This window comes from Caulobacter sp. GW821-FHT10E02, assembly GCF_059415225.1.
In genome coordinates, this window is record NZ_JBWKMV010000003.1 from 395,665 (window position 1) to 504,572 (window position 108,908).

Genomic DNA, 108,908 nt, shown 5'->3' on the forward strand with positions numbered 1-108,908 from the left:
CTGGACGCCATCACCGGCATCCCGGCCAAGGACATCGACTTCGGCGGGGCCCTGGGCGGTTGGCGCAAGGACTGGTTGGCCTATGCCAACAGCCACTTCGTGCTGAGTGACGCGATCAGCCTCGACGTCAATCCGTACTACCAGAACCTCAAGGGCGAATCCTTCCGTTACCAAGACCGCCAGCGCGTCCTGACCGGCGGCGATCCGCGCGCGGTGACCGGCTACAACGCCAGCGGCGGGGCGGTCCGTCCGACGCTCACGACCATCCGCAACAGCAACGTTGTCGGCGGTCCGGCCGACATGCGGGTGACGCCGCGCGACCGCGATCGCTATGGCGTCACCGGCGAGCTGAAGGCCAAGTTCGGCGCCCACAACCTGCGCTTCGGCGGCTGGTGGGAAGGCGGCGACTCCACGGAGAAGCGCAACTTCTTCCCGATCATCAACTCGGCCCAGAACACGGCCTATGACCGCTCCAAGCTGAACTATGTCGAATACGAGCGCACCGCCTCGGTCGAGACGACCATGCTCTATGCTCAGGATGAGCTGCGGGCCTTCGACGACAAGCTGAAGGTCGACCTCGGCGTCACCTGGTACAATGTCAAATACGACGCCAAGTCGCCGCTGGAATACAAGGCCAACGTCAAGTTCTCGCAGCTCTCGGACCTCAATCCCAAGTTCGGCGCGACCTATCAGCTGGCGCCCGCGTGGGAGCTGTTCGGCGGCTACGCCAAGAACTTCGCCGGCATCCCGGAAGACGCCTTCCTGGGCTCGACGGCGGTGATCAACCCGAAGGACCTGACCCCCGTCTCAACCGAGAACGTGGACCTCGGCCTGCGCTACGTGAAGCCGAACCTGGCCTTCTCGATCCAGGCCTATGACGTCGACCTGAAGAACAATGTCGGCATCGTGCCACGCGACCCGACCGCCACCCTGGACCCCGACGAGGTCGTGCGCGGCAACGTCGCCACCAAGGCGGTCAACATCGCCGGGATCAAGACCAAGGGCGTCGAGCTGACCGGCTATTACGACTTCGGGGTCGTCGACCTCTACGGCTCGTACTCGCACCAGGACGCCAAGCACGACAACCCGGCCGTCGGCAGCGACGCCCGTAAGGCCCTGGCCGCCGTCGCCATCATCGGCGGGGCCGGCGTGCGCGACATCCCCAAGGACAGCTTCTATGGCCAGGTTGGCTGGAAGCCGCTGGCGGGCCTGAAGATCGACGCCAACGCCCGCTATGTCGGCAAGCGCGTCGGCGGCCACATCGTCGCCCCGACCACCTTCCAGGAACTGGGCGTCGAGATGCTGGACGCCTACACCCTGGTCGGGTTGACGGCGACCTATGACCTCAAGCGCGCCGGCGTCCCGGACCTGCGCTTCCAATTCAACGTCGATAACCTGTTCGACAAGGAATACATCGGCGCGGTCAGCGGCTCGACGGCCACCCAGCCGGAGTTCGGCTACACCGCCGCGACCCCGAACGCCAAGACCCTCGACCGCTACTTCGTCGGCGCGCCGCGCACCTACACCTTCTCGGTGAAGGCGCGGTTCTAGGGACAGGTTCGGGGGCGTCTTCTCCCCTTGTTAGGCGCTTCCGGAAGGGGCGGGTCCTTGGGATCCGCCCCGATCCTTGACGACACCCATGAAAGGTTTCACGTCCTGGCTATCTCCCGACGGAATCCCCGCATGGCCAAGAGCGAAGACCCACCCCGGCGCGCTACTCTCAAGGAAGTGGCAAAGGCCGCCGGCGTGTCGCTGGCCAGCGCCTCCTACGCGATCAATGGCGCGGGCTCGGTGGGCGAGGCGACGCGCGAGCACATCCTGAAGGTCGCCGCCGAACTGGGCTACCGGCCCAACCAGAGCGCCAAGGCGATGAAGACCGGCAAGACCGGGGCGATCGGCCTGATCCTGCCCGACCTGACCAACCCGTTCTTCCCCAGCCTGGCCCAGGTGGTGATCCAGGCGGCGCGGGCCCACGGCTACAGCGTCTTCCTGACCGATACCGAAGGCTCGGCCGAGGCCGAGGAGCGGGCGGTGAACCTGCTGGTCGACCACGGGGTCGACGGGGTGATCTGGTTCCCGATCGCCGACGACGGCCCGGTCGGCAAGCTGATCGAGGGCGTGCCGACCGTGGTGCTGGACCGCAACCTGCCGGGCTACGACGTCATCCAGGCCGACTATGCCGACGGCGGGCGCCTGGCGGCCGAGCACCTGTTGGCGGCGGGCCATGTGGACATCGGGGTGATCTCCGGCCCCCACGCGGCCTCCAGCGCCCGCCAGCGAGCCGAGGCGGCGATCAGCACGGTGCGCGAGCGGGGCAATCTCGTCTGGCACGTCCACAACGCCTATTCGCTGGACCTGGAGCCCGAGGTCGCCAAGGCGCTGGAGAGCCGCACGGCCACGGCGGTGATCACCGGCGCCGACCTGATCGCCATCGGGGCCATGCGACACATCCGGGGCATGGGACTGGTGGTGCCCGACGACGTCTCGGTGGTCGGCTTCGACGACATCCCCTGGGCTCAGTTGCATACGCCGGCCCTGACCACGATCGACATGCCGGTCGAGGACATGGCCGCCGCGGCCGTCGAAGCCCTGATCCGCCGGATGAGCGCCCGGGGCGAGCCGCGCCGGCGGGTGGTGTTCAATGTCGAACTGATCTCGCGCGACAGCGTCCGCGTCCTGAAGTGAGCCTGCTCGGCCTCGCCCTGGCGCTGAAGCTGCTGGCGAGCTTCGAGGTCCCCGCGGGGACGGCCGTCGACGGCGCGCCGTTCGGCGGGATCTCCGGGATCGACTACGACCGGCGCACCGGCGAGTGGCTGATGATCTCCGACGATCGCTCGGACAAGGCGCGGTTCTTCGTCGGGCGGTTGGATGCGAAGGGCCTGCGCCTGACGCGCCAGGTTCGGCTGAGGCCCGAAGAGGGCGAGCGTCCGGACGCCGAGGCGCTGCGGATCGACCCGCTGACCGGCGACCTCGTCTGGAGCACAGAGGGCGACGCCCCGCGCGGTTTCGATCCGGCCGTGCGTCGGATGGACCGCGACGGCAAGGCGAAGGGGGCGGTCCCGACGCCGTTCAGCTTCAAGGATGGCGCACGGCCGAACCTGACCCTGGAGGGCTTAAGCTTCTCGCCCGACGGCCGCTGGCTGTGGGTCTCGATGGAGGCTCCGCGAGTCCAGGACGGGCCAGTCAGCACCGTCGCGGCTGGCGGCGTCACGCGGATCGCCAAGCTGGATCGCCAGGGCAAGGTCGTCGCGCAATACGCCTACCGCCTCGACCCGATCCAGGCCGCCCCGGCCAGGCGCGGCGACAACGGGATCAGCGAGATCCTGGCGCTGGACGATCACCGCCTGCTGGTGCTGGAGCGCTCCGGCGTCGAGGACGCCCAGGGGCGCTTCGCCTACCACTGCCGGCTCTATGTCGTGGACACCCGCGAAGCCGTGCTGAGCAAGCGGCTGGTGGTGAACTTCGATCGCCTGGGAATCCCGACCGCCAACCTGGAAGCCATGGCCTGGGGACCGGGTCGCCGCACCTTGGTGCTGATGTCCGACGACAATTTCGACCCGGCCGCCCCGACCCGGGTGGTGGTGCTCTCGCTCACCAGTCGCCGTTGACGGCTTCCCAGACCGCCAGGGCGGCGGGGTCGCAGAAGGCCTCGTCGGCGCCGGCCAGGACGTGGCGCAGGCCGATTTCCAGGTTGTCGAGGTCCAGCGGCGCGCTGCGATCGGCGCGGTTGGTGACGATGTCCAGCTTGTCGACGAACAGCTGGGCGACCCGCACGCCCAGCGGTGCGTACCAGGCCCGGTTCAGCTGCGCCGCCGCCAGGGCCGCGCGGTGGGCGTAGTCGGCCTCGTCGCCGAACGGGGGCAGGGCGCTCAGCGACAGCGGATGGATGATCAGGTCGCAGCCGGGGACATGCGCCGAGGCGGCGGCCAGGACCTCTTCGACATAGGCGCGGCTATCCGCCAGGCCATCGCCGTCGTAGGGCGGCAGAACGAGTAGCGATGGTGCACCGAGCAGGGTGAGGACCTCGCTGGCCGCGCGGCCGAAGGCGGTGTCGGGCGACAGGACGAGGGCGGAGGCGGTCATGGACCGGTTTATCGGACCCCACCGCGCCGCCCGCCATTCCACAGGGGTTTGGCCGGCCCGACCGGATCGGCGAGGGGACTAATCCCTCGGTATCGGTCGCGAGGCCGTCCGGGCGCGGCTCATACTTTGATGTGAATAGCGGCGTTCGCCCAATGATCACATCTGTCCGCCAGGATCGCGCCGTCCGTGGTCCGACGGATCCTCATGATGATCAACCGGATCGAGCTGAAGACTCCTTGGCCTGGACATGCGCCAGCCCGCTGGCTGTCGGGCGCCGCCTCGGCCGCGCTGATGGCGTGGATCTTCATCCAGAACGGCGCGCCTGACGCGCCGCTGACTCCGCTCTACGCCCTGGGCCCAATCGTCGCCTCGGTCGGCCTGCCGGTGGTCGCCCTCGCGGCCGTGGCGCTGCTGTGCGCGGTCCTGGCCGCCAGCCAGGCGCCGGACATCTCGGTGCTGGCCTGGACCCTGACCGGCATTGGCGTCTCCACCGCCGTGGCCCTGCGCCAGGCCTGGGTGGCCCGGGTCGTGTGTGAAGGCGGCCGTCGCTGGCGGGCGCTGTTCAACAATGCCGGCGTGCTGCTGTGGGTGAAGGACTATTCGGCGGTGAAGATCGCGCTGGATGAGCTGCGGGCCCAGGGCGTCACGGATCTGGCGCGCTACATCGCCGAGCATCCCGACTTCCCGGCCCGGATCGCCGAGCGCATCACGATCATCGACGTCAATCCTGCGACCCTGGCGCTGTTCGGCGCGTCGTCGAAGGCCGCGTTCCTGACGCATCACCAGAACGTCCTGACCTGCGACGCCGGCCCGTTCCAGCGGGTGCTGGAGACGATCTGGACCGGCGGGACCCACTGGAGCGCCGAGGCCAATCTGCAGCGCCTGGACGGCACGCTGATCCCGGTCTCGTACTCGATCACCTTCTCGCCGGAGCGGCCGCTGCTGGACCGGGTGGTGATCGGCATCACCGATCTGACCGCCCTGCATCAGGCCCAAGAGGAGCTGTCGGAATCCCGCCGGGCCCTGGCCCACGCCACGCGGCTGACGACCATGGGCGAGCTGACCGCCTCGATCGGCCACGAACTGAACCAGCCGCTGGGCGCGGTCGTCGTCCAGGGCCAGGCGGCTCTGCGCTTCCTGACGCGTCCTGAGCCGGACCTGGCCGAGGCGCGGGCCGGCGTCGAGCAGATGGTCGAGGACGCCCTGCGCGCCAGCGAGGTGCTGAAGCGCCTGCGCGACTTCGCCCGCCGCGCGCCGCGCAGGGTCGAGGCCGTCGACCTCAACGCTCTAATCCAGAACACCAGTCGGATCATCGGACATGACCTGAGCCAGTGCGGCGCCGTTGTTAGCCTCGACCTGGATCCGACCCTGCCGCCGGTGAGCGCCGACCGGATCGAACTGCAGCAGGTGGTGATCAACCTGATGGTCAACGCCGCCCAGGCCATGGCCAAGAGCGCCCTCAACCATCGGACGCTCACCGTCTCCACAGCCCGCGATGGTGACGCGATCGTGCTGACGGTCGCCGACCAAGGCGTGGGCCTCGGCGGCGACATCGAGACCCTGTTCCACCCCTTCGTCACCAGCAAGGCCGACGGCCTGGGCATGGGGCTGGCGATCGTCCGCTCCATCGTCGAGACGCACGGCGGCTCCATCCGCGCTTCCAACAATCCCGAAGGCGGGGCGAGTTTCGTCGTCCGCCTGCCGATCGAAGACTGATCCCATGAGCTATCCGCAGAACACCCCCAGCGACCTCGTCATCGTCATCGAGGACGACGCCTCCATCCGCGACGGCCTGGCGCGGCTGTTCCGGTCGGTGAACCTGGAGAGCCGCCAGTACGGCTCGATCGCCGAGTTCCGGGCAGCTCCGGCCCCGTCGGGCGCGGCCTGCTGCTTCGTGCTGGACGTCCGCCTGCCGGGCCTCAGCGGCCTGGAGTTCCAGGACCAGCTGGACCGCCATGGCGACCACGCGCCGATCGTGTTCATGACCGGCTATGGCGACATCCCGATGAGCGTGCGGGCCATGAAGGGCGGGGCGGTCGACTTTCTGGCCAAGCCCTTCCGCGACCAGGACATGCTGGACGCCGTCACCGCCGCCCTGGAGAAGGATCGCCTGCGCGGCCGCGAGGCCCTGGCCACCGCCGAGATCCTGGCCCGCCGCGAGCGCCTGACGGCCCGTGAGCTGCAGGTGCTGGACGGCGTGGTGAAGGGCCAGCTGAACAAGCAGATCGCCGCCGACCTCGACCTCTCCGAAGTGACCGTGAAGATCCATCGCGGCCACATGATGCGGAAGATGGGCGCGCGCTCGGTGGTCGAGCTTGTGCGGATGATCGACCAGCTGAAGGGCCGCACGGCGTCGTGGCCGATGGCGTCTTGAGGGCGCCAACCGATACCAAGGTATCGGCGCGTCTACCTTAAATTCGGTTGGCCATACCGCCGCACGATCGCGGTTCGGGCCGAGGTCGGACAATCCTGGCGTCATCCGAACGTGGTGATGCGAAATGTTCCAGCAGTTGCAGCATGTCCTGAACAACGAACCGCCGCCCACGGTGGTGGTCGGCGAGGTCCCGTCACGGCTGACGGCCGGTCGGACCCGGCGGGTGCTGGTGGTCGACGATCACCTGGTCTTCCGCCTGGCGGCCGGCGTGCTGCTGGAGCCCCTGGCCGCCGTCGAGATGGCCGAGAACGGCCGGATCGCCATCGACCTGGCCCTGGCCGCGCGCTTCGACGCGGTGCTGATGGATATCCAGATGCCGGTGCTGGACGGGCTGTCGGCCGTGCGCGAGATCCGCCGGCAGGAGGCGCTGCTGGGCCTGCCCGCCACGCCGATCATCATGTTCACCTCGCACGCCGGGCGCGACGCCGAATATGCCAGCTTCGCGGCGGGCGCCGACTTTCACCTGGCCAAGCCGTCGCCCGAGGGGACACTGATCGCCGCGGTGGTCGAGGCCTTCCGGCTGAAGGACGCGCGCCAGGGCGACTAGGCGGCCAGGGCCAGCGTCCGGCGCCAGCGGTGCGGCGGCATGCCGACCGTGGCGGAGAACACCCGCGAGAAGTGGGCCTGGTCGGAGAAGCCGCATTGCAGGGCGATCTCGGCCAGGCCCAGGCGGCCCTCCAGCATCAGGCGCTGGGCGCGCTCGACGCGGCGGGCGCGCAGGTAGTCGCCGGCGCATTCGCCGAAGGTGATCTTGAAGGCGCGCGAGAAATGGCTGGCGCTGAGGTTCAGGCTGGCGGCCAGTTCGGAGACCCGCAGGGACTCGCCGCAGCGCGCCTCGATCTCCGCCTTGATCCGCCGCGCCTGCCAGGGAGCCAAGCCGCCGACGTGGGTGGCAACGCGGGCCGGCTGGGCCTGCTCCAGCACCCGGCGGGCGCGCGCGGACAGCTCGTCGCGCAGGCGGGCCTCAAGGCGGTCGGAGATCTCCGGCGTCAGGATGAAGTTCGCCAGGACGGCGGCGTCGGTCAGTGGGGTCGTGGAAACGTGCATGGCCGTCGGACCTTCTAGACTATGTGGCGTGTCCGGAAACCTTGTGTCCCCGACCGCTTCAGCAGTCTGGCGCCGGTCGTCGGCGAAGGAACTCACCCGTAGGTATGGGGTGGCCGAGTCCTTAGGCCGCGGCGGCCGCGCTGCGGGGCAGGGTGAAGGCGATGGTGGCGCCGGACCCGGCGTTGTTGCTCGCCGAAATCCGCCCGCCCAGTCCCTCGATGATCGAGCGTGAGATCGACAGGCCCAGGCCCACGCCGTCGGGCTTGGTGGTGAAGAACGGCTCGAAGATCCGGCCAGGCTCGCCGCTGATGCCGGGGCCGCTGTCGGTCACCGCCACGCGCAGGAAGTCGCCGTCGGCCGAGAGGGTGACCTCCAGCTCGCGCCGGCGCGAGGCCTGCATGGCCTGCAGGCCGTTGATCAGCAGGTTGACGACCACCTGCTGGATCTGGACGCGGTCGCCGATCACCGGCGGCAGGTCGTCGGCGACGACGGAGCGGATCGTCGCCCGCGCCGCCTTGGCCTCGCGCTGCACCAGCGACAGCGACTCCCGCAGCAACTGGGCCAGGTCGACGGGCTCCACCTGGCCCGAGGCCTTCCGGGAGAGGTTGCGCACCCCCGCGATGATGTCGGCCGCCCGGCCGCTGTTGGACAGGATGTGGTCGAGGCAGGTCTGGGCCTCGGCGACCTCGGGCTCCTCGCGGTTCAGCCAGCGCTTGGCCGACTTGCCGTAGTTGATGATCGCCGCCAGGGGCTGGTTGACCTCGTGGGCGATCGAGGCGGCCAGCTGGCCCAGGATCGACACGCGGCCGGCGTGGGCCAGCTCGGCCGAGGCATGTTCCAGCCTAGCCCGGGCGGCGTTGCGCTCGGTGACGTCGAAGGCCATGACCAGGGCCCGCGACCAGGGCTCGCCGCCCGCCACCAGGGTGATCCGCAACACCACGTCGATCGGCCGGCCGGAGCGGGTGGTCAGGCGGGTCTCGCTCTCGGCCATGATCGCGCCCTCGGCGATGGCGCAGAAGATATCGTGCAGGGCGTGCTCGGCCTCGTCCGCATAGCCGCTGATCAGGCTGCCGCCGATCACGTCCTCGGCGCGGGCGGCTTCGAACAGGTCCAAAGCCGCCTGGTTGAGATCGCGGATATTGGCCAGGCTGGCGGCTTCCCGCACCGCCTTGGGATCGTCGGGCAGGCGCTGGCGCAGCTCCGTCAGGTCGGGCGCGGTCTGCAGCAGGCGGCGGCGAACGGCCGACCAGTCGGACTCCCAGGCCGCGAAGCCGGCGGCGTTGAACATGGCGCGGTAGCGCTGCTCGGAGACCTCGCGCTCGGCCTCGACGCGGCGCTGTTCGGTCAGGTCGGCGCTGGTCTCGATGATGCCGACCGGGCGGCCGTCGGGATCGCGGCGCAGCAGCCAGCGGCTGGCCAGGACCAGGGGCGCGCCGTCGCGGCGGGTGCGCGTGACCAGGCCCGACCAATGGCCGTCGCGTTCCAGCGCCTCCGACACCGTCGAGGCCGGAAACTGGCAGCGCAGGAGGTCCTTGCAGATGGCCCCGACGGCCTCCTTGCGGGCGAAGCCGTACAGCGCCTCGGCGCCGTCGTTCCAGTAGACGATGCGGTCCTGGCCATCGCGGATGATGACCGTGTCGTGGGTCAGCTCCAGCATCCGGGCCTGCTCGGCCAGGGTCAGTCGCACCGACCAGTCGCGCAGGGACAGGATCGTCGTGGCGATGATCGCCACAAGGCTCACCCCGAACCGCACCGCCGCCCCGTCCAGCGGGCCCGAGCGATGGTTGGCCACGAAGGCGCCGACGGTGATGACCGCGGCGATGACGCCCGAGCCGACCACCAGCCGGCGGCCGCCAGTCTGGGCGACCAGGAGCACCACGGCGATATAGAGCACCGCCACCGCGCCTTGCAGGGCGGTCAGCAGGTCGGCCGCGAAGATGCCGGCGGCGAGCACGGCCGCCACGGCGATCAGCCAGCGATTGAGGATCCGATGAGGCTCCGAGCCGGCCATGCCGCTGTCCTATGTCGTGCTAAGCGTGACCATACCGTGCGGCGCCGCTGTCGCGCACGCCCAGAGTCTCGGCCATGCGGACCAGGTCAGCCAAGGACGGCGCCTGCATCTTCCGCATCAGGTTGCCGCGATGGATCTTCACGGTCACCTCGCTGAGCGCCAGCTTGGCGGCGATCTGCTTGTTCATCAGCCCGGCGGTGACCAGGCCCATGACGTCGCGTTCGCGCGGGGTCAGGCTGGCATAGAGGGTCTTCAGGCTATCGTCGGCGCCTTCCTTGGCGCGGCGGTCCTGATCGCGCCGGACGGCCTCGCTGACGGCGGTCAGCAGGGCGTCGTCGACGAAGGGCTTGGCCAGGAAGTCCACCGCCCCGGCCTTCATGCCGCGCACGGTCATCGGGATGTCGCCGTGGCCGGTGATCAGGATGACCGGCACGCGGGCGTCGGCCTCCAGCAGGGTCTGCTGGAACTCCAGGCCGTCGGCGTCCTTCAGGCGTACGTCCAGGATCAGGCAGGCGGCGGCGTCGGCCTCGTCGCTGGCCATGAAGCCGTCGGGGCTGGCGAAGGTGGCCACCCGGAAATCGGCCGAGCGTAGCAGGGCGTCCAGCGAGCCGCGCACCTCGGCGTCGTCGTCGATGACGCAGACCAGCGGCTTGTTCGTGTCGGTGCTCTTCATGCTCGCCTCCTCCCCAAGGCGCACAGGCGATCTCAGATCTTGCGCAGCGCCGCCTCGATGGCTTCGAACAGGACGTCCGGATCGACGGGTTTGGTCAAGAACTCGACCACGCCGAACGCCTCGCTACGCGCCCGCGCCGCTTCGGTCGGGAAGGCGGTCATGACGATCACCGGGGTGGTCGCGCCGCGCGCTGACAGGGCGTCCAGCAGGGCCAGGCCATCCATGTCGGGCATGTGCAGGTCGGTGATCACGCAGTCGCTGGGACCATCGTCATCGAGGAACTCGCGCGCGCCCGGGAAACTCCGCACCGCCATGCCGGCCGCCCGGAGGAAGTTCTGCAAGCTGGCGCGCACCTCGCCGTCGTCGTCGATCACTGAAACGGTCGGACCGTGACCCACGGCGTATCCTCTTCACTGTCGGCCCGCCCGTCGACGCGCCGTTACTACACTGACTTTCAGGCTGCTCGTCCGGGGCCCCGCGCGCCATGATACTAAGGTATGGGATCGGGGCCAGACGGCCCGATCGGACCCCATGCCTAGGTATGATAGGCGAGGGCGGTCCGTCCGGTCAGTATGTCTCTCGAAGCCGCCACCGTCCCCCCGCCGGCGGCTTTCGAGGCAAGACCTCGCGCGCCGCGTCCGACCCCCAGCCCCCCCAATCGGACGCGGCGCCCCCACTTCCATCTTAGCGATATTGCAAGTCACTCGCATTTAGGCCATAGCCGCGTCACTTCGACGGGGATGACCATGCGACTTCACTTCTCGCGCGCCGGTTTGCGTGGCGCGCTGCTTTCCACGCTCAGCCTGCTGGCCCTGTCCGCGGCCCACGCCCAGGACAAGACCCCCGACACCGACGTGGACCAGGTGGTCATCACCGCCGCCCGCACCATCCTGCCCGCCAGCGCCCTGCCGCTGACCGTCGACGTGATCGACCAGGAGATGCTGAGCCAGCAGGTCGCCGTCAGCGGCTCGATCGTCGACGCCGTCTCGACCCTGTCGCCGTCGTTCTCGCCCACGCGCCAGAAGCTGTCGGGCGCGGGCGAGAGCCTGCGCGGCCGCTCACCGCTTTACGCCATCAACGGCATCCCGCAGTCGACGCCGATCCGCGACGGCTCGCGCGACGGCTACACGATCGACCCGTTCTTCATCGACCGCGTCGAGCTGATCTACGGCTCCAACGCCCTGCAAGGTATCGGCGCCACCGGCGGCGTGGTCAACCAGGTCACCGTCGGCCCGCCGAAGACGGACGGCGTCTCGGGCCGGGCCCTGGTCCAGGCCACGGCCGGCCATGACCTGGGCGACGCGCTGGGGGCCAAGGTCGCCGGCCTGGTCGGCTGGCGCGAAGGGGCGTTCGACGCCACCGCTGGCGTCGCCTACGAGACGCGCGGCGCCTTCTATGACGCCAACGGCCGCCGCATCGGCATGGACAACACGCAAGGCGACGTCCAGGATTCCAAGACCCTGTCGCTGTTCGGTCGCCTGGGCTGGCAGATCTCGCCCAACACGCGCCTGGACATCGTCGGCAATCGCTTCGAGCTGAAGGGCGACGGCGACTTCGTGACCGTCACCGGCACGGCCGTAGCGCCGACCGACGGCAATCGCCTGACCCGCCTGCCGACCACGGCCTATCGCGGCGTCCAGCCCGGCGAACCGGCCGCCAACCGCGTCGAGACCCTGTCGGCGGCCCTGGTCAATGACGACCTCTATGGCGGCGTGCTGAACGCCCAGGTGTTCTTCAACCGCTCGCGCGACACCTTCGGCGGCGACAAGAGCGCGACCTTCCAGGACGTGGCCATCGCCCCGTCGGGCACGCTGTTCGAACAGTCCTCGAACCGCTCGCGCAAGCTGGGCGCGCGGATCAGCTACGAGCGCGCCGTGCCGGGAATCGAAGGCCTGACCGCCACCGCCGGCCTCGACGCCCTGACCGACACCACCGCGCAACTGCTGATCGTCACCGGCCGCGCCTGGGTGCCGCCGACCAAGTTCCAGAGCCTGGCCCCGTTCATCCAGGGCAACTACGCCCTGTTCGACGGCAAGCTGCGCCTGGCCGGCGGCGCGCGCTTCGAGAACGTCGAGCTGAAGGTCGACGACTTCACCACCCTGGCCTTCTACGGCTCGCGCAAGGTGGGCGGCGGCCATCCGGAGTTCAGCGCCACCCTGCTGAACGGCGGCGTGGTGTTCGAGCCGGCCAAGGGCGTGCGCCTCTATGGCAGCTATGCCGAGGGCTACACCGTGCCGGACGTCGGTCGCATCCTGCGCGCCATCAATGTCGCCAATGTCGATGTCGACACCTATCTGGCCGTCGAGCCGATCGTGTCGAACAACCGCGAACTGGGCGCGGAACTGAAGCGCGGACCGTTCGACGCCAGCGTCGCCTACTTCTGGTCCAAGTCGAAACTGGGCCAGCTGCTGGTCAAGAACGCCGGCGGCATCTTCGACGTCCAGCGCCAGGGCGTGGCGATCGAGGGCCTCGAGGTCAATGTGAAGGCCCGCACCCCGGTCGATGGTCTGTCGGTCTCGACCGGCTATGCCCGCCTGCGCGGCAAGACCGACACCAATGCCGACGGCAAGGTCGACACCGACCTGGACGGCGCCAACATCTCGCCCGACCGCCTGAACCTCGCCGCTGACTATCAGACGGGCAAGTGGGCGATGCGCGTGCAGGTCCAGAAGTACATCAAGCGCGACATGCAGACCGCCCTGGTGAAGGACGACTTCAACGGCTACACGGTCGCCGACGCCTTCGTGCGCTACCGGCTGCCCGTCGGGGCCGTGTCGCTGGGCGTCCAGAACATCCTGAACAAGCAGTACATCTCGTACAATTCGGACACGACCTTGCCCGCCAAAGACAAGTTCTATGCCGGCCGCGGCCGTGTCGCGACGCTGGGCTGGGAAACGCGCTTCTGATGAAGACCCTGCGCCTGCTGCACCGCTGGACGGGCGGCCTGATCGGTCTCCTGCTGGCGCTCCTGGGCTTCACCGGCGCGCTGCTGGTGCACGAGGACGCCTTCCTGCGCGCCACCGTGCCCCACGCCGCCGACGCCCAGCGGCAGGACGCCGCGACGCTCGGCGCCATGGCGACCAAGGTCTTCGCCGCCGAGGACCGCCCGCGCTCGATCGTGCTGGCGACGCCCCGGATGGGCCTGCACAAGCTGGCCTACAAGACCGAGGAGAAGTCCGCCTACACCGACCAGGACGGCAATATCGTCCAGGCCTGGACCTCCAACTGGGCCCGGCCGGAGGTGTGGATCTTCGACTTCCACCATCACCTGTTCAACGGCGACACCGGCGAGATCGTCGGCGGGATCGCCGGCCTGGCGGGCCTCTGCTTCGTGGTCACCGGCCTGATCCTGTGGTGGCCGACGCGGCGGATGTTCCATGTCCGCCTGTGGCCACGGATGATGAAGCGGGCGGCGATCGTCCATCATCACCGCGACCTGGGCGTGCTGATCGCGCCGCTGCTGATCCTGTCGCTGACGACTGGCGCGGCGATGAACTTGAAGTGGTTCTCCAACGCCCTGCGCGCGCCGTTAACGCCGCCGGCGGTGATGGAGAAGGCCTCGGCCGCGCCCAAGACCAAGGGCGGCAAGCTGGCCAAGGACCTCGACTGGACCAAGGTCATCGCTACGGCCCAGGCCCGCTTCCCGGGCGCGGAGGTGCGGACCATCGGCCTGCCGCAGAAGAAGGGCGGGCTGATCTCGATCCGCCTGCGCCAGCAGGTCGAGTGGCTGCCCAACGGCCGCTCGATGGCCTGGTTCGATCCGGCCACCGGCGCGATGGTCGGCAGCCGCGACGCCCAGGCCCTGCCGCTGGGCTCGCGGATCGCCAACGCCGACTTCCCGCTGCACGCGGCCAAGGTCGGCGGGCTGACCTATCGACTGGTGATGACGGTCTCGGGCCTGACCCTGGCGCTGCTGGGGTCGCTGGCTGTGGTGACCTTCTGGGGCAATCCGGCGGGTACGCCCAAGCGCCGGCGTCCGGCGAAGAAGCCTGTTCCACAAGTGGCATGACCAAAGTTCATATTGGCCTGGCCAAAATGATTTCCCTGACGCAAGACTAGCCCAACCGCCGGCGATGACCGGCGCGGGGAGGGTGCGTCATGGAGCTGCCGAGACGGCATGTACTGGGACTGTCGGCGGCCGCGATGCTGGCGCCGGCGGTAGCGAAGGGCTCCCCTGTTGCGGCGGGACTCGAGCCCTATGGCGCGCTGCTGAAGACCTGGTGCGACGGCCTGCTGGAACGGCAGGTGCGCGGCGCGAAGGAAGGCGACGGCGCCTTCCTGTGTCCCGGCTGCGGCATGGTCCACGGCCGGATCGGCGACGCGGTCTATCCGCTGCTGCGCATGGCGCGGACCAGCGGCGACGATCGCTATGTCCGCGCGGCGATCGCGGCCCACGGCTGGAGCGAGCGCAACGTCACGCGGCCGGACGGGAGCTGGGTCAACGACGTCTTCCTCAACGACTGGAAGGGCATCACGGTCTTCCGCGCCATCGCGCTGTCCGAGACCCTGCTGCACCACGGCGACCTGCTGGACCGCGCCACCCGCGAGGCCTGGCGCGCGCGGCTGGAGAAGGCCTTCGTCTTCCTCGACGGGTTCATGACCCTGGACACCGGCAACATCAACTATCCGGTCACCACGGCCTACGCGATGTCGCTGGGGGCGGAGGTGTTCGGTCGTGAGGCCTATGCCGCCAAGGCGCGGACCTTCGCCCTCGCGGCGCTGGATTACTTCACCCCGGACGGCCTGCTGTTCGGCGAGGGCCACCCGCAGCGCGGCCGCACCGCCAAGGGCCGGCCGCCGGTCGACCTCGGCTACAATGTCGAGGAGTCCCTGCCGGCCCTGGCCATGTACGCCCTGCGCACCGGCGACCAGGCGGTGATGGACCAGGTGGTCACGAGCCTGCGCGCCCACATGGAGTTCATGCTGCCCGACGGAGCCTGGGACAACAGCTGGGGCACCCGGAACGTCAAGTGGACCTGGTGGGGCAGCCGCACCAGCGACGGCTGCCATACGGCCTATCGCGTGCTGGCCGATAAGGACCCGCGCTTCGCCGAGGTCTCGGCCCGCAACCTGGCCCTGATGGCCGCCTGCACCCACGATGGCCTGCTGTACGGCGGGCCGGACTATCGCGCCGCCGGCTATCGGCCGTGCATCCACCATACCTTCAGCCACGCGGCCTCGCTGGCGGCGGTGATCGACCTGGCCAAGCCGGCGGCGGTCGCCCGCACCGAGCTGCCGCGCGACAAGCCCTATGGGCTGAAGAGCTTCCCGGAGATCGGCACGCACCTGGCCTCGGTGGGGCCGTGGCGGGCCAGCTTCACCGACTATGACTTCGACTACCTGGCGCCGGCCGGTGGCGGCCATGCCTCGGGCGGGGCGGTCTCGCTGCTGTATCACCAGGCCCTGGGACCGGTGCTGGCGTCCAGCATGACCCGCTACAAGGCCGTCGAGATCAGCAATCAGCAGGCGCCGATCGACGCCAACCACCAAGTCCTGACCCCGCGCATTGAGCTGGTGGACGGCAAGGACGTCTTCACGAACATCGCCGACCTGACCGCGAAGTTCGAGGTGACTGGCGGTGGGGACGCGGTGCGCACTACGGCGAGTGGCAAGCTGGTGACACCGGAAGGGAAGGGGACGATCGCCTACGCCCTGACCCACGCTCTGACGCCAGCAGGCCTGACCTTGACGGCTCAGGTCACCGGGCTCGCGGCCGGCAAGACCGCGCGGTTGGTGCTGCCGATGATCGCCCGCGCTGACCAGGCGGTGGAGCGCAAGGACGCGCGGGTTGTGACGGTGGCCAAGGGGAGTGGCCGGATCACGGTCGTCGCCGACGCCGACTTCGCCCCGGTGTCGGTCCAGAGGGTCTTCAACCTCGTGCCCGGCCTGCAGGCCGCGCCGTTGTCGATCGACCTGACCGAAGGCCAGACCGTCAGCGTGACGATCACCGCCTAGGCGCGCGCCTCGGCGTCGAGGATCGCCCGGACCTTGGCGGCCAGGGACGGGGCGTCATAGGGCTTGTCGAGCATCGGATACTCGTCGGCCCAGTCGATCGCTTCCTCGCCGATGAAGCCGGAGGTCAGCAGCACCTTCAGCTTCGGGTTCTTGCCGCGCGCTTGGCGAGCCAGGTCCAGACCGCTGACGCCGCCGGGCATGATGACGTCCGAGAACAGCATCTCGAACGCCTTCGATCCGCCCAGTCGGCGCAGGGCGCTGGCGGCGTTGCGGGCGGTGGTCACGTGGTAGCCGAGGCCCTCCAGCGTATCGACCGCCAGGGCCAGCACCGCCGGATCGTCCTCGACCACCAGGATGCGTTCCGAGCCGGTGGCGTCCTCCGACGGCACGGTCGGGGCCGGCGCGCGCACGGGACCGGCGGCGATGGCGGGCAGGGTGATCTCGAACGCCGCGCCTTCGCCCAGGGTGGTCGACAGCGTGACCTGACCGCCGGACTGGCTGACGAAGCCATAGACCTGGGCCAGGCCCAGGCCCGAGCCCTTGCCGACGTCCTTGGTGGTGAAGAACGGCTCGAAGACGCGCGAGGCGACGTCCGGGGCCATGCCCGGCCCGGTGTCGCGCACGACGAGGCGGTGGCCGGCGTCGGGATCGATCTGGATGCTGATCGTCAGGCCGCCGGACCCGCCCATGGCGTCGCGGGCGTTGACGGCCAGGTTCAGCAGGGCGCTTTCCAGTTGCGCCGGGTCGACATTGACGAAGGCCGGGGCCTGGGCCGGATCGAAGCGCAAGGAAACGCCGTCGCCGATCGCCTGCCGCAGCAGCGGCGAGAAGTCCCGCACCAGGTCGTTGAGATCGACGGCGGCGGGGTCCAGGCGTTGGCGGCGCGAGAAGGCCAGCAGCTGACGGGTCAGGGCCGCGCCGCGCTCGGTGGCCTGGCGGATGGCCGTGACCTGGCGGACATAGGCGAAGTCCGCGCCGCAGCGCCGCTGGATCAGGTCGACATTGCCCAGCACCACGGTCAGCAGGTTGTTGAAGTCGTGGGCGACGCCGCCGGTCAGCTGGCCGACGACCTCCATCTTGCGGGCGTGGCCCAGGGCCTCTTCCAGGGCGCGGCGCTCGGTGTTGTCCAGCAGGGTGCCGAACACCACGGGACGGCCGGTCTCGTGGTCCTCGGCCGGGACGCCCTGGTCGATCAGCGACTTGTAGGTCCCGTCGGCGCACAGCCAGCGATACTCGCAGGTATAGGCATTGCCGCGACGGGCGTCCTCCTGGGCCTGGGCGACGATGGCGCGGTCGTCGGGATGGACGTGCGCGTAGCCGAAGTCTGGATCGTCGGTGAAGCAGTGGGCGTCGTAGCCGGTCAGCCCCAGCACCGCCTCGCTGACCGACAGGGCGGCGTAGGGCGGGTCGGCTTGGCGGGAATAGAACACGATCGGCAGGGCCAGCTGGATCGCCTGCTGACGGCGCAGGCTGATCTGCAGCGAGCGCTCGGCCTCCAGCTTCTCGGCCTGGACGCGGGCGTTCTCTTCCAGGAGGCGCTGGCGGTTCTCCAGCTCCTGGGCCAGCTCCATGCGCTTGATGTGCAGGTCGACCAGCACCTGCACCTTGGAGCGCAGGATGAACGGGTCGACCGGCTTGAACACCACGTCGACGGCGCCGGCCGAGTAGGCCTTGAAGATGTGGCCCTCGTCGCGGAACACGGCGGTCAGGAAGACGATCGGTACGTCACGGGTGCGGCGCCGCTCGCGGATCAGGGCGGCGGTCTCGTAGCCGTCCATGCCGGGCATGTGCAGGTCCAGCAGGATGACCGCGAAGTCGTCGGTCAGCAGCTTGCGCAGCGCCTCGGGGCCCGAGCGGGCGACGACCAGCTCCTGGTCCAGCGCCTCCAGGGCCTGGCACGCGGCGAAGGCGTTCCGTTCGTCGTCATCGACGATCAGGATCTTGGCCTTCGGTCGATCGACCGGAAGGGGCTCGGGAGGGAACTGGACCGCCTGGATCGACATGCTTAGTGGGCCACGCTGGACAGGCTTACGATGTTGTCGCCGGCCAGCTTGCGGGCGTCGGCGCGCTGCACCGCCACGCGCAGGACCGAGATCAACTGGTCAAGGTCGACGGGCTTGGACACATAGTCAGAGGCGCCGGCCTGGATGCATTTCTGCCGGTCGCCCTTCATCGCCTTGGCGGTCACGGCGACGACGGGCAGGTTGGCGAACCGCGAGCGGGCGCGAATCTCGCGCATGGTCTCGTAGCCGTCCATGTCGGGCATCATGATGTCGACCAGGACCATGTCGACCTCGGGCAGGCTGTCCAGCAGCTCCAGACCCGCGCGGCCGCTCTCGGCGTAGCGCAGGGCGATGCCGTACTCCTCCAGGGCGCTGGCCAGGGAGAAGATGTTGCGGATGTCGTCGTCGATGACCACGGCGGTGCGGCCGGTCAGCACCGCGTCGGCGTGACGAGTGCGCGTCAGCATGGCGCGGGCGCTGTCGGGCAGGCGCTCGACCCGGTCGTGCTGGATCAGGGCGACGTGGTCGATCAGCTGCTCGCCGGTGCGGGCCAGGCGCGCCGCGCCGGTGAACACGGCCAGCCGCAGGCGGCGCTCCTCCTCGGCGTCGAGCTCGCCGGCGGCGTAGAGCACGGTCGAGCCGGACACCGCCCCGCGCTGGCGCAGCAGGTCCAGGGTCGGGCCGACCCGGCCGCTGGCGATCGCCACCACCAGGCAACCCTGTTCGCCGTCGAAGGCCGCGGGCGGCAGGGCTTCGAGCTTGGCTTCCGTCCGCGCGCCGCCGAAGGCCGAGGCCAGCAGGTCGGCCGTCTCGCGATCGCCGCCGACCAGGACCGGCGAGCGGTCCTCGTGGCTGGCCAGGCGGCGTACGCGGTCGAGAGTGGAGACCACCGCCTCCTGCTCGACCGGCTTGCTGGTGAAGCCCAGGGCGCCCATCGACAGGGAGAGGCCGCCCCGGTCATCGGCCGAGATCACCTGCACCGGGATGTGCCGCGTCTCGGGCGTGCGCTTGAGAAGGTCCAGCAAGGCCAGGCCGTCCATGTCGGGCAGGCCGACGTCCAGCAGGATGGCTTCGGGCGCGAAGCGGCGGGCCAGGGACGGGACCGAGGCGCCTTCGCTGGTCACCACGCCCTTGAAGCCGGCGTCGCGGGCCAGGGCCAGCAGGATCGAGGCGAAGCGCGGGTCGTCCTCGACGATCAGCACCGTCGAGTCGGCGGGGGTGATGGTGTCGCGGTCGTCGATCACGCTCTCGACCGGCTCGTAGGTCGCCGCGTCGGCGGTCGAGAAGGTGAAGGTCGAGGATTGCGAGGTCGGCATGCGCGGCGCGGGCATCGGCGCCGGCTGGGCCGTAGGGCTGAAGTTCAGCGGCAGATAGAGGGTGAAGGTCGAGCCCTCACCGGGGGTCGAGACGACCTTAAGTTCGCCGCCCAACAGGCGGGTGATCTCGCGGCTGATGGAGAGGCCCAGGCCCGTGCCGCCGTACTTGCGGCTGGTGGTGCCGTCGGCCTGCTGGAAGGCCTCGAAGATGATCCGCTGCTTGTCCTCGGGGATGCCGATGCCGGTGTCGGCCACCGCGAAGGCCAGCACCTGGCCGGCCTTGTTCAGGTGGTCGTTGCCCAGCGCCCAGCCGGACTCGGCACGGCTGACGCTGAGCTTCACCGAACCGGCCTGGGTGAACTTGAAAGCGTTGCTGAGCAGGTTCTTGATCACCTGCTGCAGGCGCTTGTCGTCGGTGTACATGGCCGGTGGCAGGGCCGGGTCGAGGTCGATCGCGAAGTCCAGCTTCTTGTCCTGCGCCAGCTGGGCGAAGGTGCGGCGGGTCTGGTCGCTGAGCGAGGCGAACGGCATCTGTCCGATGTCCAGAGTGACCGTGCCGCTCTCGATCTTCGACAGGTCGAGGATGTCGTTGATCAGGCCCAGCAGGTCGGCGCCGGCCGAATGGATGTTCTTGGAGAACTCCACCTGCTTGTCGCTCAGGTTCCCTTGCGCGTTCTCGCTGAGCATCTTCGAGAGGATCAGCAGCGAGTTCAGCGGCGTACGCAGCTCGTGGCTCATATTGGCCAGGAACTCGGACTTGTATTTGGAGGTCAGGGCCAGCTGTTCGGCCTTCTCCTCCAGCGCCGCCTTGGCCTGCTCGACCTCGGCGTTCTTGGCCTCCACCTGCTTGTTCTGGGCGGACAGGAGGACGGCCTTGTCCTCCAGCTCGGCGTTGGTGGTCTGCAGCTCGTCCTGCTTGGAGCGCAGCAGCTCTTCCGACTGACGGAGGGACGCGGCCTGCAGTTCCAGGCGGTCGTTGGTCTTCTTCAGCTCTTCCTGCTGGGCCTGCAGTTCCGAGGTCAGCAACTGCGATTGCTCCAGCAGGCCCTCGGTCCGCATGTTGGCGGCGATGGTCGACAGCACGATGCCGATCGACTCCATCAACTGGTCCAGGAACGCCTGCTGGGTCTCGTTGAACTCGCCGAAGCTGGCCAGTTCGATCACCGCCTTCAGCTCGCCCTCGAACAGGGCCGGCAGGACGATGATGCTGCGCGGGGCGCTTTCGCCGAGCCCGGAGCTGACCTTGACGTAGTCCTTGGGGACGTTGGTCAGCAGGATGCGCTCCTTCTCGGCCGCGCACTGGCCGATCAGGCCCTCGCGCAGGTAGAGCTGACCCGACGGCGGCTTGCGGCGATTGCCGGCGTAGCTGGCGGCCAGGTTCAGGACCGCTTCACCGGCCTCGTTGGTGTCGGAGACGTAGAACACCCCGTGCTGGGCGTTGATCAGCGGGGCCAGTTCCGACAGCACCAGGTTCGACACGGTCGACAGGTCGCGCTCGCCCTGCAGCATGCGGCTGAACCGGGCCAGGTTGGTCTTCAGCCAGTCCTGCTCGGTGTTCTTCAGAGTCTGATCCTTCAGGTTACGGATCATCTCGTTGATGTTGTCCTTGAGCGCGGCCACTTCGCCCGAGGCCTCGACGGTGATCGAGCGCGTCAGGTCGCCCTTGGTCACGGCCGTCGACACCTCGGCGATGGCGCGGACCTGGGTGGTCAGGTTGGCGGCCAGCTCGTTGACGTTGTCGGTCAGGTCGCGCCACAGGCCGGCGGCCCCGGGCACCCGGGCCTGGCCGCCCAGCTTGCCTTCCGAACCCACTTCGCGGGCCACGTTGGTCACCTGGTCGGCGAAGGTGGCCAGGGTCTCGATCATGCCGTTGATGGTGTCGGCCAGCGAGGCGATCTCGCCCTTGGCGTCCAAGGTCAGCTTGCGCTTGAGGTTGCCTTGCGCGACCGCGGTGACGACGTCGGCGATGTTGCGGACCTGGCCGGTCAGGTTGGCGGCCATCATGTTGACGTTGTCGGTCAGGTCCTTCCAGGTACCCGCGACACCCGGCACGGCGGCCTGGCCCCCGAGCTTGCCCTCGGTGCCGACTTCGCGGGCCACGCGGGTCACTTCCGAGGCGAAGCCGTTCAGCTGGTCCACCATGACGTTGATGGTGTTCTTCAGCTCCAGGATCTCGCCCTTCACGTCGACGGTAATCTTCTTGGAAAGGTCGCCGTTGGCCACGGCGGTCGTCACGTCGGCGATGTTGCGGACCTGGCCGGTCAGGTTGGCGGCCATGAAGTTGACGTTGTCGGTGAGATCCTTCCAGGTGCCGGCGACGCCCTTCACCTGGGCCTGACCGCCGAGCTTGCCTTCGGTGCCGACTTCGCGGGCCACGCGGGTCACTTCCGAGCTGAACGAGTTCAGCTGATCGACCATGGTGTTGATGGTGTTCTTCAGTTCGAGGATTTCGCCGCGCACGTCGACGGTGATCTTCTTCGACAAGTCGCCCATGGCGACGGCGGTCGTCACCTCGGCGATGTTCCGTACCTGGCCGGTCAGGTTGCCGGCCATCAGGTTGACGTTGTCGGTCAGTTCCTTCCACGTCCCGGCCACGCCCTTCACCTGGGCCTGACCGCCGAGCTTGCCTTCCGTGCCCACTTCCCGCGCCACGCGGGTGACTTCCGAGGCGAAGGCGTTCAGCTGGTCCACCATGGTGTTGATGGTGTTCTTCAGCTCCAGGATCTCGCCCTTCACGTCGACGGTGATCTTCTTGGACAAGTCGCCATTGGCCACGGCGGTGGTGACGTCGGCGATGTTCCGCACCTGACCGGTCAGGTTTGCGGCCATGAAGTTGACGTTGTCGGTGAGGTCCTTCCAGGCCCCGGTGACACCCTTGACCTGGGCCTGACCACCCAGCTTGCCCTCGGTGCCGACTTCGCGGGCCACGCGGGTCACTTCCGAAGAGAACGAGTTCAGCTGGTCCACCATGACGTTGATGGTGTTCTTCAGCTCCAGGATCTCGCCCTTCACGTCGACGGTGATCTTCTTCGACAAGTCGCCCATGGCGACGGCGGTGGTGACCTCGGCGATGTTGCGGACCTGACCCGTCAGGTTTGCGGCCATGAAGTTGACGTTGTCGGTGAGGTCCTTCCAGGTGCCGCCGACCCCGGTGACGTTGGCCTGGCCGCCCAGCTTGCCTTCGGTGCCGACTTCCCGCGCCACGCGGGTGACTTCCGAGGCGAAGGCGTTCAGCTGGTCCACCATGATGTTGATGGTCGACTTCAGCTCCAGGATCTCGCCCTTCACGTCGACGGTGATCTTCTTGGAGAGATCGCCCATGGCCACGGCCGTGGTCACCTCGGCGATGTTGCGGACCTGGCCCGTAAGATTGCCGGCCATCAGGTTGACGTTGTCGGTCAGCTCCTTCCAAGTGCCGCCGACGCCTTCCACGCGGGCCTGACCGCCGAGCTTGCCTTCGGTGCCGACTTCGCGGGCCACGCGGGTGACTTCGCTGGCGAAGGCGTTGAGCTGGTCCACCATGACGTTGATGGTGTCCTTCAGCTCCAGGATCTCGCCGCGCACGTCGACGGTGATTTTCTTGGAGAGGTCGCCGCGGGCCACGGCGGTGGTCACCTCGGCGATGTTGCGGACCTGGCCGGTCAGGTTGCCGGCCATCAGGTTGACGTTGTCGGTCAGTTCCTTCCAGGTCCCCGCCACGCCCTTGACGTTGGCCTGGCCGCCCAGCTTGCCTTCCGTACCGACTTCGCGGGCCACGCGGGTCACTTCCGAAGCGAAGCTGTTGAGTTGGTCCACCATGGTGTTGATGGTGTTCTTCAGCTCCAGCACCTCGCCCTTCACGTCGACGGTGATCTTGCGGGAAAGGTCGCCATTGGCGACGGCGGTGGTGACCTCGGCGATGTTGCGGACCTGGCCGGTCAGGTTGCCGGCCATCAGGTTGACGTTGTCGGTGAGGTCCTTCCAGGCGCCGGTGACGCCCTTGACCTGGGCCTGGCCGCCCAGCTTGCCCTCGGTGCCGACTTCACGCGCCACCCGGGTGACTTCCGAGGCGAACGAGCCCAGCTGCCCGACCATGGTGTTGACGACCTTGCCGGTGCGCAGGAACTCGCCGCGCAGGGGGCGGTCCTCGTTCTCCAGGTCCATGGTCTGTGAGAGGTCGCCATTGGCCACGGCGCCGATCACGCGGGCCATTTCGGCGGTGGGGTGGACCATGTCGGTGATCAGGCTGTTGACGGCCTCGACGCTGTCGGCCCAGGCCCCGACCGCGCCCGGCAGCTGAGCGCGCTGGTTGATCTTGCCCTGGCGGCCGACCACATCGCGCAGCCTTTCGAACTCTTTCGAGAGCCGGTCGTTCATCTCGACGGCGTCGTTGAAGGCCTCGGCCAGCTCGCCGTCCAGGCCGCTGAGGTCGCCGGGCAGGCGGACCGAGAAGTCGCCTCGCCGGAAGGCGCGGAACGCCGCCAACAGCTGATGCCCGTCGAGCTCGGGCTTATCCGTGGCCCGTTCCAGAACGCCTTGCATGCTCGTCACCCCAATCAGAGCCACTCAATGTGGATCGAGGGTGACTGGAACCGGACGCGGCTGGAGCATGGGCGCTCGACAGCCGTCGTCCGGGACGCACCCATCCCCGAACTCCTCTTGGAACGCTGCTGTTTGTTACCGGTTCCCCGGAACCGGTAGGGCGCGAAATTTGGCCAGAAGTTCGGTCAGCCATTGGCGTTCGCCATAGGCCTGGCGCGGCGGGATGGTCAGTTCGATCCGGGTGCCGCCGTCGCTTTCGACCCGCAGGTCGCCGTTCAGACGCTGGGTGCGCTCGCGCATGCCGACGACGCCGTAGTGGCCGGCCTGTTCGGCGCTGGCCAGGCGGCCGTCCGGGATGCCGACGCCGTCGTCGCGCACCACCAGCCGGAAGGCGGACGGTTCGAAGGCGATCTCGACCTTCACCAGGCTGCCGCCGGAGTGGCGCACGGCGTTGCGGATGGCTTCCGAGCCGATCTGGGTGACCTCGTCCAGGACCGACGGCGTCAGCTGGCGGGTCTCGCCCAGGGTGGTCAACTGCAGCTCCGGCTTGGCGGTCGCGCCGGTGAAGTCGGCGGCGACGCTCAGGCGTTGGGCCAGGTCCTCGCTGGAGCGGGCGGTGCGAAGGTCCATGATCCGCTCGCGGCTCTCGATCACCACCTGCTCGGCGCGGTCGATGGCCTCGCCGACCTGACCCCGGGCGGGACCCTCGGGCAGGGTGTTGGTCAGGTTATGGAACTTCAGCACCAGGGCCTGGACGTTCTGCAGCAGGGTGTCGTGCAGCTCGCGGGCGATGCGCTCGCGCTCGGCCATTCGGTCCTCGTACTGCTGGGTGATGCGGCGGGCGGTGAGGCGGTGGCGCAGGTAGAAGGCCCCGCCGCCCAGCAGCAGGACGCCCAGGCCGAGCAGCACCAGGAAAATCCGTGACTGGAAGAAGGTCGGCGGGATCACGAAGTCCAAGGTCGCGCCGGCCCGGTTCCAGACCCCGTCGTTGTTGGCGGCGATGACCGAGAACCGGTACTGGCCCGGTGGCAGGCGCGTGTAGAAGGCCTGGTGGCGCGCGCCCGGATCGACCCAGTCGCCATCGACGCCCCACAGGCGATAGCGCACGCGGACGCGGTCGGGCACCACCAGGCTGGGGGCGGCGAAGTCGATCCGCAGGTCGCGGACCCCGCTCATCAGCCGCATGTCCTGCCGGGCCGGCAGAGCGACGTTGTTGGCCGTGACGCTGGTGATGCTGACCGTCGGCGGCACGGGGTTGTGCGACAGGTCGGCGGGCTCGATCCAGGCGACGGCGCGGTTGGTCAACAGCCAGACGCGGTGGTCGCCGTCCGCCACGACCGTGCGATGGCAGCAGTGCTGCTGCGGCGCGCCCGGCAGGCCGTCGCGATAGTCGAACCGCTTCAGCTCGACCGGCATGGCGGGGTCGGCGAAGGCCTTGTCCAGCGCCTGGGCCGTGATCCGCGAGACGCCGCGGATCGTGCCCAGCCAGACGCCGCCCAGGCCGTCGGGCGTCAGACCCGAGACCAGGCTCAGCGCGGGATGGCGGTCGACGGTCAGGGACTGGAAGCGGTTGCCCGCCAGCCGGGCCACGCCACGCTCGCCGCCGGCCAGGACCAGGCCCCGGCGGTCGGTGACGATGGTCTTCAGCTCGCCGATCGCCAGGCCGTCGGCCTCCGTGAACCGCCGAACGCCGCCGCCGCCGATCGCATAGAGGTCGAAGCCAGGATCGGCCGCCCAGATCGTCCCATCGGCGCTGGCCACCAGGATGCGCGGATAGAAGCTCTTGGGTAGCTGGGCGGTGACCGGCCGCCAGCCCTGACCGTCGTGGCGGAACAGGCCCGCGCCGCTGATCGACGCCCACAGGCCGCCCAGGCTGTCCTGGGCGCAGGCCAGGACGATGCGGCCCTCGGCGCCAGCGGGCAGGGGGATGGAGGCCAGGCTCGGTCCGTCGACCCGCCACAGGCCCTTGTCGGCGGCCATCCAGACCTTGCCGTCTTTGCCGGCGCACAGCTCGTTGGGATGGCCCAGGCCCCGGTGCAGCACGCGCGGGCGGTCTGCGTCGTCGAAGCGATAGAGCGTATCGGCGTCGGTCAGGTAGAGCCGTCCGCGCGGCGTCACCACGGCGCGATAGCCCTCGCGCGTGCTGGAGGGGATCGAGCGTTCGGTGACGATGTCGGCGGCGCTGAAGCGGTCCAGGCCCAGCAGGCTGCCGACCCAGACATTGCGCTCGCGATCCAGGAACAGGGCGGCGGCCAGGTCGGCGGTCAGGCCCTGGGCCGCGCCGTAGGTCTGGTCGACATCGGCCTTCGACAGGATGCGTCCGGTCGGGACCCGATCGGGGCGCAGGAGGCGATAGACGCCCTGGCCGTCCTCATAGGCGCCCCACAGCACGCCGGCGCTGTCGAACATCACTCGCCGCGAGACCAGCAGGTTCGACTTGGCTGGCGGGGTGCGGGTCGGCGCGACGGGATCGAACAGATGCGCGGGATCCAGCGCCCGCAGGCCGAAAGCCTGGTCCGCGAACCACAGGCGGCCGTCCGGGGCTTCGGCCAGGGCCCAGGAGCCTTCGACGGGCTCGTTGGTCCTTCGGACCTGCAGCGAGACGGGATCGACGCGGACCAGGGCGTGCTGGGCCGCGACCCAGACGCCGCCGTCGCGGGCGACCACCATGTTGAAGGCGCGCCCATAGGCCGGGTCCCAGGCGATGGGCATCCAGCGGCCATGGCGATAGACGGTCACCCCGCCGAAGGCGGCGATCCAGACCGCGCCGTCGCGGGTCTCGACGAACTGCTTGAGCGTGCCGCTGGGCGGTCCGTCGACATAGTTGGTGATCTTGCCGTTGCGGATCACCGAGACGCCGCCCGAGTGGTAGCCGACCCAGACCTCGCCCGACCGGGTGACCATCATGGCCATGATGATCTCGCTGGGCAGGGTGGTCGTCCCGTCCGAGCGGAACTGGCTGAAGCGCACGCCGTCGAAGCGATACAGACCCGCGCCGGTGCCCAACCAAAGCTCGCCCTGCGGCGCCTGGCCGATCGCCCAGATGTTCGGCGGCGCGCCGGTGTCCTGTCGCCAGGCCGTGTGCAGGAGGCGGGGGATCTGCTGCTGCGGCTCCTCCGCCCGAGCCAGGTTACCGCAGATCAGCGCCAGGACCAGAGGCAGAGCACGCAGGAGGACCCGTCCCCAGGGCATTGTCGGCAGCTCTCAGTCCTGGAGGTGTAGTGCGCGGCTCATTGTTAGCTTCGCCGCAGGGGAGCGTCGAGCGCGGACGCTTTTGATCATATCTCTCGCCGTCAGGGTGCGTCCGTACAAGGCGCCGCGCGGATTCTGAGGTTGGCTGGGCTCCAGTCTTTCATGAACGGATCCGCCATGTACTCCAGCCGCATCGACCTCTCCGACCACGTCCGCAAGCAATCGGTCGCCCTGCTCCAGGCGCGGCTGTCGGATTGCCTGGACCTGGAGACCCAGCTGAAGCAGGCGCACTGGACGGTGCGCGGCCTCAACTTCTATCAGCTGCACCAGCTGTTCGACGCCTTGCATGGCGAGGTCGAGGAGTTCACCGACACCATCGCCGAACGCATCGCCTCGATCGGCGGCATTCCGGACGGCCGGGCCAAGACCACGGCGGCCAATTCGTCACTGTACGAATATTCGCTGGAGACCCACGGCGGCGAAAGCCACTTGAAGGCCGTGGCCGCCGTCCTGGCCCAGTTCGGCAAGGCCCTGCGTGCCGATATCGACGCCGCCGCCGAGCTGGGCGACGCCGACACCTCGGATGTCTTCACCGAGGTCTCGCGCGCGATCGACAAGCAGCTGTGGTTCGTCGAGGCGCACCTGGCCTGACCGAATCGCCCATCCCCTGTTTCCCCCGGGCGCCGCCGCGTCCGGGGTGTCGGCGTGTCCGCGTCGCACGGAAAAATGGCTTGCGGGTAAGCGCTGTCGGCGATCTCTGGGGACAGAGTGACCGTGGCGTCAGAAAACATCGCCGAACCCGTTCCGGTTACGGCAGTGTTTAGCTTACAACTGTCCTGACCTGTTCGCGTACAGATCAGGCCAAATCCAGCAACCGTTGAACCCGATGAACGCCATGACGCCCGAGGGCCGCAAGACGCGTGTGCTCATCGTCGATGACCACCCGCTGATGCGGGAGGGCATCGCCAACGCGCTGCTGGCCGAGCCCGACTTCGAGTTGGCCGGCGAGGCGTCGGACGGCGCCGAGGCCATCGAGAAGTCGAAGACCCTCAGGCCCGACGTCACCCTGATCGACCTGCAGATGCCGCGCCTGGGCGGACTGGAAGCTATCCCGGTGATCCTGTGCGAGGCCCCCGATTCCAAGATCGCGGTTCTGACCACCTATGGCGGCGACGCCTATGCCGAGCGCGCGCTGCGGCTGGGGGCCCTGGGCTTCCTGTTGAAGAGCTCCTTGCACCGCGAGCTGATCGAGGCGATCCGCACGGTCAGCGCCGGCCGCCGCTACGTCTCGCCGGTGGTGGCCGAGCAGATCCTGTCGCACATGAACGAGGACAAGCTCAGCGACCGCGAGCTGGCCGTCCTGCGCCTGATCTCGCGCGGCGAGCCCAACAAGGGCGTCGCGCGGCGGCTGTCGATCTCGGATCAGACGGTCAAGGTCCATGTGAAGAGCATCTTCGGCAAGCTGGGCGTCAGCGACCGCACCCACGCCGTCACCGTCGCGGTGCGGCGCGGGATCATCGACATCTAGAGCATTTTCAGACGAAGTGGATTCCGGTTCGTCGTCCGAAAATGCGTTCATACAAAGACTTAGAACATCTCGAGGATGTTCTAAGCGGCCGCCTTCGGGGTCCAGGCGTCGCAGCGGGCGGCGCGGCGCCAGGCGTTGGGCGGCGAGCCGACCGCGCGCTTGAACAGCCGCGTCAAGTGCGACTGATCGGCCAGGCCGCAGTCCAGGGCGATCTCGGCGATCGAGGCGTCGGTGGTCAGCAGCATCTGCTTGGCCAGGGTGATGCGCTGCTGGATGACGTAGTGCGAGAAGGTCGTGCCGAACGTCGCCTTGAAGGCGCGCGAGAAGTAGTTCGGGCTCAGCGAAACCAGGGCGGCCACCGCGTCGATGCGGATCGGATGCGACAGATGCTGCTCGACGAAGGCCTCGATCCGTCGCGCCTGCCAGGCGGCCAGGGCGCCTTGGGCCAGCGGCGCGGGATGGGTCGAGCGGTCGGCCAGGGTGAAGGCCTGCTCGACCAGCCGGCGCGAGGCGATGCGGTCGCCCTCGAACAGGCGCAGGGCCTTGTCCAGCAGCTCGGAGATCATGCCGTTGTCGCCGACGGCGAACGGTTCGATGTCTGCTGTTCCGATCGCGTTGAGCATCGCGTTCCCCCAAGGCTTGGCCGTGACGCGTGCTGCGCCTGACCGTTGAGAGAACATGGTCGATGAACGCATTCCGCGTCAGCCGCCAACGGGTGACATTTCACTAACCCAGATGGGGTACCGCGCCGTCGCGCGGCTGTCTCAGAAACGGAACTGGACGATCGCCATGGCGAAGTCGACGTCGTGGCCGCCGGCCGCCTTCACCGCCGCGCCGGCCTCGGCGTGGACCGCTTCCAGCGTGATCTTGACGTTGCGATTGATCTGCCAGCCCAGGTCGGCCTGCCAGTCCTGGCTGACGCCCTTGGCGGTCGAGGCGCCGCCGCCCGCCAGCACCGCATAGGGCTGCAGGTAGATGGCGTCGCGACCGTTCTCGCGGCGGCGATCGGTGTGGCTGATCTCCACAGAGACCGACTTGGTCGGCGCCGCGCCCAGCGCCACCCGCCAGGCGGAAAGGTTGCTCCAGCTGACCAGCGCCGCTTCGCTGAAATAGGCCCCCTTGGGGAACAGCGGGTTGAAGGTCTCCAGCTTGCCGTCGGTCGGATCGCCGTCGCCCGAGCCGAGGTCACGACGCACCGACAGGCGCGGCTTCCACGGCGCGGCGAAGGTGTAGCCGGCGCCGGCCGAGCCGCCCCAGGCGCGGATGTCCTGACCGGCGAAGTGGCCGCGCTGGACCATGGCCTCGACCTCATAGTCGATCGCCCCGGCCTTGCCGGCCAGGCGCGCGCCGACGCTGCGGCGGCGCTCGTCGCCGGTCACCGTCCCAAAGCGGACCCGGTCGCGGTCGAGGTTCAGGCTGTAGACGTCCAGGCTGACGCCCTTGGCGACGGGCGCGGTGGCGTAGACGCCCCAGAAGGCTTGGGCCGTGTTGCGGCTGTCGTTGAACGCGCCCGGCGTGATGGTGACGGGATGGGTGTAGAAGGCGTCGACCTTCAAGCCCTTGCCGCCATAGGTCAGCCGCGCGCCGTCGAAGCTCTGGCGGATGTTGGGTCCCTCGCGCACCGAGACGAAGCGCTGGGTGGCGTTGAAGCTCAGCTCTTGCCGGCCCAGGCGCAGGCGCCAGTTCTTTGAGGGCGTGAGGTCGAGGAACAGCACCTCGGCGTCCAGGCCGTCGCGGTCGGTGATGGCCGGCGCCTCGCCCTTGCCGAGGTCACGGTGCAGGCCCAGCTCGCCATAGACTCGGACGGTCGAATTCAGGTGCAGGTCGGCGCTGACCAGGCCTCGGAAGAGCTCGAAGGTGTCGGCCTGAGCGCCGCCGACGCCGAAGCGCGGGGCGTCGATGGTGTCGAGCCGCAGCCGGGCCTCGCCGCCAAGGGTCAGATAACCGTCCTCGCCGACCGGGATGTAGCGCAGCGGATCGAGACCCGTCAGCTTCGGGGCGGACTTCAGGTAGCCGTAGTCCTCGTCGGCGCGGACCAATTTGAAGGCCGGCGGCTCGGCGGCCTGGACCGCGCTCGCGGCCAGCAGGGCGGCGATCATGCCGCCACCGCGCGCGGGCCTCGGGCATAGAAGCCGCCCAGGATCGCGACCACGACGGCGGCGGGCAGCAGGCTCCACGGACCGGCCAGGATCACGCCGATCGCGCCGCCGATGGCGCCGACCGCGAAGGCCATGACCGGCGGCCAGGTCTTGACGATCCGGGCGCGCAGGGCCTCGTCCAGGCCGTTCTTGGAGGACAGCAGATCGACGAGGTCGATGGCGATCTGGGTGACGTTGCCGGTCATGATCGTCGTCGGCGCCAGGTGGCTGAACACCACGCGAGCGCCGACGTTCTGTACGGCCATGGCGCAGACGCCGAAGAGACCCGCCAGCATCACCGCCGGCTCATCCGCGTTGTCGGCCGGCAGGGCCGCGACGGTCAGCAGCATGAAGATCAGCAGCATCGCCGCCTGCAACAGCAGCACCGCCGCCTCATTGGCCTGGCCGCGCGCCCGGCGCTTGCAGATCATCACATAGGTGGCGGCCGCCGCGAGGATGAACACCGGCAGGGACAGGAGCTTGGTGGCGATGCCCTGGCCGCCGCCGGCGAGCGAGACGCCCAGCATGACGAGGTTGCCGGTGGCGTGGTTCACGAACAGGCCGAACAGCAGCACGAAGCCGACCACATCGACATAGCCGCCGACCAGGGCCATGCCGATGCCGGTCGCAGCCGACAGGCGAGGGGACGGCGCGCTCATGCCCACTTCTCCCGCTCGACCAGGATGGCCGCCAGCATGAAGCCGCCGATCAGGCCGATGTGTTCGAGGAAGGTGTTCAGCGCGTGGAAGCGCTCCACCGGGTCGGTGACCGTCCAGTAGGGGTGGGCGATCAGGGTGGCGAAGGCGGTGAAGACGCCCAGGGCGCCGGCGGCCAGCCAGCCGATGCGGCCCAGGATCAGGGCGATCGAGCCGCCCAGCTGGACCAGCACCGTGGCGGCCACGACCAGCCAGGCGGGCTTGAGGCCGAAATGGGCGGCCTCGGCCAGGGCGCCGTGCAGGTCGGTCAGCTTGGCGATCCCGCTCCACCAGTAGGGCAGGGTCAGGACCGCGCGGGCCAGGGTTCCGAACGCCGTCGAGCGCAGGAGGGCGGAGATGGGAGCGGGGGTGTCCATGATCAGACCGCCCAGCAGCCGCAGCCCATGGCGCCCCAGAAGGAGCGCGCATCGCTGGTCGGGGCCTCAGCGCCCAGGGCGGCCGCGTGGTTGTGGCCGTGGACGTTGCAGCTGCTGGCGCAACCGCACGCCGAGGCCAGGGCGCGGGCGTGACCGCGCGAGCGATCCTGATAGCCGCCGAAGGTCCGCACCGGCGACCAGTCGGGCATCGGCGGGGGCAGGACCGGGGCCAGCTTGTCGTACTCGCCCTGGCCGTGGACGACCTTGCCGCCCAGCAGGGTCAGCACCGCCGACAGGTGCGGGATCTCGTCCTCGGGCACGGTCATGTAGTCGTCCGAGAGAACCGCCAGGTCAGCCAGTTGCCCGACGGCGATCTGGCCCTTCTTGCCTTCCTCGTTCGAGAACCAGGTGTTGGCGGTGGTCCACAGGCGCAGGGCCTCCTCGCGGTCGACGCGGTTGGCCGGCGGGTAGAGGCGCGTGCCGCCCACCGTCTTGCCGGTCACCAGCCAGTTCAGCGAGACCCACGGGTTGTAGCTGGCCACCCGCGTGGCGTCGGTGCCGGCCCCGACGGGGATGCCGGCCTTCAGCATCTTGCCGATCGGCGGGGTGGCCTCGGCGGCCTTGGCCCCGTAGCGCTCCATGAAGTACTCGCCCTGGAAGGCCATCCGGTGCTGCACGGCGATGCCGCCGCCCAGGGCCGCAATGCGATCGATATTGCGGTCGCTGATGGTCTCGGCGTGGTCGAAGAACCAGTGCAGGCCGTCGAACGGCATGTCGCGGTTGACCTTCTCGTAGACGTCCAGCGCCCGCGTGATGGTCTCGTCGTAGGTGGCGTGCAGCCGCCAGGGCCAGCGGTTCTCGACCAGGTGACGGATCACCGGCTCCAGGTCGCTTTCCATGTTGGCCGGCATCTCGGGACGCTCGACGCGGAAGTCCTCGAAGTCGGCGGCGCTGTAGACCAGCATCTCGCCGGCGCCGTTGTGGCGGTACTTGTCGTCGCCTTGGCCGGGCTTCACCTGCTTGGACCACGACTGGAAGTCCGACAGCTCGGCCTTCGGCTTCTGGGTGAACAGGTTGTAGCTGATGCGCAGGGTCAGCTGGTCGTCGGCGTGCAGCTTCTCGACGATCTCGTAGTCGTCCGGATAGTTCTGGAAGCCGCCGCCGGCGTCGATCACGCCGGTCACGCCCAGGCGGTTCATCTCGCGCATGAAGTGGCGGGTCGAGTTCAGCTGGTACTCGGGCGGCAGCTTGGGGCCCTTGGCCAGGGTGGCGTAGAGGATCGTGGCGTTAGGCTGGGCCAGCAGAAGCCCCGTGGGCTCGCCCGAGGCGTCGCGCTGGATCTCGCCGCCCGGCGGGTTGGGCGTGTCCTTGGTGTAGCCGACGGCGCGTAGGGCGGCGCGGTTCAGCAGGGCGCGGTCATAAAGGTGGAGGATGAACACCGGCGTCTCGGGGGCTGCGGCGTTGATCTCGTCCAGGGTCGGCAGGCGCTTCTCTACGAACTGGTGCTCGGTGAAGCCGCCCACGACGCGCACCCACTGCGGCGGCGGGGTGTTGGCGGCCTGCTTCTTCAGCATGGCCATGGCGTCGGCCAGGGTCGGCACGCCGTCCCAGCGCAGCTCCATGTTGTAGTTCAGCCCGCCGCGGATGATGTGCATGTGGCTGTCGATCAGGCCGGGGATCACCCGGCGACCCTTCAGGTCGATGATCGTCGGATTGGGGCCGGCGGCGGCGCGGACTTCGCCCTCCTCGCCGACGGCGGCGAACTTGCCGTCGCGGACCAGGGCGGCGTCGGCGCGCGGGTTGCCGCGGTCGAGGGTCGTGAACTTGCCGTTGATGAGCAGCAGGTCGGTCATGGCGCGCCTTTCAGCGAAAGCGGAACTGGAGAGAAAGGCCGCTCCGAGAGCGACGGTCTGACGACGGTTGAGGGTCATGCCTGGCCCTCCGGCTTCTGCGGATCAATGGCTTGCGGGCCCAGCACCTGGCCGGCGCACTCGGGCGCCTTCAGATAGGACACGACCGGGGCCTTGGTCAGCAGGCGCTTGGCGATCGGGATCGCCTGTTCGCCCAGCAGCATGCCCATCAGGCCCAGCAGGGCGATGGCCGGCGGGGCCGGCGAGCGGACATTGAGCAGCGAATAGATCACGCCGACGAGCAGGCCGGCGCCGAGGGAAAGCAGGTAAGGTTTCATGGCCGACCTCCGTGAACTGAAGAAGAGGCGGGGTCTTGCACAACCCCGCCTCGAAACGGACGTCAGGCGGCGGTGGCGTGGCCTTCCGAAGCGCCGAACATGGTCTTGGCGTAGATGATGCCCAGGCCGTACGAGCCGCCATAGGTGCGGGCGATGCCGGTGGTCAGGTCGTAGGTCTCGCTGCGGGCCCAGTCGCGTTGCAGCTCCAGCAGATATTGCAGCGAGGTCATCGGGCGGGCGCCGGCCTGGACCATGCGGTCCATGGCGCGGTTGTGGGCCTCGGCCGAGACGTCGCCGCAGGCGTCGGCGATGACGTAGACTTCAAAGCCCTGGGCCAGGGCCGACAGGGCCGGGCCGACGATGCAGACGCCGGTCCACAGGCCGGCCAGCACGATGCGCGGCTTGCCGATCTCGTTGACCTTGGCGATGACGTTGGCGTCTTCCCAGGTGTTCATCGAGGTGCGGTCGATGGCGGCCTCGCCGGGGAAGGCGTCCTTGATCTCGTCGAACATCGGCCCCGAGAAGCTCTTCTCGGCGACCGTGGTCAGGATGGTCGAGACGCCGAAGCCGGCGGCGGCGCGGGCGACCAGGGCGGTGTTGGTGCGCAGCTCGGTGGCAGAGATCGAGTGGGTCGCGAAAGCCATCTGCGACTGGAAGTCGATCATGATCAGGGTGTGGTCGGTCGGGGTCAGCAGTTGCGGGCCGGCGGTGGGGGTGGCGACGAGGGTCATGGTCGGGTCCTTTTGGCTGGGGTGGGAGGACCGTTCCCGGCCGCCCCGTTGTTCTGACAAGCTCACTTTGGCCGCGACGCATCGCCGCATAAATGGAAATGGTGGAAAGTCATTGTTTCCAAAAATGCACTCGATCGGCGCGTCGAATTAGGCGTGTTCAGGCTACGGAGCAGGACGCCGGCCGGCTCGGCGGGTCCTGTCGCTTTTTGAACGGACGCGCCCGAAACTCGGCGACGGCCTCGCGCACGACTGTCACAAAACCGCATTACGGCTCCGCTCGACCTGTACCCGGAGATGACGATGCTCAGCCTGCTTCTGGCCCTCGTGGCGGCCGAACCCAGCGTCCCGGGGGCGCGGATGAACGACATCCTCGCGGTGGGCACGCACAACTCCTACAAGGCCGCGATCCCGGCCGAGGAATTAGCGGCCATGGTCGCGGCGGCCGGGCCGGGGGCCCTGGGCATCGACTACAGCCATCGTCCGCTGACGGAGGAGCTTGACGCCGGCGCCCGTCAGCTGGAGCTGGACGTGGTCCGCGATCCCGACGGCGGCCGCTTCGCCCAGCCGAAGACCGCGTTCGGCAAGGGCTTCATCCCGACCCCGGCCTGGGCGGCGGCGATGGCCAAGCCGGGCTACAAGGTCCTGCACATGCAGGACGTCGACTTCCGCTCGACCTGCGTGACCTTCGTGGCGTGCCTGACCCAGATTCGGACCTGGTCGAAGGCCCATCCGGACCACGCGCCGATCCTGATCCTGCTGAACGCCAAGGAAGGCGCATCCAGCTTCCCCGGCGGCGTCGTGGCCCTGCCGTTCGACGAGAAGGCCTTCGACGCTCTGGACGCCGAGATCCGGTCGGTCTTCTCCGACGCCGAGCTGATCACCCCCGACCAGGTCCAGGGCAGGCGCGCCACCCTGCGCGAGGCGGTGACCACCGACGGCTGGCCGGCGCTGAGCGCCTCGCGCGGCAAGGTGTTCTTCGCCCTCGACGAGGCCCCCGAGAAGGTCGCGGCCTATCGCGGAGCCCGCAAGTCGCTGGAAGGTCGGGCGATGTTCGTCAATACCGACGAGGCCTCGCCGGCCGCCGCCTACCTGACCCTCAATGATCCGATCGGCCAGCGCGCCCGCATCGCCGCCGCCGTGAAGGCCGGCTTCATCGTTCGCACCCGCGCCGACGCCGACACCGTCCAGGCCCGCAAGGCCGACGTCTCGATGCGTAGCGCCGCGCTGTCCAGCGGCGCGCAGTACGTCTCGACCGACTACCTGTGGGCCGACCCGCGCTTCGCCGGCGGCTACACGGTGCGCCTGACCGGCGGCGAGGCGGCGACCTGCAATCCCGTCCGCATGGCCAAGGGCTGCGACAAGCCGTTCGAGAGCGTGGCCGGCGCGCCGGTCCAGGGCTATCTGGCTCCCGCCCAGCGCCCGGACCTGACCAAGATCCTGGCCGCGCCGCCGGCCGACGGCTCGCCGCGCGCCATCGCCGACGCCGCCATCTTTGATCAGAGCCGGGCCCTGAAGGGCACGCCACGCTGGCAGCGGGCCACCGACGATGTCGATGGCTCGGTCTGGAAGCACTTCTCGCAGGCCCTGGGCGTGACGATCGACCCGGCCCAGGCCCCGATCCTGGCCGCCTTGCTGGAGCGCGCCGGCGACGACCGCTCGGTGGTCGGCGACGCCAAGACCCACTGGGGCACCAAGCGCCCCTACATGGACAAACCCGACGCGCCGGTCTGCGAGGCCAAGACCGCCCATCTCTCCGGCAATCCCGACTATCCGTCGGGCCACTCGGCGTTCGGCATGCACGTGGCGCTGATCCTGGCCGAGCTGGCCCCCAGCCGCGCCGACGCGCTGTACGCCCGGGGCCGCGACTATGCCGAAAGCCGCTGGATCTGCGGCTCGCACACCGTCAGCGCCACCGAGGCCGGCATGCAGTCGGGGGCGACGATCTACGCCGCCGAGCACGTCTCGCCGGACTTCCGCCGCGACATGGAAGCGGCCCGCGCGGAGCTGGACGCCATCCTCGGCAAACCCCGGCCGTGAAGTTTTGATGAAATCAACGTCTCGCCGCTGAGGGGCCCTTCGGGGCCGTCGTTGAAGCCGACGGGGGCGTGCGCCGGACGAGAACGTTCGGCCCTCCGCCCGTCGCAACAACGACTCGGGGATTGAGCGGATGATCGGACTGAACACGAACTGCGGCCGCGCGCGCCGCACCGCCTGGCTGATGACCAGCTGCGCCGCCATCGGCCTGTTCGCCGCCACGGGCGTCCAGGCCCAGGCCGCCGCCGACAACGCCCAGGTCGAAGAGATCGTCGTCACCGGCAGCTACGCCCGCAGCCTGCAGAAGGCCGTGGACATGAAGCGCGAGACCACCGGCTTCTCGGACTCGATCGTCGCCACCGACGTCGCCAACTTCCCGGAACAGAACCTGGCCGAGGCGCTGCAGCGCATGCCGGGCGTGACCATCGAGCGCAACAAGGGCCTGGGCGGCCGCGTCAGCGTCCGTGGCCTGCCGCCCGAGTTCACCTTCGTCACCATCAACAACCTGGCCACGGCCTCGGGCAGCGGCGGCCGTGACGTCGAGTTCGACATCTTCGCCTCGGAGATCATCCAGCAGGTGACGGTGCAGAAGTCGCCGCGCGCCTCGGACGAAGAGGGCGGCATCGCCGGTTCGGTCTACATCTCGACCGCCCGTCCGTTCGACTACAACGGCCGCAAGCTGATCGCCTCGGCCGAGGGCGCCTACAACTCGATCTCCAAGAAGACCGACCCGAAGGTCGCCTTCCTGGCCTCGGACACCTGGGGCAACTGGGGCGGCCTGGTGTCGTTCTCGGCCGCGCGCCGTTCGAACCGCACCGACTCCAACTCGGGCATCAACTTCCGCCCGATGTCGCGCTTCCTGGAAGCCGGCGGCGTCCGTGAATCGCAGGCCGCCGCGGTGCTGGCCCGCGACGCCGGCGTGATCGTCAAGAACAACCGCGACCGCAACGAGACCAACCGCATCATCTTCCAGGACAAGGTCGGCGACCGCGCCTACCTGAACACCCAGGACCAGTGGGGCGGCTCGGCCTCGCTGCAGTACAAGCCCTCGGACAATTTCGACATCGCCTTCGACCTGCTGGTCGGCGGCTACGACGCGACCGAGGACCAGTACGACGCGGCGGCCTATTCGGCCTCGAGCCGCAGCACGCTGGAGACCATCCACGAGTACGACAAGACCACGCTGGCCGACTACAACATGGTCGTGCTGCGCGACGTCTCGTACACCGCGACCCAGCACGAGATGCTCAGCAAGGAGCAGATCAACAAGACCGACTACACCCAGTTCGGCTCGGACCTGAACTGGCGCGGCGAGACCTGGAAGCTGCACGCCATGGCCGGCTATTCGGGCGCCAAGAAGACGCTCGACTACTCGAACCTGAAGCACGTGGCCTACGCCCCGTCGCGCACCCGCTGGACGGAAAAGGGCGGCGAGACCGTCAAGAGCGCCAACCCGGCTTCGATCGACATGTACAACTCGCCGTCGAAGTACCTGTTCGAGGCCTACGAGACGACCCTCGAGAAGATCACCGACGACAAGTACGCCGCCCAGGCCGACTACACGAAGGAGTTCTCGCTGGGCTTCTTCCCGGCCCTGAAGACCATCCAGGTCGGCGCCCGCTACACCGACAAGTCGAAGGAACGCCAGTACGGCGCCCTGAACATCCAGGGGCCGAGCGCGGGCAGCACCGCCTGGCTGAACACCCGCACCATGGCCGACAGCCCGCTGACCCCGATCGGCGATCTGGTGCCCGGCGGCGACTACACCGTCCGCGACCTCAACTGGAGCCAGATCTCCAACGAGTACGCGCGCAAGACCTTCCGCTACGCCGGCTTCAAGACGCCGTTCACGCCGGGCGACTACTACAAGGTCGATGAGAAGGTCACGAGCGCCTACGCCATGGCCGACCTCGGCTTCGACGTCGGCCCGGTGCCGGTCGCGATCAACGGCGGCGTCCGCTACGTCGACACCTCGATCACCTCGTCGGGCTACCACCAGGTGCAGACGACGACCGGCGGCACGGCCTACACCCCCGCGCCGGTGTCCAGCGACGGCAGCTACAACAAGCTGCTGCCCAGCGTGAACTTCACCGCCGACATCACCGACAGCATCGTGCTGCGCGCCGCGGCGTCGAAGACCCTGATGCGGCCGGCCCTGACGGATCTGGCCTACAAGCGCACCGCCAGCTTCAACTCGTTCCGCTTCACCGACGGCAACCCGAACCTGAAGCCGACCTTCGCCGAGCAGTATGACATCGGCCTCGAGAAGTACCTGCCGCAGGGCGGCCTGCTGGCGGCTTCGTACTTCAAGAAGAAGATCGAGGGCGTCGTCCGCCAGGCCCTGACCGGCCAGGTCAAGAACGTCACCAAGTACAATGCCAACGGCACGATCGACGGCGTCTACGACTTCGACGTCTACCAGCCGATCAACGTCGAGGGCTCGTACGACGTCGACGGCGTCGAGCTGGTCGCCATCGTGCCGTTCGGCATGATCTGGGAGCCGGCCAAGGGCTTCGGCATCAACGCCAACTACACGATCCTGGACAGCTCGCTGAGCGGTCAGTCGACCCTCGGCATCCCGATGCCGCCGGTGGGCCTGGCCGACAAGGCCTACAACTTCACGCTCTACTACGAGAACGACAAGTTCCAGGCCCGCGTGTCCTACAACTACAAGGGCAAGTACGTCGAGGCGATCGGTTACGAAATGTATCCGATCACGCGCGACGCCTACGGCCAGACCGACATGTCGATCAGCTACAACGTCAACGACCGCGTCCAGTTGAGCCTGGAGGGGATCAACATCACCGACGAGGCCACCACGGGCTACACCATGGATCCGTCGTTCCCCACCATGTACGAGAAGTCCGGACGGCGCTTCTCGCTCGGCCTGCGGATGAACTTCTGAGCCCGCTTGACGTCATGACCGGTGGCGCTTCTCCCTTCACGGGGAGGAGCGCTTCCGCGCGTTCCCATAAAGGGGGCGAGAAGGGGAGCGGCATGATCGGGCTGCGCGCCGAGCTGGTGTCATTCCTGCAAAGGCGTGGGCAGTCGCTGGAGGACGCCGAGGACATCGTCCAGGAGACCTTCGCCCGCTTCCATCGCGCCGGCCACGAGTTCGGCCAGGCCGATGCGCGGCCGCTGCTGTTCGCCATCGCCAAGAACCTGCTGAAGGACCACTGGAAGCAGGCCGGCCGCGAGCGGGCCCGCACCATGCGGCTCGACACCGACGATACGACCTCGGCCTGGGAGAATGCGCCCAGCGAGGACCCGGCCGCCGATCGCCGCTCGATCGCCCGCCAGGACCTGGCCGGCATCGCCGCCGCCATCCGCGAGCTGCCGCCGCGCTGCCGCGACGCCTTCCTGCTGCACCGCTTCGAGGACCTCAGCTATCGTCAGATCGCCGATCGCCTGGGTGTTTCGGTCAGCATGGTGGAAAAGCACCTGGCCGAGGCGCTACGACGGCTGAAAGCCGCGCGGGGGACCTGAGGTGTTCGTCGTTGCGATCGTTGTGAAGATACATCCCGCCGCCAGGAAGGCCTGAACCACTAAGATGATCGACCGTCTCGCCAGCTTGTTCGAACAAAAGCCGCGTACAGCGGAGGACTGGGTCGTGCGCCTGGGCCGTCCCGACGCGCCGCGTTCGACCCTGGCGGCCTTCGAGCGCTGGCTGGCGGCCGATCCCCGCAATCTCGCCGACTATGAAGACGCCAAGGGTCTGCTGCGCGAGACGCGCGACCTGCGGGCAGAACTACTGGGCGAGCTGAACCTGATCCCGCCCGCGCCGGTGGCCGCGCGTCACCGCGAGAAGACCGGCTGGACGCCCGTGGCCCTGGCCGGCGGCCTGGTCGCCGCCGTGCTGGCCGTGGCCATCGCCCCCACCTTGATCCACCGCTTCCAGGATCCGCTGGCCGGCGCCTCGACCTACACGACCGCCGTCGGCGAGATCCGCGACGTGACCCTGGCCGACGGCTCGGTGGTCACGCTGGACACCGCCACCACCTTGCGCGCCAAGGTCGACGGCAAGGTCCGCCGCCTCGCTTTGGACAAAGGCGCAGCCTATTTCGCGGTCGCCCACGACAAGGCCCACCCGTTCCAGGTGGCCCTGGCCGACCGGCAAGTCATCGTCACCGGCACCCACTTCGCCACGAGCCTCCGCGACGGCCGTGCCCGGGTGGAGCTGCTGGAGGGCTCGGTCGAGGTCTCGCAGCCCCGATCCTCGACCGAGCCCGTTCGTCTCGCCCCCGGCGACCAGGTCACCTATCAGGCCGGCAGCGCGGTACGCCGCGAGGCCCGCATCGATCCGGCCACCGCCGTCGCTTGGCGCCAGCGCCGGCTGGTCTTCCAGGACGCGGCCCTGTCCGAGGTGCTGGCCGAGCTGGGCCGCTACACGGACGCGAAGATCCGCCTGGCCAGCCCTGCTCTGGGTCGCCAGCGCGTCACCGCCATGCTGCCGCTGGACGGCCGCGGCACGGTGATCGACCGCGCCGCCAAGGTGCTGCCGGTGATGCTCAAAAACACCGGTCCGGGCGAGGTCGTCGCCACCGCTCGCTAGCTTCGCAAGTCTGTCACGAAGCCGCGTTACCAGACCCTGGGCGCCCAACAGCGCCGGGGGTTTTTGACCAGTCGTCGCATGTCTTTCCGCCGCGTGTCCGCCCTGACGATCGCGGCGCTGTCCGCGACCGCGCCGGCGTTCGCGGCCCCGGCGCAGCGTTTCGACATCCCGGCCCAGGACGCCCGCGCGGCCCTGATGGCGCTGTGCCTGAAGGCCGGCTGCGCCTTCGCCCTGTCGGCCGAGCCGGGCCGCACCTACCGCGCCAACGCCGTCTCCGGGACCATGCCTTGGCAGGACGCCCTGAAGCGCCTGCTGGCCGGCACGGGCCTGCGCTACGAGATCGCCGACCACGCCTCGGTGCGGGTCTGGGCCGAGGCGGCGCCGACCACTCCGCGCGCCGCGCCGGTCGTCGAGGAGCCGGCCGATCTGGAGGCGGTGACGATCACCGCCGCCTTCGTGGCCGGGATCGAGGACTCCCTGCTGCAGAAGCGTCGGGCCGACGCCATCATCGACGCGGTCTCGGCCGGCCGCATCGGCGAGCTGCCCGCCGCCAACCTGGCCGAGGCCCTGCAACGCGTGCCCGGCGTGGCCATCGAGCGCGAGGTGGGCGAGGGCCAGTTCGTTAGCGTCCGGGGCCTGGGGCCGCTGTTCCAGTCGGTGACCCTGAACGGCGCGCCGGTGGCGTTCAACGAGAACATCCGCAACTCCACCCAGAGCGGCCGTCAGTTCCGCTTCCGCGCCCTGTCGGCCGACCTGCTGGCCGGGGCAGTGGTGGCCAAGTCGGCGACGGCGGACCTCGTCGATGGCGGCATCGGCTCGAACATCGACATCCGCACGGTGCGCGGGCTGGAGGGACCATCGTACCTGTCGCTGCGCGCCGACGCCCATGTCGAGGCCCGTTCGGGCGCGGTGTCGCCGGACCTGGCCGTCTCCGGCCGCTGGCGGCGGGCCGACGACAAGCTGGGCGTGGTGGCCGGCGTCTCCACCGAGCGGCGCGAGGTGCAGTACGACCGCTTCCAGGTCTCGCGCTATCGCGACGTCGCCATCGGCGGCGCGTCGCTGACCGTCCCCGAGGACGTCCGCACCACGGTCGAGCAGGAACAGCGGGCCCGGACCACGGCGTTCGCGGGGGCCGAGTGGCGGGTCGCGCCGACCGTGACCCTCTATCTCGACGCCCTGGCCTCGCGCTTCGACAACGGCATCCGGGAAGACCGCATCGTCTACGGGATCGGTGACTATGTAGCCCAGGCCGTGGCGGCGGGGGATGCGCGGCTGGAGGGCCGGACCCTGCTGGGCGGCCGCATCGCCGCCGGCCAGATCAGCAACAACCTGGAGGTCTCCGACCAGGTCCACGAGAACGTCTCGCTGAGCTTGGCCATGAAGGCCGAGACGGGCGGCTGGAACCTGGAGCCACGCCTCAGCCTGTCCAGCGCCCGCTCGAACCTCGACACTCCGTTGCAGCGGATCGGGGCGGTCAGTCCGCTGGGCGTGTCCTACAGCTTCGACCTCGGCGACGACCTGGTCGAGACCCGCAAGGCGCCGCGACTGTCGACGTCGTTCGACCTGACCGATCCGGGCCTGCCGACCTTCTCGCGCTACGGCGTCCGCGCCACGCAAGTCGAGGATCACGACGTCACCGGTCTGATCGCCGCCGAGCGGCCGGTCGATTGGAGCCTGGGACCGCTGCGCTTCGAGCGCCTGCGTCTGGGCGGACAGGCCACCGATCGGGGCCGGGACTACCAGCGCCGCGACCGGGAAGCGACGTTGCGGCCGGGCGCCGCCGTCGATCCGGGCTTCTTCGACATCGAAGCGCCGAGAGCCGCGTTCGACCGTCTGATCGCCGACCGGCCGCCGGCCTGGACGGCCGCCGACTTCGACGCCTTCCGCCAGGCCTTCGTGCTGGCGGGCGAGGCCGATGGGGTGATCGTCGACGCCAAGGACCTGGTCCCCACCGGCGCGGACCTGCAGGGCTCGTACAAGGTCAGCGAGCGGATCCTGGCGGGCTATGGCCGGCTGGATTTCGCCACCAGCGTGATGGGCCTGCCCGCGACCGGCAATGTCGGCGTGCGCGTAGCGCGGACCCGCACCGCTGTGGTCGGTTCGCTGCTGGGGGTCTCGACCAGCGGCTACATGGACGTTCGCCCGGTGCGCTACACCGGCGCCCACGCCGTGGCCCTGCCCAGCGCCAACTTGGCCATCGCCCTGGACCCGCGCTGGCGCTTGCGGCTGGCGGCCTCGCGCAGCATTACTCGGCCGTCGCTGGCGGACCTGCGCTCGGCCACCGTGCCGGCCAGCAGCCTGGTCTCGATCCTCTACGAGCGCGGCCAGGCCGAGATCGACCATCCCTCGCCGGGGACCCTGTTCTCGGGCGTCGGCGGCAATCCTGAACTGAAGCCGTACCTGGCGACCAACTACGACGCCTCGCTGGAGCGTGAGTTCGAAGGCTTCGGGGGTGTCAGCCTGGCGGTGTTCCACAAGAGCATCGACGACTTCATCGTCGCCTCGGCCCGGCCCGAGCAGCTGGCCTTCGCCACCCGCGCCGGGACGCCGGTGACCGCCGTGGTGATGATGTCGCGGCCGCGCAACGCCGGGCAGGCGCATGTGACCGGGCTGGAGGCCGCGTTCAGCCGGCGCTTCGCCCACGGCTTCGGGGTCTGGACCAGCGCCACCTGGGTCGACGCCGCCAGCCGCGACGAGCAGGGCCGGCGCGGCCGGCTGAACGGCGTCTCGCGCCTGTCCTACTCGATCAGCCCATTCGTCGAGCGCGGTCCGCTGCACGCCCACCTGTCCTGGACCTGGCGCTCGCCGTTCGGGTCGGAGGCCGACATGCAGGGGGGCGGGGTGTCCAGCTTCGTCGTCGCCAGCGCCGGCTACCTGGACGCGGCCGGCTCCTATGATCTGAGCCCCCGCGTCTCGCTCTATGTCGAGGCCAGCAACCTGACCGACACGGTCGAGGCCGCCTACGAGAACCTCCGCACCCGTCCGTTGCAGATCGGCCGCTCGGGCCGTTCGTTCGGTCTGGGCGTCCGCGTGCGGCTCTAGCCGCCATTTGTCCTGCAGGACACCGGTTACCATCGTGAAATATCGTACGGTCGCGTGCGAGCGCTGTCAATCACGCCAAATCGGCCCGATCACTTGTCGTAAACGGCGGTCGAAAGCGGCTTGAAAAAATCTTGCCAGCGCTGTCATTTTGCCATTGCGACGGTCCGTGACCGATGTTACCGCTAACTAGTTCCTCATGCGCTGGTTGTTTTCCAGGGCTCGGGGGACGGGAAGAGCAGCCGGGAATAATTCCGGCTCGTAACAAAAACAGCGCCCCACAGGGGCTAATTAGGGGGAACGGCTATGAAGCGGCTTCGTCGCTTGCACGCGTCTGCCTCTTGCGTCGCCATCACGGCGGCCATGTTCGCCGGTTCGGCGTTCGCGCAGGCTCAAGACAACACCGCCGTCGACGAGATCGTCGTCACCGGCATCCGCGCTTCGCTCGAGCGATCGATCGCGATCAAGCGCAACAACAGCGGCGTCGTCGACGCCATCTCCGCCGAAGACATGGGCAAGTTCCCAGACACCAACCTGGCGGAATCCCTGCAGCGCATCACCGGCGTGTCCATCGACCGCACCAACGGCGAAGGCTCGCAGGTCACGGTCCGCGGCTTTGGTCCCAGCTTCAACCTGGTGACCCTGAACGGCCGCTCGATGCCCACCGCCAAGGTCGCCACGGTCGGTGGCGACCAGTCGGCCGACTTCGCCTCGGGCACCAGCCGCTCGTTTGACTTCTCCAACCTCGCCTCGGAAGGCGTGACCACGCTGGAGGTCTACAAGACCGGCCGCGCGGCCGTGCCTTCGGGCGGCATTGGCGCCACCATCAACGTCAAGACCCGCCGCCCGCTGGACGGTAAGCCGGGCCTGACGGGCAGCATCGGCGTCAAGGGTGTCTATGACACCAGCATGGACAAGAAGGTTGACGACTTCGGCCACAAGTTCACGCCGGAAGTCTCGGGCCTGGTGAACTGGGCCGACGACAGCGAGAAGTTCGGCGTCTCGCTGTTCGGCAGCTACCAGAAGCGCGACTTCACCAGCCGCGCGGCCACGTCGAACGACTGGAACATCCGCACCTATGCGGACTTCATCAATCCGGCCAACGGCTTCGTCCGCAACGGCGGCGCGACCCAGATCACCAACGCCCCGTCGAGCCCGACCACCCTGGTCGCGATTCCTAACGACAGCCGCTACCACTTCTCGCAAGGCGAGCGTGAACGCATCAACGGTCAGATGTCGGCCCAGTACCGTCCGGCCGAGAACCTGACGTTCACGATCGACGGCCTGTACGCCCAAAACAAGCAGTTCGAACGCCGCAACGACAGCACCAACTGGTTCAATCGTCCGTTCGACAAGGTGACGTTCGACAAGAACCCTGTCGTCGCCACCGCCGTCCTGCTGTCCGAAACCCTGACCGGCACCAAGGACATGGGCTTCGAGCAACAGTACCGCGCTACCAAGGACACCTTGAAGTCGGTGGGCTTCAACGGCGACTGGAAGGTCACCGACCGGTTCGGCTTGACCCTGGACGCTCACGTCTCGAAGGCCGACAGCCGTCCGGACGCTCCGAACGGCACCAGCATGACGTCCGTGTCGATCGGCGCCCCGGTCGTTGCGGCCCACAGCGTGGACTATACCGGCGCCGTGCCGGTGCAGACCATCACGATCAACGACGCCGCGCCGCGCGGCAACGGCAACGGCGTGCTGGACGCCGGCGACCTTGGCAGCCAGGTGGCCCGCACCTCGGCCCAGCGCCAGCAGCAGAAGGTCAAGGAAGTCCGCCTGGACGGCCACTGGGATCTGGACGACAACGGCAGCCGCTTCGACTTCGGGGCCGACTACCGCACGTCGACCATGATCCAGACCAGCCTGAACACGCAGCAGGACCTGGGCAGCTGGGGCATCTCCTCGCCGCGCGACGTCCAGCAGTACGCGGGCAGCCTGGTCAAGCAATTCTGCCTGGCCTGCCAGTTCAACTCGTTCCACCCGAACCAGTCGGGCGCTGGCTTGGTGTCCTTCCGTGCCAACGCCATCGACCTCTACAACGCCCTGTCGGCCCCGTACGCGGCCAAGGGCAACGCCATCGGCGTGACCGGCCAGGACAACAACCGCGTCAAGGAAGAGATCGCCGCGGTCTATGGTCAGGTCACCTGGAAGGCGGAATTGGCGGGCCGCCCCACCGAACTGGTCACCGGCATCCGCTACGAGACGACCGACGTCACCTCGACCTCGCTGGTCCGTACGCCCAGCGCGATCGTCTGGACGGCCGATAACGACTTCACGGTCCAGACGTCGAGCACGTACCAACCGATCGCGGGCAAGGGTAAGTACAACAACCTGCTGCCCTCGATGGACTTCCGCATCGACCTGCGGGACAACCTGACCGGCCGCTTCTCGTTCAGCCGCACCATCGCGCGGCCCGAGTATGGCAACCTGTTCGCCGCCCAGACGGCCGGCGCGCCGAACCGTCCGATCGCCAACGGAGCCATTCCGCTGGGCACGAGCGGTAACCCGGACCTGGACCCTCTGATTTCCGACAACTTCGACGTGTCGGTCGAGTGGTACTACAAGCCCAGCAGCTATATCTCGTTCGGCTTCTTCGAGAAGCGGGTGAACAACTTCGTTGGCACCGGCACCAAGAACGGCAATCTGTTCGGTCTGCGTGACCCCAGCTCCGGCGCGGCGGGCAGCCGTTCGGGCCAAGCGAAGGACGCTCTGACCGGCCTGGGCGCCAACCAGACCGACGTGAACCTGTTCACGATGACGGCCCTGATCCAGCAGACCGGCTCGGTGGCGGCGGCGACGGCCCAGTTCAACGCCAACCGCATCGCGGGCGGCGACCTGAACCAGTCCTTCGTCGACCAGATCCTGGCGGCCTACGACATCACGGCCAACAGCAGCGATCCGCTGTTCAACTTCCAGATCTCGCAGCCGATCAACAACCGGACCGGCAAGATCCACGGCTTCGAAATCGCCGGCCAGCACTTCTTCGGCGACACCGGCTTCGGTGTCTCGGGGGCCTATACGCTGGTCAGCGGCGATGTCGGGTTCGACAACGGCGCCAATCCGAGCCAGGACCAGTTCGCTCTGCTGGGCCTGTCGGACACGGCCAACGCCACCCTGATCTACGACAAGAACGGGATCTCGGCGCGGATCGCCTACAACTGGCGGGACAAGTTCCTGCAAGCCACCAACCGTGGTGGCTCGCGGAACCCGGTCTATGTCGAGCCCTTCGGCCAGCTGGACTTCAACATCAGCTACGACGTCACGCCGAAGCTGGCGATCTCCCTGGAAGGCATCAACCTGACCAAGGAGCACCTGCGCACCTATGCTCGCGACAAGGCAGAGCTGTGGTTCGCCCAGGAAATCGACCGCCGCTTCCTGCTTGGCGCTCGCTACCGCTTCTAGGATCGGAAGTCTCTAGAGGCTGGGGGCAGGGGGCCGTCGCGCTTGCGGCGGCCCCTTTCTTCCTTTGAAGTAGTGGCTTGAAGTGAGTGAGCCCAGATGAACCGAGTGCTTCTCAACAACGTCGATCACGCCGATCTGCGGGTGATCGCCGACCATGGCGTCGCGTATGGCGACGGCCTGAACCAAACGCTGCTGCTGCCGACCGAGTTCGAGGCCGCGCAGCGCGAATACCCCATCCTGATCCGCAAGGACGCCGCCGGCGCCTATCAGGCCGTGGCGCTGCTGGGCCTGGACCGCGACGAGAACCTGTTCCTCGACGAGACCGGCTGGAACGCCCGCTACATTCCCGCCGTCCAGCGGCGCGGCCCGTTCTCGATCGCCCTGCAGCACGACGCGCGCGGCGAAGAGCCCAGGCCGATGATCCATGTCGACCTCGACCATCCGCGCGTCAGCCGTGACGTGGGCGAGCAGCTGTTCCTGCCGGCCGGCGGCAACTCGCCCTACCTGCAGGGTGTCAGCCAAACCCTGGGCCAGATCCACGAAGGGCTGGAAGTCTCCGGCCCGATGTTCGCCTTCTTCGAGGAGCTGGGCCTGATCGAGCCCATCGACATCGAGATCAAGCTGGACGACCAGACCAGCTACGACTTCCCCGACGTCTTCACCCTCGCGCCTGACCGCCTGGCCGCCGTGACCGGCGAGAACCTGGAGAAGTTGCACCAGTCGGGCCTGCTGCGCGCGGCCCAATGGATCATCTCGTCGCTGGGCAATATCGAGGCGCTGACCGCTCGAAAGACCCGTCGTCGGGCGCTGGCATGACGGCGCTCACGGCCCGCCGGACGCTGGAGACCACGGTCGCGACGCCGGCCGACATCCCGTTCGACGCCGTGCTGGCCGGCCAGACGCCGATGGTCTTCAAGGGCCTGGCGCGCGACTGGCCGCTGGTTCAGGCGGGCCTCGAATCCGGCCAGGCGGCCCGCGACTACATCCGTTCTCACGACCGGGGCGGCGGCGTGGTGGGCTATACCGGCGATCCGTCGATCAAGGGTCGGTTCTTCTACGACGAGACCCGCACGGCCATGAACTTCAAGGCCGGGCGCGCGCCGCTGGAGACCTTCCTGGAGCGGATCGAGGCGGTCGAGGGGCTCAATGACGCGCCGTCCGTCTATGTCGGCTCGACCGATCTGGACGGTTACTTCCCCAGCCTGAAGGCGGCCAACGACCTGGGCCTTGGCCCCGAAGTGTTCGGCCCGCAGCCGCCGATGGCCGGGATCTGGATCGGCAACCGCACGACGGCGGCCGCCCACTACGACATGTCCAACAACATCGCCGTCTGCGCCGTGGGCCGGCGGCGCTTCACCCTGTTCCCGCCGGACCAGGTGGCCAATCTCTATCCCGGCCCGCTGGAGCCGACGCCCGGCGGCCAGGTTGTCAGCCTGGTCGATTTCCAGAACCCCGACTTCGACCAGCACCCGCGCTTCCGCGAGGCGATCGACAGCGCCCAGGTGGCCGAACTGGAGCCTGGCGACGTTCTCGTCTACCCGGCTTTGTGGTGGCACCAGGTCGAGGCGCTGGAGCCGTTCAACGTGCTGGTGAACTACTGGTGGAACGCCTCTCCGGGCTATGTCGACACGCCGATGACCACCCTGCTGCACGGCCTGCTGAGCCTGCGCGACCGGCCCGAGTTCGAGAAGAAGGGCTGGAAGGCCTTGTTCGACTACTACCTGTTCGGCCCCGCCGAGCGCGCCGGGGTGCATCTGCCCGAGGCGGCGCGCGGACCGCTGGGGCCCATGGACGAGATGAAGGCCAGGCGGCTGCGGGCTTACCTGCTCGACCGCCTGAACCGATAAAAAGAACGAAGGGAAGGGACGCCATGACCCAGCAGACGGTCCGCAAGGTGGTGATCGCGGGCGGCGGCACCGCCGGCTGGATGGCCGCCGCGGCCCTGGCCCGGCAGCTGGGTCCGCTGCTCCACATCACCCTCGTCGAGTCCGAGGACATCGGCACGGTCGGCGTGGGGGAGTCGACCATCCCTACGGCGCGGACCTTCAACGCCCTGCTCGGCATCGACGAGGCCGAGTTCATGCGCGCCACCCAGGCGACGTTCAAGCTGGGCATCTCGTTCGAGCACTGGGGCGAGATCGGCGACCGCTACATCCACTCGTTCGGCCAGGTCGGCAAATCCACCTGGATGGGCGGCTTCCATCACTTCTGGATGCAGGCCCGCGAGCAGGGCTTCGGCGGCGATCTCGGCGACTACTGCCTGGAGCTGAAGGCGGCCGAGCAGAACCGGTTCTACACCGGCGAGGAAAGCCCACTGAACTACGCCTACCACCTGGACGCGGGCCTCTATGGCCGCTTCCTGCGCGGCATGGCCGAGCGCGACGGCGTCCGCCGCGTCGAGGGCAAGATCGCCTCGGTGCGCCAGAACGCCGAGAGCGGTTACGTCGAGGCTCTGGTCATGGAGAACGGCGACGTCGTCGAGGGCGACCTGTTCGTCGACTGCACCGGCTTCCGGGGCCTGCTGATCGAACAGACCCTGAAGGCTGGATTCGAGGATTGGGGTCATTGGCTGCCAACCAACAGCGCCCTGGCCGTTCAGACCCGCTCGACCGAGCCGGCCGTGCCCTATACCCGCGCCATCGCCCACAAGGCCGGCTGGCGCTGGAAGATTCCGCTACAGCACCGGGTCGGCAACGGCCTCGTCTACTGCAATGAGTACATGTCCGATGACGAGGCGCGCGCGCAGCTGACAGGTGAAATCGAGGGCGAGACCCTGATCGAACCGCGCCTGATCCGCTACCGCACCGGCCGCCGCCGCAAGACCTGGGACAAGAACGTGGTGGCCCTGGGGCTGGCCAGCGGCTTCGTCGAGCCTCTGGAGTCGACCTCGATCCACCTGATCATGATCGGCATCACCCGGCTGATGAAGTTGTTCCCGTTCGGCGGGATCAGCCAGGCGGCGATCGACCACTACAATCGTCAGGCCGACGACGAGCTGGAGAAGATCCGCGACTTCATCATCCTACACTACAAGGCCACCGAGCGGACCGACAGCCCATTCTGGGACCGCGTGCGAGAGATGGACATCCCCGACAGCCTGGCCCAGCGCATCGCCCTGTTCCGCGAAAGCGCGCAGGTCTACCAGGCGGCGGGCGAGCTCTTCCAGACCGACTCCTGGCTCCAGGTCCTGCTGGGCCAGCGGGTGCGGCCGGAGACCTACCACCACATGGGCCGGCTGATGCCGCCGCAGCAGCTGAAGGGCGCGCTGGACGACCTGAAGCGCAACGTCGATGGCATGGTGGCCCGGCTGCCGCAGCACCAGGCCTTCCTGGACAGCTACTGCGCGCCGCCGATGGGCAAGAGCGCCTAGGCCTCGATCGGCGCGAACAGCTTCTGCAAGGTGGCGCCGATCCGCGCGGCGGCCGGGTCGGTGTCGGCCAGGCCCATGGCGGTCAGCTCGCCGCCGATGCGACGGCCGACGGCCAGTAGCGGGCGACTGGTGACCTGCGCCTGCGCCAGGCCCTCGATCGCTTCGGCGTAACGGGCGGCGTTGAGGTTCTCCAGCGCCCAGGCGCGGGCGGCCTTGCCGGTCTCGCGGCGCAGGGCCTCGTCGGCGACCAGGCGCTCCAGGGTCTCGCGCAGCTCCTCGACCACGATCTCGCCGTCGATCTTGAAGACCAAGTCGTCGGGCAGCTCGCCATAGAAGCCGGCGCGGGCCACCACGGTCGGACGGCCGCTGAGCATGCCCTCGCAGGCCGAGCCCGAGGCGCCTTCCAGCACCGGCTTGCGCAGGGCGACCATGATGTCGGCCTCGTCGAGGCGGCGGTCCAGCGTATCGTCGTCGACCGCGCCGTCGATCACGAGGTGCTCGAAACCCACCTCGGCGGCGACGGCTTCCAGCTTGGCGCGCTCTTCGTCCGAGATCGGACCGACCAGGCGATAGACGCAGGCCTTCAGGGCGTCGGAGCCGCCGATCGCGCGGATCGCCTCGGCGACGCGCTTGTTGGGGTTCATGACGCCGACCGTGGTCAGGGTCAGCTGCGCCTTGGCCTTCGGCGGGCCGGGTGGCGTCGCGCGGTCGGGGCAGCACAGCGGCGTCACGGCCACCGGACCTTGGACGACGGCTTCCAGCTTGGGCGCGTAGAAGTTGGCGTGGGCCAGGGCGGCCTCGCAGCGGCGGGCCAGCCACTCGGTCATCGGCAGGTGCTGGGCGATCTCGCCCATGTCCAGCATCTGGCCCGAGCGCACGGCCACGGCGTGAGGCTGGGCGGCCTCGCCATAGGTCGCGACGATCTCGGCGTCGTGCCGGCGATAGTCCAGGCCGTTGTAGTGCAGCCAGCCCGAGAACAGGTTGTAGATGTAGAAGTCGTGGAAGATGCCCAGGCACGGGGCGGCGTCCAGGATCGCGAACACGCCGGCGTGGAAGGGATAGTTGTCGCCGATATTGACGATCACCACGTCGAACTCGGCCCGCAGGCGCGCCAAGTCGTAGGACCGCCAGTGATGCACGGGCAGGGCGGTCGGCTGCAGCGGCTCGGCCGGGTCGTTGACGTCCTCGCAACGCAGGATCTCGACCTGGTGGCCGCGCAGGGCCAAGTGCTTGGCGACCTCGGCGCTGACGCGGCCGATCGACGAGCGCAGGACGAAGGGCGTCACCCAGCAGATCTTCATCGGGAGAGGTCCTAGCGGGCCAACAGGCGCTTCTCGGCGTCGCCGCCGGCGCGCACGAAGGCGATATTGGCCGAGACCACCTTGGCGGCGGCCTTGGCGTTGGTCGGCTCGGCCGCGCCGGTCGTCTCGTCGATGATGTAGGGCTTGAAGCCGGCGTCGGCGAAGGCCTTGAACCACTGGGCCGGGGTCTGGCCGACGCGCTTGAGGTGCTCGGGGCCGAACTCGGCGACGATGGCCAGGTCCTTGTTCTTGGCGATCAGGCCCGACATGCCGGCCAGCACGTCCAGCTCGGCGCCCTCGACGTCGATCTTGACCACGTCCATGCGCTTGGCCGGGGCGACATCGTCCAGGCGCACGACCTCGACCTGGATTTCGCGGGAACCCTCGTTTTCGGGCAGGGCGTACAGCGAGCTGTGGCCGATGATATCGCTGACGTGGAAGGTCAGCTGGCCGGGCTTCTCGCCGACCGCCTGGTCACGGACCTCGACCCAGGACAGGCCGTTCAGGTGGCGCATCTTCTCGAGGTTCGAGCGCGGGATCGCCTCGGGCTCGAACGAGATCACGCGGCCGCCGGGACCCGTCGCCCACGCCATGATCAAGGTGATCATGCCGATGTTGGCGCCGACGTCGGCGACCACCATGCCCGGCTGGACCAGGCGGCGCAGCACGTCGCCGGTGCCGGGCTCCAGGCCCCGGCTGGTGGCGTTGGCCAGGCTGGTCACGAAGGTCGGCAGGTTGCTGGGCGCCATGACGTAGCCGTCGCGCATGCGGATGGCGGTCGACTCGGCGTCGTAGTGGATCAGCGGCCGGGCCTTGATCTCCAGCTCGTCGAAGCGCGGGCCGAACAGGCCGGGCAGGCGGGCCAGCTCGCCATAGGCCTGGTCGCCGCGGTTCTGGACGTGGGACAGCTGGGCCGACACGGTCTGCAGCGCGGCCGTGGCGACCTGCTGCTGTTGCAGCACCAGGTGCAGCAGGGTCTGGGTGTGGTCCAGCCGCGCCTGGGTGGCGTGCAGGTCGGCGGACAGGACGTTCAGGTGCGCCTGCGCCTGGCGAAGCTCGTGCTCGACGCTGGCCTGCAGATAGCGGCGCGCATAGTTGGCGACCGGCGACAGCAACGGGCCGATCAGGCGGCGCGCGAAGGCGAAGCGGCGGCGCGGCGGCGGACCGGCGGGCGGGGCGGGCGAAGCTTCCGGCGTTCCGACGGTGGGCGTGCGCATGGCGGAGCTAATCGCCAGGTCCAGGCGTGCGGGCCTCAAGGCAGTCCTTCCCGAACGCGGCCCCGCGAGGGACCGTCGTTCCTCTGATCTCGCAACATCCGGAGCGGTCGCTCCAGGCGTTTCGTCTAGACCAGAATCCCGTCGTGCAGGAAGGACGAATGATCGCCCACGAGGCTGATCGAGCTGCCATCGGCGAAGTCGAACGTCATGCTGCCCAGATGGCCGATCGAGCCGGAGTCGTGCAGGACGCGCGAGTCGAACATGACGATGTCCGAGCCCTTGACCATCACTTCGATGCTGCCGGTGTGCGCGATGAAGTAGTCGATGAACTGCTTCACCAGGGCCGGCGAGGTGTAGATCGGCGGCGCGGGATCCGCGGGCTTGGGGTCGAGCTGGCCGGGGTCCGGCGTCGGCGAGGTTTCGCCGCCGGTCGGAGGCGAGGTCGGATCGGTGATGGTCGTCGGCGGCGTCGTCGGCGTTTCCACCGGCGGGACGATCGGCGTCGTCGTGACGTTGTGGTGATCGCCCTTGGCGATCAGGTCAGCCAGCACCTCGGGCAGCTTGCTGACTTCGATGACCGAAATCTTCTGCGCGTTGGCGTCGCCAACCAGGCCCCGGACCAGCTGGACGGCGTCGACCGACGGCAGCCCGTTCAGGTTGAGGCCCAGGCGGACATCAAGAGCCCAGTTGCCGTCCTCGTTCGAGATCGGCAGGGCGGCCAGGGCCTGGTCGTGACCGTTCGAGTGGCTGGCGGCGGCCAGCAGGGCCTCGGACGCGACCGACACTTCCCCCGCCTGGGGCAGGGTGGAGATGAGCGTGACCAGCGACAGGACCGAAGACACGGTCTGGACCGGCGAGTTCTGGACCGTCGTCGTGGCGTGGCCGCTCGTGGCCAGCTGGAACTCGCCGTCGGAGCCGCGCACGCTCGCGTCGGCCGAGCCGAAATCGATGGCCCCGGCGGCGGCGGCGATCGCGGCGTGCGTCGCCGGATCGAGCGGGGTCGTCTCGACGCCGTAGTCCGACGCCAGCAGCGCGGCCGCCAGGATCAGAACGGCTTGGTTGGCGGGCAGCTGGGCGGTGTCATAGGTCGGCGTCTGCACCGACATCGGCGCGGAGCCGCTAGTCAGACCGGCGCTGGAGCTGGACGACAGCAGCACGGGGCGGCTGTGATGCGACTGGCCGTTGCCGGAGCCGCTTTCGGCCGCGCGGGCCTCGCCGGTCTTGAAGAAGGCGGTGCCGACCACGGCCACCAGCAGGGCGGCGGGGTGGACGGAGATGTTGCTGCCGCTTTCCGAACGACGGATCAGCGGGTGGCGCGCCACCATGTTGCGCACGAGGCTCGAGAAGTCGAAGCCGCGGGCGATCTCTTCATAGGCGGGGCCGGCGATGATGTATTCGCCGTCGATGCGCGCGAAGTGGATCACCACTTCTCCGTCGTCGGAGCGATAGAAGCAGAACCACGGCTCGTTCTCGTCGCTCATGCCGCGGTCGGTGCCGACGCGGATGCCGGCGCGGATCAGGGCGCTCTCGACACGGTAGAACTCGGCCAGCTCCTGCTGGGTCCAGTCCGCCGGTTTCGGCGCGAGGCGCGGCGAGCGCTGGAAGAACGAAAGGACCTGTGCGGTCATACGGTGGACGTTTCCCCACGCCTAGAACGAGCGCCGGCTTCCCCGCCGGCCGTTCACACTAACCGAACTACGCTTCGCTGAACAGGATCTCGTAGGTGATCGGATCGTAGAAGCGGAGCAGTTCACGGACGAAAGTCTTCTCCGAGACCTCAAGGGCCTGGGCCCAGTCCCTGTAGCGGTCCGGCGGAATGCGACCACGACCTGTCTCCAGTTGGGAGATGAAGGTGTAGTAGTCGGCGCCCACCTTGGCGGCCAACTGGCGCTGGGAGAGGCCGGCGGCCTCGCGCTGCTCCTTCAGCCAGCGACCACCTTCGCGACGGAGGTCCTGGACGTCCGTGGCGCTGCGGCGTTGCGGATTGCCATACATTATAAAGCCTCGCGGGTCGTTCGGCCTGGGCGGCGCGAGTGCGCGCTCGCCCCTCCGACGATTAAATCACATGCGTTTATACCCCTTTCCGACGGGGGGTACAAGGAACGCTATATAGGAATTTGCTGTACCGGTTAGAAAAATGCTGTACAGCTGAATTTCGGCTATTGTCGACGTATGACGTTTGCTCTATAGCCTTCGCTGCTCTCATGCGTGCCATTAGGTCGCAGGGGGTGTGGGAATTTTTTTGGGAGACGATCCACATGGCCTATACCACGGCCCAGTTGGTGACTGCGTACACCAACGCTAACCTCGGCAAGGCGCCCGACGCCGCCACCACCCTGACGCTCGACGCCTACGCGACCCAGTCGCAAACGGGCGGCATCTCGGATGCCACCGCTCTGTCGAGCACCCTGAAGCTGGTGAACAACACGACGGCCGTCGCCGTCGAAACCTACCAGTTCTTCACGGGCCACGCCCCGTCGGCCGCTGGCCTGTCGTACCTGGTCAACTCGACCACGAACACCAGCGACCTGAACGACGCGTACTACTCGAAGTTCTCGGCGGAAAACCGCTTCATCAACTTCTCGATCAACCTGGCCACCGGCTCGGGTGAAGGCGCCGCCGCTTTCGCCGCTTCGTACGGCACGGTTTCGTACGCCCAGACCGTCGCCAGCGCCTATGACAAGATCATCGGCAACGCCGCCGCCACCGCCGCTGGCGTTGACGTGGCTGCTTCGGTCGCGTTCTTCAGCCGCGCTGAAAACATCGCCTACCTGACGGCCTTCGTGAAGGCCAACACCGGCCTGACCGCCGCTGCCGACATCGACCTGGCCGTCAAGGCCGCCCTGATCGGTGAAATCCTGAACGCCGCTACGGTGACGGGCATTGGCGGTTACGCCAAGTCGACCGCCGCCCTGATCGCTGACCTGTCGGACGGCACGCTGTCGACCGACAACTCGGCCGGCGTCAACATCATCACGGCGTACCCGAACGCTCCGGTCGGCGGCAACACCATCGCCCTGACCACCGGCATCGACGGCGTCGTCGGCACCACCGGCAACGACACGATCACCGCGCTGCAAAACGGCACGACCACCGCTCTGCTGACCGCTCTGGACAGCATCGACGGCGGCGCCGGCGACGACACCTTCACGCTGGTTGACGCCATCACGGCCGCCAACGCCGCGTACACGATCCCGGCCACGGCCACGATCAAGAACGTCGAAACCGTCAACCTGACCACGACCGGTAACTTCGCCGCTCTGAACACCAAGAGCTGGACCGGCCTGACCAAGGTCAACCTGACCTCGACCGGCGACGGCACGGGCGTTGGCGCTCTGACCGTGGCTGACACCACGGCCGCTTCGGTCACGCAAGCTGCTGGCAACGTTTCGGTTAAGGGCGGCACCGCCGTCACGATCACCAACGCTGGCGCTGGCACCTCGACGGTTGTCGGTGCGGCTCTGACCTCGGCTAGCGTCACCGGCGGCGGCATCGTCACCATCGACAACAGCAGCGACGGCGGCGTCACCAACGGCGACAACAACAGCCTGACCTCGGTCAGCCTGAAGTCGGTCAACGCCGCGGCCACCATCTACGGCAAGGGCGTGACCTCGGTCACCGTCGGCGGCACCACCTCGGCTGACCAAAACGTCACCGTGAACAACGGCGCCACGGGCGGCCACGACCTGACGGTCTCGGCCAGCGGCACCAGCGACGGCACCACCAGCTACACGACGACCATCATCGACAACACCGCCAACTCGGTGACCGTCAATGCCACGGCCTCGGCCAAGGTCGCCGTCACCTCGTCGACCGCTACGACGATCGGCGCTGCTGGTTCGGCTTCGCTGAACCTGACCCTGACCAACGCCACGGCCGCCACCGCCTTCAACGGCGCGACCGCCACGGGCAACACCACCCTGACGGGCCTGGCTACCGGCATCGTTTCGGTCGCCACCGGTTCGGGCAACGACAAGTTCACGCTGACCGCCACTGGCGCCGCCACCGTGAACTCGGGCGCTGGCAACGACACCGTCACCCTGGGCGCCGCCCTGGCTGCTGGTTCGACTGTCAACCTGGGCGCCGGCAACGACAAGCTGCTGGGCACCACGGTCATCGCCGCCAGCACCTCGACCAAGGTTACGGTCGTTGACGGTGGCGACGGCACCGACACCCTGGCCTCGGCCCTGGTGAACGTCGGTAACGCCGCTCAGTTCAAGAACTTCGAAATCCTCGGCCTGAACAGCGCTGGCTTCGACCTGTCGCTGCTCACCGGTTCGACGCTGACGGGTCTGGAACTGTTCGGCGCCGCCAGCGGCTCGTACTCGGGCGTGACGGCTGCTCAAGGTCTGACGGTTTCGGCCGACAGCGCCGGTTCGGCCAACACCCTGGGCTTCACGGGCACTTCGGGCACCGCCGACGCTTATGCGGTGACCTTCGCGGCCGCCGGTAGCTCGACCACGACCCCGACCTCGATCGACGCTGGTACGCTGACCATCGACACGATCGAAGCTCTGACGATCAACTCGGGTTCGGCCTCGGGTTACGCCAAGAACACGATCGCCATCACCGACGCCAACCTGCGCACCGTCGCCATCACGGGCGCTCAGGACACCGTCCTGAAGTTCGCTGGCGTCGTCGGCGCCACCGGCACCGGCAACGGCGTCAGCCTGATCGACGCTTCGGCGGCGACCGGCAAGACCACGGTCGACACGACCGGCGCTGGCACCCTGAACCTGGCTTCGGCTGGTCTGACGATCAAGACCGGCGCTGGCGCTGACACGATCACCCTGAGCAACGCCAAGACCTTCGTGGTCGACGCGGGCGCTGGCAACGACGTGATCACGACCGGCAGCGGCGCTGGCAGCTACACGCTGACGGGCGGCGCTGGCAAGGACACGTTCGACGTGCACCTGTCGGTGGGCGCTACCTCGACCGTGACGATCAACGACTTCGTCAACAGCGGCGACAACATCGTGTTCGCCAACAAGGGCAACGAGACGTTCAAGGCCGGTGCTGTCGACGTGTCGACCGCCACGGACTTCGCCTCGGCCCTGGCCCTGGCCAACACGGCTGCTGAAACGTTCAACGCGGGCACCGTCGGCACCGACGCTGCTATCGTGTGGTTCGTCTACGGCACCAACACCTACATCCTGGAAGACAACACCGCCGGCGCCGTTGCCGCTACCGATCTGATCGTGAAGCTCACGGGCGCTCTCGATCTGTCGGCTGGCCACGCGACCTTCGCGGCCGGCGCTACGCCGACCCTGACGCTGGTCTAATAAATCTCACGGAACTGATCGCGCTTCGGCGCGGCCAGATCTAGGGATTGGATTGACGCCGCTCCAGTTCGCTGGGGCGGCGTTTTTCTTTGGAATGGTGTCCCGCTTGCATCGCGCGCGACCCTATGGTCTAGCGCAACGGGGGCGTGCTCCTTTTCGGCCACAATTTCGTGGTCGAGAGCCAACCTAAGTTGTTACTGTATACGGCCCGCCCTCCTGGCGCGGCGTCTTGAAGGCTCGACATGATCTTCACCCGCACTAGCACCGCGAAGCCCACCATCCTCGATCGCGCGGTCGAGATGATGAAGCCGGCGGTGATCACCGCCATGGTGTTCAGCTTCTTCATCAACATCCTGGCCCTGGTCAGCCCGCTGTACATGCTGCAGGTCTATGACCGCGTGCTGTCCAGCCGCAACGTGGCGACGCTGGTTGTGCTGACGCTGCTCTGCATCTTCCTGTTTGTCGTGTACGGCGTGCTCGAAGCCCTGCGCACCCAGGTGCTGGTCCGCGGCGGGCTCAAGTTCGACAACGTCGCCCGCGATCCGATCTTCAAGGCGGTGCTGGAATCGACCCTGACCCGCAAGGGCATGGGCGGCCAGGCGTTCCGCGACATGGACCAGGTCCGCGAGTTCATGACGGGCGGCCTGATCGCCTTCTGCGACGCGCCCTGGACGCCGGTCTTCGTCATCGTCTCGTTCATGCTGCACTGGTATTTCGGCGTGCTGGCCGTCATCAGCTGCTTCATCATCTTCGGCCTGGCCGTGATGAACGACCGCAGCACCAAGAACCCGATCCAGATGGCCACCATGGCCTCGATCGCCGCCCAGAACGACGCCAACTCGACCCTCCGCAACGCCGAGGTCATGAAGGCCATGGGCATGTGGGGCGGCCTGCAGGCGCGCTGGCGCGGGCGCCGCGACGAGCAGGTGGCCTGGCAGGCCGCCGCCAGCGACTCCGGCGGCGCGGTGATGTCGGGCATCAAGGTGTTCCGTCAGGTCGTGCAGACCCTGATCCTCGGCGGCGGCGCCTATCTGGCCATCCAGGGCAAGATCTCGGCCGGCTCGATGATCGCCGGCTCGATCCTGGTCGGTCGCGCCCTGGCCCCGATCGAGGGCGCCGTGGGTCAATGGAAGAACCTGCTGGGCGCGCGCGGCTCCTGGGACCGCCTGCAAGGCATGCTGCGCGAAGGCAAGAACGACGAGGACCACATGCCGCTGCCCGATCCGCGCGGCGTGCTGTCGGCCGAGGCCGCCTCGATCATGCCGCCCGGCGCGCAACTGCCGACCATGCGTCAGGCCAGCTTCCGTATCGACGCCGGCACGGCCGTGGCGATCGTCGGCCCCAGCGCCGCCGGCAAGTCCTCGCTGTTGCGCGGCATCGTCGGCGTCTGGCCGTGCGCGGCGGGCGTGATCCGTCTGGACGGCTATGACATCAAGCAGTGGGATCCCGAGAAGCTGGGCCGTCACATCGGCTACCTGCCGCAGGACATCGAGCTGTTCTCGGGCACCGTCGCCCAGAACATCGCCCGCTTCACCGAGTACGAGTCGCAGGAAGTCATCGACGCGGCCACCCTGGCCGGCGTGCACGACATGATCCAGGCCCTGCCGATGGGCTACGACACGCCGATCGGCGAGGGCGGCGCTTCGCTGTCGGGCGGTCAACGCCAGCGCCTGGCGCTGGCCCGCGCGGTGTTCCGCCTGCCGGCGCTGCTGGTCCTGGACGAGCCGAACGCCAGCCTGGACCAGACGGGCGAGGTCGCCCTGATGGAGGCCATGAACCAGCTGAAGGCCGCCAAGCGCACGGTGATCTTCGCCACGCACAAACTGAACCTGCTGGGTCAGGCCGACTACATCATGGTCATCAATCAAGGTGTGGTCGCCGATTTCGGTCCTCGCGACGTTATGCTTGCGAAGCTGACGGGAGCGGCGGCGCCGCAGCCGCCGAGCGCGCCGGCGCCCGTCCGCGCCAACTGATCACGTCCGCTCGCACCCTTTATCCAGTGGCCGCCTCTTGGCGCGCCCATAGGCTGAAAACAGAATGAAGCCCCCCAAGATCCAGCGTCCGACGGACAATTTCAAAACCGTGGCCCGCCTCGGCTATGCGGTCATCGCCTTCACCTTCGTCGGCCTTCTCGGCTGGGCGGCGTTCGCGCCGCTGGACAGCGCCGTGATCGCCAACGGTGTGATCTCGGCCGAGGGCAACCGCAAGACCATCCAGCACCTGGAAGGCGGCATGCTCCGCAAGATCCTCGTGCGCGAAGGCGAGAAGGTGAAGGCCGGACAGATCCTGTTCGAACTGGACCCGACCCAGGCCAACGCCGCGGCCGGCATCACCAAGAACCAGTACGTGGCCCTGAAGGCCATGGAGGCCCGCCTGACCGCCGAGCGCGACCAGAGCGCGTCGATCAACTTCCCGGCCGACCTGCTCAGCCAGCGCGCCGATCCGATGGTCGCCCGCGCCATCTCCGACGAGCAGGCCCAGTTCATCGAGCGTCGTCAGACGATCTCGGGTCAGGTCGACCTGATGAACGCCCAGCGCGATCAGTATCAGAGCGAGATCAGCGGCATCGACCGCCAGACCCAGGGCCTGAAGGAGCAACTCGGCTTCATCGAGGACGAACTGGGTGATCTGCGCAAGATCTACGACAAGGGCCTGGTGCCGCGTCCGCGCCTGCTGGCGCTGGAGCGCGAGCAGGCCTCGCTGTCGGGCTCGATCGGCCGTCTGGCCGCCGACCGCGCCAAGGCCACCCAGGGCATGGGCGAAACCCAGCTCAAGATCCGCCAGATCAAGCAGCAGTTCTTCCAGGAAGTCAGCCAGAGCATCAGCGAAACCCGCGTGAAGCTGGCGGAAGTGACCGAGCGTGAAGTGGTGGCTTCGGACGCCCAGCGCCGGATCAACGTCGTCTCGCCGGTCAGCGGCACGGCCCAGAACCTGCGCTTCTTCACCGAAGGCGCGGTCGTTCGTCCCGCCGAGCCGATGGTCGACATCGCGCCCGACGACGAGGCTTTCGTGATCCAGGCGCACTTCGCGCCGACCGACGTCGACAATGTCCACGCGGGCATGGTCACCGAAGTTCGCCTGCCGGCCTTCCACTCGCGGAAGATCCCGATCCTGAACGGCAAGATCGAGTCGATCTCGCGCGACCGCCTGAGCGATCCGGAAGGCAAGACGGTGTACTTCCTCGGCATCGTGCGGGTCGACGTCAAGCAACTGCCCAAGGAGTTCCGCACTAAGGTCACCGCCGGCATGCCGGCCCAGGTGGTCGTGCCGACCGGCGAGCGGACCGTGCTGCAGTATCTGTTCTCGCCGCTGCGCGACACCCTGCGCACCACCATGCGCGAGGAGTAGGGGCGGGATTTCAACAGCCTGATTTCCCACGCTTTTCGGAAAGCGGTGCGTGATGGCCGAAATGTCATCGCCGCCGCTTTCCAATCGCCTCCAATAGTGTAGTCAGACACCTTCATTCTTACTGGAGTCGATAGTGGCGAAGACGGCTTTGATCACCGGCATCACCGGCCAGGACGGGGCGTATCTCGCCAAACTTCTCCTGGAGAAGGGCTACACCGTCCACGGCATGCTGCGCCGCTCGGCCTCGGCAGACGTGATCGGCGACCGCCTGCGCTGGATCGGCGTCTATGACGACGTGCAGCTGGAGCTGGGCGACCTGCTGGACACCGGCGGCCTGTCGCGCCTGATGCGCCGCCTGCAGCCCGACGAGGTCTACAACCTGGCCGCCCAGAGCTTCGTGGGCGCCTCGTGGGACCAGCCGAACCTGACGGGTCAGGTCACCGGCATCGGCACCACCAACATGCTGGAAGCCGTGCGCCTGGAATCGCCCCAGTCGCGCTTCTACCAGGCCTCGTCGTCCGAGATGTACGGCCTGGTGCAGCATCCGGTGCAGTCGGAGAAGACCCCGTTCTATCCGCGCTCGCCGTACGCCGTGGCCAAGATGTACGCCCACTGGATGACGGTGAACTACCGCGAGAGCTTCGGCCTGCACGCCTCGGCCGGCATCCTGTTCAACCACGAGAGCCCGCTGCGCGGCATCGAGTTCGTGACCCGCAAGGTCACCGACGCCGTGGCGGCCATCAAGCTGGGCCAGCAGAAGACCGTCGACCTGGGCAACCTGGACGCCAAGCGCGACTGGGGCCACGCCCAGGACTATGTCGAGGCCATGTGGCTGATGCTGCAGCAGGAGACCCCTGACGACTACGTGGTCGCCACCGGCAAGACCTGGACCGTCCGCGAGATGTGCGACGTGGCCTTCTCGACCGTAGGCCTGAACTACCAGGACCACATCACCATCAATCCGAAGTTCCTGCGCCCCGCCGAAGTCGACCTGCTGCTGGGCGACCCGACCAAGGCCAAGGAGAAATTGGGCTGGGAGCCCAAGATCTCCATGCAGGACCTGATCGCCGAGATGGTCGAGGCCGACATCGCTCGGCGTTCGCGGAACTGATGAGCGCCGGCGTCGTCATCATCGGCGGCGGCGGCCACGCCAAGGTGGTCATCGAAAGCCTGCGCGCTTGCGGCAAGACCGTGGCGGTGATCGTCGACGCCGATCCGACGCCGCGCGAGGTGCTGGGCGTTCCCGTGGTCGGCGACGACTTGAAGCTGGCGGAGCTGCGAGAGCAGGGGTTCTCCGAACTGTTCGTGGCGCTGGGTTCCAACCGCCTGCGCCAGAAGCTGGGGGACAAGGCCCGCGCGCTGGGCTTCACCCTGGTCAACGCCATCCATCCCTCGGCCGTGATCTCGCCGTCGGCGCGGATCGGGCAGGGCGTGGCGGTGATGGCTGGCGTGGCGATCAACGCCGACAGCCGGATCGGCGACCTGGCCATCATCAATACGGGCGCGGTTATCGACCATGACTGCGACCTGGGCGCGGCCTGCCATGTGGGACCCGCCTCGGCCCTGGCCGGCGGCGTGACCGTCGGCGAGCGGGCCTTCCTCGGCGTCGGCGCGCGGGCGATCCCAGGCGTGCGCATCGGGGCGGACACCATCCTCGGCGCCGGCGGCGTCGTGGTGCGTGACCTGCCGGACGCGGTCGTGGCCATCGGCGTGCCGGCCCAGATCAAAGGAGAGCGTTCTTGACCAGCCTGCCGCGGATTTCCGTCGCCGCCCCCAGCCTCGACGGCAACGAGCGCGACTACGTCATGGAGTGCATGGACTCGACGTGGATCTCGTCGGCCGGCCGCTTCATCACCGACTTCGAGAAGGCCTTCGCCGACTATTGCGGCGTCAAGCACGCGATCACCTGCAACAACGGCACCACGGCGCTGCACCTGGCCCTGGTGGCCATGGGCATCGGTCCGGGCGATGAAGTCATCATCCCCAGCCTGACCTATATCGCCTCGTGCAACGCGGTGACCTATTGCGGCGGCACGGTGGTGTTGGTCGACAACGATCCGCGCACCTTCAATGTCGATCCGGCCGCGATCGAGGCCAAGATCACACCGCGCACCAAGGTAATCATGCCGGTCCACCTGTACGGCCAGATCGCCGACATGGACCCGATCCTGGAGCTCGCCAGGAAGCACAACCTGCTGGTCATCGAGGACGCGGCCGAGGCCGTGGGCGCGACCTACAAGGGCAAGATGTCCGGCTCGCTGGGCGATTGTGCGACGTTCAGCTTCTTCGGCAACAAGATCATCACCACCGGCGAAGGCGGGATGATCACGACGAACGACGACGAACTGGCCAAGACCATGCGGCTGTATCGCAGCCAGGGCATGGATCCGAACCGCCGCTACTGGTTCCCGGTCGTCGGCTTCAACTACCGCATGACCAACATCCAGGCCGCCATCGGCCTGGCCCAACTGGAACGGGTCGAGCACCACCTGGCCGCCCGCGAGCAGGTGGTGGCCTGGTACGAGGAGAAGCTGGCGCGCCTGGGTAACCGGGTGATCAAGCCGTACGTGGCCGACACCGGCCGCCACGTGTTCTGGATGTACACCGTGCGCCTGAGCGAGGGCCTGGCCATCTCGCGCGACGAGGTGATCCAGAAACTGGACGCCCTGGGCGTCGAGAGCCGTCCCGTGTTCCACCCGATGCACATCATGCCGCCCTACGCCCACCTGGCGACCGGCGACCTGGTCCAGGCCGAGGCCTGCGGGGCCGATGGCCTGAACCTGCCGACCCATGCTGGCCTGACCGAGGCGGACATCGACCGCGTCGTGGCCGCCCTGGACCAGGTGCTGGTCTAGCCGATGCGCATCGTCCTGCTGTCCTCGATCGTGCCGTTCATCAACGGTGGGGCGCGCTTCATCGTCGAGTGGCTCGAGGAGAAGCTCGTCGAGGCCGGCCACGAGGTCGAGCGGTTCTATTTGCCGTTTACGGACGATCCGAACGAGATCCTGCACCAGATCGCCGCCTGGCGGCTGATGGACCTGACCCAGTGGTGCGACCGGGTCATCTGCTTTAGGCCGCCGGCCTATGTGGTGGACCATCCGAACAAGGTGCTGTGGTTCATCCACCACATCCGCACCTTCTACGACCTGTGGGACACGCCCTATCGCGGCATGCCCGACGACGCTAACCACCTGGCGATCCGCGACAACCTGCGGGCCCTCGACACCCAGGCGATCAGCGAAGCGCGGGCGGTGTTCACCAACTCGCAGGTGGTCGCCGACCGCCTGAAGAAGTTCAACGGCCTGGACTCCACGCCGCTGTATCCGCCGATCTACCAGCCCGAGCGCTTCAACCACACCGGCTATGGCGACGAGATCGTCGCCATCTCGCGCCTGGAGCCGCACAAGCGCCAGGCCCTGATGATCGAGGCCATGCAGCACGTGAAGACCGGCGTGAAGCTGCGTCTGGCCGGCACGGCCTCCAGTCCGGAGTACGGCCGCCAGCTGGTGCAGATGACCAAGGACCTGGGCGTCCAGGACCGCGTCATCCTCGAGGATCGCTGGATCACCGAGGACGAGAAGGCGCAGATGCTGAAAGAGGCTCTGGCCATCGCCTACCTGCCCAAGGACGAGGACAGCTACGGCTATCCGTCGCTGGAAGGCGCCCATGCCCGCAAGCCGATCATCACGACAACCGACAGCGGCGGCGTGCTGGAGCTGGTCGAGCACGGCCGCAACGGCCTGATCAGCGAGCCGGACCCCCGCGCCCTGGCCCAGCAGTTCGACCGCCTGCACGCCGACAAGCAGGCCGTGGCGACGATGGGAACCGCGTCGCTGAACCGCTTGGCCGAGATGAAGATCGACTGGAGCACCGTCGTGGATCGGCTGACCGCATGAAGGTGCTCGTCGTCAACAATGCGGCGCCGTTCCAGCGCGGCGGGGCCGAGGAGCTGGCCGACCACCTGGTCCGCCGACTGAACGCCACGCCCGGCGTGCAGTCCGAGCTGGTGCGCATCCCTTTCACCTGGGAGCCCGCCGAGCGCCTGATCGAGGAGATGCTGATCTCCAAGGGCATGCGGCTCTATAATGTCGACCGCGTCATCGGCCTGAAGTTCCCGGCCTATCTGGTCCCGCACCACGACAAGGTGCTGTGGCTGCTGCACCAGTTCCGCCAGGCCTATGACCTGTCCGAGGCCGGTCAGAGCCACCTCGATTTCGACGACACGGGCCGGGCGGTGAAGGCCGCGATCCGCGAGGCCGACAACGCCTGCTTCGCCCAGTGCCGCAAGATCTTCTGCAACTCGCCGGTCACCCAGAACCGCCTGGCCAAGTTCAATGGCGTGCCGAGCGAGGTGCTGTATCCGCCGCTGAACGACGGCGAGCTGTTCACCGGCGGCGACTATGGCGACTACATCTTCGCCGGCGGTCGAGTGGCGGCGGGCAAGCGCCAGCACCTGCTGATCGAGGCCCTGGCCCTGCTGCCGAACGGCCTTCGCCTGGTCATCGCCGGTCCGCCGGAGAACCAGGCCTATGCCGACCGCCTGACCAAGCTGGTCGAGGAGCTGGACCTGAAGGACCGCGTGTCCTTGCGGTTCGGCTTCCACCCGCGCGCCGACATCGCCCGCTGGGCCAACGACGCCCTGGCCTGCGCCTACCTGCCCTTCGACGAGGACAGCGTCGGCTACGTGACGATGGAAGCCTTCGCCGCCGGCAAGGCTGTGCTGACCGTCACAGACTCCGGCGGTCTTCTGGAGATCGTCAGCGAGGCCACCGGCGCTGTCGCCGAGCCGACGCCGCAAGCTCTTGCCCAGGCGTTGGACCGCATGACGGCGGACAAGGTTCGGGCTAAGTCACTGGGGAGCGCCGCGCGCGATCTCTGGCGCGATAAGAATGTCACATGGGAGGAGACGGTTCGCCGTCTTCTTGATTAAGCCACAAATTTTGGGTTGAAGGCCGGGTTACGCTGGGTTCCGCCCAAGTCTAGGAAACGCGAGTGCTGTCGAAAGTCCTGTCCGTTCGTTCGTCCGTCATTGCCCTGGCCATCGCCATGGCCGTGAGCGGCCGCGCCAACGTCGCCCACGCCGAGACCTTGGCCGACGCGATCACCGCCGCCTACAACAGCAATCCCAACATCCAGGCGCAGCGCGCCGCGATGCGCGCCCTGGACGAGAACTACACCCAGGCGCGCGCGGCCTATGGCCTGCAGGCCAGCGCCTCGGTGTCGGAGACGTATGGGTGGATCAAGGAGGTCGTCCGGAAGGACAGCGCCGAGGCCACCACGCAATCCAACCAGCTGTCCTTGAGCCAGGCGCTCTACACGAACGGCCGCTACGCCGCGCGTCTGGCCGGCGTCGAGGCCCAGATCAAGGGCGCGCGCGAGAACCTGCGCCGGATCGAGATGGACCTGCTGGTCCGCGTGACGAACGCCTACATCTCGGTGCGGCGCGACCGCGAGGTCCTGCGTATCAGCCTGGGCGGCGAGGCCTGGCTGCGCAAGCAGCTTCAGGACACCGAAGACAAGTACAGCGTTCGCCAGGTCACCCTGACCGATGTCCAGCAGGCCAAGGCTCGTCTGGCCAGCGCGGGCACCCAGGTGGCCAACGCCCAGGCGCAACTGAACGTCAGCGCGGCCTTCTATGCTTCGCTGATCGGGCATATGCCCGACACGCTGGAGCCGGAGCCGGACATCGACGGCCTGCCCACCAGCCTGGATGAGGCCTTCAACGAGGCCGAGCAGTCCAGCCCGACCCTGCTGGCCGCCGCCTATACGGAAAAGGCCTCGCGCGAAGGCGTGGCCGAGGCGCGGGCGCAACGCCTGTTCACGGTCAGCGCCCGGGCGGACTACCGCAACGGCGCGAGCGCGAACTACCAAAGCAAACTCGGCGCGCGCCAGGACACCCTGTCGGCCGGCATCACCCTGACCCAGCCGCTGTTTTCCAGCGGCCAGCTGAACTCGTCCGTCCGCCAGTCGATCGAGGAAAACAACCGCGACAAGTTGCTGATCGACGACGCCCGCCGCAGCACGGTGCTGAGCGTCTCGCAGTACTGGGACAATCTGGTCGCGGCCCGCAAGTCGCTGGTCACGCAGGAAGACGAGATGAAGGCGAACACGATCGCCTTCTACGGCGTGCGTGAAGAAGAGCGGTTCGCCTTGCGCAGCACCATCGAGGTGCTGAACGCCCAGGCTGAACTGCAGAACTCCCAGATCGGCTTCGTGCGCGGCCGGGCCAACGAATATGTCGGCCGCGTGCAGTTGCTGGCCCAGGTCGGCACGCTGGAAGTCGGCAATCTGGCGCCGGGCATCCAGCCCTACGATCCCGAGCGGAACTTCAAGAAGGTCCGTTACAAGGGCATGCTGCCGACGGACCTGATCGTCCAGACCTTCGACAGGATCGCCCTGCCGATGGAGCCGAAGAAGCCGAAGGCCGGCGACACCACGCCGATCCGGCCGCCGTCCAGCGATCTGCCGGCTGCGCCGATCTCCGCCGACAAGGTCGAGGCGCCGAAGTCGATCAACGACCTGCCGGCGCTCAACGAGGACACGCCGGTCAGGACCGCGCCGAAGGGCTAGGCGTTAGACGCCAGGGGCAACAGCCCCCGGGTCATCGCCAGCCAGGCGTCGCGATCGAACGAGACGTGGCCATTGCGGGCCGTGGCCGCCGCCAGTTCGGCGCGCCAGGCCTTGTCGGTGATCATCCGCGCAAGCTTGGCGGCGGCGTCGGCGACGTCGGCGTCGGCCCAGCGCCCGGTGCGATAGATCGCGCCATCGCCTTCGACCGGGATCAGCGTGTAGTCGGCCAGCCGGCTAGAGGCGGGGTCCATGAACTCGACGTTTGACGACCAGCCGGTCGCCAAGGTCGGCTTGCCCAGCCAGATGGCCTCGGCCAGCAGCAGGCCGTAGCCTTCCGAGCGGTGCAACGACAGCACGATGTCGCTGCTGGCCGTCAGGCGCGCCATGTCGTCGGCCGACAGGGTCTCGGTCATCAGCCGGATCGTCGGATCGGCGGCGACGTCGTCCTGCAGGGCCTGGAAGGTCTCCGGATAGAGGTCCGCGCCCACGATCTTGCAGAGCAGCAGCGCGTCGCCGGCTTCGGCCTGCTGGAAGGCCCGCAGCGCGGCGTAGGGGTTCTTGCGCTGCGCCGTCGAGCGCAGGTCGAAGGCCATCAGCACTACGACCTTGTCGTCCGGCAGGCCGAAGCGAGCGCGGTCCGGCGCGGGGCGCGGGTTCAGATACAGCGGGTAGGGGGCCGGGGTGACCTTCACCCGGGCCGGGGCGATCTTGCGGATGGCGTCGGCGGCGAAGGCCGAGGGCGTCCAGACCTCATCGACCAGGTCGAAGGCTGGAACCCAGTCGGCGGGGGCGTCCTCCAGCTCCCAGGCCCAGTAGCCGATGTGGCGGCGGCCTTCGAGCGGATAGCCGCCGGTGTCGCGGGCCCAGCGCAGCAGTTCGGGCGGGTTGATGTGCGAGATCACCACGCCGCGCTCGCTCTCGCCGGGCGGCGGGAAGAGGGCGGGCAGTTCGACCGGAAAGCCGACCTCGGCTGACAAGTCGATGGCGCGCACGGGCAAGCCGGCGTCCGCAAGGCCCTTGGCCAGCATGCGGGCGCCTTCGCCCAGGCCATGCACGGCCCCGTGGAAGCCCACGACGGTGACCGGCAGGGTCGGTGGCAGGTTGCGCCGCCGGGCCCGCCGCCGGGCCTGTGCTTGCGCGCTGCGCTCCGCCCGAGCCAGAGCGGCGGCGTCGATGGCGTCTCTCGCCGACAGGTATAGCGTCCGTGGAGCGCTCGCCGTCAGGTGCGCCGCGCGACGCACGGGCGCTGGCAGGCGTCGCCAGAGGGAAAGAAGACTGGATTTCATCGACAAGGGTGTTGCAACATCCGATGCAGGTAGGAACCTATAACGAGTTCCGGCGTTCGTGGACCACGGGGAAGGCCGCGACTAGCGGCCAGGGCGTCAAAATCAGCATTTAATTGAACCATCCAACAGCAGTGCGGGGGACTTGTGTCGACTGAGTGGAATGCCGGCTACGTCACGGACGTGAACTACACCTTCGGCTACTACAGCGAACTGAACCCGCTGCGTTGCCGCCTTCCGTTGCTGATGGTCGGTCGCCACGCGCCGAAGATCGAAAACGCGTGCGAGCTGGGCTTCGGCCAAGGGCTGTCGGTCTCGATCCACGCCGCCGCCCAGCCGGGCATCAATTGGTACGGCACCGATTTCAACCCCTCACAAGCGGCCTTTGCTTCCGAGATGGTTCGCCTCTCGGGCGCCGAGGCCAAGCTGTATGACGAAGCCTTCTCGGAGTTCTGCAGCCGCCAGGACCTGCCGGATTTCGACTTCATCGGCCTGCACGGGATCTGGACCTGGATCTCGGACAGCAATCGCGGGATTCTGGTCGACTTCATCCGCCGCAAGCTGCGGCCGGGCGGCGTGCTCTACATTTCCTACAACACCCTCCCGGGCTGGTCGGCCTCCGCGCCGCTGCGCCACCTGATGAAGCGCCATGCCGACGTGATGGGCGCTCCGGGCCAGGGGATCATCGGTCAGACCGACGCGGCGCTGGGCTTCATCGACCAGTTCCTGGCGCTGGAGCCCATCTACGCCAAGGCCAATCCCGGCGCCGTCGAGCGTCTGAAGCAGATCAAGGGCCAGGACCGGCAGTATCTGGCGCACGAGTACATGAACCGGGATTGGCACCCGATGTACTTCGCCGACATCGAGAACTGGCTCACCGACGCCAAGGTCGGCTTCGCCAGCTCGGCCCATACGCTCGACAATCTGTACGAACTGAACATGACGCCGGCTCAGACGGAGTTCATGCGCAGCGTTCCGGACGTCTCCTTGCGCGAAACGGTGCGCGACTACTGCGTGAACCAGCAGTTCCGGCGCGACTACTGGATCCGCGGCGTACGCGCCCTGGTCGGTCACGAGCAGGTGGCGGCGCTGCGCGAAGAGCGCATCGTCCTGACGACCGCCAAGGCCGATCTCCCCAAGACGGTGCGTGGCGTTCTGGGCGAGGCCGGCCTGCTCGATAACATCTACCAGCCGATCTACGAGCTGCTGCTGGACTACAAGCCGCATACGATCCTCGAGTTGGAGACCCATCTCGCCAGCAAGGGCGTGCCGTTCGTTCAGCTGAACTCGGCCTTGAACATCCTGCTGGGCCTGGGTGTCGTGCAGGCGGCGGCGCCCGGTCAGGACTACAGCAAGGCCAAGGCGCGCTGCCTGGCGCTGAACAAGGCGATCTCGCGTCGCTCGCTGTCGGTGGGCGACATCGCCTACTTCGCCTCGCCGGTCACGGGCGGCGGCGTCACCGCGCCGCGCTTCAGCCAGCTCTTCTGGCTCAGCAAGCAGACGGGCGGCAAGACGGCTGCGGACTGGGCCGGGTTCGCCTGGTCGGTGCTCAAGGGGCAGGGCCAGAACATCCTCAAGGACGGCGTCGCCCTCCAGGGCGATGACAACCTGACGGAGCTGACGTCCCAGGCGGAAGCGTGGGGCGAGAAGACCCTGCCGATCTGGACGGCGCTGGGCATCTAGTTCGAACACTTTTGACGATAGCTGGCGCGATCCGCGCCAGCTTTATCGCCAGAGGTCACGCAGCGCCTCGCCTCTCCGGAGAGTGATCGTCAAATCTACAGGCCCATTTGCGCGTAATCGGCATTTGGGAAATATAGTTTGATCGCTTCCAGGACGTGCGGTCGAACAGGCAATGTTTAAGGCTCCGCGCTGGACTAGAGCTGGGGTAGGCAATCCTTCTTCGGAGAACTCTGTGAATTGAAGATCGCGCGGCGCCTTTGTCTCGGCGTCGGGCGTTGCCTTCGATATTGCGCGCTAGGCCGCGGGAATCTGGGCGAAGCTCTGCAATAGCGGAAGTTGCAACCCGAAATCACAGCGAAATGTCGGATTCTCGTAGCAATACGGTTGCGAAGCATTGCCGGTTAAGGTATGTAGAACGGGTCTACCCACAAGACTTCCCATTAGCCCCGTCGGAGAGCGACTCTCCGGCGGGGCTTATGCATTCAGGGTCTGTTTTTCGGGCCGAGGTCTGTTTTTTGGCGTCGTGGCGAAAAACGCCAAGCCGGGCCGGACGTTCCTCCAGTCAAGCTGACTAGATGCGGTCTTCCGGCGGCGCGCCGCTTTGGCGGTACAGATGCGGGCCGTGGACGACCGGCTGACGCTCCAGGATCTGGCGGACCTTGCGCACGGCCATCGAGGCGCGGCTGCGGCGCTGACGCCAGAGCAGCAGGGTCATGGCCCCCAGGGTGGCGGCCAGGAACGGCATCGGGCCCAGCAGCCAGACAGCGGCCGCCAGGGCGAAGTAGTAGGCGCGGACGCCGGCGTTGAAGGCCGAAAGGGCCGGGTTAAGGATGCCGCCGGCGGCCTCGGCATATTCGGCCAGCACGGCGGGCGGGGCCCACATCGGCGCGGCGCCGATCGCGGCCAGGCAGTAGTTCATCTGGCGGATCGACCAGATGAAGTCGAGCAGGCCTCGGGCCAGGGCGACCAGCACCAAACCGAGCTTGATCTGGAACATCACCGGCGTGGTCTTGGCCAGCACGGCCAGGCCCTCGACGCTCTTCCAGGCGTTGTCGCCGCCGAAGAGCACCCCGGCCGCGGCGGCGATCAGGATCAGGTTCGACGAGGCGAAGAAGCTGGCCGAGTTGATCGCGTGGCCCAGCAGCTGGCCGTCCAGCAGGGCGATCTCGCGCACCGCCATCTCCTGCATCCATCGGCGGCGGATGACGGTCATGTCGGTGTTCAGCACGCCGCCGCCTTCGCCCAGGCGCTTGAGCATGGGCTCGTACAGCAGCCAGCAGAACGCGAAGACCGTGACGGCGAAGAGGTCGAAGAGCTGGGCAGGCGACATGGGGGAACTCTAGACGGACACGGAGAGTCGGAAAACGCTGATCATTTTTGTTTGGCGCGCGGCGGGCGCCGAAACCGCGTCACACTTTCGGCTGCCGCGCTTAGTCTTCGTGGATCAGGCTGTGCTTGCTGGTGTCCTTCAGGATGACCGAGCACACGAGGCCGACCGCCATCACCGCCGCCACATAGAGATAGAAGGTGCTCTCCATCTTCTCGTGCTTGAAGGCCAGAGCGACCATCTCGGCGGTGCCGCCGAACAGCACATTGGCCAGAGCGTAGGGCAGGGCCACGCCCAGGGCGCGGACCTCGGCCGGGAACATCTCGGCCTTCACCACGGCGCTGATCGAGGTGTAGCAGGACTGGAAGGCCATGCCGGCCAGGATCAGCATCAGGGCGCTTGTCACCGAGGTCGCGTGGCTGATGCCGGTCATGATCGGCCAGATGGTCAGGGCCCCGCCGCCGAAGGCCAGGATCAGCATTGGCTTGCGGCCGAACCTGTCCGACAGCCAGCCGGCCAGCGGCTGGGCCAGCATGAAGCCGATCAGGCTGAGCGCGCTGATCTCCGAGGCCTGGCCCTTGCTGAAGCCGGCCGTGTTGACCAGGAACTTCTGCATGTAGGTCGTGTAGACATAGAAGGTCAGCGAGCCGCCGGCCGTCAGGCCCATGATCAGCAGGCTCTCGCGCGGGTGGCGGCGCACCAGCGGCACGATCAGCGACACGAAGAACAGCACCAGGAACAGCGCCCCCAGATACTGGCCGGGCTTGGCCAGCGGACCGGTGGTGACGCCCATGACGCCGGCGATCACGGTCAGCACCAGGAGGACGGCGGCGCTGCCCACCTGGCCGCGCGACAGGGTCTCGCGCTGGGCGGGCTTCTTGAAGGCGATGCTCTCTTCCAGGCCTCGGCGGATCCAGAACACCACCACGGCCAGCACCGCGCCGATGATGAACGGCACGCGCCAGCCCCAGGCCTTCAGCTCGGCTTCGCCCAGGGTCCGTTGCAGAACGATCAGCACGCCCAGGGCGATCAGCTGGCCGGCGATCAGGGTCACATAGTGGAAGCTGGACCAGAAGCCGCGCCGGGCCTTGCCGGCCATCTCGCTCATATAGGTGGCGCTGGCGCCGTACTCGCCGCCGACCGACAGGCCTTGCAGCACGCGGGCCAGCAGCAGGATGGCCGGGGCCCATAGGCCGATGGTCTTGAAGTCGGGGGTGACGGCGATGATCAGCGCGCCGCCGCACATCAGAGCCACCGAGGCCGACAAGGCGGCGCGGCGGCCAGCGTGGTCGGCGTACATGCCCATCAGCCAGGCGCCGATCGGGCGCGCGACGAAGCCCAGGAAGAACACCGCCGCCGCCTGCAGCAGCTGCACGGTCTGGTCGCCCTTGGGGAAGAAGGCCGGGGCGAAATAGAGGGTGAAGGCCGCGTAGGCGAACCAGTCGTACCACTCGACCAGATTGCCGGCCGAGCCGCCCAGGATGGCCTTGGCGCGGGCCACGGGCGACAAACGCACGCTGGCCTGCTCGGCGGTCGCCGTCATGATGGTGTCCCCTCCCATTTGGGAGGGGAGATTAGGCGAACGTGGGTCTAGGGCAACCGCCGCGTCAGCCGAACGGCTGACGCGGGCCCTTTAAGACGACTAAATTCGACCCAGAAGCACCAGGATGATGAGGATGATCAGGATCAGGCCCAGGCCGCCGCTGGGGAAATAGCCCCACGAGCGGCTGTGGCCCCAGGTCGGCAGCGCGCCGATGAGGGCCAGGATCAGGATGATGATGAGGATCGTGCCGAGCATGGTCGAAGTTCCCTCCAATCCGCGTCGGCCACCGTGGCGACGCTAGGTCAGGACTTCGGAATTCGCGGCGCCGCTTGTCGGTTCCGCGCAGTTTGGTTCCCGTAAATCGGACGGAATCCGAACCCTAGGCGAGGGTGTCCTCGGCCTTGCGCTGGCGGATGGCCCACAGCGCCCCGATCACCATGCCCTTGACGCGCGGCAGCAGGAGCAAGGTGAGGGCGGCCACCGAGACCAGGGTCAGGGGCGCGACGATCCAGGGCGAGGCTTCCCAGATCCACGGGAAGAACAGCAGCGGCGCGACGATGAAGTGGCCGACCAGCAGGATGGTGAAATAGGCCGGGCCGTCGTCGGCCGGATAGCTGGCCAGCTCGTGGCCGCACGCTTCGCAGACCGGCTCCACCTTCAGGTAGCTGCGGTACAGGTGGCCTTCGCCGCAGTTGGGGCAGCGGTGCTTCAGACCACGGGTGAGACCGGCGAGCATGGGCGAAGCGGAGGGCTGGAACTCTGACATGCCGCTCATATGCGCTTTCGAGTGGGACTGGAAAAGGGCGACCAGCTGACGCACGGCGACGTTATGTCCGAGCCTGTCATAAGGTCTTGTAGATTTTTGCGGTCAGTAGAACGCAGTGTGTTCTGGAATTGAGCTCGAATAGGCGATGCAAACGATATCCAGGAAGGTCGCAAGACTGGACCTGGTTAATGGGCGTTGTTTCAAAAACCGCGTTCCGGGACCTTGAATCCTTGATCGGAGGTCTTTGGAACAGTTGCGGAAGGCCAGCGTTGATCGTCTGAATTGCAGAAGAGGCCCGCCATGACGCCAGAACGCCCTGTTCAGCCCGATCCCGGCCCGGAAACGCCGCCGCACAAGGGCGCCGGCGCCTCCAAGGCCGAGCACGCCGTCCGTCACGCGCCGGACAGCGCCGTCGCCCCGCATGAGAAGCGGACGATCGGCGCGGAGACCTCGCGCGAGGAAGACGCGTAAGAAGGGGCTAGTGCTTGGCGTCGCGGGCGGCGCCGGCAACGGCCTTGCCGGCCGACGAGACGTCGCGGCCCGCGCCTTCGATGGTGTTGCAGGCCGAGACCAGCAGGGCGGCCGCCGCGGCGGCGAGGACGATGATCTTGCGCATGGGGTGAACTCCACCAGTAAAAAGGCGGCGGGACCTTAGCCATGGGCCGCGCCGAGCTTCAAGAGCCCGGCGCGGCTTAAGGATTAGCGAACCCGGCGGACCGAGCTGAAGCGGTCGTTCTGCTTCTTGGGCAGGCTGGGCGTATCGTAGTCGTAGCGCCAGCACTTGCCCTGATAGTAGGCGTGCTCGCAGAACTCCCACGACCCGCGCGAGATGCGCATCGACGAGACGCGGTCGTTGAAGCCCAGGCGCGTCAGGTCCGGCGTGTCGCCGCGCAGCGGACGGGCCTCGCCGCGATAACCGTCATGCTCGAACAGCACGACCTCGCCGCCGGGACCCCAGCGGTCGCCGCGCCGGTCATCACGGCGATCGTCGCGACGGTCGTCTCGGCGATCATAGCGGTCGTCACGGCCTTGGTAGCGGTCCTGGGCGACGGCGCCGGTGGCCACCAGGGCAATGGCCCCGCAAGCGATCAGGAAAGCGGTCTTGCGCATGCTGATGACCTCCTAGCGGACGCGACGGATCGAGCTGATCGCGTCGTTCCATTCACGGGGCAGGACGGCCTGATCGGCGTCCAGACGGCTGCAGCGGCCTTGATAGTTGGCGTGCTCGCAGATTTCCCAGCGACCGCCGGTGCGACCGATCTGGATCGACGAGGCGCGGTCGTTGAACTTCACGGCGCCCAGGTCGGGCATGTCGCCGTTCACCTCGAACGAGCGGCCTTGATATTGCGGGTCCTCGAACAGCACGACGCCGTCACGGCCGCCGCCACCACCACCCGGACGACCGCCGCCACCGTTGTTCCAGCCGCCGCCACCGTTGCCGCCGCCGTTGTTCCAACCGCCGCCGCCGTTCCAGTTGCCGTTGTTCCAGCCGCCGTTGCCGTTGCCGGCCAGGCTCTGGCAGATCAGCTTGCCGTCGCCATTGGCCATGCCCTGGCTGTTGCAGTCGCGCAGATAGGCGCTGACCCAGGCCCAACCGCCACGGCTGGTCTTGCAGCGGGCGTGGACCTCGCCGTTGAAGGTCGTGATCTCACGGCACGACTGCAGGTACGAGCCGCGCGGCGGCTCCTGATAAGCGCCGTTCCAGTTCGGCGCCTGGGCCGAGGCCGCGCCGGCCAGAGCGGCGACAGCGGAAAAGGCCATCAGGCCAAGGGTCTTTCGCATTTGGTTTCCCCACCAAAGAAGGCTTCGTCGTGAGAAGCCGAGCTAGCCGTCCTCCAACTGAACGGCGCCTGAACGGTCTAGCTCTGAAAGTTAACGATCGATCGGGCGGTAGTCGACCTTGACGTGTGGTTTCAGCTGCGCCTCGGTGAACCACACGGGCTTGGTCTTCATGGCCACGAACAGCGGGGTCTGGTCGGCATAGTGGGGCGACTGGGCGTCCAGGGTCGCCGAGCCGAACTGGTGGATGCTCTCGGAGTGGAGCTGGCCGGCTTTGTCCCAGGTGACGAACATGATGAAGGTGTCGCCGCCGTCGGCCGTGGTGGTGCCGTCCTTCTCGGGCTTGCCCCACACCGAGCGATAGGTGTCTGCCGCGCCGTCGATCGGCAGGTTCACGGTCCCGCGCCGGATGCGGTTGACCTCGCCCCACTCGGGATCCAAGCGGCCGAAGTGGGTCTTCAGCTGGGTGATCGCCGTCTTCAGGCTGTCGATCGGCGTCGGGGCCGGATCGCCGTTGGAGCGGGCGAACAGGATCGGCTGGGTCATCAGCGCCGCCAGGGCCGCGCCGCGATTATGAACGTCGGCCCGCTTGTCCCAGGCGCGCAGGATGGCCTGGGCCTTGGCCAGATCGGCGTCGCCCTTGGGATCGATCGCCGTGACCTCACGGACCATCTCCATCACCGACGAGCGGTCGCTGAAGGTGATGTCGAACTTGTGGGCCCGGAAGCTGGCGTCGGTGATCGCGTGGTCGGTCCCGAAGGTCTCCAGCGCCCGCCAGGCGCGGTTGGTCATGTTGGTCTGCAGGCCCATCGAGGCGGGGAAGGCCTCGGGCTTGAGATTGTCGGCGTCCTCGCTGGCGCGGAAGGGTGTGTTGTTGGAGTTGAACACCAGGCCCGACTTCGGATTCCACAGCTGCGGGATCTGATCGACGGGACGATAGCCGTGCCAGACCAGGTCCGAGCGGTCGCCGGGCAGGACGCCCTTCCAGTCGGCCTGGACGGTGCGGTTCGGGTACTGGCCGTTGTGCACGAAGCCGATGTTCCCGGCCTTGTCGGCATAGATGTAGTTCAGGCTGGGGATGGCGTTCGTGGCGATGGCCGCGCGCCATTCCTCGACGGTCCTGGCCTTGTTCAGCCGCCAGTACTGCAACGGCTGGCGCCACTCGCCCATGCCGGCGTAGCGGATGGCGAAGACGCCGTGATCGGTCTCCAGCACCGGCCCGTGCACCGAGCGCAGCACGGCCTTCTTCACCGGCAGGACGATGGGGCCGACGAGCTTCACGCGCAGGGTGACGTAGCGCTTGTCGAAGTCCTTCCACTGGCCGTCCAGCTTGTACTGGTTCTTGTTCGCCGGGTTGATGGTCAGGCGGTAGATGTCCACCAGGTCGGGCTTGGACACCGTGTTGGCCCAGCCCAGGTCGGCGTTGTGGCCGTGCAGCATGAACGGCGCGCCGGGGAAGAAGCCGCCGGCCACGTGCCAGCCCTGGCCGCTTTCGACCACCGCCTCGTACCAGGCGACCGGGCCTGTATAGGGCTGGTGCGAATTGACCAGCAGGCGCGTGGCCCCGTCGGCGCTGCGCGAGGGCGCGGTGGCCAGGCCGTTCGAGCCCTTGGCCGGCGGGGGCGGGGCGCCCGGCGAGGTCAGGTGCTTCAGCTCGCCGTCCAGGCCGTAGAAGAACGGCTGCTTGAAGATGAAGCCGGCCTCGATGTCGTGGCCGGTCAGCGGCAGCAGGCCCGGCTTGACCTTCTCCGGATGCTTGGCGGCATAGACGCTGACCCCGTCGGCATAGGCCTCCATGACCTTGCGCAGGTCGGCGGGCAGCTGGTCGTAGTGGGCGTCGGTGGTCGGCCAGACGTCGAGCAGGGCGGCGACATAGTCTGTCGGCGCGGCGGCCTTGCCCTTGTCGCGGGCCAGCACGCCGCGCGTGGCCAGCACCACGTCCTGCAAGGTGGCGAAGTCGTCCTCGCTCTGGGCGAAGCCCAGGCCGAAGGCGGCGTCGGCGTCGGTCTTGCCCAGCACGTGCGGCACGCCCCAGTCATCGCGGCGGATACGGACGTCATAGGCTTTGGCCTTGTCGAGCAAGGCCTGGCGGGCAGGGGCCTTGGGCAGGCTGGCGTGATCAATGACGATCAGCGTCACGGCCGCCAGCACCACCAGCGCCAGCAGCGCGCCGACCCCACGCAGGATCCACTTCATCCGAGCCTCCCCCATAAGGCCCATGAGGCCCATCTTGTTTGTTACCGCTGATCATGTCCGGCCGGCTTGGTCGTGCCTAGAGCCGGTTTCGACGAAAGCTGGCTGAAAGGTCGCGATAACGTCGTTCGCCATCCCTAACTGCGCTGCTAGGTTCGACTTAAACAACGAGGGAGGCGCGCCCATGGCCCGCAAGCACTTGGTTTCGGTACTCGCCGTTCTGGCCCTGAGCGTCGGTGGGGCGGCGTTCGCCGAGGTTCCCGCCAACATCACCAAGGCCCTGGCCGACCCGTCGCGGCCCGCCGCCGACACGGCCCGTGACGCCGCCCGCCATCCGGGCGAGGTCCTGGCCCTGGCCGGCGTGAAGCCGGGCGAAACGGTCATCGACTACGTGATGGGCGGCGGCTACTTCACCCGCATCCTGTCGGCCGCCGTCGGTCCCAAGGGGACGGTCTATGCCTTCCAGCCGGCCGAGTTCATCAAGTTCAAGGCGCAGTATGGCGAGGACCAGAAGACGGTCGCGGCGGCGCTGCCGAACGTCAAGCCGCTGAACGGCCCGATGACGGCGCTGGACCTGCCGAACGGCGCCGACGTTGTGATCACCGTCCAGAACTACCACGACCAGCACCTGAAGCCGTTCCCGGTCGACACCGCCGCCAAGGCCAATGCCGAGATCTTCAAGTCGCTGAAGCCGGGCGGTATCTTCCTGGTCATCGACCACGCCGCTCTCGCCGGCGCGACGACGGCCCCGGACGCTCTGCACCGCATCGACATCGCCCAGGTGAAGACCGAGGTCGAGGCCGCCGGCTTCAAGCTGGAAGCCGAGAGCCCGCTGCTGGCCGACAAGGCCGATACGCATACGGTGAGCGTGTTCGATCCCAGCATCCGCGGGAAGACCGATCAGTTCATCCTGAAGTTCCGTAAGCCGAAGTAATCCAACCTTTTGTCATCCCGGAAGCCTCGTAGAGGCTGTCCGGGACCCAGGGGCGGCCGGCACAGAGTTCACGCACCCCCTGGGTCCCGGACAAGCGCTGCGCGCTTTCCGGGATGACAAGAATTGGTGCGGGGAAGGACCTACGAACTACGCGCCTCCGCGCCCATGAAGATCACCTTGGCGCCCTTGTTCACGGCCGAGCCCAGCTCGGCCGCGTCCCAGTTGGTCAGCCGCACGCAGCCGTGCGAGGCGCGCTTGTTGACCAGCTTGGGATCGGGGGTGCCGTGGATGCCGTAGGTGTCCTTGGTCAGGTCGATCCAGGTCGAGCCGACCGGGTTGTTGGGCCCGGCCTTGATGGTCAGCTTGGCCTTGGGCTTGCCGAAGGTCAGGCGCGACGGGTCATAGGTGTAGGTCGGCTTCGGCGCCAGCGTCCGCACGGCCCACTCGCCGGAGGGGGCGGGGCGCTCGGTGCTGCCGACCGTGGCCGGATAGACGGCGAGCTCGGTCCCGTCCTTGTCGAAGGCGCGGACCTGGCCCAGCGCCTTGTCGATCTCGATGCGGTCGACCTTGCGATCCAAGGTGTCGGCGCCGGCGGCCGTCACCACGATCGTCGTCCCCGCCGCGCCAAAGTCGACGCCGGGGTTCAGGGCCTGCAGCAGCGCCTCGTCCATGTGGAAGCGCTCGGCCAGCATCTCGAGCGGCGTCACGTAGTCCAGCGCCGGCAGCTTGGCCATCGCCTCGTAGTCGTCCTTGGGGATCGGTGGCGAGAACGGGCCGGCCTCGTCCTGCGCGGTGATCGTGTAGTCGACCAGCACCGGCCCGCTGTCGCCGGCGGTGAGGGTCTCGACCAGGGCCTGGGTGATCTGGCCGTCCGCCGTCTGGTTACGCGAGGCCTGGAAGGCCTTGATGGCCAGGGTCAGGTTCGTGCCGTCGCGGCCGTCGATGACCCCGGGCGAGAAGTGGGCGCGATCCAGCAGGGTCTGCACCCGGATCAGCAGGTTGCGATGCGCCTCGGGATCGGTCGCGGTGGCATCGAAGGCGGCGGCGTTGATCGTCTGGGCCAGCGGCGAGCCTGCCGCCACGGCCGGAGGCGCGGCGACCACCGGAGGCTGGGCGGGGGCGGACTTCTGGACCGTTTTCGCGGGGACGGGTTTGGCCGGCGGCTTGTCGTCACAAGCGGCCAGCGCCAGGACGGCGAGTAGGGCGAAACGAACGGTCATGCTTGCTCCAGCGGAACGACTCCCTGGTCTCAAGCCTTGAGCCATGGCGAAGTTCCACCGGAGGCGAGGGCTGTCTTGAGAGTGTTGCGAGGTCTGCTCTGGGTCTTTGGCGTCCTGCTGTTGGCGATCGGCGTCTTCTGGCTGTGGGTGACCTGGCCCGTCAGCGGGGAGCCTAAGATCCCGGTCGCACCCGGGACGCTGGCCGCCGCGCCGCCTCAGCACATCCCTTCGGTCGATCCGCCGTCGGCCCCGCTGGTCGGCGGTCCGCCCGAGGCGTGCGAGGGGACCGGCGCGCCGCTGGGCGCCGCCGCCGCCAACGCCTTCACCCTGGCCACGCTGCCTTGGCAACCGTTCGGCAGGCTTGAGATCGGCTGGGAAATCTACGCCCCCCGCATCGCCGCCGAGATCGGCACCACCTGCGCGCCCGACACCGACGGCTTCGCCTCGGCCCTGGCGCGCTGGCAGGGGACGCATGGCGTGCAGCAGAGCGGCGTGCTCTCGCAGGCGACGTTCCAGACCATGCTGACCGGCTGGCACCTGGCCCGGCCGTTCGTGCGGGTGAACCGCGACGGCATGTGCCCCGGCGCGCCGGCGCTGGCCGATCTGGCTCAGGCCGAGGCCCGCGAAAGCTACGGCGGCAAGACGATCCTGCTGCGGCCCGGCGCGCTGGAGAGCTACCACCGGATGGTCGCGGCGGCGAAGGAAGCGGGCGTCCTGACAAGGCCAGAGACCCTGACCATCTTCTCCGGCTTCCGCGCCCCGGACGCCGACGCCCAGCGTTGCGCGCGGGACAACAACTGCCAGGGCCTGACGCGCACCATCTGCTCGGCGCACCGCACGGGCCTGGCCATGGACGTGGTCATCGACAGCTCGCCGGGTTTTGGACCCGACAGCTCGGCCGACGCCAATCGCCTGGTGATGTCGCGCTCGCCGCTCTATCGCTGGATGGTGGTGAACGCGCCGCGCTTCGGCTTCGTCAACTACGCCTACGAGCCCTGGCATTGGGAATGGACGGGCGAGCCGCTGCTGCCCGGCGTGCCGATCTCCAGCCTGCCCAAGGAAGGCTCGGAGCCGATCGTCACGGAACCTGCGGGTCAGCCCATTTCTGGAAAGCCGGCCGCTGCCGCAGACGCTCGTAATAGGCGGTGAGGGTAGGCCAGTCCTCGCGCTCGATCGGGCTGAATAGCCAGCGATGGACCGACAGGCCCAGCACGATGTCGGCCAGGGTGAACTTGTCGCCGGCGACGTAGGCACCCGTGTCGACCAGCCGCGCGCTGAGCAGGCCCATGGCCGTGTTCCACGCCGTGACGCTGGTGGCGATCTGCTTGGGGTCGTCGAAGCCCGGCGTCTGGCGCACCAGGCCGGCGAAGGCGTAGCGCCAGGCGGTGTTCAGCTCGGTGCACTGCCAGTCCATCCACTGGTCGACCAGCGCCCGCTGGCGGCGGTCGTCCGGAAACAGCGGCGTGCCGGCCGCCACGTAGCGGCATATGGCGTTACTTTCCCAGACCGGGCCGTGCTCGTCGATCAGCACCGGCACCAGGGCGTTGGGGTTGAGCTTGACGAATTTCGGGTCGCTGGTGGGGGCGAAACCCTGACCCCAGTCCTCGCGCTCATAAGCCACGCCCAACTCGTCCAGGGTCCAGAGGACCTTGCGGACGTTGATGGACGAGGTGCGGCCGAGGACCTTGGGGATCGTCACCGGGTCATCCAGGGTCGGGACTTGCCGGTCGGGGCGGCGACGCTGGAGCGCTCGATCTTGCCGGTCGAGGCCTTGGCGCCATGGCCGTGCTTGCCCTGGGCGGCCTTCTTCAGGCGCAGGGCGCGTTGCATCGGCGTCTCATCCGCCGGCGGGGTGTCGATCTTATCGGTCATGAAGGCGATGTAGGCCTGTAGAGACGCCTTGAGAAGGCCGCGCTTGAAGGTCACTTTGGAAAGATGTCGTCGCGCCGTTCGGTTCCCCTCCTTGTTGTCGCCGCCCTGCTGGCGAGCGGTGTCGCCCACGCCCAGGGCAAGCCTCCCCAGGAAGGGCCCAACACCGTCGCGCCGATCCTGATCCTGCCGCCGACCCTGCCGCCCAACCTGGTCTCGACCTATCCGGCCCAGGACCAGACGGTGGCCCCGGGCGTGCTGATCCTCAAAGCCGCCTTCGACCAGCAGATGTCGCCCGCCGCCTGGAACTACGCCGCCGCGCCCGGCGCCGAGCCGATGGACTGCGTGAAGACGCCGCGCCTGCTGGGCGACCAGAAGACCTTCGTCCTGCTGTGCCGGGTGCTGGCCAACAAGACCTATGGCGTGACGTTCAACGCCGAGCGGACCGGCGGTTTCGCCAATCTCGGCGAGAACCCGGCCCACACGGCGACCCTGACCTTCAAGGTCGGCTCCAACGATCCGGTGACCACGGTCCGCCGCGCCATGGAGGCCGCCAAGCTGCAGCCCGACCAGATGCCGGTGCAGGATGCACCCATGGCGGTCGCCGGCGCGGCGAAACAGCCCAGCTTGCCGTAGAGCTTACCCTAGCTTGTGGCGTCCGCGCCCCGGCTGACGCATCATCGTCCGATGACGGGGGAATCGGGGCGCGAGTGGACAGGGGCTGACCTGGCCGTGGTGGTGGGTGACTATGTCGCCCAGCTGGAGAAGACGCTCGCCGGCAAGCCGGTCGATCGCAGCGCCCACGACCGCACGGTGCGGTTCGTCACCGGCAAGTCCGACATGCCGATCACCTGGAAGCAGGGCGAGATCTCGGCCGTGCTGTCGCTGATCGGTCTGCCGATCCTGCGCGATCAGCCGCCGCGCTGGTCCTACGACTCCGCCCTGCTGGAAGCCGTCGAGGAGCAGCTGGCCGCCAAGCCCGCGCTGCTCAGCGCCGCCGTCCGCCCCGCCTCGCTGTTCACCGCCCCGGCCGCCGTGCCGCTGATCGAGGCCGCGCCGCCCCGGCCGATGCCGATGGACGAGCGCCTGGTCCGGGTGATCCAGCGTTTCGACATGGGCAGTCGCGAGGCCGACGACCGCTTCCTCAAGGGCCTGGGCGTCGCCAGCATCATCGCCTTCGAAGCCCGCCGCCTGTCCGAACGAGGGCGTCCGGACCTGGCGGCCAAGATCCGCCCGTCGCGCGATGGCGATCCGGACGGCTGCGACGTCATCGGCTTTGGCCTGGATGAGAGCCCGCGCCTGATCGTGGTCAAGACCACCCTGTCGGGCGAAGTCTCGCCGTTCGGCCTCACCGAAACCGAATTCGCCCTCTCCGAAACCCGCCCCGAAGCCTTCCGCATCCGCCGCGTGTACGACCTGCTGGGCGAAGCGCGGTTTTATCGGATGAAGCCGCCGTTCGGGTAGAGACGCGGCGGCGCTCCGAGCGGCGAGTCTAAGGTGAGCATTGCTGGCTCGACGTTTCGGCGAGAGCTAGCTCTGCCTCAGCTCGGCGAAGAAATCCTCGAGCAATGTCGCGCGCTCGCTATAGGGGACGTGCCGCCCGAAGTGGGCGGTGACGTCGGCGACGATCTGCTCGGCGGAGCGCGCGTCCTCCGTCGAATGAGCCGCCCAAGCGCGACCAGGATGCAGCGTGTCCCAGGGAGAGCGCTTGTTGGCCCGCGTCGTGGCACTGTCGCCGTGTTTGCCCAGGCCGTAGAGCAGGTTCGTCTCGTTATTCCAGATCGGTTTGAAGAGATGGATCAGATAGTCCTCGGCCGCCGTTTCCCAGCCTGATTGGACCACGAGAAAACGAGCATCGAAGTCGGCGACGTCCAAGGTCGAGACCGCCTTGCCGATATTCTTTCTGTGCTCGTTTAAGCGCGCCGCGAGCCGTGGGCCTTGATCACGAGCGCTATGTGCTCCCTGCTGGCCAGGAGCTGCTTGGCCGACATAGATCGGCGTCTCTGTCCCCGAGAGCGGGGCATAGAGCGGATAGGCTCCACGATAGTAGATCGCGTAGACGCCCGATCCGTAGAACTGGCCAATAGTGCTCAGCGGCACGCGCTCCTGCGCGACCATGGCGAGGGCCGTGAACCGTCCGATCACTTTGGGGTTGCTGGGGTCGAAGACCGAGCGTGGCATCGCGATCGGGTCCAGTCGACGCAGCGCCGCCTCCAGCGTTTCGATGACGTCGCGTAGTTCATGGTCGACTTTGCGGCGTGCGACCGGCGAAAAGGGCGCGGTATCGGCCATGGTCGTCAGGGCGGCTACGCGCTCGCGCAGCGCGGCGATCTCGGCGTCGAGGGAATTGGTCTTGCTCACGCCGCGTAGCGTAGCTTCCTCGCGACGTCCTTGCCAATCACCTCGGCCAAACGAACCGGCACGGCGTTGCCGAGCTGGCGCATTACCTCGCTCCAGGCCCCGTGGAAGATGAAGCTGTCGGGGAAGGTCTGAAGGCGCGCGCTCTCGCGAACCGTGAAGTAGCGCACCGTGCCGTCGGGGCGAGCGAGCATGTTCTCGCCGCCGGGAACGCCATGGACGCCGGCCTTCAGGGTCTTGGCCGGCTCGTCCAGCGGACTGCCGGTGTGGCCGGGATAGGCGCGGGCGCCGGGCTGGAAGCGGTGATAAGCGATCTCGGCCGCGCGCTTGGGATCCCGTTCCGGATCGGGCAGGTCGGCGGTCGCGTCGCGCACCGTCCGCCAGGCGACCTCGCTTGGCTTTTCGCACAAAGCCATGGCGCGCGCCGGCGCGTCGGTGGCGTCCGGCCGCTCGGCCTTGGCGACCTTGTGCGCGTCCCAATAGTCGCCCGAGCGATGTTGCGCCCACAGCAAAGCCTCGGCCGAGTGGGTGGCGACCGGGAACGACCATTCCAGGTCCAGGTCGTCGCGGAAGCCCACGAAGATCACCCGCTCGCGCTTCTGTGGCACGCCATAGTCGGCGGCGTTGAGCACGCGGGCCACCACGCGGTAGGCCAGACCATCGCGCGCGCCGCGCAGGTGATGTTCCTCCAGGCGCGCCAAGTGCTCGGACCAGTCCTCGTCCGGGCGGGCCACGACCTCCGGATGCTCCAACTGCAGGCGGATATATTCGAAGTAGTTGCGGAAGCTGGCCCGGGTCAGGCCCTTGACGTTCTCGAACACGAAGGCCCGCGGTCGCGTCTCGCGCACGGCGCGGATCGCGTGGGGAAACATGTCGCGCGTATCGTCGTACGCCCGGTGCTTGCCGCCCAGCGAGAAGGGCTGGCAGGGCGGCCCGCCCGATACCAGGTCGACCTTGCCTTCCAGGCCCGTGAAGTCGACATGGCGCACGTCGCCCTCGACCTCGGGCCAGCCGGCCATCGGCGACAGCGGGCTTTGACGGTTCTCGGCGATGGTCTCGCGGCAATAGCGGTTCCACTCGACCACCTTGGCCGGTTTGAACCCCGCCTGGCATAGGCCGATACCCAGCCCCCCGGCGCCCGCGAACAGTTCGATCGACTTCATGAGTCCAAGAATGTTCTAATTTCGTTCTCAAGGAAAGCCTCGTCCTTGAGCCCACATTCCCAGAGGGTCAGAACGCTCCAGCCCAAGGCTTCAAGCTCCGCCAGCTTGCGAAGATCGCGCGCGCGATTCCCCTCCAGCTTCGGTATCCAGAACTCGTGCCGTGATTTGGGCAGCCGCGCCAGCTTGCAGTCCGGATCGGGATGGCGGTGCCAGAAACACCCGTGGACGAAGATCACCTTCTTTCGGCCGGGGAACACGAGGTCCGGCCGCCCGGGCAACTTCGCACCGTGCAGGCGGTAGCGATAACCCAGCCGGTGGGCGAGCCGTCGGACCAGCATCTCTGCGCTGGACCCTTTGCCCTTGACGCGGGCCATCCGGGCGCTGCGCTCGGCGGGGGAGAGGGTGTCCATGAGTTCTATGTGGCGGGCGAAGCGAGCCCGATCAACCTGCTCGTCAGGCCTTGACGACGTGGGCGACCATCACGCCCAGGCCCCCCAAGGTCCGCCCGCCGTTCAGCTCGCCGGGCAGCCGCATCAGCGTCTCGTAGAAGCCTAGCGGCGGGATCGCGGTCATTACCTTCACGATGTCGCGGCGCGACAGGCCCTTGGTCACGCGCCCGCCGCTGGCGTCGATCCAGTCGGCCTTGCGCACGGCGTTGACGACTTCGGCGTCCGGGCCGTGGAAGGCGGTGACCTTGTGGTGCCAGTGGATGAGGTTGCAGACCAGGCAGCCGTCCAGGTGCGGCGCGCGGGCTTGTCGGGCCTGTTCGGCCTGGGCCTCGGAGGGTCCGAGATAGGCCAGCGCCTTGTCGGTCCAGAGGCCGGCGTCGTGATAGGCCAGGGCGAAGGCGACCGTCTCGCGCCACTTCAGCTCGCCGCCCAGGAAGTGCATGGCGTAGGTCAGCACCCGATAGACGTGGTTGCGATAGCCGTCGAAGTCCGCGCCGATCGTCCCGCGCAGCGGCGCCAGCTCGCGCTCGACGATCTCGTCATGGTCGATGATGGCGATGGTCATGGCCGTCACTCAACCGCGTCCATCGTGCGCTTTCTTGAACGCAGCCAAGAAAAAGCCCCGCCGGCGGAACCGGCGGGGCCTTTCGAAGCGAGCGGGTGGGACGATCAATCCTCGTCCATCTTCAGGGCCGCGATGAAGGCTTCCTGCGGGATCTCGACCTTGCCGAACTGGCGCATGCGCTTCTTGCCGGCCTTCTGCTTGTCCAGCAGCTTGCGCTTACGCGAGGCGTCGCCGCCGTAGCACTTGGCGGTCACGTCCTTGCGCAGGGCGCGGACGGTTTCGCGGGCGATGATCTTGCCGCCGATGGCCGCCTGGATCGGGATGACGAACATGTGCTGCGGGATGAGGTCCTTCATCTTCTCGCACATGCCGCGGCCGCGGCTCTCGGCGCGGTCGCGGTGGACCAGCATCGAGAGGGCGTCGACCGGCTCGGCGTTGACCAGGATCGACATCTTCACCAGGTCGCCCTTGCGGTAGTCCTCGACCTGGTAGTCGAAGCTGGCGTAGCCCTTCGAGATCGACTTCAGGCGGTCGTAGAAGTCGAACACGACCTCGTTCAGCGGCAGGTCGTAGACGACCATGGCGCGGCTGCCGACATAGGACAGCTCGCGCTGCATGCCGCGACGGTCCTGGCACAGCTTGATCACGCCGCCGAGATAGTCGTCGGGGGTGAAGATGGTGGCTTTGATCCAGGGCTCGCTGATGCTCTCGATGTGCATCGGGTCGGGCAGGTCGGCGGGGTTGTGCAGCTCGATCTCCGAGCCGTCGCGCATGTGGATCTTGTAGACCACCGAAGGGGCGGTCGCGATCAGGTCGAGGTCGAACTCGCGGGACAGGCGCTCCTGGATGATCTCCAGGTGCAGCAGGCCAAGGAAGCCGCAGCGGAAGCCGAAGCCCAGGGCGGCGCTGCTTTCCATCTCGTAGGTGAAGCTGCCGTCGTTGAGGCGCAGGCGGCCGACGGCGGCGCGCAGGTCCTCGAAGTCGGCGGCGTCGACCGGGAAGAGGCCGCAGAACACGACGGGCTGGACGTCCTTGAAGCCCGGCAGGGCCTTTTCGGTGGGACGCTTCTCGTCGGTCAGGGTGTCCCCGACGGCGGCGTCGGCCACTTCCTTGATCTGGGCGGTGAAGAAGCCGATCTCGCCGGGGCCGAGGCTCTCGACCGGGGTGTTCTTGGGCTTGAAGACGCCGACGCGGTCGACCAGGTGGGTCGAGCCGTGCTGCATCATCTTGATCTTCATGCCGGCCTTCAGGCGGCCGTCCATGACGCGGACCAGCACGACGACGCCGAGATACGCGTCGTACCAGGCGTCGACCAGCAGGGCCTTCAGCGGGGCGGCCTCGTCGCCCTTGGGCGGCGGCAGGCGGGTGACGATGGCTTCCAGCACGTCGTGGATGCCGAGGCCGGACTTGGCGCTGGCCAGGACGGCGTCGCTGGCGTCCAGGCCGATCAGGTCCTCGATCTGGGCGCGCACGCGCTCGGGCTCGGCGGCGGGCAGGTCGATCTTGTTGAGGACCGGGACGATCTCGTGGTTGTTGTCGATGGCCGAATAGACGTTGGCCAGGGTCTGGGCTTCCACGCCCTGGCTGGCGTCGACGACCAGGATCGAACCTTCGCACGCGGCCAGGCTGCGGCTGACCTCGTAGGCGAAGTCGACGTGCCCGGGGGTGTCCATCAGGTTCAGGATGTACGTCTCGCCGTCGTCGGCCTTGTACTCCAGGCGCACGGTCTGCGCCTTGATGGTGATGCCGCGCTCTTTCTCGATGTCCATGTTGTCGAGAACCTGGGCGCTCATCTCGCGCGCGGTCAGGCCGCCGGTCTCCTGGATCAGGCGGTCGGAGAGGGTGCTCTTCCCATGGTCGATGTGGGCGACGATTGAGAAGTTGCGGATCTTGTCGAGAGGCGTCGAAGTCATGGGCGTGCGCATACCACATTTGGCCCGCTTCGCGAGGGGGTGAGCGCATCCTGCATGCGGCCACGCGTCGCGCATGCTTAACCGCTCGTTAAGTTTGGAGCCGCAAACCGGTCTCAATGGCTTGCAACAGTGTTGCAATGAAACTGATCCGGAGGGGCTGACATGGACCGTCGCAAGCTGATCGTCTCGGGCGCCGCCGTCGGCCTGAGCGCCATGACGACCGAGGCCCTGGCCCGTCAAAGCCGCTATAGCGAACAACTGCCGCCGCCGGAGCCGATCGGTCCGGCGCGTCCCGCCCAGGCCGACCCCTACGCGTCCTCGGCGCCGCAGCCGGTCGCGCGGGACTCGTATCAGTCGCCGCAGGCTCCGCCCCCTTCTTCGCTTCCTGGGCCCGCGCCGGGCTCGAACGGCAATACGCCGGCCTACGACACCGGCCGGGCCCAGACCTATTCGGCCGACGAGATGATCCGCGCCACGTCCGACTTCCTGGGCGTGACGGCCGAGAGCGCCGGCGCGGCGATCGAGAAGATCTTCAAGGAAAGGGGCCAGCCCACCGGCTACATCGCCGGCGAGGAGGGCTCGGGCGCCTTCGTGGCCGGCCTGCGCTACGGCCGGGGCCTGCTCTACATGAAGGGCCGCCCGACCCAGGAGACCTTCTGGCAGGGTCCGACCGTGGGCTGGGACTGGGGCGGCAACGCCAGCCGGGTCTTCACCCTGTGCTATAACCTGCAGTATCCGGACGCCATCTTCCGCCGTTTCCCCGGCGTGGAGGGCAGCGCCTATCTGATCGGCGGTCTGGGCGTGAACTACCAGAAGGCCGACGACATCATCCTGGCCCCGATCCGCGCCGGCGTCGGCCTGCGCCTGGGCGCGAACGTCGGCTACCTCGGCTATAGCCGCAAGCGCCGCTGGATGCCGCTCTAGCCGCCGTATTCGATGGCGTAGCTGAACGTCCGCGACTGATTGGGATCCAGCGTCATCCGCCAGGCGACCATGCCTTGGCGGATGTCGTGTTTCTGCGGCTCGGAACTGACGCGGAAGGTCGGCAGGTTCGGGTTCTGGCGCAGCTCGATCGTCACGGGGATAGTCTTGGCGTTCGAGAGATCGACCTCGTAGGTCCGTCGCACGCGCCGCTTGTTCAGCCGCTGCTCGGCCACCAGGCGCGGGCGGGCCAGAACATCCATCGCCTGGCCGATGACCAGGTCCAGCGGCTCGCCGACGGCGACGTCGCGCACGGCCTGTTCGCCGGCGAAGGTCGGTTGGCCGTCGACGGTCTCCATGGCCGACAGGGCGCCAGAGGGAAGGGGCTTGCCCAGGCCGTTGGCGGTCTTGTTCTCCAGGCGCAGGGTCACGGCCGGAGCGCGGAAGCTCTCGCCGCTCCCGTCCCACGAATTGACCGTGACCACATAGAGCCGCTGGAAGGCGACGCCCTTCTGGTCGAGGAAGGCCACTTGCTTGGTCTGGCGCGGGTTCAGGGTGACCGGCGTGGGCAAGGTGTAGAGCTTGTAGTCGCCCAGGTTCGACTGCTCGGCCAGAGGAGGCGGCGGTGGCGGCGGCGCGGGGGCGCCGGCGAACGCCATCGACTCGGCGCGTCTTTCGACCATCGGGATCGGAAGGGGCGGCAGGGCGGAAATGATGGCCGGCGCGGTCGGCCGGTTGACGAAGTGGGTGGTGTCCATCGGCCAGCAGGCGCGGCGGATCGGCGTGGCGCGGCCCTTGTCGACGCGGACATAGGTCCGGGACAGCTTGCCGGCGACGGCCTGGGTCTTCGCGTCGGCGAACTGGCTGCCGCCGCTGTTGACCAGGGTCAGCCAGCCGGTCAGGTCCAGCCGCTTGCCGTCCGGATGGATGCGCGCGACGTAGTCGGCCTGCCAGTTCACGCCCAGCGCCAGGTACGACAGGGTCAGCTTCACGCGGGTGGGCGAGGGGACATCGACGATGGTCGACAGGCTGGGCTTGTCGGTCAGGCCCTCGGGGACCGAGGCCAGCACCAGGCGCTCGGGACCGCCCGAGCAGCCCAAGGCCTCGACACCTTCAGCGGTCTGGACCATCAGGCCCTGAGGACCCTGCAGCAGGGTGGCGTCGACCGTCTGCTGGCGGCCGGTCTTGCGGTTGGTGCGCACCACCTGGATCGGCTGGCCCAGCGCGCGCTCGACCAGGGTCCCGGGGCTGAGCAGGGCGTAGTCATAGTTGCGCTCGACCGCCTTGCCCGGCAGGCCCTCGACCGCCGCGCTCTGCGGGATCAGGCCCTCGGCGACGCCGTCGAAGCGGATCGTGTGGCGGCCGGCGGGCAACTCGACCACGCGGGTCTCGGTGACAAGGATCAGGCCCTTCTCGGCCGCCTGGGCGCGCTGCCAGTCACTGAGCGTCTGGAACGGTCCGACGCCGTCGCGATAGAGCGTCACCGCCACCTTCTCGGGCGCGGAGGAGGCGATGGTGGCGGCGGTTGCGGGGAGCGCGGCGGCGAGAGCGAGCGCGCCCACGAAGGCGCGCACGATCACCACCCCGTCTCGACCGTGAAGGTCAGCACGGTCTCGCCATTGGCCGGCACCGGCACGCTCCAGCCCAGGGTGCTGGCGTCGATGCGGCGGCTCTTGAGGCTCTCGGCCTTGACCACGCCGTCGCGCCACAGGCCGCCCTGGCGCAGTTCGACGGTCACCGCCTCGTCCTTGGCGTTGCGCAGCAGGTACTTCATCTCGTAGCGGGTGATGCGCTTGGAGACCCGCGTCTCGGCGACCAGGGTCTGCTGGCTGGAGACGTCGAAGGCCTCGCCGGTCTTGATCGACAGCTCCGAGCCGGCCGGCGTGTGGCCGATGGCGTTCTCGCCGACGAACTTGGGATCGCCGGCCATGTCGCGCATGTAGACGCGCATGACCCCTGCCGGCAGCTGGCTGCCCAGGCCCGCCAGCCTGGCGTTGCTGAACTGGATGGCGACCACGGCCTTGACCGGCTCGGCCTGGCTGGAGAACCAGCCTTCGCGAACCTCGTAGACCTTCTTGGCCGCCACGCCCTGGGCCGACAGGAAACCGACCTGCTTGTTCTGGTTGGAGGCGATCGTGGTCCGCTCAGGCAGGGGATAGACATAGTAGTCGGCGACCCGCTCGCCCGTGCCGCTCTCGGTCCCGGCGCGGATGACGCCCGCCGTCCCGCGACGGACCGGGCGATAGCCGTTGTTCTGGGCCAGCTGGTTGACGTCGCCGGCCACCAGTTGGGTCTTGGCGTTCTCGAACGGTGTGCCCGAGGTGTTGGACAGGGTGATCCAGCCTTGCAGGTCCAGCGCGCCCTTGGCCTCGTCGAACAGGGCGACATAGTCGGTCTTCCACGACAGGCCCGAGGTCAGGTAGCTGAGCTTGGCCTGGCGGGGACCGGCATTGGCGGCGTCGACGCTGACCGACAGGGTCGGGCGGGCGCGCAGGGTTTCGGGCACCTTGTCGAAGATCACCCGGGTGGGGACGCCGTCGTCGCGCAGCACCTCGATGCGGTCGCCGATCTTCAGCACCACGCCGCCGTTGGCGGCCAGGACGGTGGCGACCTCGGTGGTCTCCTTGCCGTCACCGGGATTGGTGCGGACGATCTTCACCTGCTGGCCGACCGCCTTCTCCATCAACTTGTCGGGGGTCAGCAGGTCGTAGTCGAAGTTCTGCTCCAGGATGCTGACGCCCGGGGCCGACAGGCTGACCGTCTCGGGGCGGATCTGGGCCGAGACGTCCTTGAACTCCAGCTTCTGGCGGCCGGTCTTCAGGTCCAGCGGGCGGCTGTCCTCGACCAGCGCCAGGTCGGAATTGTAGATGGTGACGGAGACTTCCCGCCCTTGGGCGTGCGCCGCATCGAGAGGAACCAGCAGCAGGCCGGCCGAAGCCAGCAGAGCGCGACGGTGCATGGACGTCCTCCCGTGTGTTTACAAAAGTAAAACAGCACGGGATTACGGCGGAGTCTAGGCTAGGTTGAGCTGAAACTTAGCCGCCCCACACCTGCTTCAGGCGGGCGTCACGGCCGCAGCCCGTGCGGTAGAGGTTGTAGTCCAGCGCGTGCCGCTTGGCGTAGTCGCGGTGGTATTCCTCGGCCGGGTAGAAGGTCTGCAGGTCCAGGATCTGGGCCTTCATCGTCCCGGACTTCAGGCGCTTCGCGGCTTCGGCCTGGGATTTCTCGGCGATCGGGCGCTGGGCGGGGGTGACGAAGACGGCGGGGCGGTAGGATGGGCCGCGGTCGCAGAACTGGCCGCCGTCGTCGGTCGGGTCGACCAGCTTCCAGTAGCGGTAGAGCAGGAAGCCGTAGTCCAGCTTGGCCGGGTCATAGGTGACGCGCACCGACTCGTAGTGGCCGCTGCGTTCGCTGGTGACGTCGCGATAGGTCGGGTTCTTGACGTGGCCGCCGGTGTAGCCGCTCTCGACCTTGATGACGCCCGGCACGCCCTGCATGTCGTGCTCCATGCACCAGAAGCAGCCGCCGGCGAACACGGCGGTCTCGGTCTTCAGCGTCGCGGCGGCGGACGCGCTGACGCCGGTGAGGGCGAAAAGGGTGGCCAGTAAGGCGAGCAGGCGGCGCATCGAGGTCTCTCCAGAAGCGGACTTGATCCTAGATACGCAAGGAACGGGCGAAAGGTTACGCCCGCCATCCGAAACCGACGCCGCGCACGCTGGGACAGGCGGCGAGACGCGAGGCCAGCACCTCGGCTCGGTCGTCGCCCTGGTCGTCGATCTCGAGCCTAATGGTCATGTGCTGACCCTCGGGAGCGGCGGACAGGGCGCGCAGGCGGGCCTGCTGGACCGAAGCCACGCCCAGCACGCGCATGAGCGCATCGGGCGTGTCTTCGGCGGTTACGAGGAAGAGACGGCGTTTCTCTTCATCCGGTTTGAGCGCGTTCACGGGCGGAACCACTGGTGTTCGACCGAGGCCGAATTGACGCCGGGCCAGGCGGCCAGGTCACGGGCCAGCAGGCGGGCGGCCTGGTCGCCCAGGTGGCGGACGCGCAAGCTGGCTTCGACGATCTGGCCAACCGGCTTCATCGTCAGGCCGCACAGTTCGGCGCCGCTGTCGGCCAGGCCGGCGCGCACGGCTTCCAGCGCGCTGGGCGCGTCGGTGGCGGCCAGCAGCAGCTGGTGGACGGTGACGCCTTCCTGGTCGCTATGGAAGGCTGGTGGAGAAGGCAGGTAGCTCATTGGGGTTGGTCCTTGCATGGGAGACTTGGAGGACCGAGGAACCGCGCAACAAAAAACCCCGCTCGTGGGAGCGGGGCTTTTTGGAGATCTTGCGATCCTTCGGCTGTGTGGTGGGTAGGTTTCCTACCGCTTGCGCCGATTTTGCCCCGTCCGGATTGGAACAGTTTTAATCTGGTTAATCATGTTCCACATCGCCACGGCGCACGACATCGCAGCCACGGCGGCGAGGCCGGTGGTCACGAAGGCGGCGAAGGCGAAGGTCGATTGCATGTGGAAGCGATGAATCCAGTTAGCGCTTGATACAGGTAGCGTGACGGTGAGCGTCGCGCAAGGTCTTGCCTGTGGGATGGGCGATCGGTCGCGGGGACGGGTACGTTCTGCTCGTCCGGAAGCGGCGTGATCAAAAGCTGTGCAATTCACCCGTCCTTCTCCCCTTGCGGGAGAAGGTGGCTCGCGAAGCGAGACGGATGAGGGGTTGAAAGCCCTGTCCGCCAACGAAAAAGGGGCCGCCTGCGCGACCCCTCATCCGTCAGCCTACGGCTGCCACCTTCTCCCGCAAGGGGAGAAGGAGACTAGCTCCGCAGCTTCCCGCCAGCCTTCTCGGCCGCGGCAACCACTTTCGCCGACAGCGCCGCGATCTCGGCCTCCGTCAGCGTCGCCTCGCGCGGCTGCACCACCACCTCGATGGCCACCGACTTGAAGCCGTCCGGCACGCCGGGGCCTTCATAGACGTCGAAGACGCGCGCGGCGGTGATCAGGACCTTGTCGGCGCCGACGGCGGCTTTCACCAGGTCGCCGGCCGGCTTGGCCTTCTCCACCACGAAGGCGAAATCGCGGGTCAGCGGCATCAGGGCCGAGGGCGAGAACGCCGGACGGGTCTTGATGGCCTTCTTCTTCGGCTCGGGGATCGCCTCCAGGGTGATCTCGAAGCCGTAGACCGGGCCGGCCACGTCCAGGGCCTTCAGCACTGCCGGGTGGATCTCGCCGAACTCGGCCATCACCGCCTTGGGGCCCAGCTGCAGACGCGCCGAGCGGCCCGGATGCCACCAGGCCGAGGCCGAGCCTTGCGCGGTCTGCAGCGACGCCACCGGCGCACCGAGCTCTTCCAGCAGGGCCAGCAGGTCGGCCTTCACCGTGAAGACGTCGCCTTGCGCGGCCTTGTCCCAGCCGCGCGGGGCCTTAGGGACCAGGATGGCCGAGACCACCGTGCGCTGGTCGTTCGGACGCTCGCCGTGGAAGGTCGGGCCGATCTCGAACAGGGCGGCGTCAGGGAAGCCTTGGCGCGCGTTGCGGCCGGCCGCCTCGATCAGGTTGGGCAGCAGCGACGGGCGCATGCAGTCCAGTTCCGAAGCGATCGGATTGGCCAGCAGCATCTCCGGCTGACCGCCGCCGAACAGCGACGCGATCTTGTGGCTGGTGAAGCTGAAGGTCACCGCTTCCGAATAGCCGGCGGCCGCCAGCGCACGGCGCGCCGTACGTCCACGCGCCTGCTTGGCGGTCAGGATGCCGCCCACCGCGCGCGCCGTTTCCGGCAGCGGCGTCGAGGGCAGGGCGCCATAGCCGGCGATGCGGGCGACTTCTTCCACCAGGTCGGCCTTGCCTTCCACGTCCCGGCGGAAGGTCGGCGGGGTTACGCAGACCAGGCTCTCGGCATGGGTGACGAAGTCGGCGGCCGAGACGTCCTTGGGCGGATCGATGCTGAAGCCGAGGTCGCGCAGGATCTGCAGCGAGCGCTCGGGCTCGATCTCCAGGCCCGACAGCTGGCCGACATAGGCCGGGTCGAACAGCACCGGGGCCGGGGCGGGCAGGGCCTCGCCGACCAGCAGCACTTCCGACGGCTCGCCGCCGCAGAGTTCCAGGATCAGCTTGGTGGCCAGCTCGATGCCGGGGACCAGCGAGCCGGTGTCGACCGTGCGGGCGAAGCGGTACTGGGCGTCGCTGGCGATGCCGGTGGCGCGGCCGGTCTGGGCCGTGCGGATCGGGTCGAACCAGGCGCTCTCGACGAAGACGTCGGTGGTCTCGTCCGAGCAGCCGGTGCTCTCGCCGCCCATCACGCCGCCCAGGCCGATCGGGCGTTCGCCGTTGGCGTCGGCGATCACCGACATCTCCGGGGTCAGCTCGTAGGTCTTGCCGTCCAGCGCGATCAGGTGCTCGTCGCCGTGGACGCCATGGCGGCCCAGGCGCGTCGAGATTTCGGTCCCCGACAGCTTGGCCGCGTCATAGACGTGCAGCGGGCGGGCGCGGTCGTACGAGATCAGGTTGGTGACATCGACGAGGGCGTTGATCGGGCGCAGGCCGATAGCCGTCAGGCGATCCTGCAGCCACTTGGGCGACGGGCCGTTCTTGACGCCGCGGATGTAACGGCCGGCGAACACCGGGCAGGCCTCGCCGTCGACCTTGACGGTGATCGGCGAGACGAAGGTCCCGGGGATCGCCGCGATCGAGACGTCCTTCAGCTTGCCCACGCCGGCGGCGGCCAGGTCGCGGGCGATGCCCACGACGCCCAGCCAGTCGGGGCGGTTGGGGGTCACTTCGAAGTCGATGACGGCTTCCAGGCCCAGGGCGTCGACGGCCGAGGTCCCGACCGGCAGGGCGTCGGGCAGCTCCATGATGCCGTCGCTCTCGCTGGCGTATTCCAGCTCGGCGGCCGAGCAGAGCATGCCGTTCGAGACGACGCCGCGCACAGGCTTCTCGACCAGGGTCACGTCCAGGCCGGGCACATAGGCGCCGATCGGGGCGTAGATCGTGGTCAGGCCCGGACGCGCGTTCGGCGCGCCGCAGACGATCTCCTTGCGGCCGTCGACGGTGTCGACCTGACAGACCTGGAGACGGTCGGCGTTGGGGTGGCGCGCGGCCTCGACGATCTTGCAGACCGTGAACGGGGCCAGCTTGGTCGCCGGATCGATGACGTGCTCGACCTCGAGCCCGGCCATGGTCATGGCCGCGACGATCTCGGGGACGGTGGCGGTGGTCTCAAGGTGATCCTTGAGCCAGGAGAGGGTGAATTTCATCGTTCTGGTCTCAGCTCAGGCCCGAGGCGGCGTTCGGCGCGGCGAAGGCGCTGAAGCCGTAGTGCGACAGCCAGCGGACGTCCGACGACCACATGTCGCGCAGGTCCGGCATGCCGTATTTCAGCATGCCCAGGCGATCGACGCCCATGCCGAAGGCGAAGCCCTGGTACTCGTCGGGATCGATGCCGCAGGCGCGCAGCACGTTCGGGTGAACCATGCCGCAGCCCAGGATCTCGAGCCACGACGTGCCCTGGCCGATCTTGATCTCGCCGCCCGAGCGGTCGCACTGCACGTCCATCTCGGCCGACGGCTCGGTGAACGGGAAGTGGTGCGGGCGGAACTGGGTGGTGACCGCGTCGGTCTCGAAGAACCGGGCCAGGAAGGTCTCCAGGGTCCACTTGAGGTGGCCCATGTGGATGCCCTTGTCGATCACCAGGCCCTCGACCTGGTGGAACACCGGGGTGTGGGTGGCGTCGTTGTCCACGCGATAGGTGCGGCCCGGCGCGATGATGCGGATCGGCGGCTTCTGGCTGACCATGGTCCGCACCTGCACGGGGCTGGTGTGCGTGCGCAGCAGCATCCGCTCACCGGTCTCCTTCGTGTTGAAGAAGAAGGTGTCGTGCATCTCGCGGGCCGGGTGCTTCTCGGGGAAGTTCAGGGCCGTGAAGTTGTGGAAGTCGTCCTCGATGTCCGGACCTTCGGCCACGGCGAAGCCCATCTCGGCGAAGATGGCGATCATCTCGTCCATGGTCTGCATGGTCGGGTGAACGCTGCCCTTGCGGCGGTGCGGAGCGGGCAGGGACAGGTCCAGCGTTTCGCTGGCCAGGCGCGCGTCGAGCTCGGCGGCCTCCAGGCCGGCCTTCTTCTCGGCGATGGCGGTGGTGACCTTGTCGCGGAGCGCGTTGATGGCCGCGCCGCGGTCCTTGCGCTCCTCGGGGCTCATCGCGCCCAGGGTCTTGAGCAGGCCCGAGACGGAGCCGGTCTTGCCGACGGCGGCCACGCGGACGGTGTCGAGCGCTTGGAGGTCCGCGGCGCCGGCCACCTGGGCCAGGACGTCGGATTCGAGGGTGTTGAGATCGGTCATGACGGGCATCCGTCTAGGCGGTTTTGGGAACGGTTGGAACCGGATAACGCGCAGCAAAAAGCCCTCCGGTTCGCACCGGAGGGCTTTTCAGATCGAACTCGGATCGTGAGACCCGAAAAAGACCTTAAGCGGCCAGGGCGGCGCGGACCTTGTCAGCGATAGCCTTGAACGCAGCCGGGTCGTTACCCGCGATGTCGGCGAGGACCTTACGGTCGATCACCACACCCGCCACGTCCAGGCCGTGGATAAACTGCGAGTAGGTGAAGCCCTCGATGCGAGCGCCGGCGTTGATGCGTTGGATCCACAGCGAACGGAAGGCGCGCTTGCGCACCTTGCGGTCACGGTACGCGTATTGACCGGCCTTATCGACGGCGGCCTTGGCGGTGCGGATGGTGTTCTTGCGGCGGCCGTAGAAGCCCTTCGCCTGTTCAAGAACCTTCTTGTGCTTGGCGTGGGCGGTGACGCCACGTTTGACGCGAGCCATGTGTCAGCGCTCCTCTTAAAGGCCGTAGGGCAGGTACGAACGGATGGTCTTGGCGTCAGCCTCGCTCATCACCTTCGTTCCGCGGTTTTGGCGGATGTACTTGCCGTTGTGGCCGATCAGACGGTGGCGCTTGCCGGCGACGCCGGCTTTCAGCTTACCCGTGGCCGTGATCTTGAAGCGCTTCTTAGCGCCCGACTTGGTCTTCAACTTAGGCATTTCGCGTCGGAGCTTTCGCCCCGTCCTCTGGGATAGCAAGACGAACCGCCATGGCATGCCAATTGGCCAGGCGGCTCCGGAAAGGCGGGGTTACTACAGGAGTGACTCGGCGAAGGCAAGCATTTAGGCCGCCGCCTTGGTGCGATGGACGATCGTCACGGCAAAGACGATGGCGGGGACCATCAACGCCGAGCCGAACCAGTACGGGCCGCCGATGGCGATGCCGAACAGCGGACCGGCCAGCAAGGGGCCGCCGATGCGGGCCAGCGAGCCGGCGGCCATGTTCAGCCCCAGCATCTGCCCTTGCTGGTCCGGCGGGCTGGCGCGGGAGATCAGGGCCGCCACGCACGGGAAGACCAGCGACTGGCCGAAGGCGGTGCAGGCCACCGCGATGACGGCCACGGGCGGGCTGGGGATGAACGGCGTGATCAGCAGGGTCAGGGCGATGATCGACAGGCCCGTGGTCAGCACGCGACCTTCGCCGAATCGTCGGGCCAGGCGTCCGGTCAGCAGGCCCTGGCCCAGCGAGGCGATGACGCCGATGATCGCGAAACAGGCCGCGACCTGGCGCGGTCCCCAGCCGAAGCGGGCGTCGGCATAGAGGCCGAACACCGCCTCCATGCCCGCGAAGGCGCCGGTCGAGATCAGGGTGACCAGCAGCACGCGCGACAGGATCGGGTGGGCGGCCGCGGCGCTCAAGGCCTCGCGGCGCCGGGGCTGAGGCGTGCCCGGGGCCGAGGGCGCGCGGCTCTCGGTGACGAACAGGATGACGCCGATGGCCGCCAGGCCCGCCATGCCGGCGGCCAGGAACAGCGGCAGCTGGTAGCCGACATGGCCCGCGCCGGGATGGATGACCATGACCAGGGCCGGGCCGATCACGAAGCCCGCCCCGAACGCCGCGCCCAGCAGGCCCATGCGGCCGGCGCGCTTCTCGGGCGGGGTGACGTCAGCCATGTAGCCCTGGATCGTCGAGATGTTGCCGCTGCCGAAACCGCCGACCAGGCGCACGGCCATGGCGATCCAGATATTCGGCGCGAAGGCCAGGGCGATATAGGCCAGGGTGTTGGCGATGATGGTGACGATCAGCACCGGCCGCCGGCCGATGCGGTCCGACATCCGCCCCCAGAACGGCTCGCCGAAGAACTGCCCCAGGCTGTAGGCGGCGAACATGGTCGTCACCTGCCACGGGGCCGCGTTCATCGCCTTGGCGTAGAAGGGCAGCAGCGGGATGACCACGCCGAAGCCCACCAGGTTGATGAAGACAACCAGGAGCAGGACGGCCAGGGCGCGGGGACTGTTGGCGGGTTCGGACATCAGGGGGCGGGGTTTACGCCCGAACCTTCGGCTTGGCGACCCGCGTTCGGCCGCCCCGGCGTCAGTCGGGCGGGTTGTTCTTCTCGACGAAGGCGACGGTCTCGTTGAGCATCTTCTGGCGCGTGGCCCCGCGCGACAGCCAGTGGTCCTCGCCGTCCAGGGTGACGAACTGGAACGGCTTATTGGCCTTCTTCAGCGCGTCGGCCATGGCCTGGCTCTGGTCGTAGCGGACCACGGTGTCGTCCTTGCCGTGGATCAGCAGCACGGGAATGTCGACCTTGGCCGCCAGCTGGGCGGGCGAGATGGCGGTCAGGTCCGGATCCTTGGCCCCGTCGGCGCCCATGAACCGCAGCCAGTAGCGCTGCGAGGCGCCGGCCACGCCGTTGCTGTTGCGGATGTTGGTCAGCAGGAACTTGCGCAGGTCGGCCACGCCCGCCACCGAGACGGCGCAGCGATAGACGCCCTTGTCCAGCGTCGCGCCCGCCAGGGCCGCGTAGCCGCCATAGCTGGCCCCGACCACGCAGACGCGCTTGGGATCGATGATGCCTTGCTTGGCCAGGTCACGGACGCCGTCCGACAGGTCGGTCTGCATCTTCTTGCCCCATTCGCCGAACCCCGCCTTGACGAAGTCCCAGCCGAAGCCCTCCGAGCCGCGGAAGTTGGGCTGCAGCACGGCATAGCCGCGCGAGGCCAGGGCCTGGCTCCACCAGTCGAAGCCCGGCTCGTCGCGGCCCTCGGGTCCGCCGTGCGGCAGGACGACCAGCGGCAGGTTCTTGGGATCGCGGCCCTTGGGCAGGGTCAGGTAGCCGCTGATCTCCAGGCCGTCGGCGGCCTTGTACTTGATCGAGCGCACCGGCGAGATCGTCGCGGCGTTGACATCCTTGTAGATGTCGCCCAGCCAGGTGGCCTTCTTGGCGTCGAGATCGACGAAGGCGTAGGCCGGGCCCTCGGTGGCCGAGTCGACCCGCACCACCACCTTGCGCCGGTCCTTCGACCACGACGCCAGTGTGATGTGGTCGCCCGGGAAGGCTTTGACCACGGAGTTCCAGGTCTTCTGCGCCGCCGGATCGAAGAAGGTGTAGGTGAGGTCGTCGCCCTTCAGCTGGTAGCCGCCCAGCAGGGCCAGGGTGTCGGGATCGTGCAGCAGGCCGTCCAGCGGCAGGTCGCCGGGCAGGTCCTCGTGCTGATCGAGGCCACGATATTCGCGCAGGATGTCGGTGCGCTTGTCGTCGCTGCGCCAGACCAGCACCGACTTGCCGTCGCGGCCGAAGCCCGACAGTCCGTAAGAGCCCATGGGGCTGTCGGCCTGATCGACCTCCTTCCACGAGCTGCCGATCTTCATCCGCAGGCTCCAGCGGCCCTTCTTGCCGTCGTAGAGCGACTGGGCCACCGGCTCGCCGGCGGCGTCGACCAGCCAGCCGTCGGTGTCCTCGCGGGCCCCGCCGTCCAGCATCCGGGTGAAGCCGTCCTTCAGATTGACCTTGAACAGGGTGTTGAGGCCCATGTTGTTCACGAAGTGCACGCCTTCGAGGAACACCACCGGCTGGCCGTTGATCGTCCGCACCATCGGCGCGTCCAGGATCACGTTCATGGTGTCGGGCTGCGAGCGCAGCAGCAGATTCTGCTTCTTGGTGACCAGGTTGAAGTCCAGGGCCATGTAGTATTCGCGAGCCGGACCCTGGATGTCGAAGACCTCGGTGGTCTGGGACGAGACCATGATCAGATGGTCCTCGCCCGCCCAGGTCAGGCCGCGCAGCTTGGTCGTCCCGGCCTTGACGCCCGTCACGTTCTGGCCGGCGAGCGTGCGCACCAGCACGAAGCGCTCGTCGCCATTGGTCAGCACCATGGCCAGCTTGGAACCATCGGGCGAGACCCGGACCTCTTCGTACTGGGGGAGGCGGCCATAGATGGCCAGATCGGATTTCTCGGCGGCGAACGCCGGACCGGACACCACGGCGACACAGGCCACGCCGGCGGCCAACAGCTTCTTGAACACGCAAACTCCCCCAACCCGAGGCAAACTCTACCAGAGGGTGCGGAAGTGTCGAGGCGTCCGAAAGCGACCGCGCAAAACAAAACGCCCCGACCGCGAGGGCCGGGGCGTTTCGATGTCTACCTGTGATCGATCCTAGCGCGGGGCCAGGATCATGATCATCTGACGGCCTTCCATGCGCGGCTCGTACTCGACCTTGGCGACTTCGTCGAAGTCGGCCTTGACCTTCTGGAGCAGCTTCATGCCGAGCTCGGGGTGGGCCATTTCACGACCGCGGAAGCGCAGGGTGACCTTCACCTTGTCGCCTTCCTCGAAGAAGCGAGTCATGGCTTTCGCCTTCACTTCATAGTCGTGGATGTCGATGTTCGGGCGGAGCTTGATCTCCTTGAGCTCGACCACCTTCTGCCGCTTGCGCGCCTCGTTCTTCTTCTTCTGCTCCTGGAACTTGAACTTGCCGTAGTCCAGGATCTTGCAGACGGGCGGATTGGCGTTCGGAACGATTTCCACCAGGTCCAGGCCGGCTTCCTCGGCCGCTTCCATAGCGGACGCGGTCGGCATCTCGCCTTGCTTCTCGCCGTTTTGGTCGATCAGCAGGACGCGGGGGACGCGGATGTCTTCGTTGATACGCGGTCCGTCTTTAACGGGCGGCGTTTGCATAGGACGGCGAATAGGGACGGCTCCGGGGCAGTTGATGAAAGGTAGAGTTGAACACGTGCGCGCCGCGCTGGGCGCGCCGCGAGAAAGTGATATATGACGCGCCGGCCGCGCTCTATCAAGCGACGGCGGTCAAAGAGACGCTGGCGGATACAGTTTTTTCTGATCCCAGCCGATGACAAGGGCGGAAACGGCAAGGTCGGGACGAGTTCTCCCCGTTTCAAGACGCCTGCCGCGAGCCTCATGACTGAACATCGCCACACCGCCCTCGAGGACGTCCACGCCCTGCTCATCGGCTCCAGCTTCATCGCCGTGGGCCTGACCCTGCTGAAGGCCGCCGGCCTCGTCACCGGCGGCGTGGCAGGGGTGGCGCTGATCATCTCGTATCTGGGCGGCTGGCCGGTGGGGACGGTGTTCTTCCTGCTGAACCTGCCATTCTACGTGCTGGCCCAGCGGACCATGGGCTGGACCTTCACCTTCAAGACCCTGGCGACCAACCTGCTGCTGATGGGACTGGCCTTCGGCATGCCGTACTGGCTGAAGATCGGCCACGTCGACCCGATCTTCTCGGCCGTGTTCGGCGGCACGATCATCGGCATGGGCATCCTGGCGCTAGCTCGTCACCGCTCCAGCGTCGGCGGGACCGGGGTGCTGGCGCTCTGGCTGCACGAGCGGCGCGGCATCAGCGCCGGCAAGGTCCAGATGAGCGCCGACTGCCTGGTCATCCTGGCGGCCTTCTTCACGATCCCCTTCGACAAGCTGCTGCTGTCGATCGCCAGCGCCGTGGCGCTGAGCGCGGTGATCATCGCCAACCACAAGCCGGGTCGGTACGCGGGCTACTAGTGCGGTAGCAGCGCCATCGCCGCGCTGGCCACGGTGCTGACCGGCAGGGCCTTGAGGTCGGGTGAGCGGATCACGGCCACGTGGCCGCGCGGGCCGCACAGCTCGGGGTCCGAGGCGTCCGAGAACAGGGCGATGGTCGGGGCGCCGGCGGCGGCCAGCAGGTGGGTCGGGCCGGTGTCGTTGCCGACGGCCAGGGCCGCCTTGGCGCCCAGCACGGCCAGCTGGGCGAAGTCGGTGCGGCCGGTCAGGTCGCGGGCCCCGCCGACGGCCTTCTGGATGTGGCGCGCCATGGCGCTCTCCTGAGGGCCGCCGATGATGACGATGTCCAGGCCGCGCGCTTTCAGCAGCGAACCCAGCTGGGCATAGTTCTCGACCGGCCAGCGCTTCTCGGGCCGGTGGGCCGAGCCGCCGGGCACGAACAGCACATAGGGGCGCGGCGCGGCGGCCCCGGCGACGGGGCGCGGCTCCTTGTGCTTGCGCAGGATCCAGGTGAGGTCCGGCGGCGGGGCGCTGCCATGCTCAGTCGGGGCGTCTGGCCAGATGCCGGCCGCGCGCAACTGGTCGGCCTGGCGCTCCAGGGTGTGCATGTGCAGCCGGGCCGAGCCCTTCTGCGGCAGCGCGGCGCCGAAGGCGATGCCGTTCCATTGCGGCGCGAACGGACGCAGCAGCTGGAAGTACCAGTTGGTCCGGCTGTTGGTCTGCAGGTCGTAGACCCGGTCGTAGCGCGCCTTGCGGATGCGGCCGATCATGGCCAGGGTTTCGCCCAGGTCGCTAGGACGGCCGTCGGTCTCGACGCTGTTGAAGTACGGGCTGAGCTTGGCCAGGGCCTCGAAGGGCGGGGTGGTCAGAAGCGTGATCTTGGCCTTGGGATGGGCCTCGCGGATCTTCTTCATCGCCGCCAGGGCCAGGACGAAATCGCCCAGAGCGCCCAGCTTGATCACCAGGACCTTCTTGATCTCCTTGCTCAAGGCTGCCGCTCCAGACTTCGGGCGCTCAATACGCGAGCGTAGACGTTGAGCGTCGCTTCGCACATCGCGTCCACTGAATACAACCGCCGTGCACGAAGACGTGCGGCCTGACCCAGGGTTTGTCGTCCGGCCGCGCCGATCTCGCAGGCTTCCAGCAGAGCGTCGGCCCAGGCCTCGGCGTCGCCGGGCGGGACCAGCCAGCCGGTTTCGCCGGGCAGGATGGTCTCGCGCGTGGCCCCATGGTCGGAGGCCATGGCCGGCCGGCCCATCACTTGCGGCTCGACCGCCGTGCGGCCGAAGGCTTCCGGCTCCAGCGAAGGCGCGATGGCCAGGTCGGCCAGCAGATAGGCGGCCGGCATGTCGTCGCAGTGGCCGACCAGCTTGACCGCGTCCTGCAGGCCGGCGGCGGCGATGGCGGCTTCCAGCCCGGCGCGATAGCCCTTGCGGCCCTGGTCGTCGCCGGCCAGCAGCAGCAGCGCCCGGTCCTCGCCGCGCGCCTTCAGCAGGGCCATGGCCTCGACCATCAGGGCCTGGCCCTTCCAGCGGGTCAGGCGGCCGGCCAGCAGCACCTTCAGCCGCCGCTCGCCGTCGGCGACGCCCCAGGCCTTGCGCAGGGCTGTGACGCGCTCGGCGCCGACCACGCCCGGCTCGAAGCGCGTGAGGTCGACGCCGCGCGGGATGGCCACGACCTTCTCTGGCGCGATGTTGTGCTCGCGGATGACATGGTCGCGCGTGTACTCGGAATTGGCGATGACCAGGTCGCCCTTGGTCATCACCGCATTGTACCAGCGCTTGAGATTGGACTTGGCGTTGTAGACGCCGTGGTAGGTGGCGATGAACGGCACCTTGGTGGCGTGCGCGGCCCACAGGGCGCTGAAGGCCGGGGCGCGCGAGCGGGCGTGGACCAGGCTGACCTTCTCTCGTCGGATCAGGTCGATCAGCCGCGCGGCGTTGCCCAGCATGATCAGCGGGTTCTTGGACTGGGCCGGCATCTGGGCCAGGCGGCCGCCGTCGGCCTCCAGGCGCGAGGCCATGCGGCCGCCCTTGGTGGCGACCAGGGCCTTGCCGCCTTGCGCCACGACGGCGTGGGCGACATCAATCGTCGTCTGTTCGGCCCCGCCTGTTTCCAGCTCGGGGGTGACTTGCAGCAAGGTGAAGTCGGTGGGTAGGTCGGACAACGCGACTCTCGGCAAAACAGCGCGATTTTAGTTAGCGAAAGGATCGAGGCGACGCCATGACCGAATCCCGGGGCGCCCTGGCGCGTGAAGACGGCTCGAAGATCGCTTTCCGCCGTGTCGAGGGCGAAGGGCCGACGGTCGTGTGGCTGGGCGGCTTCCATTCCGACATGACCGGCACCAAGGCCGAGGTCCTGGCCGAGCAGGCCCAGGCGAGCGGCGGCAACTATGTCCGCTTCGACTATTTCGGCCACGGCGAGTCGGATGGTCAGTTCAAGGACGGTACGATCAGCCGCTGGCGCGCGGACGCCCTGGCGGTGATCGACGAGCTGACGACCGGCCCGCTGGTGCTGGTCGGCTCGTCCATGGGCGGCTGGCTGTCCTGCCTGGCCGCCATCGCCCGGCCCGATCGCGTGAAGGCCATGGTGCTGATCGCGCCCGCGCCGGACTTCACCGAGAAGCTGATGGAGCCGGAGCTATCGGCCGAGGCCAAGGCGGCGATCGCCAAGGACGGGTTCTGGATCCGTCCCTCGGAGTACGACGACGGCGGCTACGCCATCACCCGCGAACTGCTGGAAGACGGCGCGCGGTGGTCGATCCTGCCCGGACCGGTGCCGATCGACGTCCCGGTGCGCGTGCTGCAAGGCGGCGCGGACCCGGACGTGCCGTGGACGCATGCGCTGGAACTGGCCAACGCGCTGAACTCCGATCAGGTCGTCTTCACCCTGATCAAGGACGGCGATCACCGGCTCTCGCGCCCGCAGGACTTGGAGCGCCTCGTGGCGGCCGTCTCGGAGATGAAGGGGCAGGCTGAGCCGGAAGAGGGCGACCTTGTCTCCCGCCGCCTGGCCCGCGCGGCGCGCCTGCGGAATGCGGCGGGGCTGGATGCTGTGGGCATCACGCCGAGAGCGCCGGCGATCGACGACGAGTAGGGCGCTAACCGCCCGCCTTCAGGATCGCCGCCAGCCCTTCGCGATACGTCGGATACGCCGGACGCCAGCCCAGCTCCGCCTTGGCCAGCGCGTTCGAGACGCGCTTGTTCTCGGCGTAGAAGCGGCGGGTCGCTGGCGACATGCCCAGTTCGTTGAAGGGCAGGTCCGGTGGGACCGGGACGCCGAGGAGCTTGGCGGCGTGTTCCATGACGTCCTGGGGCGGGGCGGGTTCGTCGTCGACCAGGTTGTAGATGCCGCCCGCCTTCGGCCGCTCCAGCGAGGCCAGGAGCCCCGAGACGATGTCGTCGAGGTGGATGCGGCTGAACACCTGGCCTGGCTTGACGATGCGGCGGCCTTCGCCGGCGCGCAGGCGGTCCAGGGCGCTGCGGCCGGGGCCGTAGATGCCGGGCAGGCGGAAGGCGGTGACGGTCAGGCCCATGCCGCGGCCGACCTGGCGCCAGTCGCGCTCGGCCCCGACGCGGCGGGCGCCTTCGACCGACTGGGCCTTCAGCGGCGCGGTCTCGAACACCCAGCGGCCCTCATAGTCGCCATAGACCCCGGTCGTGGAAAGGTAGCCGATCCAGTCGGGGAAGGCCTGCGCCTGGGCGAGGGCGGGGACCAGCGACTCCAGGGCCGGGCAGCCGTCGGGGCCGGGCGGGGCGGTGACCAGGATGGCGTTCACGCCCTGGAGCGCGGCGACCATGGCCTCGCGGTCGTCCGGATCGGCCGGCGTGATTCCCTGGGCGCGCAGCCGATCGGTCTGATCCGCGTCGCGCGCCGTGGCGGCGATCTCCCACCCACGCGCCTTCAGGGCGCGCGAAAACGCCGCGCCGACATAGCCCATACCGAACACAAACAGACGCAACGCCTAGAACTCCGCCCCCGGAAAACCTGCCTGGATCAAGCCTCCGAAAAAAGGCTGTTCGCAACCCCTCAAAGGGCGCTTGCCAAGCGCGAAGCCCTCTGCCATAAGCCGCCTCCTCGTCGCGGGGCGCTCTTCTGAGCCCCGCCGATGCG

General features: G+C 68.1%; 90 protein-coding genes (1 of these 90 running past the window's edge). 38 read left to right on the plus strand and 52 right to left on the minus strand.

Annotated elements, in window-relative coordinates:
* The 3 genes from AC07NI_RS17060 to AC07NI_RS17070 all read left to right on the plus strand — a co-directional run.
* Positions 1 to 1,551, plus strand: partial view of a TonB-dependent receptor gene (locus AC07NI_RS17060; RefSeq protein WP_494621228.1) — the 3' portion only. Its footprint begins 813 nt before the window's first position; only the last 1,551 of its 2,364 coding nucleotides appear in the window; the start codon falls outside the window, past its left edge; the stop codon is at positions 1,549 to 1,551.
* Positions 1,552 to 1,683: 132 nt separating this feature from the next.
* A complete protein-coding gene (locus AC07NI_RS17065) occupies positions 1,684 to 2,685 on the plus strand; it encodes a LacI family DNA-binding transcriptional regulator (protein ID WP_494621230.1) in 1,002 nt (333 codons plus the stop codon).
* A complete protein-coding gene (locus AC07NI_RS17070; protein ID WP_494621231.1) occupies positions 2,682 to 3,608 on the plus strand; it encodes an esterase-like activity of phytase family protein in 927 nt (308 codons plus the stop codon). Before AC07NI_RS17065 ends, AC07NI_RS17070 begins: the two co-directional genes overlap by 4 nt.
* Here the strand turns inward: AC07NI_RS17070 and AC07NI_RS17075 are convergent.
* On the minus strand, positions 3,592 to 4,083 hold the full coding sequence (locus tag AC07NI_RS17075) for a hypothetical protein (protein ID WP_494621233.1): 492 nt from the start codon (positions 4,081 to 4,083) through the stop codon (positions 3,592 to 3,594). The two genes, AC07NI_RS17070 and AC07NI_RS17075, sit on opposite strands and share 17 nt — an antisense overlap.
* A gap of 186 nt (positions 4,084 to 4,269) precedes the next feature.
* Here AC07NI_RS17075 and AC07NI_RS17080 point away from each other — a divergent pair, with 186 nt between their 5' ends.
* The 3 genes from AC07NI_RS17080 to AC07NI_RS17090 all read left to right on the plus strand — a co-directional run bounded on the left by AC07NI_RS17080 (position 4,270) and on the right by AC07NI_RS17090 (position 7,064).
* Positions 4,270 to 5,799: a sensor histidine kinase gene (locus AC07NI_RS17080; RefSeq protein ID WP_494621235.1), complete on the plus strand. Its 1,530-nt coding sequence runs from the start codon at positions 4,270 to 4,272 to the stop codon at positions 5,797 to 5,799.
* A 4-nt stretch (positions 5,800 to 5,803) separates the two neighbouring features.
* Complete coding sequence (locus AC07NI_RS17085; RefSeq protein WP_494621237.1) at positions 5,804 to 6,457, plus strand: response regulator transcription factor; 654 nt, start codon at positions 5,804 to 5,806, stop codon at positions 6,455 to 6,457.
* A 124-nt stretch (positions 6,458 to 6,581) separates the two neighbouring features.
* Entirely contained in the window at positions 6,582 to 7,064 is a 483-nt protein-coding gene (locus AC07NI_RS17090; protein WP_494621239.1) for a response regulator, read from the plus strand.
* Here the strand turns inward: AC07NI_RS17090 and AC07NI_RS17095 are convergent.
* The 4 genes from AC07NI_RS17095 to AC07NI_RS17110 form a co-directional block, all read right to left on the minus strand.
* On the minus strand, positions 7,061 to 7,564 hold the full coding sequence (locus AC07NI_RS17095; RefSeq protein WP_494621241.1) for a helix-turn-helix transcriptional regulator: 504 nt from the start codon (positions 7,562 to 7,564) through the stop codon (positions 7,061 to 7,063). The two genes, AC07NI_RS17090 and AC07NI_RS17095, sit on opposite strands and share 4 nt — an antisense overlap.
* 121 nt (positions 7,565 to 7,685) lie before the next feature.
* Positions 7,686 to 9,575 (minus strand): PAS domain-containing sensor histidine kinase, encoded by a 1,890-nt coding sequence (locus AC07NI_RS17100; protein WP_494621243.1) that lies wholly within the window; start codon positions 9,573 to 9,575, stop codon positions 7,686 to 7,688.
* A gap of 19 nt (positions 9,576 to 9,594) precedes the next feature.
* Entirely contained in the window at positions 9,595 to 10,248 is a 654-nt protein-coding gene (locus AC07NI_RS17105; RefSeq protein ID WP_494621245.1) for a response regulator transcription factor, read from the minus strand.
* Positions 10,249 to 10,280: 32 nt separating this feature from the next.
* Positions 10,281 to 10,646, minus strand: a complete 366-nt coding sequence (locus tag AC07NI_RS17110) for a response regulator transcription factor (RefSeq protein ID WP_494621247.1) — start codon at positions 10,644 to 10,646, stop codon at positions 10,281 to 10,283.
* Positions 10,647 to 10,994: 348 nt separating this feature from the next.
* Here AC07NI_RS17110 and AC07NI_RS17115 point away from each other — a divergent pair, with 348 nt between their 5' ends.
* From AC07NI_RS17115 to AC07NI_RS17125, 3 genes are all read left to right on the plus strand, one after another.
* The gene (locus AC07NI_RS17115; protein WP_494621249.1) at positions 10,995 to 13,154 is read left to right on the plus strand and encodes a TonB-dependent receptor; all 2,160 of its coding nucleotides are present in this window, start codon (positions 10,995 to 10,997) and stop codon (positions 13,152 to 13,154) included.
* Positions 13,154 to 14,257: a PepSY-associated TM helix domain-containing protein gene (locus AC07NI_RS17120; RefSeq protein ID WP_494621251.1), complete on the plus strand. Its 1,104-nt coding sequence runs from the start codon at positions 13,154 to 13,156 to the stop codon at positions 14,255 to 14,257. Before AC07NI_RS17115 ends, AC07NI_RS17120 begins: the two co-directional genes overlap by 1 nt.
* Before the next feature lie 89 nt (positions 14,258 to 14,346).
* Positions 14,347 to 16,203 (plus strand): ulvan lysase-like protein, encoded by a 1,857-nt coding sequence (locus AC07NI_RS17125; protein WP_494621253.1) that lies wholly within the window; start codon positions 14,347 to 14,349, stop codon positions 16,201 to 16,203.
* Here AC07NI_RS17125 and AC07NI_RS17130 read toward each other — a convergent pair.
* The 3 genes from AC07NI_RS17130 to AC07NI_RS17140 all read right to left on the minus strand — a co-directional run bounded on the left by AC07NI_RS17130 (position 16,200) and on the right by AC07NI_RS17140 (position 27,235).
* Positions 16,200 to 18,206, minus strand: a complete 2,007-nt coding sequence (locus tag AC07NI_RS17130; RefSeq protein ID WP_494621255.1) for a response regulator — start codon at positions 18,204 to 18,206, stop codon at positions 16,200 to 16,202. The two genes, AC07NI_RS17125 and AC07NI_RS17130, sit on opposite strands and share 4 nt — an antisense overlap.
* 2 nt (positions 18,207 to 18,208) lie before the next feature.
* Positions 18,209 to 24,043 (minus strand): hybrid sensor histidine kinase/response regulator, encoded by a 5,835-nt coding sequence (locus tag AC07NI_RS17135; RefSeq protein ID WP_494621257.1) that lies wholly within the window; start codon positions 24,041 to 24,043, stop codon positions 18,209 to 18,211.
* A gap of 135 nt (positions 24,044 to 24,178) precedes the next feature.
* The gene (locus AC07NI_RS17140; protein ID WP_494621259.1) at positions 24,179 to 27,235 is read right to left on the minus strand and encodes a sensor histidine kinase; all 3,057 of its coding nucleotides are present in this window, start codon (positions 27,233 to 27,235) and stop codon (positions 24,179 to 24,181) included.
* A 162-nt stretch (positions 27,236 to 27,397) separates the two neighbouring features.
* Between AC07NI_RS17140 and dps the strand changes: the two genes are divergently transcribed.
* Together dps and AC07NI_RS17150 are read left to right on the plus strand one after the other, a co-directional pair.
* Positions 27,398 to 27,886, plus strand: a complete 489-nt coding sequence (gene dps / locus AC07NI_RS17145) for a DNA starvation/stationary phase protection protein Dps (protein WP_494621261.1) — start codon at positions 27,398 to 27,400, stop codon at positions 27,884 to 27,886.
* A gap of 235 nt (positions 27,887 to 28,121) precedes the next feature.
* Positions 28,122 to 28,763, plus strand: a complete 642-nt coding sequence (locus tag AC07NI_RS17150) for a response regulator (RefSeq protein ID WP_494621263.1) — start codon at positions 28,122 to 28,124, stop codon at positions 28,761 to 28,763.
* A gap of 80 nt (positions 28,764 to 28,843) precedes the next feature.
* On the opposite strand, the gene AC07NI_RS17155 is transcribed toward AC07NI_RS17150, so the two are convergent.
* The 7 genes from AC07NI_RS17155 to AC07NI_RS17185 all read right to left on the minus strand — a co-directional run bounded on the left by AC07NI_RS17155 (position 28,844) and on the right by AC07NI_RS17185 (position 34,892).
* Positions 28,844 to 29,386 (minus strand): helix-turn-helix domain-containing protein, encoded by a 543-nt coding sequence (locus AC07NI_RS17155; RefSeq protein ID WP_494621265.1) that lies wholly within the window; start codon positions 29,384 to 29,386, stop codon positions 28,844 to 28,846.
* A 141-nt stretch (positions 29,387 to 29,527) separates the two neighbouring features.
* Positions 29,528 to 30,862, minus strand: coding sequence for an alginate export family protein (locus AC07NI_RS17160; protein WP_494621267.1), 1,335 nt, complete (start codon positions 30,860 to 30,862; stop codon positions 29,528 to 29,530).
* Complete coding sequence (locus AC07NI_RS17165) at positions 30,859 to 31,560, minus strand: YoaK family protein (RefSeq protein ID WP_494621269.1); 702 nt, start codon at positions 31,558 to 31,560, stop codon at positions 30,859 to 30,861. Before AC07NI_RS17165 ends, AC07NI_RS17160 begins: the two co-directional genes overlap by 4 nt.
* Positions 31,557 to 31,973 (minus strand): DoxX family protein, encoded by a 417-nt coding sequence (locus AC07NI_RS17170; protein ID WP_494621271.1) that lies wholly within the window; start codon positions 31,971 to 31,973, stop codon positions 31,557 to 31,559. The genes AC07NI_RS17165 and AC07NI_RS17170 overlap by 4 nt, the downstream gene beginning before the upstream one ends.
* Positions 31,974 to 31,975: 2 nt before the next feature.
* On the minus strand, positions 31,976 to 33,826 hold the full coding sequence (locus AC07NI_RS17175) for an amidohydrolase (protein WP_494621273.1): 1,851 nt from the start codon (positions 33,824 to 33,826) through the stop codon (positions 31,976 to 31,978).
* A gap of 74 nt (positions 33,827 to 33,900) precedes the next feature.
* A complete protein-coding gene (locus AC07NI_RS17180; RefSeq protein ID WP_494621277.1) occupies positions 33,901 to 34,161 on the minus strand; it encodes a DUF1427 family protein in 261 nt (86 codons plus the stop codon).
* 62 nt (positions 34,162 to 34,223) lie between these two features.
* Positions 34,224 to 34,892: a hydrolase gene (locus tag AC07NI_RS17185; protein ID WP_494621279.1), complete on the minus strand. Its 669-nt coding sequence runs from the start codon at positions 34,890 to 34,892 to the stop codon at positions 34,224 to 34,226.
* Between the two features lie 300 nt (positions 34,893 to 35,192).
* On the opposite strand from AC07NI_RS17185, the gene AC07NI_RS17190 reads away from it, so the two are divergent.
* From AC07NI_RS17190 to AC07NI_RS17230, 9 genes are all read left to right on the plus strand, one after another.
* On the plus strand, positions 35,193 to 36,929 hold the full coding sequence (locus AC07NI_RS17190; protein ID WP_494621281.1) for a Ca2+-dependent phosphoinositide-specific phospholipase C: 1,737 nt from the start codon (positions 35,193 to 35,195) through the stop codon (positions 36,927 to 36,929).
* 130 nt (positions 36,930 to 37,059) lie between these two features.
* Positions 37,060 to 39,831, plus strand: coding sequence for a TonB-dependent receptor (locus tag AC07NI_RS17195; RefSeq protein WP_494621283.1), 2,772 nt, complete (start codon positions 37,060 to 37,062; stop codon positions 39,829 to 39,831).
* Between the two features lie 92 nt (positions 39,832 to 39,923).
* On the plus strand, positions 39,924 to 40,412 hold the full coding sequence (locus AC07NI_RS17200) for an RNA polymerase sigma factor (protein ID WP_494621285.1): 489 nt from the start codon (positions 39,924 to 39,926) through the stop codon (positions 40,410 to 40,412).
* A 64-nt stretch (positions 40,413 to 40,476) separates the two neighbouring features.
* Positions 40,477 to 41,478 carry a FecR family protein gene (locus tag AC07NI_RS17205; RefSeq protein ID WP_494621287.1) on the plus strand — a complete coding sequence of 334 codons (1,002 nt, stop codon included), beginning with the start codon at positions 40,477 to 40,479 and terminating at the stop codon, positions 41,476 to 41,478.
* A 78-nt stretch (positions 41,479 to 41,556) separates the two neighbouring features.
* Positions 41,557 to 44,520 carry a TonB-dependent receptor gene (locus tag AC07NI_RS17210; protein ID WP_494621288.1) on the plus strand — a complete coding sequence of 988 codons (2,964 nt, stop codon included), beginning with the start codon at positions 41,557 to 41,559 and terminating at the stop codon, positions 44,518 to 44,520.
* 303 nt (positions 44,521 to 44,823) lie between these two features.
* Positions 44,824 to 47,925: a TonB-dependent receptor gene (locus AC07NI_RS17215; protein WP_494621290.1), complete on the plus strand. Its 3,102-nt coding sequence runs from the start codon at positions 44,824 to 44,826 to the stop codon at positions 47,923 to 47,925.
* 96 nt (positions 47,926 to 48,021) lie between these two features.
* Positions 48,022 to 48,741, plus strand: coding sequence for a SapC family protein (locus tag AC07NI_RS17220; RefSeq protein ID WP_494621292.1), 720 nt, complete (start codon positions 48,022 to 48,024; stop codon positions 48,739 to 48,741).
* A complete protein-coding gene (locus AC07NI_RS17225) occupies positions 48,669 to 49,772 on the plus strand; it encodes a cupin-like domain-containing protein (protein ID WP_494621294.1) in 1,104 nt (367 codons plus the stop codon). Before AC07NI_RS17220 ends, AC07NI_RS17225 begins: the two co-directional genes overlap by 73 nt.
* A gap of 23 nt (positions 49,773 to 49,795) precedes the next feature.
* Positions 49,796 to 51,295 (plus strand): tryptophan halogenase family protein, encoded by a 1,500-nt coding sequence (locus AC07NI_RS17230; RefSeq protein ID WP_494621296.1) that lies wholly within the window; start codon positions 49,796 to 49,798, stop codon positions 51,293 to 51,295.
* Here the strand turns inward: AC07NI_RS17230 and AC07NI_RS17235 are convergent.
* The 4 genes from AC07NI_RS17235 to AC07NI_RS17250 all read right to left on the minus strand — a co-directional run bounded on the left by AC07NI_RS17235 (position 51,292) and on the right by AC07NI_RS17250 (position 55,808).
* Positions 51,292 to 52,596 (minus strand): glycosyltransferase family 4 protein, encoded by a 1,305-nt coding sequence (locus AC07NI_RS17235; protein WP_494621298.1) that lies wholly within the window; start codon positions 52,594 to 52,596, stop codon positions 51,292 to 51,294. The two genes, AC07NI_RS17230 and AC07NI_RS17235, sit on opposite strands and share 4 nt — an antisense overlap.
* Positions 52,597 to 52,607: 11 nt before the next feature.
* Positions 52,608 to 53,813, minus strand: coding sequence for an FkbM family methyltransferase (locus tag AC07NI_RS17240; RefSeq protein ID WP_494621300.1), 1,206 nt, complete (start codon positions 53,811 to 53,813; stop codon positions 52,608 to 52,610).
* Between the two features lie 125 nt (positions 53,814 to 53,938).
* A complete protein-coding gene (locus AC07NI_RS17245; RefSeq protein WP_494621302.1) occupies positions 53,939 to 55,441 on the minus strand; it encodes a hypothetical protein in 1,503 nt (500 codons plus the stop codon).
* A 67-nt stretch (positions 55,442 to 55,508) separates the two neighbouring features.
* Positions 55,509 to 55,808 (minus strand): helix-turn-helix domain-containing protein, encoded by a 300-nt coding sequence (locus tag AC07NI_RS17250; RefSeq protein ID WP_494621304.1) that lies wholly within the window; start codon positions 55,806 to 55,808, stop codon positions 55,509 to 55,511.
* Positions 55,809 to 56,071: 263 nt separating this feature from the next.
* Here AC07NI_RS17250 and AC07NI_RS17255 point away from each other — a divergent pair, with 263 nt between their 5' ends.
* The 9 genes from AC07NI_RS17255 (at position 56,072) to AC07NI_RS17295 (ending at position 69,013) form a co-directional block, all read left to right on the plus strand.
* Positions 56,072 to 59,095, plus strand: a complete 3,024-nt coding sequence (locus tag AC07NI_RS17255; protein ID WP_494621306.1) for an S-layer protein RsaA — start codon at positions 56,072 to 56,074, stop codon at positions 59,093 to 59,095.
* 242 nt (positions 59,096 to 59,337) lie between these two features.
* Complete coding sequence (locus AC07NI_RS17260) at positions 59,338 to 61,068, plus strand: type I secretion system permease/ATPase (RefSeq protein ID WP_494621307.1); 1,731 nt, start codon at positions 59,338 to 59,340, stop codon at positions 61,066 to 61,068.
* 64 nt (positions 61,069 to 61,132) lie between these two features.
* Positions 61,133 to 62,443 (plus strand): HlyD family type I secretion periplasmic adaptor subunit, encoded by a 1,311-nt coding sequence (locus AC07NI_RS17265; protein WP_494621309.1) that lies wholly within the window; start codon positions 61,133 to 61,135, stop codon positions 62,441 to 62,443.
* Positions 62,444 to 62,576: 133 nt separating this feature from the next.
* Positions 62,577 to 63,554 carry a GDP-mannose 4,6-dehydratase gene (gmd, locus tag AC07NI_RS17270; RefSeq protein WP_494621311.1) on the plus strand — a complete coding sequence of 326 codons (978 nt, stop codon included), beginning with the start codon at positions 62,577 to 62,579 and terminating at the stop codon, positions 63,552 to 63,554.
* Positions 63,554 to 64,186, plus strand: a complete 633-nt coding sequence (locus AC07NI_RS17275) for an acetyltransferase (RefSeq protein WP_494621313.1) — start codon at positions 63,554 to 63,556, stop codon at positions 64,184 to 64,186. The genes gmd and AC07NI_RS17275 overlap by 1 nt, the downstream gene beginning before the upstream one ends.
* The gene (locus tag AC07NI_RS17280; protein WP_494621315.1) at positions 64,183 to 65,298 is read left to right on the plus strand and encodes a DegT/DnrJ/EryC1/StrS family aminotransferase; all 1,116 of its coding nucleotides are present in this window, start codon (positions 64,183 to 64,185) and stop codon (positions 65,296 to 65,298) included. The genes AC07NI_RS17275 and AC07NI_RS17280 overlap by 4 nt, the downstream gene beginning before the upstream one ends.
* A 3-nt stretch (positions 65,299 to 65,301) precedes the next feature.
* Positions 65,302 to 66,339: a glycosyltransferase family 4 protein gene (locus tag AC07NI_RS17285; RefSeq protein ID WP_494621317.1), complete on the plus strand. Its 1,038-nt coding sequence runs from the start codon at positions 65,302 to 65,304 to the stop codon at positions 66,337 to 66,339.
* On the plus strand, positions 66,336 to 67,373 hold the full coding sequence (locus tag AC07NI_RS17290) for a glycosyltransferase family 4 protein (protein WP_494621319.1): 1,038 nt from the start codon (positions 66,336 to 66,338) through the stop codon (positions 67,371 to 67,373). The genes AC07NI_RS17285 and AC07NI_RS17290 overlap by 4 nt, the downstream gene beginning before the upstream one ends.
* 116 nt (positions 67,374 to 67,489) lie before the next feature.
* Positions 67,490 to 69,013, plus strand: a complete 1,524-nt coding sequence (locus tag AC07NI_RS17295; protein WP_494622256.1) for a TolC family outer membrane protein — start codon at positions 67,490 to 67,492, stop codon at positions 69,011 to 69,013.
* Here the strand turns inward: AC07NI_RS17295 and AC07NI_RS17300 are convergent.
* The gene (locus AC07NI_RS17300; RefSeq protein ID WP_494621321.1) at positions 69,010 to 70,254 is read right to left on the minus strand and encodes a glycosyltransferase; all 1,245 of its coding nucleotides are present in this window, start codon (positions 70,252 to 70,254) and stop codon (positions 69,010 to 69,012) included. The genes AC07NI_RS17295 and AC07NI_RS17300 overlap by 4 nt on opposite strands.
* 189 nt (positions 70,255 to 70,443) lie before the next feature.
* On the opposite strand from AC07NI_RS17300, the gene AC07NI_RS17305 reads away from it, so the two are divergent.
* Positions 70,444 to 71,979, plus strand: a complete 1,536-nt coding sequence (locus tag AC07NI_RS17305; protein ID WP_494621323.1) for a methyltransferase regulatory domain-containing protein — start codon at positions 70,444 to 70,446, stop codon at positions 71,977 to 71,979.
* Positions 71,980 to 72,550: 571 nt separating this feature from the next.
* Here the strand turns inward: AC07NI_RS17305 and AC07NI_RS17310 are convergent.
* The 4 genes from AC07NI_RS17310 to AC07NI_RS17325 all read right to left on the minus strand — a co-directional run bounded on the left by AC07NI_RS17310 (position 72,551) and on the right by AC07NI_RS17325 (position 75,624).
* Positions 72,551 to 73,309 carry a DUF599 domain-containing protein gene (locus tag AC07NI_RS17310; RefSeq protein ID WP_494621325.1) on the minus strand — a complete coding sequence of 253 codons (759 nt, stop codon included), beginning with the start codon at positions 73,307 to 73,309 and terminating at the stop codon, positions 72,551 to 72,553.
* A gap of 100 nt (positions 73,310 to 73,409) precedes the next feature.
* Positions 73,410 to 74,849: an MFS transporter gene (locus AC07NI_RS17315; protein WP_494621327.1), complete on the minus strand. Its 1,440-nt coding sequence runs from the start codon at positions 74,847 to 74,849 to the stop codon at positions 73,410 to 73,412.
* A gap of 99 nt (positions 74,850 to 74,948) precedes the next feature.
* Positions 74,949 to 75,104 carry a DUF3309 family protein gene (locus AC07NI_RS17320; RefSeq protein WP_099580360.1) on the minus strand — a complete coding sequence of 52 codons (156 nt, stop codon included), beginning with the start codon at positions 75,102 to 75,104 and terminating at the stop codon, positions 74,949 to 74,951.
* Between the two features lie 124 nt (positions 75,105 to 75,228).
* Entirely contained in the window at positions 75,229 to 75,624 is a 396-nt protein-coding gene (locus tag AC07NI_RS17325) for a DUF983 domain-containing protein (protein ID WP_494621329.1), read from the minus strand.
* Positions 75,625 to 75,915: 291 nt separating this feature from the next.
* Here AC07NI_RS17325 and AC07NI_RS17330 point away from each other — a divergent pair, with 291 nt between their 5' ends.
* A complete protein-coding gene (locus tag AC07NI_RS17330; RefSeq protein WP_494621331.1) occupies positions 75,916 to 76,086 on the plus strand; it encodes a hypothetical protein in 171 nt (56 codons plus the stop codon).
* Positions 76,087 to 76,093: 7 nt separating this feature from the next.
* On the opposite strand, the gene AC07NI_RS17335 is transcribed toward AC07NI_RS17330, so the two are convergent.
* The 4 genes from AC07NI_RS17335 to AC07NI_RS17350 form a co-directional block, all read right to left on the minus strand.
* Positions 76,094 to 76,231 carry an entericidin A/B family lipoprotein gene (locus AC07NI_RS17335; protein ID WP_492921080.1) on the minus strand — a complete coding sequence of 46 codons (138 nt, stop codon included), beginning with the start codon at positions 76,229 to 76,231 and terminating at the stop codon, positions 76,094 to 76,096.
* Between the two features lie 83 nt (positions 76,232 to 76,314).
* Complete coding sequence (locus AC07NI_RS17340; protein ID WP_494621333.1) at positions 76,315 to 76,725, minus strand: beta/gamma crystallin-related protein; 411 nt, start codon at positions 76,723 to 76,725, stop codon at positions 76,315 to 76,317.
* A 12-nt stretch (positions 76,726 to 76,737) separates the two neighbouring features.
* Positions 76,738 to 77,397 carry a beta/gamma-crystallin gene (locus AC07NI_RS17345; RefSeq protein ID WP_494621335.1) on the minus strand — a complete coding sequence of 220 codons (660 nt, stop codon included), beginning with the start codon at positions 77,395 to 77,397 and terminating at the stop codon, positions 76,738 to 76,740.
* 90 nt (positions 77,398 to 77,487) lie between these two features.
* Positions 77,488 to 79,590, minus strand: a complete 2,103-nt coding sequence (locus tag AC07NI_RS17350) for an acylase (RefSeq protein ID WP_494621337.1) — start codon at positions 79,588 to 79,590, stop codon at positions 77,488 to 77,490.
* Between the two features lie 181 nt (positions 79,591 to 79,771).
* Here AC07NI_RS17350 and AC07NI_RS17355 point away from each other — a divergent pair, with 181 nt between their 5' ends.
* On the plus strand, positions 79,772 to 80,521 hold the full coding sequence (locus AC07NI_RS17355; RefSeq protein WP_494621339.1) for a class I SAM-dependent methyltransferase: 750 nt from the start codon (positions 79,772 to 79,774) through the stop codon (positions 80,519 to 80,521).
* 140 nt (positions 80,522 to 80,661) lie between these two features.
* Here the strand turns inward: AC07NI_RS17355 and AC07NI_RS17360 are convergent, their stop codons facing one another.
* Positions 80,662 to 81,741 carry a L,D-transpeptidase family protein gene (locus AC07NI_RS17360; RefSeq protein ID WP_494621341.1) on the minus strand — a complete coding sequence of 360 codons (1,080 nt, stop codon included), beginning with the start codon at positions 81,739 to 81,741 and terminating at the stop codon, positions 80,662 to 80,664.
* An 81-nt stretch (positions 81,742 to 81,822) separates the two neighbouring features.
* On the opposite strand from AC07NI_RS17360, the gene AC07NI_RS17365 reads away from it, so the two are divergent.
* A complete protein-coding gene (locus tag AC07NI_RS17365) occupies positions 81,823 to 82,890 on the plus strand; it encodes a M15 family metallopeptidase (RefSeq protein ID WP_494622258.1) in 1,068 nt (355 codons plus the stop codon).
* On the opposite strand, the gene AC07NI_RS17370 is transcribed toward AC07NI_RS17365, so the two are convergent.
* Together AC07NI_RS17370 and AC07NI_RS17375 are read right to left on the minus strand one after the other, a co-directional pair.
* Positions 82,820 to 83,440 (minus strand): glutathione S-transferase family protein, encoded by a 621-nt coding sequence (locus AC07NI_RS17370; protein ID WP_494621343.1) that lies wholly within the window; start codon positions 83,438 to 83,440, stop codon positions 82,820 to 82,822. The two genes, AC07NI_RS17365 and AC07NI_RS17370, sit on opposite strands and share 71 nt — an antisense overlap.
* Complete coding sequence (locus AC07NI_RS17375) at positions 83,437 to 83,613, minus strand: hypothetical protein (RefSeq protein ID WP_494622260.1); 177 nt, start codon at positions 83,611 to 83,613, stop codon at positions 83,437 to 83,439. Before AC07NI_RS17375 ends, AC07NI_RS17370 begins: the two co-directional genes overlap by 4 nt.
* Before the next feature lie 63 nt (positions 83,614 to 83,676).
* On the opposite strand from AC07NI_RS17375, the gene AC07NI_RS17380 reads away from it, so the two are divergent.
* The gene (locus tag AC07NI_RS17380) at positions 83,677 to 84,246 is read left to right on the plus strand and encodes a hypothetical protein (protein ID WP_494621345.1); all 570 of its coding nucleotides are present in this window, start codon (positions 83,677 to 83,679) and stop codon (positions 84,244 to 84,246) included.
* Positions 84,247 to 84,297: 51 nt separating this feature from the next.
* Positions 84,298 to 85,074 carry a protein NO VEIN domain-containing protein gene (locus AC07NI_RS17385; protein WP_494621347.1) on the plus strand — a complete coding sequence of 259 codons (777 nt, stop codon included), beginning with the start codon at positions 84,298 to 84,300 and terminating at the stop codon, positions 85,072 to 85,074.
* A gap of 66 nt (positions 85,075 to 85,140) precedes the next feature.
* Here the strand turns inward: AC07NI_RS17385 and AC07NI_RS17390 are convergent, their stop codons facing one another.
* The 5 genes from AC07NI_RS17390 to lepA form a co-directional block, all read right to left on the minus strand.
* Positions 85,141 to 85,971, minus strand: a complete 831-nt coding sequence (locus AC07NI_RS17390) for an Eco29kI family restriction endonuclease (RefSeq protein WP_494621349.1) — start codon at positions 85,969 to 85,971, stop codon at positions 85,141 to 85,143.
* Complete coding sequence (locus AC07NI_RS17395; RefSeq protein ID WP_494621351.1) at positions 85,968 to 87,131, minus strand: DNA cytosine methyltransferase; 1,164 nt, start codon at positions 87,129 to 87,131, stop codon at positions 85,968 to 85,970. Before AC07NI_RS17395 ends, AC07NI_RS17390 begins: the two co-directional genes overlap by 4 nt.
* Positions 87,128 to 87,541, minus strand: coding sequence for a very short patch repair endonuclease (locus AC07NI_RS17400; protein WP_494621353.1), 414 nt, complete (start codon positions 87,539 to 87,541; stop codon positions 87,128 to 87,130). Before AC07NI_RS17400 ends, AC07NI_RS17395 begins: the two co-directional genes overlap by 4 nt.
* A gap of 43 nt (positions 87,542 to 87,584) precedes the next feature.
* Entirely contained in the window at positions 87,585 to 88,145 is a 561-nt protein-coding gene (locus tag AC07NI_RS17405; RefSeq protein ID WP_494621355.1) for a hypothetical protein, read from the minus strand.
* A gap of 104 nt (positions 88,146 to 88,249) precedes the next feature.
* Complete coding sequence (lepA, locus tag AC07NI_RS17410; protein WP_494621357.1) at positions 88,250 to 90,058, minus strand: translation elongation factor 4; 1,809 nt, start codon at positions 90,056 to 90,058, stop codon at positions 88,250 to 88,252.
* A 162-nt stretch (positions 90,059 to 90,220) separates the two neighbouring features.
* Here lepA and AC07NI_RS17415 point away from each other — a divergent pair, with 162 nt between their 5' ends.
* Positions 90,221 to 90,982: a DUF1134 domain-containing protein gene (locus AC07NI_RS17415; protein WP_494621359.1), complete on the plus strand. Its 762-nt coding sequence runs from the start codon at positions 90,221 to 90,223 to the stop codon at positions 90,980 to 90,982.
* Here the strand turns inward: AC07NI_RS17415 and AC07NI_RS17420 are convergent.
* From AC07NI_RS17420 to infC, 13 genes are all read right to left on the minus strand, one after another.
* Entirely contained in the window at positions 90,979 to 92,559 is a 1,581-nt protein-coding gene (locus tag AC07NI_RS17420; RefSeq protein WP_494621361.1) for a DUF4139 domain-containing protein, read from the minus strand. The genes AC07NI_RS17415 and AC07NI_RS17420 overlap by 4 nt on opposite strands.
* Positions 92,556 to 93,938, minus strand: coding sequence for a DUF4139 domain-containing protein (locus AC07NI_RS17425; protein WP_494621363.1), 1,383 nt, complete (start codon positions 93,936 to 93,938; stop codon positions 92,556 to 92,558). Before AC07NI_RS17425 ends, AC07NI_RS17420 begins: the two co-directional genes overlap by 4 nt.
* A gap of 76 nt (positions 93,939 to 94,014) precedes the next feature.
* A complete protein-coding gene (gene msrA / locus AC07NI_RS17430; protein WP_494621365.1) occupies positions 94,015 to 94,605 on the minus strand; it encodes a peptide-methionine (S)-S-oxide reductase MsrA in 591 nt (196 codons plus the stop codon).
* A gap of 55 nt (positions 94,606 to 94,660) precedes the next feature.
* Positions 94,661 to 94,936, minus strand: a complete 276-nt coding sequence (locus AC07NI_RS17435) for an ACT domain-containing protein (protein WP_494621367.1) — start codon at positions 94,934 to 94,936, stop codon at positions 94,661 to 94,663.
* The gene (locus tag AC07NI_RS17440) at positions 94,921 to 95,217 is read right to left on the minus strand and encodes a hypothetical protein (protein WP_494621369.1); all 297 of its coding nucleotides are present in this window, start codon (positions 95,215 to 95,217) and stop codon (positions 94,921 to 94,923) included. The genes AC07NI_RS17435 and AC07NI_RS17440 overlap by 16 nt, the downstream gene beginning before the upstream one ends.
* Before the next feature lie 123 nt (positions 95,218 to 95,340).
* On the minus strand, positions 95,341 to 95,487 hold the full coding sequence (locus AC07NI_RS17445; protein ID WP_125156637.1) for a hypothetical protein: 147 nt from the start codon (positions 95,485 to 95,487) through the stop codon (positions 95,341 to 95,343).
* A gap of 302 nt (positions 95,488 to 95,789) precedes the next feature.
* Positions 95,790 to 98,228, minus strand: a complete 2,439-nt coding sequence (gene pheT / locus AC07NI_RS17450) for a phenylalanine--tRNA ligase subunit beta (protein ID WP_494621371.1) — start codon at positions 98,226 to 98,228, stop codon at positions 95,790 to 95,792.
* A gap of 10 nt (positions 98,229 to 98,238) precedes the next feature.
* On the minus strand, positions 98,239 to 99,312 hold the full coding sequence (gene pheS, locus AC07NI_RS17455) for a phenylalanine--tRNA ligase subunit alpha (protein WP_494621373.1): 1,074 nt from the start codon (positions 99,310 to 99,312) through the stop codon (positions 98,239 to 98,241).
* Between the two features lie 124 nt (positions 99,313 to 99,436).
* Positions 99,437 to 99,796 (minus strand): 50S ribosomal protein L20, encoded by a 360-nt coding sequence (gene rplT, locus AC07NI_RS17460; protein ID WP_047407297.1) that lies wholly within the window; start codon positions 99,794 to 99,796, stop codon positions 99,437 to 99,439.
* 15 nt (positions 99,797 to 99,811) lie between these two features.
* Positions 99,812 to 100,012: a 50S ribosomal protein L35 gene (rpmI, locus tag AC07NI_RS17465; RefSeq protein ID WP_018061454.1), complete on the minus strand. Its 201-nt coding sequence runs from the start codon at positions 100,010 to 100,012 to the stop codon at positions 99,812 to 99,814.
* A gap of 123 nt (positions 100,013 to 100,135) precedes the next feature.
* Positions 100,136 to 101,326: an MFS transporter gene (locus AC07NI_RS17470; RefSeq protein ID WP_494621375.1), complete on the minus strand. Its 1,191-nt coding sequence runs from the start codon at positions 101,324 to 101,326 to the stop codon at positions 100,136 to 100,138.
* Between the two features lie 61 nt (positions 101,327 to 101,387).
* Positions 101,388 to 103,322: an alpha/beta hydrolase family protein gene (locus tag AC07NI_RS17475; protein ID WP_494621377.1), complete on the minus strand. Its 1,935-nt coding sequence runs from the start codon at positions 103,320 to 103,322 to the stop codon at positions 101,388 to 101,390.
* Between the two features lie 132 nt (positions 103,323 to 103,454).
* Positions 103,455 to 103,976 carry a translation initiation factor IF-3 gene (gene infC, locus AC07NI_RS17480; RefSeq protein ID WP_494621379.1) on the minus strand — a complete coding sequence of 174 codons (522 nt, stop codon included), beginning with the start codon at positions 103,974 to 103,976 and terminating at the stop codon, positions 103,455 to 103,457.
* 240 nt (positions 103,977 to 104,216) lie between these two features.
* Between infC and AC07NI_RS17485 the strand changes: the two genes are divergently transcribed.
* Complete coding sequence (locus AC07NI_RS17485) at positions 104,217 to 104,816, plus strand: YitT family protein (protein WP_494621381.1); 600 nt, start codon at positions 104,217 to 104,219, stop codon at positions 104,814 to 104,816.
* Here AC07NI_RS17485 and AC07NI_RS17490 read toward each other — a convergent pair.
* Positions 104,813 to 105,784 carry a glycosyltransferase family 9 protein gene (locus AC07NI_RS17490; RefSeq protein ID WP_494621383.1) on the minus strand — a complete coding sequence of 324 codons (972 nt, stop codon included), beginning with the start codon at positions 105,782 to 105,784 and terminating at the stop codon, positions 104,813 to 104,815. The genes AC07NI_RS17485 and AC07NI_RS17490 overlap by 4 nt on opposite strands.
* The gene (locus AC07NI_RS17495; protein ID WP_494621385.1) at positions 105,781 to 106,962 is read right to left on the minus strand and encodes a glycosyltransferase family 4 protein; all 1,182 of its coding nucleotides are present in this window, start codon (positions 106,960 to 106,962) and stop codon (positions 105,781 to 105,783) included. The genes AC07NI_RS17490 and AC07NI_RS17495 overlap by 4 nt, the downstream gene beginning before the upstream one ends.
* Positions 106,963 to 107,018: 56 nt before the next feature.
* Between AC07NI_RS17495 and AC07NI_RS17500 the strand changes: the two genes are divergently transcribed.
* Positions 107,019 to 107,891: an alpha/beta fold hydrolase gene (locus AC07NI_RS17500; RefSeq protein WP_494621387.1), complete on the plus strand. Its 873-nt coding sequence runs from the start codon at positions 107,019 to 107,021 to the stop codon at positions 107,889 to 107,891.
* A 4-nt stretch (positions 107,892 to 107,895) separates the two neighbouring features.
* Here AC07NI_RS17500 and AC07NI_RS17505 read toward each other — a convergent pair whose 3' ends face one another.
* Positions 107,896 to 108,756, minus strand: a complete 861-nt coding sequence (locus AC07NI_RS17505; protein ID WP_494621389.1) for an SDR family oxidoreductase — start codon at positions 108,754 to 108,756, stop codon at positions 107,896 to 107,898.
* Positions 108,757 to 108,908 lie beyond the last annotated feature (152 nt).

Coding starts and splice junctions, on each gene's coding strand:
- AC07NI_RS17065 (WP_494621230.1), top strand. CDS start 1,684: ATGGCCAAGAGCGAAGACCCACCCCGGCGCGCTACTCTCAAGGAAGTG.
- AC07NI_RS17075 (WP_494621233.1), bottom strand. CDS start 4,083: ATGACCGCCTCCGCCCTCGTCCTGTCGCCCGACACCGCCTTCGGCCGC.
- AC07NI_RS17085 (WP_494621237.1), top strand. CDS start 5,804: ATGAGCTATCCGCAGAACACCCCCAGCGACCTCGTCATCGTCATCGAG.
- AC07NI_RS17090 (WP_494621239.1), top strand. CDS start 6,582: ATGTTCCAGCAGTTGCAGCATGTCCTGAACAACGAACCGCCGCCCACG.
- AC07NI_RS17095 (WP_494621241.1), bottom strand. CDS start 7,564: ATGCACGTTTCCACGACCCCACTGACCGACGCCGCCGTCCTGGCGAAC.
- AC07NI_RS17100 (WP_494621243.1), bottom strand. CDS start 9,575: ATGGCCGGCTCGGAGCCTCATCGGATCCTCAATCGCTGGCTGATCGCC.
- AC07NI_RS17105 (WP_494621245.1), bottom strand. CDS start 10,248: ATGAAGAGCACCGACACGAACAAGCCGCTGGTCTGCGTCATCGACGAC.
- AC07NI_RS17115 (WP_494621249.1), top strand. CDS start 10,995: ATGCGACTTCACTTCTCGCGCGCCGGTTTGCGTGGCGCGCTGCTTTCC.
- AC07NI_RS17120 (WP_494621251.1), top strand. CDS start 13,154: ATGAAGACCCTGCGCCTGCTGCACCGCTGGACGGGCGGCCTGATCGGT.
- AC07NI_RS17125 (WP_494621253.1), top strand. CDS start 14,347: ATGGAGCTGCCGAGACGGCATGTACTGGGACTGTCGGCGGCCGCGATG.
- AC07NI_RS17130 (WP_494621255.1), bottom strand. CDS start 18,206: ATGTCGATCCAGGCGGTCCAGTTCCCTCCCGAGCCCCTTCCGGTCGAT.
- AC07NI_RS17135 (WP_494621257.1), bottom strand. CDS start 24,043: ATGCAAGGCGTTCTGGAACGGGCCACGGATAAGCCCGAGCTCGACGGG.
- AC07NI_RS17140 (WP_494621259.1), bottom strand. CDS start 27,235: ATGCCCTGGGGACGGGTCCTCCTGCGTGCTCTGCCTCTGGTCCTGGCG.
- dps (WP_494621261.1), top strand. CDS start 27,398: ATGAACGGATCCGCCATGTACTCCAGCCGCATCGACCTCTCCGACCAC.
- AC07NI_RS17150 (WP_494621263.1), top strand. CDS start 28,122: ATGAACGCCATGACGCCCGAGGGCCGCAAGACGCGTGTGCTCATCGTC.
- AC07NI_RS17155 (WP_494621265.1), bottom strand. CDS start 29,386: ATGCTCAACGCGATCGGAACAGCAGACATCGAACCGTTCGCCGTCGGC.
- AC07NI_RS17160 (WP_494621267.1), bottom strand. CDS start 30,862: ATGATCGCCGCCCTGCTGGCCGCGAGCGCGGTCCAGGCCGCCGAGCCG.
- AC07NI_RS17165 (WP_494621269.1), bottom strand. CDS start 31,560: ATGAGCGCGCCGTCCCCTCGCCTGTCGGCTGCGACCGGCATCGGCATG.
- AC07NI_RS17170 (WP_494621271.1), bottom strand. CDS start 31,973: ATGGACACCCCCGCTCCCATCTCCGCCCTCCTGCGCTCGACGGCGTTC.
- AC07NI_RS17175 (WP_494621273.1), bottom strand. CDS start 33,826: ATGACCGACCTGCTGCTCATCAACGGCAAGTTCACGACCCTCGACCGC.
- AC07NI_RS17180 (WP_494621277.1), bottom strand. CDS start 34,161: ATGAAACCTTACCTGCTTTCCCTCGGCGCCGGCCTGCTCGTCGGCGTG.
- AC07NI_RS17185 (WP_494621279.1), bottom strand. CDS start 34,892: ATGACCCTCGTCGCCACCCCCACCGCCGGCCCGCAACTGCTGACCCCG.
- AC07NI_RS17190 (WP_494621281.1), top strand. CDS start 35,193: ATGCTCAGCCTGCTTCTGGCCCTCGTGGCGGCCGAACCCAGCGTCCCG.
- AC07NI_RS17195 (WP_494621283.1), top strand. CDS start 37,060: ATGATCGGACTGAACACGAACTGCGGCCGCGCGCGCCGCACCGCCTGG.
- AC07NI_RS17200 (WP_494621285.1), top strand. CDS start 39,924: ATGATCGGGCTGCGCGCCGAGCTGGTGTCATTCCTGCAAAGGCGTGGG.
- AC07NI_RS17205 (WP_494621287.1), top strand. CDS start 40,477: ATGATCGACCGTCTCGCCAGCTTGTTCGAACAAAAGCCGCGTACAGCG.
- AC07NI_RS17210 (WP_494621288.1), top strand. CDS start 41,557: ATGTCTTTCCGCCGCGTGTCCGCCCTGACGATCGCGGCGCTGTCCGCG.
- AC07NI_RS17215 (WP_494621290.1), top strand. CDS start 44,824: ATGAAGCGGCTTCGTCGCTTGCACGCGTCTGCCTCTTGCGTCGCCATC.
- AC07NI_RS17220 (WP_494621292.1), top strand. CDS start 48,022: ATGAACCGAGTGCTTCTCAACAACGTCGATCACGCCGATCTGCGGGTG.
- AC07NI_RS17225 (WP_494621294.1), top strand. CDS start 48,669: ATGGATCATCTCGTCGCTGGGCAATATCGAGGCGCTGACCGCTCGAAA.
- AC07NI_RS17230 (WP_494621296.1), top strand. CDS start 49,796: ATGACCCAGCAGACGGTCCGCAAGGTGGTGATCGCGGGCGGCGGCACC.
- AC07NI_RS17235 (WP_494621298.1), bottom strand. CDS start 52,596: ATGAAGATCTGCTGGGTGACGCCCTTCGTCCTGCGCTCGTCGATCGGC.
- AC07NI_RS17240 (WP_494621300.1), bottom strand. CDS start 53,813: ATGCGCACGCCCACCGTCGGAACGCCGGAAGCTTCGCCCGCCCCGCCC.
- AC07NI_RS17245 (WP_494621302.1), bottom strand. CDS start 55,441: ATGACCGCACAGGTCCTTTCGTTCTTCCAGCGCTCGCCGCGCCTCGCG.
- AC07NI_RS17250 (WP_494621304.1), bottom strand. CDS start 55,808: ATGTATGGCAATCCGCAACGCCGCAGCGCCACGGACGTCCAGGACCTC.
- AC07NI_RS17255 (WP_494621306.1), top strand. CDS start 56,072: ATGGCCTATACCACGGCCCAGTTGGTGACTGCGTACACCAACGCTAAC.
- AC07NI_RS17260 (WP_494621307.1), top strand. CDS start 59,338: ATGATCTTCACCCGCACTAGCACCGCGAAGCCCACCATCCTCGATCGC.
- AC07NI_RS17265 (WP_494621309.1), top strand. CDS start 61,133: ATGAAGCCCCCCAAGATCCAGCGTCCGACGGACAATTTCAAAACCGTG.
- AC07NI_RS17275 (WP_494621313.1), top strand. CDS start 63,554: ATGAGCGCCGGCGTCGTCATCATCGGCGGCGGCGGCCACGCCAAGGTG.
- AC07NI_RS17285 (WP_494621317.1), top strand. CDS start 65,302: ATGCGCATCGTCCTGCTGTCCTCGATCGTGCCGTTCATCAACGGTGGG.
- AC07NI_RS17290 (WP_494621319.1), top strand. CDS start 66,336: ATGAAGGTGCTCGTCGTCAACAATGCGGCGCCGTTCCAGCGCGGCGGG.
- AC07NI_RS17295 (WP_494622256.1), top strand. CDS start 67,490: ATGGCCGTGAGCGGCCGCGCCAACGTCGCCCACGCCGAGACCTTGGCC.
- AC07NI_RS17310 (WP_494621325.1), bottom strand. CDS start 73,309: ATGTCGCCTGCCCAGCTCTTCGACCTCTTCGCCGTCACGGTCTTCGCG.
- AC07NI_RS17315 (WP_494621327.1), bottom strand. CDS start 74,849: ATGACGGCGACCGCCGAGCAGGCCAGCGTGCGTTTGTCGCCCGTGGCC.
- AC07NI_RS17320 (WP_099580360.1), bottom strand. CDS start 75,104: ATGCTCGGCACGATCCTCATCATCATCCTGATCCTGGCCCTCATCGGC.
- AC07NI_RS17325 (WP_494621329.1), bottom strand. CDS start 75,624: ATGAGCGGCATGTCAGAGTTCCAGCCCTCCGCTTCGCCCATGCTCGCC.
- AC07NI_RS17330 (WP_494621331.1), top strand. CDS start 75,916: ATGACGCCAGAACGCCCTGTTCAGCCCGATCCCGGCCCGGAAACGCCG.
- AC07NI_RS17335 (WP_492921080.1), bottom strand. CDS start 76,231: ATGCGCAAGATCATCGTCCTCGCCGCCGCGGCGGCCGCCCTGCTGGTC.
- AC07NI_RS17340 (WP_494621333.1), bottom strand. CDS start 76,725: ATGCGCAAGACCGCTTTCCTGATCGCTTGCGGGGCCATTGCCCTGGTG.
- AC07NI_RS17345 (WP_494621335.1), bottom strand. CDS start 77,397: ATGCGAAAGACCCTTGGCCTGATGGCCTTTTCCGCTGTCGCCGCTCTG.
- AC07NI_RS17350 (WP_494621337.1), bottom strand. CDS start 79,590: ATGAAGTGGATCCTGCGTGGGGTCGGCGCGCTGCTGGCGCTGGTGGTG.
- AC07NI_RS17355 (WP_494621339.1), top strand. CDS start 79,772: ATGGCCCGCAAGCACTTGGTTTCGGTACTCGCCGTTCTGGCCCTGAGC.
- AC07NI_RS17360 (WP_494621341.1), bottom strand. CDS start 81,741: ATGACCGTTCGTTTCGCCCTACTCGCCGTCCTGGCGCTGGCCGCTTGT.
- AC07NI_RS17375 (WP_494622260.1), bottom strand. CDS start 83,613: ATGACCGATAAGATCGACACCCCGCCGGCGGATGAGACGCCGATGCAA.
- AC07NI_RS17380 (WP_494621345.1), top strand. CDS start 83,677: ATGTCGTCGCGCCGTTCGGTTCCCCTCCTTGTTGTCGCCGCCCTGCTG.
- AC07NI_RS17385 (WP_494621347.1), top strand. CDS start 84,298: ATGACGGGGGAATCGGGGCGCGAGTGGACAGGGGCTGACCTGGCCGTG.
- AC07NI_RS17395 (WP_494621351.1), bottom strand. CDS start 87,131: ATGAAGTCGATCGAACTGTTCGCGGGCGCCGGGGGGCTGGGTATCGGC.
- AC07NI_RS17400 (WP_494621353.1), bottom strand. CDS start 87,541: ATGGACACCCTCTCCCCCGCCGAGCGCAGCGCCCGGATGGCCCGCGTC.
- AC07NI_RS17405 (WP_494621355.1), bottom strand. CDS start 88,145: ATGACCATCGCCATCATCGACCATGACGAGATCGTCGAGCGCGAGCTG.
- lepA (WP_494621357.1), bottom strand. CDS start 90,058: ATGACTTCGACGCCTCTCGACAAGATCCGCAACTTCTCAATCGTCGCC.
- AC07NI_RS17415 (WP_494621359.1), top strand. CDS start 90,221: ATGGACCGTCGCAAGCTGATCGTCTCGGGCGCCGCCGTCGGCCTGAGC.
- AC07NI_RS17425 (WP_494621363.1), bottom strand. CDS start 93,938: ATGCACCGTCGCGCTCTGCTGGCTTCGGCCGGCCTGCTGCTGGTTCCT.
- msrA (WP_494621365.1), bottom strand. CDS start 94,605: ATGCGCCGCCTGCTCGCCTTACTGGCCACCCTTTTCGCCCTCACCGGC.
- AC07NI_RS17440 (WP_494621369.1), bottom strand. CDS start 95,217: ATGAGCTACCTGCCTTCTCCACCAGCCTTCCATAGCGACCAGGAAGGC.
- AC07NI_RS17445 (WP_125156637.1), bottom strand. CDS start 95,487: ATGCAATCGACCTTCGCCTTCGCCGCCTTCGTGACCACCGGCCTCGCC.
- pheT (WP_494621371.1), bottom strand. CDS start 98,228: ATGAAATTCACCCTCTCCTGGCTCAAGGATCACCTTGAGACCACCGCC.
- pheS (WP_494621373.1), bottom strand. CDS start 99,312: ATGACCGATCTCAACACCCTCGAATCCGACGTCCTGGCCCAGGTGGCC.
- rplT (WP_047407297.1), bottom strand. CDS start 99,796: ATGGCTCGCGTCAAACGTGGCGTCACCGCCCACGCCAAGCACAAGAAG.
- rpmI (WP_018061454.1), bottom strand. CDS start 100,012: ATGCCTAAGTTGAAGACCAAGTCGGGCGCTAAGAAGCGCTTCAAGATC.
- AC07NI_RS17470 (WP_494621375.1), bottom strand. CDS start 101,326: ATGTCCGAACCCGCCAACAGTCCCCGCGCCCTGGCCGTCCTGCTCCTG.
- infC (WP_494621379.1), bottom strand. CDS start 103,976: ATGCAAACGCCGCCCGTTAAAGACGGACCGCGTATCAACGAAGACATC.
- AC07NI_RS17485 (WP_494621381.1), top strand. CDS start 104,217: ATGACTGAACATCGCCACACCGCCCTCGAGGACGTCCACGCCCTGCTC.
- AC07NI_RS17500 (WP_494621387.1), top strand. CDS start 107,019: ATGACCGAATCCCGGGGCGCCCTGGCGCGTGAAGACGGCTCGAAGATC.